This is a genomic window from Pseudomonas sp. YQ_5, from assembly GCF_043103305.1.
GTDB classification, from domain to species: Bacteria; Pseudomonadota; Gammaproteobacteria; order Pseudomonadales; family Pseudomonadaceae; genus Aquipseudomonas; species Aquipseudomonas putida_Y.
This window is the reverse complement of record NZ_JBICJS010000006.1, coordinates 1-113830: the sequence shown is the minus strand read 5'-3', so window position 1 is coordinate 113830 and position 113830 is coordinate 1. Positions and strand designations below refer to the sequence as shown.

At 62.1% G+C, this 113830-nt stretch carries 105 protein-coding genes and 3 pseudogenes (1 of these 108 cut by a window edge); 57 read left to right on the top strand and 51 right to left on the bottom strand.

The window, feature by feature from the left end:
- The 10 genes and pseudogenes from ACF8EA_RS01245 to tssI form a co-directional block, all read right to left on the bottom strand.
- Nucleotides 1–1490, bottom strand: a pseudogene (locus tag ACF8EA_RS01245) (RHS repeat-associated core domain-containing protein); its annotated part reaches 742 nt to the left of the window's first position; the annotation flags it as partial.
- Nucleotides 1491–2087 (bottom strand): hypothetical protein, encoded by a 597-nt coding sequence (locus ACF8EA_RS01240; protein ID WP_392520981.1) that lies wholly within the window; start codon nt 2085–2087, stop codon nt 1491–1493.
- Nucleotides 2088–2091: 4 nt separating this feature from the next.
- The gene (locus tag ACF8EA_RS01235; protein ID WP_392520980.1) at nt 2092–4572 is read right to left on the bottom strand and encodes an RHS repeat-associated core domain-containing protein; all 2481 of its coding nucleotides are present in this window, start codon (nt 4570–4572) and stop codon (nt 2092–2094) included.
- A gap of 8 nt (nt 4573–4580) precedes the next feature.
- Nucleotides 4581–4760: a hypothetical protein gene (locus tag ACF8EA_RS01230; protein WP_054889733.1), complete on the bottom strand. Its 180-nt coding sequence runs from the start codon at nt 4758–4760 to the stop codon at nt 4581–4583.
- 180 nt (nt 4761–4940) lie between these two features.
- Complete coding sequence (locus tag ACF8EA_RS01225) at nt 4941–5429, bottom strand: imm11 family protein (protein WP_256559351.1); 489 nt, start codon at nt 5427–5429, stop codon at nt 4941–4943.
- 600 nt (nt 5430–6029) lie between these two features.
- Nucleotides 6030–6665 carry an imm11 family protein gene (locus ACF8EA_RS01220; RefSeq protein ID WP_392520979.1) on the bottom strand — a complete coding sequence of 212 codons (636 nt, stop codon included), beginning with the start codon at nt 6663–6665 and terminating at the stop codon, nt 6030–6032.
- Nucleotides 6662–10888, bottom strand: coding sequence for an RHS repeat-associated core domain-containing protein (locus ACF8EA_RS01215; RefSeq protein ID WP_392520978.1), 4227 nt, complete (start codon nt 10886–10888; stop codon nt 6662–6664). Before ACF8EA_RS01215 ends, ACF8EA_RS01220 begins: the two co-directional genes overlap by 4 nt.
- Nucleotides 10889–10894: 6 nt before the next feature.
- Nucleotides 10895–11362, bottom strand: a complete 468-nt coding sequence (locus ACF8EA_RS01210; protein ID WP_003248404.1) for a DcrB-related protein — start codon at nt 11360–11362, stop codon at nt 10895–10897.
- A 34-nt stretch (nt 11363–11396) separates the two neighbouring features.
- Nucleotides 11397–11987: a hypothetical protein gene (locus tag ACF8EA_RS01205; RefSeq protein ID WP_103444333.1), complete on the bottom strand. Its 591-nt coding sequence runs from the start codon at nt 11985–11987 to the stop codon at nt 11397–11399.
- A 10-nt stretch (nt 11988–11997) separates the two neighbouring features.
- Entirely contained in the window at nt 11998–13854 is a 1857-nt protein-coding gene (gene tssI, locus ACF8EA_RS01200; RefSeq protein ID WP_103444332.1) for a type VI secretion system tip protein TssI/VgrG, read from the bottom strand.
- 711 nt (nt 13855–14565) lie between these two features.
- On the opposite strand from tssI, the gene ACF8EA_RS01195 reads away from it, so the two are divergent.
- The 6 genes and pseudogenes from ACF8EA_RS01195 to ACF8EA_RS01170 all read left to right on the top strand — a co-directional run bounded on the left by ACF8EA_RS01195 (nt 14566) and on the right by ACF8EA_RS01170 (nt 18111).
- A complete protein-coding gene (locus ACF8EA_RS01195) occupies nt 14566–16023 on the top strand; it encodes a polymorphic toxin type 46 domain-containing protein (RefSeq protein ID WP_392520977.1) in 1458 nt (485 codons plus the stop codon).
- Entirely contained in the window at nt 16020–16316 is a 297-nt protein-coding gene (locus ACF8EA_RS01190) for an immunity protein Tsi6 family protein (protein WP_003248391.1), read from the top strand. The genes ACF8EA_RS01195 and ACF8EA_RS01190 overlap by 4 nt, the downstream gene beginning before the upstream one ends.
- An 89-nt stretch (nt 16317–16405) precedes the next feature.
- A pseudogene (locus ACF8EA_RS01185) lies at nt 16406–16722 on the top strand (hypothetical protein).
- Between the two features lie 30 nt (nt 16723–16752).
- Nucleotides 16753–17103, top strand: a pseudogene (locus ACF8EA_RS01180) (reverse transcriptase domain-containing protein); the annotation flags it as partial.
- Between the two features lie 472 nt (nt 17104–17575).
- Complete coding sequence (locus tag ACF8EA_RS01175) at nt 17576–17887, top strand: hypothetical protein (protein ID WP_103462538.1); 312 nt, start codon at nt 17576–17578, stop codon at nt 17885–17887.
- Nucleotides 17888–17913: 26 nt separating this feature from the next.
- Nucleotides 17914–18111: a polymorphic toxin type 46 domain-containing protein gene (locus ACF8EA_RS01170; RefSeq protein ID WP_323601223.1), complete on the top strand. Its 198-nt coding sequence runs from the start codon at nt 17914–17916 to the stop codon at nt 18109–18111.
- Here ACF8EA_RS01170 and ACF8EA_RS01165 read toward each other — a convergent pair.
- Together ACF8EA_RS01165 and ACF8EA_RS01160 are read right to left on the bottom strand one after the other, a co-directional pair.
- On the bottom strand, nt 18042–18245 hold the full coding sequence (locus tag ACF8EA_RS01165) for a contractile injection system protein, VgrG/Pvc8 family (RefSeq protein ID WP_346015711.1): 204 nt from the start codon (nt 18243–18245) through the stop codon (nt 18042–18044). The two genes, ACF8EA_RS01170 and ACF8EA_RS01165, sit on opposite strands and share 70 nt — an antisense overlap.
- A 33-nt stretch (nt 18246–18278) precedes the next feature.
- Nucleotides 18279–18977: a hypothetical protein gene (locus ACF8EA_RS01160; RefSeq protein WP_275967359.1), complete on the bottom strand. Its 699-nt coding sequence runs from the start codon at nt 18975–18977 to the stop codon at nt 18279–18281.
- Nucleotides 18978–19268: 291 nt separating this feature from the next.
- On the opposite strand from ACF8EA_RS01160, the gene ACF8EA_RS01155 reads away from it, so the two are divergent.
- The 3 genes from ACF8EA_RS01155 to ACF8EA_RS01145 all read left to right on the top strand — a co-directional run bounded on the left by ACF8EA_RS01155 (nt 19269) and on the right by ACF8EA_RS01145 (nt 21296).
- Nucleotides 19269–20294: a hypothetical protein gene (locus tag ACF8EA_RS01155; protein WP_103444327.1), complete on the top strand. Its 1026-nt coding sequence runs from the start codon at nt 19269–19271 to the stop codon at nt 20292–20294.
- Between the two features lie 50 nt (nt 20295–20344).
- Nucleotides 20345–20854 (top strand): hypothetical protein, encoded by a 510-nt coding sequence (locus ACF8EA_RS01150; RefSeq protein WP_021785691.1) that lies wholly within the window; start codon nt 20345–20347, stop codon nt 20852–20854.
- Nucleotides 20855–20984: 130 nt separating this feature from the next.
- The gene (locus tag ACF8EA_RS01145) at nt 20985–21296 is read left to right on the top strand and encodes a hypothetical protein (RefSeq protein WP_103444326.1); all 312 of its coding nucleotides are present in this window, start codon (nt 20985–20987) and stop codon (nt 21294–21296) included.
- Between the two features lie 115 nt (nt 21297–21411).
- Here the strand turns inward: ACF8EA_RS01145 and tri1 are convergent, their stop codons facing one another.
- A complete protein-coding gene (gene tri1 / locus ACF8EA_RS01140; protein ID WP_392520976.1) occupies nt 21412–22512 on the bottom strand; it encodes an ADP-ribosylarginine hydrolase Tri1 in 1101 nt (366 codons plus the stop codon).
- 139 nt (nt 22513–22651) lie between these two features.
- On the opposite strand from tri1, the gene ACF8EA_RS01135 reads away from it, so the two are divergent.
- The 17 genes from ACF8EA_RS01135 (at nt 22652) to ACF8EA_RS01055 (ending at nt 47045) form a co-directional block, all read left to right on the top strand.
- A complete protein-coding gene (locus ACF8EA_RS01135) occupies nt 22652–23221 on the top strand; it encodes a hypothetical protein (RefSeq protein WP_021785689.1) in 570 nt (189 codons plus the stop codon).
- 438 nt (nt 23222–23659) lie between these two features.
- Complete coding sequence (locus tag ACF8EA_RS01130) at nt 23660–24409, top strand: hypothetical protein (RefSeq protein ID WP_028697263.1); 750 nt, start codon at nt 23660–23662, stop codon at nt 24407–24409.
- 64 nt (nt 24410–24473) lie between these two features.
- On the top strand, nt 24474–25013 hold the full coding sequence (gene tssB / locus ACF8EA_RS01125) for a type VI secretion system contractile sheath small subunit (protein ID WP_028697264.1): 540 nt from the start codon (nt 24474–24476) through the stop codon (nt 25011–25013).
- A 14-nt stretch (nt 25014–25027) separates the two neighbouring features.
- Entirely contained in the window at nt 25028–26530 is a 1503-nt protein-coding gene (gene tssC / locus ACF8EA_RS01120) for a type VI secretion system contractile sheath large subunit (RefSeq protein WP_103462541.1), read from the top strand.
- A 26-nt stretch (nt 26531–26556) separates the two neighbouring features.
- Entirely contained in the window at nt 26557–27039 is a 483-nt protein-coding gene (tssE, locus tag ACF8EA_RS01115; protein ID WP_003248355.1) for a type VI secretion system baseplate subunit TssE, read from the top strand.
- Nucleotides 27039–28859 carry a type VI secretion system baseplate subunit TssF gene (tssF, locus tag ACF8EA_RS01110; protein WP_103444323.1) on the top strand — a complete coding sequence of 607 codons (1821 nt, stop codon included), beginning with the start codon at nt 27039–27041 and terminating at the stop codon, nt 28857–28859. Before tssE ends, tssF begins: the two co-directional genes overlap by 1 nt.
- The gene (tssG, locus tag ACF8EA_RS01105; RefSeq protein ID WP_392520975.1) at nt 28823–29893 is read left to right on the top strand and encodes a type VI secretion system baseplate subunit TssG; all 1071 of its coding nucleotides are present in this window, start codon (nt 28823–28825) and stop codon (nt 29891–29893) included. The genes tssF and tssG overlap by 37 nt, the downstream gene beginning before the upstream one ends.
- Entirely contained in the window at nt 29890–32487 is a 2598-nt protein-coding gene (gene tssH / locus ACF8EA_RS01100; protein ID WP_103444322.1) for a type VI secretion system ATPase TssH, read from the top strand. Before tssG ends, tssH begins: the two co-directional genes overlap by 4 nt.
- A 24-nt stretch (nt 32488–32511) precedes the next feature.
- Nucleotides 32512–33234, top strand: coding sequence for a type VI secretion system lipoprotein TssJ (gene tssJ / locus ACF8EA_RS01095; protein ID WP_275967355.1), 723 nt, complete (start codon nt 32512–32514; stop codon nt 33232–33234).
- On the top strand, nt 33231–34574 hold the full coding sequence (gene tssK / locus ACF8EA_RS01090) for a type VI secretion system baseplate subunit TssK (RefSeq protein WP_021785681.1): 1344 nt from the start codon (nt 33231–33233) through the stop codon (nt 34572–34574). The genes tssJ and tssK overlap by 4 nt, the downstream gene beginning before the upstream one ends.
- Complete coding sequence (icmH, locus tag ACF8EA_RS01085; protein WP_004576640.1) at nt 34571–35287, top strand: type IVB secretion system protein IcmH/DotU; 717 nt, start codon at nt 34571–34573, stop codon at nt 35285–35287. The genes tssK and icmH overlap by 4 nt, the downstream gene beginning before the upstream one ends.
- 30 nt (nt 35288–35317) lie before the next feature.
- Nucleotides 35318–39121 carry a type VI secretion protein IcmF/TssM N-terminal domain-containing protein gene (locus tag ACF8EA_RS01080; protein ID WP_392520974.1) on the top strand — a complete coding sequence of 1268 codons (3804 nt, stop codon included), beginning with the start codon at nt 35318–35320 and terminating at the stop codon, nt 39119–39121.
- Nucleotides 39118–40026, top strand: a complete 909-nt coding sequence (tagF, locus tag ACF8EA_RS01075) for a type VI secretion system-associated protein TagF (protein WP_103469040.1) — start codon at nt 39118–39120, stop codon at nt 40024–40026. The genes ACF8EA_RS01080 and tagF overlap by 4 nt, the downstream gene beginning before the upstream one ends.
- On the top strand, nt 40023–42518 hold the full coding sequence (gene tssM / locus ACF8EA_RS01070; RefSeq protein ID WP_392520973.1) for a type VI secretion system membrane subunit TssM: 2496 nt from the start codon (nt 40023–40025) through the stop codon (nt 42516–42518). The genes tagF and tssM overlap by 4 nt, the downstream gene beginning before the upstream one ends.
- A gap of 143 nt (nt 42519–42661) precedes the next feature.
- Nucleotides 42662–43180: a type VI secretion system tube protein Hcp gene (locus tag ACF8EA_RS01065; RefSeq protein WP_012052417.1), complete on the top strand. Its 519-nt coding sequence runs from the start codon at nt 42662–42664 to the stop codon at nt 43178–43180.
- A gap of 95 nt (nt 43181–43275) precedes the next feature.
- Complete coding sequence (gene tssA, locus ACF8EA_RS01060; protein WP_392520972.1) at nt 43276–44361, top strand: type VI secretion system protein TssA; 1086 nt, start codon at nt 43276–43278, stop codon at nt 44359–44361.
- 167 nt (nt 44362–44528) lie between these two features.
- Nucleotides 44529–47045, top strand: a complete 2517-nt coding sequence (locus ACF8EA_RS01055) for an excinuclease ABC subunit A (protein WP_392520971.1) — start codon at nt 44529–44531, stop codon at nt 47043–47045.
- 78 nt (nt 47046–47123) lie between these two features.
- Here the strand turns inward: ACF8EA_RS01055 and ACF8EA_RS01050 are convergent, their stop codons facing one another.
- Nucleotides 47124–47999, bottom strand: a complete 876-nt coding sequence (locus ACF8EA_RS01050; RefSeq protein ID WP_021785675.1) for an AEC family transporter — start codon at nt 47997–47999, stop codon at nt 47124–47126.
- 427 nt (nt 48000–48426) lie between these two features.
- Here ACF8EA_RS01050 and ACF8EA_RS01045 point away from each other — a divergent pair, with 427 nt between their 5' ends.
- From ACF8EA_RS01045 to ACF8EA_RS00975, 15 genes are all read left to right on the top strand, one after another.
- On the top strand, nt 48427–49722 hold the full coding sequence (locus ACF8EA_RS01045) for an MFS transporter (protein ID WP_021785674.1): 1296 nt from the start codon (nt 48427–48429) through the stop codon (nt 49720–49722).
- A 195-nt stretch (nt 49723–49917) separates the two neighbouring features.
- Nucleotides 49918–50226, top strand: coding sequence for a hypothetical protein (locus tag ACF8EA_RS01040; protein WP_021785673.1), 309 nt, complete (start codon nt 49918–49920; stop codon nt 50224–50226).
- Between the two features lie 48 nt (nt 50227–50274).
- Nucleotides 50275–50826, top strand: a complete 552-nt coding sequence (locus ACF8EA_RS01035) for a YbhB/YbcL family Raf kinase inhibitor-like protein (protein WP_274148938.1) — start codon at nt 50275–50277, stop codon at nt 50824–50826.
- A 554-nt stretch (nt 50827–51380) separates the two neighbouring features.
- Nucleotides 51381–52442, top strand: coding sequence for a 3-deoxy-7-phosphoheptulonate synthase (locus ACF8EA_RS01030; RefSeq protein ID WP_392520970.1), 1062 nt, complete (start codon nt 51381–51383; stop codon nt 52440–52442).
- A gap of 81 nt (nt 52443–52523) precedes the next feature.
- Nucleotides 52524–52805, top strand: coding sequence for a peptidylprolyl isomerase (locus ACF8EA_RS01025; protein WP_003248318.1), 282 nt, complete (start codon nt 52524–52526; stop codon nt 52803–52805).
- Between the two features lie 142 nt (nt 52806–52947).
- On the top strand, nt 52948–54747 hold the full coding sequence (locus ACF8EA_RS01020) for an extracellular solute-binding protein (RefSeq protein ID WP_392520969.1): 1800 nt from the start codon (nt 52948–52950) through the stop codon (nt 54745–54747).
- Complete coding sequence (locus tag ACF8EA_RS01015) at nt 54744–55802, top strand: microcin C ABC transporter permease YejB (protein WP_021785668.1); 1059 nt, start codon at nt 54744–54746, stop codon at nt 55800–55802. Before ACF8EA_RS01020 ends, ACF8EA_RS01015 begins: the two co-directional genes overlap by 4 nt.
- Nucleotides 55802–56818, top strand: coding sequence for an ABC transporter permease (locus tag ACF8EA_RS01010; RefSeq protein ID WP_103462548.1), 1017 nt, complete (start codon nt 55802–55804; stop codon nt 56816–56818). The genes ACF8EA_RS01015 and ACF8EA_RS01010 overlap by 1 nt, the downstream gene beginning before the upstream one ends.
- A 59-nt stretch (nt 56819–56877) precedes the next feature.
- The gene (locus tag ACF8EA_RS01005) at nt 56878–58260 is read left to right on the top strand and encodes a sigma-54-dependent Fis family transcriptional regulator (RefSeq protein WP_103444318.1); all 1383 of its coding nucleotides are present in this window, start codon (nt 56878–56880) and stop codon (nt 58258–58260) included.
- A 225-nt stretch (nt 58261–58485) separates the two neighbouring features.
- Complete coding sequence (locus ACF8EA_RS01000; protein ID WP_274148927.1) at nt 58486–59877, top strand: GntP family permease; 1392 nt, start codon at nt 58486–58488, stop codon at nt 59875–59877.
- 10 nt (nt 59878–59887) lie between these two features.
- Nucleotides 59888–60658, top strand: coding sequence for a 3-hydroxybutyrate dehydrogenase (hbdH, locus tag ACF8EA_RS00995; RefSeq protein WP_021785664.1), 771 nt, complete (start codon nt 59888–59890; stop codon nt 60656–60658).
- A gap of 55 nt (nt 60659–60713) precedes the next feature.
- A complete protein-coding gene (eco, locus tag ACF8EA_RS00990) occupies nt 60714–61193 on the top strand; it encodes a serine protease inhibitor ecotin (protein ID WP_275967372.1) in 480 nt (159 codons plus the stop codon).
- A gap of 91 nt (nt 61194–61284) precedes the next feature.
- Nucleotides 61285–63237 (top strand): acetoacetate--CoA ligase, encoded by a 1953-nt coding sequence (locus tag ACF8EA_RS00985; protein ID WP_275967373.1) that lies wholly within the window; start codon nt 61285–61287, stop codon nt 63235–63237.
- An 87-nt stretch (nt 63238–63324) separates the two neighbouring features.
- Complete coding sequence (locus ACF8EA_RS00980) at nt 63325–63600, top strand: peptidylprolyl isomerase (RefSeq protein ID WP_010953969.1); 276 nt, start codon at nt 63325–63327, stop codon at nt 63598–63600.
- Between the two features lie 112 nt (nt 63601–63712).
- Nucleotides 63713–66190, top strand: a complete 2478-nt coding sequence (locus ACF8EA_RS00975) for an autotransporter outer membrane beta-barrel domain-containing protein (protein ID WP_392520968.1) — start codon at nt 63713–63715, stop codon at nt 66188–66190.
- On the opposite strand, the gene ACF8EA_RS00970 is transcribed toward ACF8EA_RS00975, so the two are convergent.
- A complete protein-coding gene (locus tag ACF8EA_RS00970; protein ID WP_012052432.1) occupies nt 66187–66810 on the bottom strand; it encodes a LysE family translocator in 624 nt (207 codons plus the stop codon). The two genes, ACF8EA_RS00975 and ACF8EA_RS00970, sit on opposite strands and share 4 nt — an antisense overlap.
- Nucleotides 66811–66941: 131 nt before the next feature.
- On the opposite strand from ACF8EA_RS00970, the gene ACF8EA_RS00965 reads away from it, so the two are divergent.
- Together ACF8EA_RS00965 and ACF8EA_RS00960 are read left to right on the top strand one after the other, a co-directional pair.
- Nucleotides 66942–67751, top strand: coding sequence for an AraC family transcriptional regulator (locus tag ACF8EA_RS00965; protein WP_021785571.1), 810 nt, complete (start codon nt 66942–66944; stop codon nt 67749–67751).
- Nucleotides 67752–67834: 83 nt separating this feature from the next.
- Complete coding sequence (locus tag ACF8EA_RS00960; protein ID WP_392520967.1) at nt 67835–68449, top strand: LysE family translocator; 615 nt, start codon at nt 67835–67837, stop codon at nt 68447–68449.
- Here ACF8EA_RS00960 and ACF8EA_RS00955 read toward each other — a convergent pair.
- Nucleotides 68397–69122 carry a serine/threonine protein phosphatase gene (locus ACF8EA_RS00955; protein WP_103444313.1) on the bottom strand — a complete coding sequence of 242 codons (726 nt, stop codon included), beginning with the start codon at nt 69120–69122 and terminating at the stop codon, nt 68397–68399. The genes ACF8EA_RS00960 and ACF8EA_RS00955 overlap by 53 nt on opposite strands.
- 214 nt (nt 69123–69336) lie before the next feature.
- Here ACF8EA_RS00955 and ACF8EA_RS00950 point away from each other — a divergent pair, with 214 nt between their 5' ends.
- Together ACF8EA_RS00950 and ACF8EA_RS00945 are read left to right on the top strand one after the other, a co-directional pair.
- A complete protein-coding gene (locus ACF8EA_RS00950; RefSeq protein ID WP_392520966.1) occupies nt 69337–70080 on the top strand; it encodes a carbon-nitrogen hydrolase family protein in 744 nt (247 codons plus the stop codon).
- Nucleotides 70077–70319 (top strand): hypothetical protein, encoded by a 243-nt coding sequence (locus ACF8EA_RS00945; protein WP_103469049.1) that lies wholly within the window; start codon nt 70077–70079, stop codon nt 70317–70319. The genes ACF8EA_RS00950 and ACF8EA_RS00945 overlap by 4 nt, the downstream gene beginning before the upstream one ends.
- 4 nt (nt 70320–70323) lie before the next feature.
- Here the strand turns inward: ACF8EA_RS00945 and ACF8EA_RS00940 are convergent, their stop codons facing one another.
- Nucleotides 70324–70824, bottom strand: a complete 501-nt coding sequence (locus tag ACF8EA_RS00940; protein WP_339534467.1) for a methylated-DNA--[protein]-cysteine S-methyltransferase — start codon at nt 70822–70824, stop codon at nt 70324–70326.
- A gap of 70 nt (nt 70825–70894) precedes the next feature.
- Complete coding sequence (locus tag ACF8EA_RS00935; RefSeq protein ID WP_392520965.1) at nt 70895–71695, bottom strand: lipopolysaccharide biosynthesis protein; 801 nt, start codon at nt 71693–71695, stop codon at nt 70895–70897.
- A 325-nt stretch (nt 71696–72020) separates the two neighbouring features.
- Here ACF8EA_RS00935 and ACF8EA_RS00930 point away from each other — a divergent pair, with 325 nt between their 5' ends.
- Nucleotides 72021–72227, top strand: coding sequence for a hypothetical protein (locus ACF8EA_RS00930; protein WP_021785579.1), 207 nt, complete (start codon nt 72021–72023; stop codon nt 72225–72227).
- 42 nt (nt 72228–72269) lie between these two features.
- Here ACF8EA_RS00930 and ACF8EA_RS00925 read toward each other — a convergent pair whose 3' ends face one another.
- A complete protein-coding gene (locus ACF8EA_RS00925; protein ID WP_392520964.1) occupies nt 72270–72629 on the bottom strand; it encodes a hypothetical protein in 360 nt (119 codons plus the stop codon).
- A gap of 167 nt (nt 72630–72796) precedes the next feature.
- Here ACF8EA_RS00925 and ACF8EA_RS00920 point away from each other — a divergent pair, with 167 nt between their 5' ends.
- Complete coding sequence (locus ACF8EA_RS00920) at nt 72797–72997, top strand: hypothetical protein (protein WP_021785581.1); 201 nt, start codon at nt 72797–72799, stop codon at nt 72995–72997.
- Nucleotides 72998–73222: 225 nt separating this feature from the next.
- Here ACF8EA_RS00920 and ACF8EA_RS00915 read toward each other — a convergent pair whose 3' ends face one another.
- The 3 genes from ACF8EA_RS00915 to ACF8EA_RS00905 all read right to left on the bottom strand — a co-directional run bounded on the left by ACF8EA_RS00915 (nt 73223) and on the right by ACF8EA_RS00905 (nt 74789).
- Complete coding sequence (locus tag ACF8EA_RS00915; RefSeq protein WP_021785583.1) at nt 73223–73531, bottom strand: hypothetical protein; 309 nt, start codon at nt 73529–73531, stop codon at nt 73223–73225.
- Between the two features lie 199 nt (nt 73532–73730).
- On the bottom strand, nt 73731–74099 hold the full coding sequence (locus ACF8EA_RS00910; RefSeq protein WP_021785584.1) for a hypothetical protein: 369 nt from the start codon (nt 74097–74099) through the stop codon (nt 73731–73733).
- 402 nt (nt 74100–74501) lie between these two features.
- Nucleotides 74502–74789: a hypothetical protein gene (locus tag ACF8EA_RS00905; RefSeq protein ID WP_392520963.1), complete on the bottom strand. Its 288-nt coding sequence runs from the start codon at nt 74787–74789 to the stop codon at nt 74502–74504.
- Nucleotides 74790–75004: 215 nt separating this feature from the next.
- Between ACF8EA_RS00905 and ACF8EA_RS00900 the strand changes: the two genes are divergently transcribed.
- The 3 genes from ACF8EA_RS00900 (at nt 75005) to ACF8EA_RS00890 (ending at nt 76873) form a co-directional block, all read left to right on the top strand.
- Nucleotides 75005–75532, top strand: coding sequence for a DUF3455 domain-containing protein (locus ACF8EA_RS00900; protein WP_392520962.1), 528 nt, complete (start codon nt 75005–75007; stop codon nt 75530–75532).
- Between the two features lie 103 nt (nt 75533–75635).
- Entirely contained in the window at nt 75636–76184 is a 549-nt protein-coding gene (locus ACF8EA_RS00895) for a sigma-70 family RNA polymerase sigma factor (protein ID WP_021785587.1), read from the top strand.
- On the top strand, nt 76181–76873 hold the full coding sequence (locus tag ACF8EA_RS00890; RefSeq protein ID WP_392520961.1) for an anti-sigma factor domain-containing protein: 693 nt from the start codon (nt 76181–76183) through the stop codon (nt 76871–76873). The genes ACF8EA_RS00895 and ACF8EA_RS00890 overlap by 4 nt, the downstream gene beginning before the upstream one ends.
- 53 nt (nt 76874–76926) lie before the next feature.
- Here ACF8EA_RS00890 and ACF8EA_RS00885 read toward each other — a convergent pair whose 3' ends face one another.
- The 7 genes from ACF8EA_RS00885 to ACF8EA_RS00855 all read right to left on the bottom strand — a co-directional run bounded on the left by ACF8EA_RS00885 (nt 76927) and on the right by ACF8EA_RS00855 (nt 81698).
- Nucleotides 76927–77184 carry a hypothetical protein gene (locus ACF8EA_RS00885; protein WP_021785589.1) on the bottom strand — a complete coding sequence of 86 codons (258 nt, stop codon included), beginning with the start codon at nt 77182–77184 and terminating at the stop codon, nt 76927–76929.
- A 233-nt stretch (nt 77185–77417) separates the two neighbouring features.
- A complete protein-coding gene (gene aroQ / locus ACF8EA_RS00880) occupies nt 77418–77855 on the bottom strand; it encodes a type II 3-dehydroquinate dehydratase (RefSeq protein WP_010953903.1) in 438 nt (145 codons plus the stop codon).
- Between the two features lie 4 nt (nt 77856–77859).
- Nucleotides 77860–78678 (bottom strand): shikimate dehydrogenase, encoded by an 819-nt coding sequence (gene aroE / locus ACF8EA_RS00875; RefSeq protein WP_101196056.1) that lies wholly within the window; start codon nt 78676–78678, stop codon nt 77860–77862.
- The gene (locus tag ACF8EA_RS00870) at nt 78675–79907 is read right to left on the bottom strand and encodes a CaiB/BaiF CoA-transferase family protein (RefSeq protein ID WP_101196055.1); all 1233 of its coding nucleotides are present in this window, start codon (nt 79905–79907) and stop codon (nt 78675–78677) included. The genes aroE and ACF8EA_RS00870 overlap by 4 nt, the downstream gene beginning before the upstream one ends.
- Complete coding sequence (locus tag ACF8EA_RS00865; protein WP_392520960.1) at nt 79904–80359, bottom strand: MaoC family dehydratase; 456 nt, start codon at nt 80357–80359, stop codon at nt 79904–79906. The genes ACF8EA_RS00870 and ACF8EA_RS00865 overlap by 4 nt, the downstream gene beginning before the upstream one ends.
- Complete coding sequence (locus tag ACF8EA_RS00860) at nt 80356–80754, bottom strand: VOC family protein (protein ID WP_392520959.1); 399 nt, start codon at nt 80752–80754, stop codon at nt 80356–80358. Before ACF8EA_RS00860 ends, ACF8EA_RS00865 begins: the two co-directional genes overlap by 4 nt.
- Entirely contained in the window at nt 80751–81698 is a 948-nt protein-coding gene (locus ACF8EA_RS00855) for a ketopantoate reductase family protein (protein ID WP_274148905.1), read from the bottom strand. The genes ACF8EA_RS00860 and ACF8EA_RS00855 overlap by 4 nt, the downstream gene beginning before the upstream one ends.
- Before the next feature lie 90 nt (nt 81699–81788).
- Between ACF8EA_RS00855 and ACF8EA_RS00850 the strand changes: the two genes are divergently transcribed.
- Both ACF8EA_RS00850 and ACF8EA_RS00845 read left to right on the top strand, forming a co-directional pair.
- Nucleotides 81789–82706, top strand: coding sequence for a LysR family transcriptional regulator (locus ACF8EA_RS00850; protein ID WP_021785594.1), 918 nt, complete (start codon nt 81789–81791; stop codon nt 82704–82706).
- Between the two features lie 213 nt (nt 82707–82919).
- Nucleotides 82920–84668 (top strand): OPT family oligopeptide transporter, encoded by a 1749-nt coding sequence (locus tag ACF8EA_RS00845; RefSeq protein ID WP_392520958.1) that lies wholly within the window; start codon nt 82920–82922, stop codon nt 84666–84668.
- Between the two features lie 148 nt (nt 84669–84816).
- Here the strand turns inward: ACF8EA_RS00845 and ACF8EA_RS00840 are convergent, their stop codons facing one another.
- The 20 genes from ACF8EA_RS00840 to mnxG all read right to left on the bottom strand — a co-directional run bounded on the left by ACF8EA_RS00840 (nt 84817) and on the right by mnxG (nt 106357).
- Nucleotides 84817–84942: a hypothetical protein gene (locus ACF8EA_RS00840; protein WP_262982789.1), complete on the bottom strand. Its 126-nt coding sequence runs from the start codon at nt 84940–84942 to the stop codon at nt 84817–84819.
- 101 nt (nt 84943–85043) lie between these two features.
- Nucleotides 85044–85895 (bottom strand): CsgG/HfaB family protein, encoded by an 852-nt coding sequence (locus ACF8EA_RS00835; protein ID WP_392520957.1) that lies wholly within the window; start codon nt 85893–85895, stop codon nt 85044–85046.
- Between the two features lie 34 nt (nt 85896–85929).
- On the bottom strand, nt 85930–86343 hold the full coding sequence (locus tag ACF8EA_RS00830; RefSeq protein WP_003247970.1) for a curli assembly protein CsgF: 414 nt from the start codon (nt 86341–86343) through the stop codon (nt 85930–85932).
- Nucleotides 86340–86741 (bottom strand): curli production assembly/transport protein CsgE, encoded by a 402-nt coding sequence (gene csgE, locus ACF8EA_RS00825; protein ID WP_101196051.1) that lies wholly within the window; start codon nt 86739–86741, stop codon nt 86340–86342. The genes ACF8EA_RS00830 and csgE overlap by 4 nt, the downstream gene beginning before the upstream one ends.
- Nucleotides 86738–87265, bottom strand: coding sequence for a type II secretion system protein (locus tag ACF8EA_RS00820; RefSeq protein WP_101196050.1), 528 nt, complete (start codon nt 87263–87265; stop codon nt 86738–86740). The genes csgE and ACF8EA_RS00820 overlap by 4 nt, the downstream gene beginning before the upstream one ends.
- Nucleotides 87240–87614, bottom strand: coding sequence for a type II secretion system protein (locus tag ACF8EA_RS00815; RefSeq protein ID WP_392520956.1), 375 nt, complete (start codon nt 87612–87614; stop codon nt 87240–87242). The genes ACF8EA_RS00820 and ACF8EA_RS00815 overlap by 26 nt, the downstream gene beginning before the upstream one ends.
- Nucleotides 87615–87619: 5 nt before the next feature.
- A complete protein-coding gene (locus ACF8EA_RS00810) occupies nt 87620–88099 on the bottom strand; it encodes a type II secretion system protein (RefSeq protein WP_101196049.1) in 480 nt (159 codons plus the stop codon).
- Complete coding sequence (locus ACF8EA_RS00805; RefSeq protein WP_101196048.1) at nt 88096–89961, bottom strand: secretin N-terminal domain-containing protein; 1866 nt, start codon at nt 89959–89961, stop codon at nt 88096–88098. The genes ACF8EA_RS00810 and ACF8EA_RS00805 overlap by 4 nt, the downstream gene beginning before the upstream one ends.
- On the bottom strand, nt 89958–90464 hold the full coding sequence (locus ACF8EA_RS00800) for a hypothetical protein (RefSeq protein ID WP_252459516.1): 507 nt from the start codon (nt 90462–90464) through the stop codon (nt 89958–89960). The genes ACF8EA_RS00805 and ACF8EA_RS00800 overlap by 4 nt, the downstream gene beginning before the upstream one ends.
- Nucleotides 90464–91027, bottom strand: coding sequence for a type 4a pilus biogenesis protein PilO (gene pilO / locus ACF8EA_RS00795; protein ID WP_103462565.1), 564 nt, complete (start codon nt 91025–91027; stop codon nt 90464–90466). Before pilO ends, ACF8EA_RS00800 begins: the two co-directional genes overlap by 1 nt.
- The gene (locus tag ACF8EA_RS00790; protein WP_330508012.1) at nt 91014–91556 is read right to left on the bottom strand and encodes a pilus assembly protein; all 543 of its coding nucleotides are present in this window, start codon (nt 91554–91556) and stop codon (nt 91014–91016) included. The genes pilO and ACF8EA_RS00790 overlap by 14 nt, the downstream gene beginning before the upstream one ends.
- Nucleotide 91557: 1 nt before the next feature.
- Nucleotides 91558–92337 (bottom strand): hypothetical protein, encoded by a 780-nt coding sequence (locus ACF8EA_RS00785; protein ID WP_392520955.1) that lies wholly within the window; start codon nt 92335–92337, stop codon nt 91558–91560.
- The gene (locus ACF8EA_RS00780) at nt 92321–93994 is read right to left on the bottom strand and encodes a GspE/PulE family protein (RefSeq protein ID WP_392520954.1); all 1674 of its coding nucleotides are present in this window, start codon (nt 93992–93994) and stop codon (nt 92321–92323) included. Before ACF8EA_RS00780 ends, ACF8EA_RS00785 begins: the two co-directional genes overlap by 17 nt.
- Nucleotides 93995–94177: 183 nt before the next feature.
- Nucleotides 94178–94711, bottom strand: a complete 534-nt coding sequence (locus ACF8EA_RS00775; RefSeq protein WP_021785608.1) for a response regulator — start codon at nt 94709–94711, stop codon at nt 94178–94180.
- 249 nt (nt 94712–94960) lie between these two features.
- Nucleotides 94961–95602 carry a SurA N-terminal domain-containing protein gene (locus tag ACF8EA_RS00770; RefSeq protein WP_021785609.1) on the bottom strand — a complete coding sequence of 214 codons (642 nt, stop codon included), beginning with the start codon at nt 95600–95602 and terminating at the stop codon, nt 94961–94963.
- Nucleotides 95603–95614: 12 nt separating this feature from the next.
- Complete coding sequence (locus tag ACF8EA_RS00765; protein WP_392520953.1) at nt 95615–97105, bottom strand: ABC transporter substrate-binding protein; 1491 nt, start codon at nt 97103–97105, stop codon at nt 95615–95617.
- 104 nt (nt 97106–97209) lie between these two features.
- The gene (locus ACF8EA_RS00760) at nt 97210–97875 is read right to left on the bottom strand and encodes an SCO family protein (RefSeq protein WP_338443506.1); all 666 of its coding nucleotides are present in this window, start codon (nt 97873–97875) and stop codon (nt 97210–97212) included.
- Nucleotides 97872–98528, bottom strand: a complete 657-nt coding sequence (locus ACF8EA_RS00755; RefSeq protein WP_392520952.1) for an SCO family protein — start codon at nt 98526–98528, stop codon at nt 97872–97874. Before ACF8EA_RS00755 ends, ACF8EA_RS00760 begins: the two co-directional genes overlap by 4 nt.
- Nucleotides 98525–100501, bottom strand: coding sequence for a cytochrome D1 domain-containing protein (locus tag ACF8EA_RS00750; protein ID WP_021785613.1), 1977 nt, complete (start codon nt 100499–100501; stop codon nt 98525–98527). The genes ACF8EA_RS00755 and ACF8EA_RS00750 overlap by 4 nt, the downstream gene beginning before the upstream one ends.
- 18 nt (nt 100502–100519) lie before the next feature.
- Nucleotides 100520–106357, bottom strand: coding sequence for a manganese-oxidizing multicopper oxidase MnxG (gene mnxG / locus ACF8EA_RS00745; protein WP_392520951.1), 5838 nt, complete (start codon nt 106355–106357; stop codon nt 100520–100522).
- A 328-nt stretch (nt 106358–106685) separates the two neighbouring features.
- Here mnxG and ACF8EA_RS00740 point away from each other — a divergent pair, with 328 nt between their 5' ends.
- Together ACF8EA_RS00740 and ACF8EA_RS00735 are read left to right on the top strand one after the other, a co-directional pair.
- Nucleotides 106686–107759 carry an enoyl-CoA hydratase/isomerase family protein gene (locus tag ACF8EA_RS00740; RefSeq protein WP_392520950.1) on the top strand — a complete coding sequence of 358 codons (1074 nt, stop codon included), beginning with the start codon at nt 106686–106688 and terminating at the stop codon, nt 107757–107759.
- A 16-nt stretch (nt 107760–107775) separates the two neighbouring features.
- The gene (locus tag ACF8EA_RS00735; RefSeq protein ID WP_014590771.1) at nt 107776–108927 is read left to right on the top strand and encodes an acyl-CoA dehydrogenase family protein; all 1152 of its coding nucleotides are present in this window, start codon (nt 107776–107778) and stop codon (nt 108925–108927) included.
- Nucleotides 108928–109043: 116 nt separating this feature from the next.
- Here ACF8EA_RS00735 and ACF8EA_RS00730 read toward each other — a convergent pair whose 3' ends face one another.
- Nucleotides 109044–109976, bottom strand: a complete 933-nt coding sequence (locus ACF8EA_RS00730; protein ID WP_392520949.1) for a LysR family transcriptional regulator — start codon at nt 109974–109976, stop codon at nt 109044–109046.
- A 113-nt stretch (nt 109977–110089) separates the two neighbouring features.
- On the opposite strand from ACF8EA_RS00730, the gene ACF8EA_RS00725 reads away from it, so the two are divergent.
- Entirely contained in the window at nt 110090–110350 is a 261-nt protein-coding gene (locus ACF8EA_RS00725; RefSeq protein ID WP_392520948.1) for a DUF2790 domain-containing protein, read from the top strand.
- Nucleotide 110351: 1 nt separating this feature from the next.
- On the opposite strand, the gene ACF8EA_RS00720 is transcribed toward ACF8EA_RS00725, so the two are convergent.
- Nucleotides 110352–111044: a tRNA (adenine(22)-N(1))-methyltransferase TrmK gene (locus ACF8EA_RS00720; protein ID WP_021785617.1), complete on the bottom strand. Its 693-nt coding sequence runs from the start codon at nt 111042–111044 to the stop codon at nt 110352–110354.
- 136 nt (nt 111045–111180) lie between these two features.
- On the opposite strand from ACF8EA_RS00720, the gene ACF8EA_RS00715 reads away from it, so the two are divergent.
- The gene (locus tag ACF8EA_RS00715; protein ID WP_003247927.1) at nt 111181–111561 is read left to right on the top strand and encodes a RidA family protein; all 381 of its coding nucleotides are present in this window, start codon (nt 111181–111183) and stop codon (nt 111559–111561) included.
- Nucleotides 111562–111773: 212 nt separating this feature from the next.
- Nucleotides 111774–113774: a U32 family peptidase gene (locus ACF8EA_RS00710; protein WP_392520947.1), complete on the top strand. Its 2001-nt coding sequence runs from the start codon at nt 111774–111776 to the stop codon at nt 113772–113774.
- Nucleotides 113775–113830: the final 56 nt, after the last annotated feature.

Genomic DNA, 113830 nt, shown 5'->3' with positions numbered 1-113830 from the left:
CGAAACTCTTCGCTGCCCACCAGCGAGCCCGTATAACGGCTGCGCAACTGGCCATTGGCTTCATACTCGTACTTGATCTCGCCACGTAGCTTGTCCAGCGTACGCACCAGTTCACCGGCCGGGTCGTACTGGTAACGGCGGTGGATCGGGTTGTAGGCGTGCTCGACCAGCAACGAGGTATTGATGCCGGTGTTGTGCACCTGCGAAAGCTTGTCGGCCGGCAAGGTCGAGGCAAACTGCCAGGCCTTGCGCCCCATGGCGTCATAACCGAAGCAACTGGTGAGCTTGCCTTGAGTGCGGTACACCTCACGGTGCAGGTCATCGCGCTCCATGTCACTGATGACCTGGCCGTCCAGGTTCAACTGGTGCAGGTGCCCACTGCCGTAGTACAGGTGGTTGACCTTGCGGCCATCCGGCAGGGTCAGCGTGGTTAGGTTGCTGAGTGGGTCGTACTCGTAGGCTAGCGTCCCATCGGGGGTGATTTCTTGGGTCAGCCGGCCGAGCAGATCGTAGGCGTACTCAAGCTTTTCTTCCGTGATCCCAAGCTGCTTGCCGATCCCGCTCGGTTGCCGCTCGATGCTCAGCAAACGGTCACCGTCGTCGTATGCGAATGTCTGGCTCGCATCACGGTTGATCTTGGCGACCAAACGGCCAATGGCATCACGCTCGAACAGCGTATGGCGCTCGGGCCGCTCGGCATTTTCGCCATAGCCAATCTCATCCAGTCGTGTGAGATGGCCACCGACGTTGTAACTGAAACGCCGGGTCAGGTTATCCACCCGCACTTCTTCGCTCAGCCGGTCCGAAGCGTCGTAGGCAAAGCTGTACGTGGCGTTGTTCTCGTTGACCAGCGCGGTCAGGCGAATGGCCTTGTCGTACTCGTAGCGAACCCGCTGGCCCTTGGCATCCTGGCGGCTGCTCGGCAGGCCACGGGCCGTGCGCATCAGGCGGGTGGTCTGGCCCTTGCCGTCGGTGTGGCTGAGCACCTGACCGTAGACGTTGTAGGTGAAGCTTTCCGTGGTGCCGTCCGGGTGGCTGATGCGCAGCACTTCGCCGTCGGGCTTGCGCTCCAGTGTGGTGGTCTGGTTCAGCGCGTCCGTTACCGCGACCAGGTGCTGGCGTTCGTCATAGCGGTAGTACGTGCTCTTGCCCGAGCAGTCCTGATAGCGTTCGACCTGGGCCAGGGTGTTCCACCACAGGTACTTGGACTTGTAGGTCGCATCGATGATGGTGTGCGGCAGGCCGTCATCGCTGTTCAGGTACTCGGTCATCTGGCCGAGGGCATCGAATTCGGCGAGCAGGTTGCCCTTGTCGTCGTAGCGCGCTCGCCAGGTGCTGCCATCCGGGTAGCTGACCTGGGTCACCAGCGTGGTCAGGTGGTGATACTCGTAAACGGTCTTGCGGCCCAGCGGGTCGGTTTCTTCGAGCAAGCGGGAGAATTCGTCGTACTTGAATTGCAGGCGGTTACCGTCCGGCAAGGTCAGGCCAACCTACCGCTCATCATAAATATATATTTTCTCTTCACCACGCAAAGTGAATAAGCCCACAAGATCCCCTTCCTCGAAAACGGGATATATCTTAATACCTGGCAAGCTATTAGACGAAAACGTTAGAATTTCCTGAAGACGCCCTTGATTCCAGTCGTAACCTAACGTCCAAAATTCCGAGTCAAAATCAACCCTGCAAGCTTTACGTACTTCTCCTTGCTCTTTATCAATTACCTTGACCCACAAACGTTCGCCGTGACGATTCATCTTAATTGAATAATCTCGCCTGTCATCATAGAAAAAATATTCAAACCCATGAATTTCACCCTTTGCATTGTAGATATCTACCTTCTGCAACCGCCCATCCACGTAATAATATTTGTTTATATTTTTTTTACTTGTAGGTTCCTTTGCAGTCAGCCTGCTTGGCTTTACACCTGACATCTCTAATTCATAAGGAATAAATGAAATTCCGACCCCTTTCGACCACTTAATATTCGAGGCTTCGGCACAATCAGGATCAAAATCCAAAACAAAGGAAGAATCCTCAGCCTTCTTGACAACCTCATCTTTAAAGCGCTTCAAATCTTCTACCAGCATAGTTCTACCTTATCGTTTTAAATGAAATACCATCAAACAGCGACTGCTTAATCTCGGAAAGTGCGCTGAGAAATTCCTCTCGACCATTGGCTACGGAAAGCTTATCAAAGACATATTGCTTATAGGCTTTGCCGTGCACACCCGCACCTTTGTGAGGGGTGGCAGTTGTACCTGGAACCCTTGCAGACTCGGTATTGGGCAGCCAAATCCCATTACGCTTATCATTTATATCAATGTCCAATTCATCCATCTTTTTCCGGAGTGCAATCATCCTCGCATCTTTCGAGTTGGACATCACAATATGATGCGCATCATACTGACCTCCCCCCTGTGGACTTATCCCGAGTTCTTTTCGAAGAAGTTTGGCATCTGAGTTGCACGACAGACCTAGTTCATCGATCCACCCTATAGGGCTAGGTGCATATTGATATAAATTATCTCCACCTGCTAGACCGATGGGGTCTTGTGTCAGAAATCTCCCGATTTCAGGGACATAGAATCGGAACGTGTTGTAGTGCAGCCCCGTTTCGGCATCAAAGTACTGACCTTGGAAGCGTAGGTTCTGCTCCACCTCATTGACCGCTAGCTGCTCTATCTCACCCCACGAGCGATATGTCGCCTGCCAGACAATCTCACCCTCGCTATCGGTCAGCTCCAGCGGGGTTCCAATCTGGTCCGTATGGAAGTAATAGACCTTCTGCCCTTCCCCTTCAACCTGATCAACCCGCGCCAACGGCGCATAGCTACCCGGCTCGTACAGGTACAAGATGCTCTGCCCAGGCGTTTCCTCCCGCAGCATCCTCAGCCCCTGCCAGAGGAAGCGTTTCTGCTCGACCTCGCCATTGATTTCAGCCTGCTTGGCTATTCGCCTCCCCAAGCTGTCGTAACGATACTCGCTTTGGCTTTCCAGCTTGCCATTGACCAACGTCTCCGCCCGCACCAGCCGGTTCTCGCAGTCATAGCTGAAGTACTGCAGCTTGCTGTGCCCCGAGCGCTTCTCGATCAGGTTGCCCCACGGATCGTAGCGGTATTCCTGATCCCGCCACTGTTTGATCCGGTTGTCCTTGACCTTGTCGAACTGCCGCGCATTGAAGTCCAGGCGGTTGGCTGCCGGGTCGTAGCGGAACTCCTCGCTGCCGATCAACGAGCCGGTATCGCGACTGCGCAACTGGCCGTTGGCTTCGTACTCGTACTTGATCTCGCCGCGTAGCTTGTCGAGGGTACGCACCAGTTCACCGGCCGGGTCGTACTGGTAACGGCGGTGGATCGGGTTGTAGGCGTGCTCGACCAGCAACGAGGTATTGATGCCGGTGTTATGCACTTGCGAGAGCTTGTCGGCCGGCAAGGTCGAGGCAAACTGCCAGGCCTTGCGCCCCATGGCGTCATAACCGAAGCAACTGGTGAGCTTGCCCTGGGTCCGGTACACCTCGCGGTGCAGGTCATCGCGCTCCATGTCGCTGATCACCTGACCATCCAGGTTCAGCTGGTGCAGGTGACCGCTGCCGTAGTACAGGTGATTGACCTTGCGCCCATCCGGCAGGGTCAGCGTGGTCAGGTTGCTGAGCGGGTCGTACTCGTAGCCAAGCGTGCCGTCAGGGCTGATTTCTTTGGTCAGACGGCCGAGCAGATCGTAGGTGTACTCAAGCTTTTCTTCTGTGATCCCAAGCTGCTTGCCGATCCCGCTCGGTTGCCGCTCGATGCTCAGCAGCCGGTCGCCGTCGTCGTAGACGAAGTCTTGCCGCGCATCGCTATTGAGCTTGGCAATCAAACGGCCAATGGCATCACGCTCAAAGAGCGTATGGCGCTCGGGCCGCTCGGCATTTTCGCCATAGCCAATCTCATCCAGTCGTGTGAGATGGCCACCGACGTTGTAGCTGAAACGCCGGGTCAGGTTATCCACCCGCACTTCTTCGCTCAGCCGGTCCGACACGTCGTAGGCAAAGCTGTACGTGGCGTTGTTCTCGTTGACCAGCGCGGTCAGGCGAATGGCCTTGTCGTACTCGTAGCGAACCCGTTGGCCCTTGGCATCCTGGCGGCTGCTCGGCAGGCCGCGGGCCGTGCGCATCAGGCGGGTGGTCTGGCCCTTGCCGTCGGTGTGGCTGAGCACCTGACCGTAGACGTTGTAGGTGAAGCTTTCCGTGGTGCCGTCCGGGTGGCTGATGCGCAGCACTTCGCCGTCGGGCTTGCGCTCCAGTGTGGTGGTCTGGTTCAGCGCGTCTGTTACCGCGACCAGGTGCTGGCGTTCGTCATAGCGGTAGTACGTACTCTTGCCCGAGCAGTCCTGGTAGCGCTCGACCTGGGCCAAGGTGTTCCACCACAGGTACTTGGACTTGTAGGTCGCATCGATGATGGTGTGCGGCAGGCCGTCATCGCTGTTCAGGTACTCGGTCATCTGGCCGAGGGCATCGAATTCGGCGAGCAGGTTGCCCTTGTCGTCGTAGCGCGCTCGCCAGGTGCTGCCATCCGGGTAGCTGACCTGGGTCACCAGCGTGGTCAGGTGGTGATAAGCGTTTCCACCGCTTCGTTGTTCACCACGCGCTTGATGTCGGTTAGGCGACCCAGCGGGTTGTCGTACTGCAGGTGCACGCGGGGGCCGCCGGTGGCGCTGATGTCGATCAATGTTCCGTCGGGTGTGCGAGTGAAGTGCAGGAAGTGGTCGCCCTCGGTGCACACCAAGTACACCTGCTTGTACGGGTTGTAGATGCGCTAGCCGATATATGCCGTAAAAATACTGGCTCCGCTAACACTTTGGCAGAGCCAGTCCAATACTTAACTGTTAAAGATCACACCACCAAACTCTCACAACAAAACTTATGCAGAAAGTAAATCTCGAAAGACCCGAAGACAAGATGTCTAATCCTTAAACTGCACTCCGCGAACCGAGCTATTTTCAAAAATAGACTTGACGCGAGCAGCCACCACAATGACGGAGCTTTCCTCTTCAGCCCTAACGACGTCACTAGAAAGTATTGCCTCATCATCCAAAACTATCTTGCTGAACCATCTAGGGCCATCTGGCATATAGCTAAGCAACGGTTCGCTAACGGACTCCTTCAAGTTAAAAGCTGGTGATTTATCAATCACGCTGAACACTTTGTAACCAGCATAGGAAACCTCACCTATCAGTAGATCCGCATCCACAAACTGAACACCAGAAATGTTTTCTGCCCTCATTAATTCGTAGAGCCGTGGCGAAATCAAATTGGGCCCGTCACTGTAAAAAAAATCATAGCTCAAGAGCTTGGAGGCACTGACCCTTTTTGATCCCTCGAAGCAGACTTTTATATCCTTGCTTACAGCCACACCCTCTTTAAAAACCCCAGATTCTTCACCTGACAACATCTTTACCTTCAGCCAGTAACTCTCAGGGTAATCATCTGAAATAGAAAGTATATGATTCCTAACCACAAGCTGGTTCTCTAGCAGAGTTTTTATTCAGCGCCGACTCATCTGCGCGCAATCCCTTTCTCTCATCAACCATGACTCCGTGAGTTAGCCTTTTGATAGTCCGCTTTGGTTCAACCTTTTTACGTAATCGTGAATAACATCCAGTTTTTCTCTATGGTCGAAGTATTATTACGCGGAAGAGCTTCGATATACCGTTCACACCCGGTGACTCTCCTCACATTTCGGCAGGAAATCAATATTGTATAAATTATGAACAGTTACCTCACCCACTTGCTTGCAGCATTCTTAGATAGCTGCCGCGGGAACAACATGATTTTTTTGAAAGCCATATATCCCAAGCATCGTATTATAGCCCCCTGAGACACGCCGTCTAAAGATTGACGAGCGAAGGCTTCGCTTACACTCGCTGTGCTAAAAAAGCAACGCTGGCACTGCCGCCTGTTAGGCAGAACCAACGCGCTGCATATTTTCAAAGGTCTGGCGTGACACGCAACAATCAAAGACATCTAGCCCCTCGCAAAGCTCTTAGAGCCTTCAAATATCGTTCAATTCAGCCCATGCATCATACGAATAATTATCATCAACTTTTTCAAACGAAACACCCTTCAAGCCAGTTGCCGCCGACTTGAACCTCTCACTACAAAACAGCTCTAAGGTTTCTTGACATCTAAAAATATCCGACTGCAGCTCTGGGGAAACCACAAACCTACTTATAGCATCAATATTCACCGCCCCCGTATAAATATGACTTTCAATTTCGAGACCGGTCTCCAGGTCCTTGGATGTTTCGAATACCGACTCAATCTTATCCAGAGCCGCTAAACTTTCACCAGGAAGAAAAATGAAAAACTCCCCTTTCCTAGACTGCTCCTTATAGGTTATCTCCAAAGGAATAGCCTTATACTTCCCCCCAACCTCATCGCAAACCTCTAAAAATTTTTTCGAAACATAAGTATCACCGATGCTGTAGTAATCAAACTCCAGATCCGACAATTCCATTTCAAGCCCGGACAGCTTTAAAACATATTTTTTTGTTATATTTAGCCCCAGCGGACTTGGCTCAAACGGATCCCATTCAAACTCACTATAATTAAAAAAACCTGACAACACGATTGGGCAGCCACTGCCCTGCGGGTCATAGCGTAAAACGTAATAATTGGAACCACTCACAAAAGCCTCCCAGTGATCGCATCCACAACAAACGTATTATTCTCCAGACTTTCTCTCGCGAAATTCTGGATTTTACCTATACCTAATACCAATTGCGTATCAGAAACCTTACCAGCCCTAAAGGCGTCATTCAAAGCAGAAATCTTAGACTCAATGACCTTAGTATATTTAGCATGACTTGACCAATGCCCTGGCAGATCAATGTTTTGCGTTAGCTTCTTACTACCCGGCAAAAATATACCATTGGATGCACCATCATCATTAAAGCCCATTGACCGAAGCCTGTTAAACATTTTCTCGTAACGAGGCTTTTTCATTATTTCTTCGGGGATTAAATGATGATTAGCCATTCCATCCCCCTTTCTGGCCCCCATGTTATTACCCAGTTTCGTAGAGCACCACCCCAGCGGATCGATTTCTTGGATAGGGTTTTCAGCGTACGAATATATATTCAAGCCCCCTGCCAAGCCTATGGGGTCCTGAGTCAAAAATCGGCCAACCTTAGGATCATAGAATCTGAAAGTGTTGTAATGCAGTCCGGTTTCGACATCAAAGTATTGGCCTTGGAAGCGTAGATTCTGCTCAACCTTATTAACAGGCAGTTGCTCTACAGCCCCCCAACAACGGTACGTCGCCTGCCAAATGATCTTCCCGTCACTGTCCGTCAGCTCCAGCGGCGTACCAATCTGATCGGTATGGAAGTAATAGACCTTCTGCTCTTCCCCTTCAACCTGATCAACCCGCGCCAACGGCGCATAGCTACCCGGCTCGTACAGGTACAAGATGCTCTGCCCAGGCGTTTCCTCCCGCAGCATCCTCAGCCCCTGCCAGAGGAAGCGCTTCTGCTCGACCTCGCCATTGATTTCAGCCTGCTTGGCTATTCGCCTCCCCAAGCTGTCGTAACGATACTCGCCTTGGCTTTCCAGCTTGCCATTGACCAACGTCTCCGCCCGCACCAGCCGGTTCTCACAGTCATAGGCGAAGTGCTGCAGCTTGCTGTGCCCCGAGCGCTTCTCGATCAGGTTGCCCCACGGGTCGTAGCGATACTCCTGATCCCGCCACTGTTTGATCCGGTTGTCCTTGACCTTGTCGAACTGCCGCGCATTGAAGTCCAGGCGATTGGCTGCCGGGTCGTAGCGGAACTCCTCGCTGCCGATCAACGAGCCGGTATCACGACTGCGCAACTGGCCGTTGGCTTCGTACTCGTACTTGATCTCGCCGCGTAGCTTGTCGAGGGTACGCACCAGTTCACCAGCTGGGTCGTACTGATAACGGCGGTGGATCGGGTTGTAGGCGTGCTCCACCAGCAACGAGGTATTCACACCGGTGTTGTGCACTTGCGAGAGCTTGTCGGCCGGCAAGGTCGAGGCAAACTGCCAGGCCTTGCGCCCCATGGCGTCATAACCGAAGCAACTGGTGAGCTTGCCCTGGGTCCGGTACACCTCGCGGTGCAGGTCATCGCGCTCCATGTCGCTGATCACCTGACCATCCAGGTTCAGCTGGTGCAGGTGACCGCTGCCGTAGTACAGGTGATTGACCTTGCGCCCATCCGGCAGGGTCAGCGTGGTCAGGTTGCTAAGCGGGTCGTACTCGTAGCCAAGCGTGCCGTCAGGGGTGATTTCTTTCGTCAGCCGGCCGAGCAGATCGTAGGTGTATTCCAGCTTTTCTTCCGTGATCCCAAGCTGCTTGCCGATCCCGCTCGGTTGCCGCTCGATGCTCAGCAACCGGTCACCGTCGTCGTATGCGAATGTCTGGCTCGCATCACGGTTGATCTTGGCGACCAAACGGCCAATGGCATCACGCTCGAACAGCGTATGGCGCTCCGGCCGCTCGGCATTTTCGCCATAGCCAATCTCATCCAGTCGTGTGAGATGGCCACCGACGTTGTAGCTGAAACGCCGGGTCAGGTTATCCACCCGCACTTCTTCGCTCAGCCGGTCCGAAGCGTCGTAGGCAAAGCTGTACGTGGCGTTGTTTTCGTTGACCAGCGCGGTCAGGCGCATGGCCTTGTCGTACTCGTAGCGAACCCTCTGGCCCTTGGCATCCTGGCGGCTGCTCGGCAGGCCGCGGGCCGTGCGCATCAGGCGGGTGGTCTGGCCCTTGCCGTCGGTGTGGCTGAGCACCTGACCGTAGACGTTGTAGGTGAAGCTTTCCGTGGTGCCGTCCGGGTGGCTGATGCGCAGCACTTCGCCGTCGGGCTTGCGCTCCAGCGTGGTGGTCTGGTTCAGCGCGTCTGTTACCGCGACCAGGTGCTGGCGTTCGTCATAGCGGTAGTACGTACTCTTGCCCGAGCAGTCCTGGTAGCGCTCGACCTGGGCCAGGGTGTTCCACCACAGGTACTTGGACTTGTAGGTCGCATCGATGATGGTGTGCGGCAGGCCGTCATCGCTGTTCAGGTACTCGGTCATCTGGCCGAGGGCATCGAATTCGGCGAGCAGGTTGCCCTTGTCGTCGTAACGCGCTCGCCAGGTGCTGCCATCCGGGTAGCTGACCTGGGTCACCAGCGTGGTCAGGTGGTGATATTCGTACTGGGTCTTGCGGCCGAGCGGATCGGTTTCTTCGAGCAGGCGGGAGAATTCGTCGTACTTGAATTGCAGGCGGTTACCGTCCGGCAAGGTCAGGCCAACCATATTGCCGTGTTCGTCCAGCTCGATGGCGTAGCGCTCGCCGCCATAATCACGGCTGGCGACCACGCGGTGGTCAGCGTTGTACTGCACTTCCAGCTCGCGGCCGAGCACGTCGGTGGCCCAGCTGGTGCGGCTATCGAGGTCGTAGCGGAAGTGGTAGTGCTCGCCGTCGCTGGTCCAGTGTTCGATCACGCGCGGCCTGTCGCCCAGGGTTTGCCAACGGTAGTGGCAGCCCAGCCCCAGCGCGTTGCTGTGGGTCACCATCAGTCCGTCGGCGTAGCTGAAGCTGCGCACGGTGTCGCCGTTGCGGTTGATCACCGCGCTCAGCTGGCCGTGTTCGTCGTAGCGGTACTGGGTGAGCGTTTCGACCGCCTCATTGTTGACCACGCGCTTGATGTCGGTCAGGCGACCCAGCGGGTTGTCGTAGTGCAGGTGCACGCGGGTGCCGCCGGTGGCGCTGATGTCGGTCAGTGTGCCGTCGGGCGTGCGGGTGAAGTGCAGGAAGTGGCCGAGGACGTTCTCGATACGCTGCAGCGGCACTTCGGTGTTGGTGTCTGGCACTTCGCCGAAGTAGAAGAACAGGTTATCGAGGGTCTGCAGGATGTAGTGGCCGCCCTCGGTGCACACCAGGTACACCTGCTCGTACGGGTTGTAGATGCGCTGCCCCGGTTGCAGGGTCACGAACGGGACTTCGCGGCCCTGGTTGTCGGTGAGGTAGATGAATGCCCCCTGGCGGCGCAGGCTCTGCTCCCAGGGCAGCACCCAGCCGCGGCCGAGTACGCTGTCGACCGTCAGGTCGCTGGCGTAGAAGCGCGACCACTCGATCGGCATCAGGCCCGGCAGGCTGAAGTCGATTTCATCGGGGATCAGCTTGCGGCCCGTGGTGAGGTCGACGGGGTTGCCGACCAGGCCGCCGATAGCCTTGCGGGCCACGGGTTCGACCACGTAACGGCTGGCCACCTCACCGGCGACGAAGCCGGCCGTGAACTTCAGGGCGCAAGGCATGACGGCTTTCATGCCGGCCTGGGTACCCGCCTTGATCAGCTGGGCGATACCGCCTGCGGCACCGGCGATGGCCATCAGTACATCCACGGTGGTGCGCAGCCACTCCGGGACTTCATCGTCCACGGGCAGGTAACGGTAGGTGCCGCCGCCGATGATGACGTTGTCCGAACCACCGGAAATGGTGGCGCCGCAGGTCAGCTTGTCGCCCTTGCGCGCGGCGGCGACGCTGTTGATGAAGACGTTGGTCGAGCCTTCGGCAATCTGCACCGGCCCTGGGTGCTTGTCGCAGGCACCGATGCTTTTTTCGACGCGGGCGGCCTTGCGGCTGTTGATGAACACGTTGGGTGAGGCAGTGGTTATCGTCCCTGAGGGGGACGAGAACATACTGCCTATCGCCTCTCCGGCGGCAGTCAGCAAGCTGCCCCCGATGCCGGCTGCGAGGCCGGCCAGCAAGGCCACGCCGAACCCGCAGGTGAACGTGGCGATGGCCACCGTGGCCACCAGCGCAATCCCCAGGGCGGCCCCGATCAGGAAGCCCCCCAGCGCGCTGGTGTGCGATATCTCGTCGCCGAACCTGGCCGCTTCGAACATGAGGGATTACTCCTGTTCGCCGGACTCGGCGCTGGTTTCGGACGGGGCACGCGGGGTGAAGCTGGCCAACAGATTGTCCCAGTCCTGGTTCTGCTGGGCACTGAAGTCGGCCTGTGCAGTGGTGGAGAAGATCAGGGCACGCCCGGGGCTGATGATGAAGGCGGCCTGGCGCTGGTACAGCGGGCGGCCCTGGTTCATGTAATAGGCGTCGATCTGGATACCGGCAATGGGTGCGGTAACCGAGAGCGTGACGGCCTTGTTGCCCATGCGGGTGTAGCCGCGCAGCTTGGAGGTTAGCAGCTTGACCTGGCGATCGACATAGGCCTGCAGCGCTTCGTCCGGCAGCAAGGTGTCACGCGAGATGGTGATGCTCAAGGGTGCTGGAACACTGGCACCCAGGACGAACATGTTGACCGTGCGGTCCTCGAAACCTGCCGGCAGCGCAATGCCGCCTTCCTGTAATTCGTAATCCATGCGATGAAAATTCCTGATAGCGAAAAAATCGGGGTCAGCCCTGCGCGAAGCCATCGAGCATGCGGTCGAACTCGGCCAGCCACTGGCTCAGGCCGGGCTTGCTGGGGTCGATCACGCTGGAGATATCCAGCCATTGCAGCGAATCGCTGCCGGCGATGGGCACCAGTGCGCCGACCAGGCGACCGTGCCGAGGCTCGTGGCCGGCATTGAAGTGAAAGTCCACGACCTTGGCCGGGTTCCCAGCCAGGAGGCAATCACGTTGGCGAATCACACGCAGTTGCGGGTTCAATTCGCGCAAAGCCTCGACTGCGCTCTGGAACAGTTGCTCCAGCGGCTGCCTGGCGCGCACATCACGACGGCGGATGCTGAGGCTGACCGGCTCGCCTTCATGCTCGAGGGTGGTCTGGATGTCGCGAAAACGAAAGCCGAGCGGAAACTGCAAGGAGAACCCTGCGAAGGTGAAAGCGCTGGCTACATCCTGCAACACGGCTGGCACCGGTTCCGGTTCCAGCTCGGACACAGGCTCGGGCACATGAGCCGCTTCCGCCAGACTGGCCAGCCGCGCAGACTCCTCTTGCGCTTCGCGCCTGGCAGAGATGCGGTCGTAGATCGAGGGCTTGTACATGAACCTTGCCTCAGTCGTTGATTCGCACTGCGGCGCCGGTGATCTGGGTGGTGTCGGTACTGGTGGTCACGATGACCTTGCCTTTGATCTCGATGCCTTCCGGGGTCAGCGTGATGCTGCTGTCGCCCACCTGCAGGATGATGTGCTGCTTGGCGGCCACCTGGATGAACTGGTTGTCGACTTGCAGGGTGTAGGAACCTTCGGTCACCTGCACCACGGTGTCTTTCTTGACCGTTTCGGTGTGCGTACCGCCAACAGTAATCGAGCGGTTGTTCCCCACATCGTGGGTCTCATCCAGCTCGATCTCGGTATCCATGTTGCGCTCGGCATGCATGATGATCTGCTCGGCGCCGGCCTTGTCCTCGAAGCGGAAGAAGTTGGCAGTGCCGCCGTCGCCCTTCATCGACCGCGTCAGGAACCCACTCTGAGTCTTGTTCGCCGGCAGCGACCATGGCGGGGTGTTGGTGCTGTTGTACAGGCTGCCCATGATCAGCGGCCGGTCCGGGTTGCCGTCAAGGAACACCACCACCACCTCGTCGCCTACGCGTGGGATCTGGATGCTGCCGAAGCCACCGCTGGCGCCGGACTGGGCGACACGTACCCAGCACGAGCTGTGGTCGTTGTACTTGCCATTGCGGTCCCAGTGGAACTGGATTTTCACCCGGCCCAGTTCGTCGGTGAAGATCTCCTCACCCGGTGGGCCGACGATGATCGCGGTCTGCGGGCCGGCAATGGTCGGTTTGGGCGTACTCAGCTGCGGGCGGAACGGGATCTTCTTGCGCACGCAACTGAAGGTGTTGAAATAGCTGGCCTGCTGGCCGGTAAGGTAGTTGTTGTGGCCTTCGCTTTCCACGCTCATCAGCAGGAACTGGCGGTCTTCTACCGGGCCTTGGTCGTGGATGTAGTGCTGCAGCAGCTCGAAGGTATAGCCTGGCTTCATGGCCCGGCAGTTACTGGCACCTTCAAACTTTTTGCCGCGCAGCTCCAGCGCCTCAATGCGCAGGCGCAGCAGGGTTTCGCCTTCGTCATAGGTACCGTGGGTGTACTGGCCGGGGAAGTCGTAGATCTCGAAGTTCTCGACATCGCCCTGCTTGTTCACGCTGTTCAGCGCCACCGGCAGGCGGTTGTTCGGTTGGCGGTAGTCAAAGGTTTGCGTGGCCATCTTGCCGGATTGCAGTTGACGGTTGCCGCTCCACTGGGTGATGGAGTCGGCGGTCTCGGTGACCGAGGCGCTGTGGAAGCGGATTTGCGGTTGCTCGGGGATGGCCACCAGCGTGCTGGAGTCATCGCAGATGATCATGGTGTGGCCTTCGGCGGTGTGCTCGAAGTAGTAGAACATCCCCTCTTCCTCCAGCAGGCGCTGGACGAAGTTGAAGTCGGTTTCGCGGTACTGGGTAATGTAGGTGTAGCGCTTCTGTGGCCGGGTCAGGCGAAACTCGTGGCGGGAAAACGCCGGGCACAGCGCGAACACTTCGGTGACCACTTCCTCGACCGTGTTGCCCTGGAAGATCCGCGTGTCGAAGCGGTTCTTCAGCATCGAGAACCACGGGTTGAGGGTAGCGGTATAGCGCGCCATGCCGCCGTCGCTGCCGATGCTGGCAAAGCGTGTGAGGTAGCCGGTTATGTACCGCGGGCCGCCTTCGGCCAGTTCGATCTCGATGCTGACGTGCTGGCCCATCATGGATTTGAGCGGCACGCCGGAGTCTTCGCAGACCAGCAGCAGTTCGTAGTTGAACGCCCGCGACAGGGCTTCAGTGCCCTTGAAGGTTTCCAGCAGCAGCTCCTGCTCGGGGTTGGCCAGGTTGTGAAACTTGAACAGGCGGCGGTTCTGTGGCGACAGCAGCGCGGAGGCCAAGTCCATGATCATGCGAAATCTCCTTGAAAACACGGCCAGCACGCGCTTGCGATGCTCAGCTGCAACCCTGATCTTGCGGGCGTATTCTGCATGCGCGCATAACGCGCGTGCTTGCGGAATCATGCGACTGCCTGCACAGAGGAAAGTGCCATCATGCATTGAAATAAATGCGACAGGGTTCACATTCCCGAATGCCAGGCAGGCAGAAAGGCCCAAAGGAAACACCGGCAAAAGCTGCCCTGTCAACTCATTACAGGCCTAGGAAAACCGGGCAATACCGCCCTGCAAGGCAATGTCATATCGCCATCATTCATCCTCCCCACTGGCGCCCGGAAGCGCCCCCGGCAATCGCCGAACGGCCCGTCGCAGAAGGTTCTTGAGGTGTCGATCAGCGCCCATGCCTGACAGCTCCCACTTGAACTGTCTCGCTACCTGACGCATCAACTCCACTGGCGGAGAAAAATGTTCATAACGTGGATTGGTTCAAATTTTTTGCCACTGGCCAATTCCGCCAAATGGCCATCGCGAACGCGGCCGTAATGGCACTTGCGGGATGCGGTCAGCCACAAAGCCGTGCAGCGATGCTCAATTGCCATCATTGCCGCGCACGCCTGTCATGAGAACAATGGGCTCTCCGCCGGACTTCGCCCCCATCCTGAGGTCTAACGCGACATGCTGCGCTCGCCGCCGAGCGCCGCCACTTCCATGGACAGTGAAGCGAAAATGGATCTTTTAGCCAACATCCCCAGTTGGGGAGACATCGAACGCAATCTCGAGCAGAAATTCAGCGAGCTCAACCAGAGCGTCGACAGCGGCCTGAACAGCGCCCATGAGGCCTGGGACGGTTTCAGCCGGCGAGTGAGCAATGGCGCCAACCAGGCCTATGGCTACCTCGGTGGCCAGCGTATCGACAACGTGCGCCAGGCCATGGCCCTGTCCTACCCGATCATTCAGGACAACCTCAAGCGCAAGTGGTCCTCGATAGGTATCGAGCAAATCCTGCCGGTGCTGCTGCAACTGGTCAAAGAGGTGTCGATGATCCTCGGTGGCAGTGTGGCGGTTGGCTCGCTCGCCGGTGGCGTGTCCGGGGCGTTCGCCTTTGGCGTCGGCGCGGCGCCGGGCGCGGTGGCCGGCGCCGGCATTGGCCTGCAGGTCGGCAACCTGATCCTCATGGGCCTGGGGCTGTCCGCCATCGCCGAGTATTTTTATCAGGGGCTGCCGGCCTGCCTGTCGACCCTTCAGCAAGGCATGGCCACGGCCTGGTTCGCCGAGGATGGCCTCAAGCCCGCTGGCCTGGACCCGAGCGGCGGTTCCGCGGCGCAGGCCCAGGAGCGTGTCGAGCGCGCTGCACGCCAGCTTGCTCGCGGGCAGGAGCAGTTGGTGCTGCTGTTACTGACAGCCATCGTCACCTACCTTACTCGGGGGCAGATGAAGGCCGGCGTCATGAGCAGCATGGAAAGCATTGCCGCCCGGAGCGCTCGGCTGCAAGCCGAGATCTCCAACAAACAGCTGGCGGCCTGGTTGGCGAAGAATGAGCAGAAACTGTTGGCGCAGCCGGAGTTGCAGCCCAAAGAGGCCACACCGATCTCTCGTGCACAAGCGCAACCGGAGCCATTGCGACCACTACCCGATCGACCACCCATTGCTCAGGCACCGGATAAGCCAGGCTTAACGGAAGTTTCCCGTAGGGAGTACCTGAACAAGAAGTTTGCTCGAACGGGTAACTTGGCACAGGACATCAACATACGAGGCAACCAGGAAACTGCTGTAAACTTCTTCAAGTCACAGGGCTATAAGCCTGCCGACTACGAAGGCTACATGAACGGCTTGGACTTCACTCAACCAGTCTTCACGGAAACAATCAACCGGGGCAAGACACTTTGGCAATTCCAGGTGCCCGGCGGCCGGCAAGGCATGTGGTACTCTCCTACCCCTGACGTGGTGCCAGGGCAACTGGGGATCAACCCGCTTGGCCAGATCTACAAAACGGAAACCATCGTGCCCAAGATCGTGAACGTCTATCAGAGCACTGAGAAGGTCACGCTGCTGAGGAGTACCTCGGCACCGGTACTGGATACCTGGTCCGTTCCTTCCCAACCCTATAACGCCATTGGCGGTGCTCGGCAGATGACCTCTGGCCAACGCGAGCTCTTCAAACTGATAACACCAGGTGCATTATGAAACCCACAACCCCCCTCGGCTATGTACAGAAGGCTATCGACATCACCGCGCAGCGGAACAAGGCCTGTCCCGCTTACCCCATTTATGGGATGCTACTAAACCAACTTGACTATGTGAAAGCCGTGTTCGAAGGGCGTGAGCAAGATAAATCGAAACTCCACCAACTCAGTATCGGTGCCATTGCCTCGAAAGAATTCGAAGAAAATGACCCCGAGTTGGCCAGAGCACTGAAAGACGCCTATTACGTAGCCATCCAGTCGGCTCGTGGCCTCAAAATTCAACTGCCCGATTGATTGCCGAAGTTCGATCAGGCCAGCCACTGAACATCGGGCGCAGTCACTGACGAAAGCTATAAACCCTACACCCAGCAGACTGAGCCACGATGGACATTTACGCACTCCGGCAAAAATCGATAGCGCTGCGTGTCATCATTAACCGGCTGAAGTCACACGACCCGGCCGCCATGAAGTTGAGTGTAGAGCTGACGCTCTTGTTGAACGCGGCAAAGCAGCAGCGGATCCGCACCCCGATGGAATGGCGTGACATCCCCGGAAGCTATCTGTTCACCGAAGAAGGGCTGCAGCAGTATGCCGATCTCGAGCACGCCTTCGCCGAGTTTCGTATCGAGCTGTCCGGGGGCGAGCCCCTACCCTGCACAAGCTCAAGGCGCGCATGGGGGAGAAACCCTCCCAGGGATGATGGGCGGGCAGCCTTGCCATCTTTTCATGAGTTCATTACGCCTTTGACGCATGGATGCAACGAAATAGCCCAAACTGTCCTTTTGCCCGGTATGCCGATGATGCGGTAGTGCATTGTCGTAGCCAGAGGCAAGCAGAACACGTGATGCGTTCAATCGCTTCACGTCTAGCGATTTGTGGCCTCACGATGCATCCCGAGAAGTCGAAAATCGTGTACTGCAAGGACAGCAATCGACGCGCAGGGTATCCGCATGTGAGCTTTACCTTCCTTGGTTTCACTTTTAGACCCAGGAAGGCAATCGGCCAGCAGAACAAGCTTTCTACCAGCTTCCTTCCGGGAGTCAGTGCGCAGGCGTTGAAGCGGATGCGGCGGGCAGTGCGCGAGTGCGGGGAGAGGTGCGCCCGTGAGTCCAGATACCAAGGCTTTGCCTTGATTATCCAATAATCAGCGACTGAAAATCGGGCTTTTCGGCATCCCAAAGCCGCCCATTTCCGACTGATGAGCAACTTGTTCGGAGTTTCCTTAAAGGACCATCTCCCATCAGCCAGGTCGAGCCGAAGCGCTTGCGAGAACTTCATGCGAAACAGGACCCTGACTTTGTAGCGCACGATCAACAACTAAAATATGCAGAGACTTTTGCACCCGAGGTCTTAGCAACAAACAGATTAATGAGTATCTCGACAGCCCTGATGGTGGGCTATATCTGCAAAAGCTACGTGCCGCAAACTGCGACTACCGCCGAATCTGGAGGTAACATTGACAGGGCGGGTGGCGCACTTCAATATCTTACCCCTAACCGTAATGAGTGGTCGGCCACCAAAGTCATAGGCACTATTGATAACTAGGATAGACAATGAACACGCACACACTGAAGGCTACCGCTGCAGCGCTTCGTGAAAAACTTGAGGCTCTCGAAGATCAAAATTCCGATGCGAAGCTGATGCTCAACACCCTACGCGGCCTCTTATTAAAAGCTGAAAATGGAAAAATTCATGCCCCCATGGAGGCTAGAGACATACCTGGTTACCGCTACTTACCGGAAACCAACTTACAGGACGATCGTAATCTCAGTCAGTTATTTGCAGAATTTTACATGGCATTGATTGATGGAGAGGAGTGGAGTTCCTTTAAGAAATTCCAAGCCAAAAATAAAAATCACGATTAGAAAAAGATGGAGCACATACAAGAAGCTTGCTCGAACGGGCAACTTGGCAGGACACCAATATACGAGGCAACCAGGATACTGCTGCCAATTTCTTCAAGTCACAGGGCTATAAGTCTGCCGATTACATCCCCCTGCTCATTGAGCCTCTGCATGATCACCGGAAAGAAATTGCGCGACTGACTATAGTCAAAGGTACGAACGGCGATCTTTCCGGATTGCAGTAGCTATAAAGTTTCAACGATTTGTTCAGGCGGAACTCGCACTTTGCCAAGCTGCCGAAACTTGCAAATACCTCGCCAACTAGGTCTTGTACCGTCTTACCCTGGAAGATTCGCGAGTCGAGACGGCAAGTCAACATCACACTTCCTGGATAACTGGCGTCTAATATCGCTTATTTTCGGCTCTTGAGTGCAAAAACCCGAGCCAACCATGAAGCGTCACGTAACGCACGCACATATTCGATCTCAAGAAATGTGTATTGACGCGCCTCACGACGCTCGCGTTCTTTTAACGCCCTTAACGAAGCGATATTGGTGCGATTATAGAAGACCAAATACAGCGAAATGAAAACCATCACACACAGCACCACGGCCATAGAACTATTATAGTTCTTTATCGTCGGATACAGCAGACTACTCAACCCTGCACCAAGCCCGCCCACAACCCACGAATTGGCCTGCTCGGGTTCGAATACTTCTACCCGCTCACCGCGTAACAGAAATGAACTCGCCTTGCTTCGATGCCCATAGGCCAATGCGAAAGCCAACGCAGTAAGAATGAGCGGCACGGCGCTGATCGCAAGCGCCGCTACGCCTCCCATTTTTGCTTGTTTGTACGTTATCGCCATTGACAGAACAAAGGCAAAAAGCGGCACGGCAGTCAAGCTGAAACAGAGACGTAAGGACGCAAAATCAGCAAATCTTTCCGAACGATAGGCGCATTTCACGCACCAGCAAAATGTAACAAAAGACGCTACAGCCATGGGCACAAAAACAATTTTCGGCGCCACCCCAAGTGTCAACACTGAAATCATAAGCGTCAAAAACCAGAAGGCCCAAATTCGCGCAAAAAACCGTTCGGTCGTAAACATTTAATTCAATCTTTCCCGGTCAGGTAAATGCATCCTGCATCAAGCTGGAAATCTCACAATGAAAACGCGCTTGGCCGGGAACTGTCAAATGATGGCAATAAGCCAGATTGCCTCACCACGAGGACAAAAGCCGCGTGCAACAGGTGGATCATGGGCCTGTGTATCAGTAGACAATTTCTTGATTAATTACATCGGAATATGTCATCCGGTTTGAGCTGCTGGAGGTCTGGAGTGTAGGCTCCCTACGCCTAGCCATGAGGCAGTAGATCGCGAATATCAGGGAGAATCGCCATGAGCGTGAGCGAAAGCCAACTCAGCCAGCTCGACCGGGAGATGGACCAGAATCACCGGGAAATGGTGATCATGTCCATTGAGGATTTTCACGCACAGGCCCAGTTTGCTCAGCAGGCACATGGCGCCACGCAATCGCCGCAAGTCTGTACGCGCACACAGGGCGATATGCTGACCGGCACCTGGCACGGCGTGAAATCCACCTACAACGGCCTGCCTCATACCTTCGTCAATACCACCTGGGGTGTGCCCGCGGCCATGGCCGCCTGGGACGCGAAAAACACCGCCAGTTTCATTCGCGACATGAACGGGTTGGGCACAAAAGTACGCTACACAGTGCGCAATGGTAAGCAGTACGTCGTTCTCACCGGCTACCCTGGCCTGCGCAAGACACTCAACGCGCCACGCTATGGCATCCAGAATGCCAAGCTCGTCAGCATGGGCATCGGCAAGTATGGAGTGCGCGGATCGTCCATCAAAGGATTCAAGCTTTCGTGCTACGTGGCGGTGGCCATTGAAGTCGCAGAATGGATATTTGCCGACGAGCACGTCATGAGCGACCTGTTTGGCGGCGTTGGCGTGGAACTGATCAAGGCCGGTATCGCCTCGGCACTCGGATACGCCGCGGCCCTGGCTGCTGGCGCCCTGTTCACTGCAGCCGCCGCACCAGTCATTGCCGGGGCGCTCGTGGTATTTGCCGTAGGCCTTGGATTGAACGCACTCGACAATCACTTCGGCATCAAGAATGCCGTTAAGGCGGGTTTACGCTATGCCGTGGATCATATCGAGGCCATTCACAAGACAATCACCGAGATCAAGCCGGACGACCTGCGTCGCTACGCTGAGGAAACCGCCGCCAACATCGCAGGCAGGATTGCCGACGAGCTTTACGATGAGGCCAAGTCGTGGGTCATCCGTAAGCTGCGCCCCGACGGGATAGACTTGCCTGCATGGCCAGACGCCCCCAGGCTGCCATCGATGCCCTCATTGCCATCGCTCCCAACGTTCAACCTGCCTAAGTTCTGAGAATGAATACACGCTCCTCACAAATTTCACCCGGGCTTTCCCCCCTCAAGATGAGGCTGCTGGCCGTCGGCATGTTTATCGTATTGCTGCTGGTAGGGGCCGTCTCGCTTTATGCCTATACCAACTACCTGTTCCCGCTGTACGGCAGGTTGCTACGCGGCGCCCCGGTTGTGGAGACACCGTACCTCGCGTTCGGCCTGCTCATGGCCCCACCGGCACTCGCCATCCTGCTCGTTGGCAGTGCGATCTGCGCCTGGACCGGCAAGAAATTCGACCCGCCCCCTGCATCCTGGCTGCACCGCTTCCAGACGTTGATGTTCGGGATATCGATTAAAACACTGATCTATGTAGTACCTGCAGTGATGGTTCTGACTACGGGGGCTTTGCTGGCCAGGGGTTACACGCCCTGCTCGAAGCTGCTGATATCGGGTTCTGCCTGGCAGTTGTTCTGGGTCAATGATGACCGGGTGTGCTTCAAGCCGGATCACTACATCAACGACAACTGGCCATGCAAGGTTATCGACGGCAAGGACGTTTGCGTCCAGGTCGACGGGCGGTAAGTTGCCTACCTTGGCCAGGCTCAAAGTGAGTACGGCGGAAAACCGAAAAGGTAACAGTTGATAAGCCGCAGCGACCTGGAAACGGGGCGTACAGCGGCGCCCCTCCGGTCTACGCACACTCAGGCATTAAATGGACAAAGACACACTGAAAATTACAGCCAGAGCGCTTCGCGAAAAGCTTGAGATTCTCAAGGACCAGAATCCTGACGCCATGACCATGCTCAGCCTACTTCGCGACCTTCTGCTGAAATCTGAGAACGGTGACATCCACACACCTTTAGAGGCGCGAGACATCCCTTGTTATCGCTATCTACCTGAAACAAACCTACGAGACGATCATGAGCTTAGCGAGGCTTTTGCCAAATTCTATATGGCGTTAATCAAGGGACAAGAATGGAGTTCATTTAAAAAATTTAAAGCCAGAAGTAACACGCACGAATAGAACCTGACATTGCACCCTTATGGTTTTCATCACGAGGGCGGCGTGCAAGGGATGTGGTGCAGATGGCAATCGATCTTACCTTGCAGCGAAACACGGCCTGCCCACGCAATCCGCTCTACGGGATATCGAGCTCATCGCGCGGCGGCGCCAGCTCGAACAGCCGGCTCGCCAACCTACGAATATGCTGCGACCAGGCCACCTTGGCCACCCACTCCGACGGCATGCCCGATACCCCGTAGAGCGCCCCCGCAATCTGCCCTGCCGTTGCAGCGACACTGTCGGCATCATCGGCAAGGTTGACAGCCAGCAGGATCGCATCCCTGAAATTGTTGGTATTCCAGACAGCCCAAAGCGCGGCTTCCAAGGTATCGACCACATACCCCGACGAGCGAATGTGTTCGCGGGATTTGTGCTTGTACTCCCCCGCATTGATGATCGTGGGTCTCGGCTGCAGCGGCCGCACCTTGGGTGCCAACGCCTCGACCTTGTCTGCGCCATTGAGCGCCAGGTGCAACTGGGCAGCGAACAGCTTGCAGCAATCCTGAACCTCGACGGCGCCATGGGTCACGCTGCTTTGGGTGACGCTCTCCCACCAGCTTGCCGAGAGCGAATGACGCCTGAAAATAGCCGTAGGCGCGAGGCGTATCAACGAACCATTGCCTGCGGTCGAGGCCTCGATATTGCCCATCCAGCCAAGCCCTTGGGCCTCCCACCCTTCCAGGGCACGGCGGGTGACATTGCCAATGTCGAAGCAGCGGCCATTGACGCTGTTTTCGCCGTGCCGGTACCAGCGCACCAATGCATCGGCGAAGGTTGCGAAATCGAACTTGCCTTGGCTGGCGTAGGTGTCCGCCAGGCACAGGGCCATGCTGGTATCGTCGGTCCACTCACCAGGCGCCAGGCGGAAAGGACCACCGCCGACCATGTCGCTGACATGCCCTTGATCACGCCGCTGGAACTCCAGGGTCGTGCCTACCGCATCACCAATCGCCAACCCCAGCAGTGCACCTTGCGCGCGGTCCAGCGCCTGGTCCGGTGACAACGTGCAGGGCCTGTCGCTCAGCCAGCCGGGCTTGATACGGGGCAGCCTGGGGGCGCCGGGTTCCAGCGTGTAGCTCATGCGCTGCTGCAACTGCGGCGACCATTCGGGTTGCAGTTCGGCGTAACGCTGGGCGTACTCGCTCAGGACTGCATCTGGGCTTCTCAGGTCGATCATGCTGATTCCTTGCTGTGGTTCGCGCTCATCCATGCGAGCATTCTGCGGAACATGCACGCTACTGGCAACGAAATGCCCAGGCAGGTAGCCATGCCCAAGTGATGGCCGCTAACAACCCACCTCGAAGGTGCTTCTCAGCATGAAATTCAATGACACCTACACAAGCCGCGAGCACCGCTTTGCCCTCGGGATAGAACTGGCTTCGCAGCAGTGCTACCTGTCCATCCCAGTCAGCAATACCTTGGTCGATTACGAAGAGTATTACCGCATCGACAAGGCCCGATACGAGGCCTGGCTACAGGAACCTTCGGCAGCGCTGCCCATGGTTGTTCGATGCCGCCGCCGCGAACTGGACCACGCCCTGATGATGCAACCCGGCGCCCAGCGTGGCACGGCTGCCCCGTGCATTTGCAACCTGACGGAGATCTCGGCGGTGTTGGCACGAGCAGCAACCTTGCTGCTGCGCGATGGCGGCTACGCAAGCTGGGCCAATACCCTCCTGGGCTACCGTTCACGGCTGCACAGCGATACCGAGCAGGTGCGCCTGAGCTTGTTCGCGATGCCTCGCGGCATGGGCACGCTCAGCGATGCCGTGCTGTATGAAAACGGCGTGCTGTTGGTCGAGGCCACCGATGAATTACATGCATTGCTAGGGTGCTTGTGGGAGTGGGGAATCCAAGGTCGCATCGCCGGCGCAAAGTCGCTGTAGCAACCCATACGGACCCGCTTCGACGCGGCATATTCCGTCGCATTGCCATCACGAAAACACGCTGCGATGAAAGACTGGCATGAACGGCGTAGCACTGAAAAATGCGACCCAGATCACTTTTTGAAAAATTCTTTTCACGCCAATTTTTGCCGCGATCTTGACACCTACTCCCCCTGATTTTGCGGGTCAAAGCCCCATTCCATGTGCTCGAAACCTGCGCGCAATGTCATGACGCCATCATTGCACCGCATCACAAAACAGGGAAAAAATCGCGCCCCTCACCGGAACTTCTTCCCCGGCGAGGTGCCCTATTCGGCATTGCTGGCAACACGATATTCATGTGCCAGCATTCAAATTGCCGCAGCCGAGTGGCGCGATTTTCAGGTCCACGCCATTGGCGTTTCAGGACGATCAAGCAGGCTCATGGACGATGCACCGATGACACAGACATTCGATGTCGAAGCACTGATCAAGCTGCGTAGCCAGACGCGGGCGATCTCCGATGCGCTGAAGGCGCAGGCGGCGGATTACCTTGCCACCGTGGCACCGCTGATCCGTCCGCAAACCCTGTTTGGCGAATACCTGCAAGGCGCCCAACGCAGCAGCGGGCGCGAAACCCAGGGCCACTTCCAGGCCCTGGTCGAACTCTACGAACGTATCGGCTCGGCCGCGCCGTTCCAGCTGGTCACCGAGCTGGAAGTACCGCTGAACCTGATCAGCACCACCCCCGAACTGTTCCCGCTGGAATACGACAAGACCCTGGAACACAGCGGCCAGGTCATCCGCATCACCAGCCCGACCCGCTGGGTGGTGGGCTTCCACGCCTTCGACCTGGCGCGGTTTCGCAATGTCATCAAAGACCCCAACCGCAGCAGCGCCGAGCTGTACCGCTTCGTGGTGCACTACCTGGTGCTGTTCTACTGCCTGAGCAAGTCGCCTGGCCTTGGGCGGCTGTTCGAGGGCTTGCGCTACGGCCTGAGCTTCGAGCGCCTGAAGGGCTTTGGCGACCTGCCGTTCTGCGTCATCAGCTCGCCGGTGCGCTCGGAACTTCCCGACGACTCGGTCATCCGCAGCAGCACGCAGATTGCCGGCAACACCAGCTTCGAAGAACTGGTAGGCCGCGACAACATTCTGGAAATGAACGACGAAATCCGTCAGCGCCTGCTGCTGACGATCGAAGGACTGTAACGCGCAGCGCCCGGCACCGGGCCGCGCAATGATTCGCAGCGAATTGCTCGCACTGGAGAACACGATGGCGAAGAAGGAAAGCACTCAGCACAAACTTGACCGCGTTCGCGCGCCTCGGGTCCATATCACCTACGACGTGGACATCGGCGATGCCATCGAGAAAAAAGAGCTGCCCTTCGTCGTCGGCGTACTGGGCGACTTTTCCGGCAACCCGCTGGAGCCGCTGCCCAAGCTCAAGGACCGCAAGTTCGTATTCATCGACCGCGACAACTTCAATGGCGTGCTCAAGGGCATCAAGCCACGCCTGACCTACCGCGTCGACAACACCCTGGCCAAGAACGGTACCCAGCTGGGCGTGGAGCTGAACTTCAACAGCCTCGAAGACTTCGAGCCACAGAACGTGGTCAAGCAGGTCGAGCCGCTGCGCAAGCTGCTGGAAGTGCGCAACAAACTGGCCGACCTGCGCAACAAGATGGGCGGCAACGACAAGCTCGAAGAGCTGCTGATGGACGTGCTGCAGAACACCGAAAAGCTCAAGACCTTGGGCAAGGAATTCGGCCGTGAAGCCGAAGTGAAAGACCCGTCCAGCGACGATCGCGCCTGAGCAGGAGCCCGAACATGACCGACAAGCAAACCGTACCGCAACAGGCCGGCGACCTGGTCGAAGTGGAAAACTTCGCGCCACAGCCCTCGCTGCTCGACAGCATCATTTCGCAAAGCCGCGTGGCCCGCTCCGACACCGAGCGCAACCGCACCCGCGACCTGATTGGCGAACTGGTGAACCAGGTGCTCGAGGGTGAGATGACCCCGAGCAAGGACCTGATCGCCGTGCTCGATTCGCGTATCGCCGAAATCGACGCGATGCTCTCCGAGCAGATGAACGAGATCATGCACGCCCGCGAGTTCCAGCAGTTGGAAGCCTCCTGGCGCGGCCTGAAATACCAGGTAGACCAGACCGAGACCAGCACCACGCTGAAGATCCATCTGCTCAATGCCTCGAAGAAAGACCTGGTACGCGACCTGAAGGCCGCCAGCGAATTCGACCAGAGCGCGCTGTTCAAGAAGGTCTACGAAGAAGAGTACGGTACCTTCGGTGGTGCACCTTTCGGCATGTTGATCGGTGACTACGAGTTCAACCGCAACCCCGAAGACATGTACCTGCTCGAAGAGATCTCGCACGTCGCCGCGGCGGCGCACGCCCCGTTCATTTCGGCCGCCTCGTCCGAGCTGTTCGGCTGGGACTCGTTCACCGAGATGTCCGGCCCGCGTGACCTGGCGAAGATCTTCGACACTGTGGAATATGCCAAGTGGAAGTCGTTCCGCGCCTCGGAAGACTCGCGCTACGTCGGCCTCACCCTGCCCCACGTGCTCGGTCGCCTGCCGTATGGCCCGGATACCACCCCGGTGGAAGAATTCAACTTCGTCGAAAGCGTCGATGGCCGCGACCACAACAAGTACCTGTGGATGAACGCCGCCTACGCCCTCGGCACCCGCGTCACCGATGCCTTCGCCCGCTACGGCTGGTGCGTGGCCATCCGCGGCGTGGAAGGTGGCGGCCTGGTCGAAGGCCTGCCGACCCATACCTTCAAGACCGACGACGGCGAAATCGCCCTCAAGTGCCCGACCGAAATCGCCATCACCGACCGCCGCGAAAAAGAGCTGTCGGACCTGGGCTTCATCCCCCTGGTGCACTGCAAGGGCACCGACTATGCCGCGTTCTTCGGCACCCAGTCGGCGCAGAAACAGAAGCAGTACAACACCGACATCGCCAACGCCAACGCACGCCTGTCGGCCCAGCTGCAATACATCTTCGCCACTTCGCGCATCGCCCACTACATGAAGGCGATCATGCGCGACAAGATCGGCAGCTTTGCCTCGCGCATGGATGTCGAGCGCTTCCTCAACCAGTGGCTGGCCAGCTACGTGCTGCTCGACGACACCGCCAGCCAGGAGGCCAAGGCCAAGTTCCCGCTGCGCGAAGCCCGCGCCGAGGTGTTCGAAGTGCCCGGTAAGCCAGGCGTGTACAAGGCCGTGACCTACCTGCGCCCGCACTACCAGCTGGATGAACTGACCGCCTCGCTGCGGCTGGTTGCCGAGCTGCCACAGGGCGCGCGCGGCTGACAGGCCGTTGTGTACAGGGATGACACATGAGTAACCAGGCCCGCCTGCTGCCCTCGCTGCTCGACCGACTGCTGGACGACCGTCCCTACCAGTCGGCCGAGCCCGCAGCGCAGCGCACCTGCTCGCTGGCCGAGTACAAGGCAAGCATCGTCCGCGACCTCGAAGTGCTGGTGAACACCCGCCAGTCCCTGGTCGCCGAAGAGCTCGACGGCTTCAGCCAGCTCGGTGGTTCCATCCTTGAATACGGCATGCCGGACTTCATCAGCCGCAGCGTGCTCGACCCGCACGATCGTCGCCTGATCCAGCAACAGCTGGAGCGGGCGATCAGCACCGGAGACCGGCGCTTTCGCCGGGTCCGTGTTCAGCTGTTGGCCCAGCAGAACGGCCACCGCATGTTGACCTTCCGCGTGGACGCCGTGTTGCGTCTGCAGGACATCAGCCGCCAGGTGTCATTCGACGCCGTGCTGCAGGTCAACACCCAGGAATACAAAGTGCAGAACCTCAACTGATGCTCGACGAACTGCTGCCCTACTACGAACAGGAACTGTCGCACCTGCGCTTTCTCGGCCAGGAGTTTGCCGCGCAGTACCCGAAGATCGCTTCGCGGTTGCTGATCGAGGGCGACAACTGCGAAGACCCGCACACCGAGCGCCTGATCGAGGCGTTCTCGTTCCTGTCTGCGCGGGTGCACAAGAAGCTCGATGACGAGTTTCCGGAAATCGTCGAATCCTTCCTCGAGGTGCTGTACCCCCACTACCTGCGCCCTACTCCGTCGATGTCGATTGTCGAACTGAGCCTGGGCAGGCACGAGAAGGTCACCGAAGCCTACCGAGTGGCGCGCCATACCGAGATGCATGCCAATCCCGTGGAAGGCGTGGTGTGCAAGTTCCGCACCTGCTTCCCGGTAGAGCTGTGGCCGATTGCCGTGCAGCAGGCCTCGTTCACAGAAATGGAACGCTCGGCATTCAACGGGCACAGCGCCGACCTGGTCGCTCGTCTGCGCATCCGCCTGGCAGCCACTGGCGATGCCCTGTTCGGGCAGATGGACATGAACCGCCTGCGGTTCTTCCTCGACGGCGAAGCGACCCTGATGCTGCAGCTGTACGAACTGCTGTTCAACAACCTGGCCAAGGCCACGCTAAGCTTCGATGACCAGGGCCGCAGCCGCGAAGTGGCGCTGCCGGCCGACGCCCTGAAAGCCGTGGGCTACGCCCGTGACGAAGGCCTGGTGGATTACTCCGAACGCTCATTCCTGGGCTACCGCCTGCTGCACGAGTATTTCACCTTCCCCGACAAGTTCATGTTCTTCGACCTCAGTGGATTTGCCCGCATCCTGCAGGGCAAGGCCATCGAGCAGGTAGAGCTCAACTTCTATTTCTCCGACTACGACCTCAGCGAGCGCCTGGCGCGGCTGACCCAGAACATCGGGCGCAACAACTTCAAGCTCAACTGCACGCCGATCATCAACCTGTTCCGCCAGCAGGCCGAGCCGATCAAGCTGACCCACACCCAGCACGAATACCAGGTCACCCCTGACACACGGCTGCACAACGCGGCAGAAGTGGTATCGATCGACCGGGTACGGCGGGTGCGCAAACTCGGCGGCATCGACCAGGTCGCCACCTGCCAGCCGTTTTTCGAACCACGGGGCGAGCAAGACCCACACAGCAGTTTCTGGGTCGCGCGCCGGCGAAACCAGGGTGACGCCACTGCCATGAGCATCCGCGTGGTCGACCGCGATCTGGAGCTGATTGATGCCAGCAGCGACACCCTGAGCATCGGCCTTACCTGCAGCAACCGCGACGTGCCACTGATGCTGCCGTTCGGTGGCGAACGGGGCGATTTCACCATTCCCGCCAACTCGGTGATCAAGGATATCCGCTGCCTGCGCAAGCCCACCGCCACGGTGCGTGTGCCCTTGGGCAAGGGCCTGATCTGGCGGTTGATCGCCCACTTGTCGCTGAACCATCTGTCCCTGGTGAGCCAAGGCCGCGAAGTGCTGCTGGAGCTGCTGTCGCTGTACAACTACCGCAATGTCTCCGCCATTCGCAAACAGATCAACGGCATCAAGGCGATCAGCAGCGAACCGGTGGTCGCGCGCATCGGCCACCCGCGGCCTAATTTCGTGCGCGGCGTCGGCATCACCCTGACCCTGGATGAAAGCCAGTTCATCGGCAGTGGCGTATTTCTATTCGGCAAGGTGCTGGACCACTTCTTCGGCCAGTACTGCTCGATGAACAGCTTCACCCAACTGACCCTGCGCACCCAACAACGAGAAAAGAGAGTCGTACAATGGCCAGCACGCACCGGCGATCAGCCCCTGGTCTGATCGATCAGGCCCGAGCCGAGCCGCACCGATTCGAATTCTTCCAATTGGTGCGCCTGCTCCGCCTGCATTACAGCCGCACCGGGCGCATGGACCTGGCGACCCGGCCGCACGAAGACCCGCTGCGTTTTCGTACCCAGCTGTCGCTGGCGTTCCCGGCCAGCGAGGTCAGCGACCTGCACTTCGAGCGCGAAGGCAAGGTGTCGCCAACCGGCTTGCCGCTGTCGGAAGTGCAGGTCACCTTCATGGGCCTGGTCGGGCCGTCGGGCGTGCTGCCGCGCCCATACACCGAACTGCTGCTCGAGCGCCACGTGCAGTATCGCGACGATGCCGCCCATGCGTTTCTCGACATCTTCTCGCACCGCATGACCACGCTGTTCTACGAGGCCTGGCAAAAATACAAATTCCACATCGAGCACGAGCGCAATGGCACCTCGGGCTTCGATGGCTACCTGCTCAACCTGGTCGGCCTCGGACCGCGCGCCCAACAGCTGAAGTTTGAAGAACAGCCGTCAGCATTGCGCCGTGAGCTGTTCAGCTACTTTGCCGGCCTGCTCAGCCAGAAGCCGCGCAACGCGTTGAACCTTGAGCGAATGCTCGGCTTCTATTTCTCGCTGCCGATCCACGTCAGGCAATTCGCCGGGCGCTGGTTGCAGCTGCCGCCTGAACAGCGCACCCAGCTTGGGCGGCACAACGCCCAGCTTGGCCACAGCGCTGTTGCTGGCAAGCGGATCTGGGACTACCAATCGTGCATCCGCATCGAGCTGGGCCCACTGAACCTGGCCGATTACCAGCGCTTTCAGCCTGGTACCGAGTGCTATCGCAAGCTGGTCGAGCTGGTGCGCTTCTATATAGGTGCCGGCCTGGACTTCGAAATCGCCCCGCGCCTCAAGCGCGAGGCGGTGCCACGTGCCCAACTGGGCCGTAGCGGCAATGTCGCCCTGGGCTGGCTGGGTTGGCTCAAACGCCCTGGTCGCGACGCGGAGCCTTCGCGTTGCGCCGTCTTCCACATTCCTTACGATGGGGTCGCCTTGTGAACCTGAAGTCTCTGTTCGCCAAGCTCAACGAAACCAGCCGCATGGCCACCGAAAGCGCGGCGGCCCTGTGCCTGTCGGAGCACCACTACGACGTGGAAGTGGAGCACCTGCTGCTGCAACTGCTCGACAACAACGACAGCGACCTGGCGCCGATCCTGCGCCACTACGAGGTCGTCGCCGAACGCCTGCAGGCGCAGCTGGTCACCGCCCTGGGCACCTTCAAGAAAGGTAATACCCGCACCCCGGCGCTGTCGCCGCACATCACCCGCATGATCGAGCAAGCCTGGTTACTGGCCTCGATCGAGTACGGCGTAGGCCAGGTGCGCAGCGCCCACCTGCTGCAGGCGCTGCTTGACGATGCTGAACTGCGTCGCGTGGTGATCGCCTCGGCGCCGGAGCTGGAAAAAATCAACGCCGATGACCTGCGCCTGAACCTTGCCGCGCTGGTGGAAGGTAGCGCCGAGTCCAGGCAGGCCAGCCCACTGGCCAGCCCAGCGGCGCCAGTGAGCACGTCGGGCAAGGCCAGCGGCAAGACCCCGGCGCTGGACCAGTACACGGTCAACCTTACCCAAAGCGCTCGCGAGGGCCGTATCGACCCGGTACTGGGCCGTGAGTTCGAAGTACGGCAGATGGTCGACATCCTCACCCGCCGCCGGCAGAACAACCCGATCCTCACGGGCGAAGCCGGGGTCGGCAAAACCGCCGTGGTCGAAGGCCTGGCGCTGCGCATTGCCCAGGGTGACGTGCCAGCGGTGCTCAAGGACGTTGCCCTGCACACCCTCGACCTGGGCCTGTTACAGGCCGGCGCCGGGGTCAAGGGCGAGTTCGAGAACCGCCTCAAGGCTGTGATCGAAGAGGTCAAGCGCAGCCTGCACCCGATCATTCTGTTCATCGACGAAGCCCACACCTTGATCGGCTCCGGCGGCCAGGCCGGGCAGAACGACGCCGCCAACCTGCTCAAACCGGCCCTGGCCCGTGGCGAGTTGCGCACCATCGCTGCCACTACCTGGGCCGAATACAAGAAGTACTTCGAGAAGGACGCCGCCCTCGCCCGCCGCTTCCAGGTGGTCAAAGTGGAAGAGCCCGACGAAGACAAAGCCATTCACATGCTGCGCGGCCTGCTTGGCAAGATGCGCGAGCACCACAAGGTGGCGGTGATGGACGAAGCGCTGGTGCAGGCGGTACGCCTGTCCAACCGCTACATCACCGGCCGCCAGCTGCCCGACAAGGCGGTCAGCGTGCTCGACACGGCCTGCGCGCGCATTGCCCTGGCGCAATCTTCGCTGCCCGGGGCACTGGAAGACTGCCGCCGGCAGATCGACAACCTGCAGGCGGAAATCGGCGTGCTCGGCCACGAAGCCGGCAAGGGGCACGACCATGCCCGCCGCCTGGAAGCGCTGCAGGCTGCCCTGCAGGCCGAGCAACAGCAAGAACAGCAGCTCAATGCCCAGTGGCAGCAGGAGCTGGAGCTGGTCGAACAGCTCAAGGCGCTGGACGCCGCCAACGATGCCGACGCCCAGCAGCTCAATGCCCTGCGTGCCGAGCTGGCTCGCGTGCAAGGCGACCAGCCACTGGTCCACGCGCTGGTCGACAGCGGCGCCATCGCCCAGGTCATCAGCGGCTGGACCGGCATCCCGCTGGGCAAGATGCTGCGTGACGAAATCGATACCGTGCAGCGCCTGCCGGCCCTGCTTGGTGAACGCGTGCTGGGCCAGGACCACGCCCTGCATGAGATCGGCAAGCGCATCAAGATTTCCCGAGCGCGCATGGAAGACCCGAACAAACCGATTGGCGTGTTCCTGCTGCTCGGCCCCAGCGGCGTCGGCAAGACCGAAACCGCCCTGGCCCTGGCCGACACCTTGTACGGCGGCGAGCGCAACCTGATCACCATCAACATGTCCGAGTACCAGGAAGCCCACACCGTGTCGAGCCTCAAGGGCTCGCCACCCGGCTATGTCGGCTACGGCGAAGGCGGCGTACTGACCGAGGCGGTGCGCCGCAAGCCGTACAGCGTGGTGTTGCTCGACGAGGTGGAAAAAGCCCACCCCGACGTGCTCGAACTGTTCTTCCAGGTGTTCGACAAGGGCGTGCTGGACGATGGCGAGGGCCGCGAGATCAATTTCCGCAACACGGTGATCATCCTCACCTCCAACACCGGCACCGAGCGCATCATGCAGACCTGCCTGAACGCCACCGAGCTGCCGACGCCCGAGGCGATCGTCGAGGACCTGCGCGACCAGCTCAACCACGTGTTCAAGCCGGCCTTCCTCGGTCGCCTGAGCATCGTGCCGTTCTACCCGGTGCAGGACCAGATTCTCGAGCGCATCGTCGCCCTCAAGCTCGAACGCATCGCCAAGCGCTTCGCCCGCAACCACCAGGCCGAGCTCAGCTATGACCAGGCACTGGTCAAGGCCATCGCCGCGCGCTGCACCGAGGTCGACAGCGGCGCACGCAACATCGACAACATCCTGTCCCAGACCCTGATGCCCGAACTCGCCCAGCGCGTGCTCGAGCGTATGGCCCAGGACGCGCCGATCCAGCACCTTGCGATCGAGCTGGGCAGCGATGGCGATTTCGCCTATCGCCTGGCCTGACCAGTACCCGGAGGTTTTGCCGTCATGCAACACAAGCACATCGCCCTCAAACGCCTGACCGCAGTCGCCTTGCTGGTGGCGCTGGCCGGCTGCGGGGTCACCGACCGTATCGGCAAGCGCATGGAAGACAGCTGGGCGGCCGACATGCTGGCCGACAGCGAAAAGGTCATCCTGACCTCCGACGGCGGCAACCAGCTCAACCCTGACGCCGAGGGCAGGCCGCTGTCGGTGGTGATGCGCGTGTACCAGCTGACCGACCTCGAGCGCTTCGCGGCTACCGATGCCGAGACCCTGTGGGACGCCCCGCAAAAAGCCCTGGGCAACACCCTGGTGGAAACCCGCGAGATTACCCTGCTGCCTGGCATCGGCCAGATCGACCAGTGGCCGCTGGCCAAGAGCGCGCGCTACGTCGGCGTGGCGGCGTTCTTCCGCGATGAGCATGACGCGCGTTGGAAAGTCGCCTTCGACGCCAACTCGCTGCGCAAGGACGGTATCTGGTTCTCCTCCGACGGCCTGCGGGTGCTGGTGGACAACACCGAAATCAGCGCCATGCGGGGCGTGGATGTACTCAACAAACCTCCGACCGCCGACCAGCTTGCAGCTGCGCAGAAGGCCAAGGATGCCGACACGCCCCTCACCGACAAGATGCAGGACGCGGTCGTCGACAAAGCCACCGACGCCGCCAGCCAGTCGGCCAGCAACGCCATGGATTCAACCTTCAATTCTTTAGTGGATAGCGTCAAATGAGCAAGCAGAGCCGGGTGATGTGGTCGGAAGGCATGTTCCTGCTGCCCCAACACTTCCAGTATCAGGACGAATTCCATCAGCACCAGTTGGCTGAGGCGACCCTGCGCAGCACCCCTTTCCATTGGGGAGTTCAGGCGCTGCAGGTGGACGAGGACGCCCTGGCCACTGGTTCACTGCAGCTCAAGCGCCTGAAGCTGGTGTTCCCCGATGGCAGCCTCTACGACGCGCCGCAGCACGATCCGCTGCCGGCCGCGCGCGACCTCAAGGACCTGCTCAAGGCCAACGACCTGAAGGTGTATGCTGCGCTCAAGCTGCCCGAGCCATTCGGCCGCAACTACGTCGAGGATGGCCACGAACACAAGGCTGCTCGGCGCTTTCGCAAGCAGTTCGACACCCTGCCCGACCTTAATGAAGGCGAGCTGGAGAACGAAATCACCAGCTTGCGCTTGAACGTCGTACTGCTGGTCGACGGTGACAGCCTCGACGGTTACAGCCACTGCCCCCTGGCGAAGCTGACACGCAACAGCATGGGCGGTTTCAACCTTGACCCGCATTTCGTCCACCCCACCCTGCACCTGGGCAGCCACGAGACCATTGCCGGCATTGGCAAGCGCCTGCTCGGCGCCCTGCAGGCCAAGAGCAAGGCGCTTTCCGGCCGGCGCCGCGAGCGCGCCGACCAGATCGCCGAGTTCGGCTCCAGCGATGTCACCCTGTTCTGGCTGCTGAACACGGTCAACCGTGCCCACCCGCAACTGGCTCATCTACTGGCCCACCCGCGCCTGCATCCGGAACGCCTGTACCTGTTCCTGGCCGACCTGGCCGGTGGCCTGCTGACCTTCACCCTGGACACCCAACTCAGCGACCTCCCCGAATACGACCACCACGACCCGGCCGCGTCGCTGGTCAAGCTCGACGAGATGATCCGGGTGATGCTCGACAACGTCGTGCCCAACCAGTGCATCGTCATCAACCTTACCCAGACCAAGCCATCGCACTGGCAAGGCCAACTGCATGACCCGCGCCTGGCCGAGGCCGACTTCTATATCGCCGTGCACGCCGACATGCCTGGCGCCAGCCTGCTGGAGCTGGTGCCCCGTGCGTTCAAGGTCGGTTCGCCGGAAGACATTGAAGTGGTGGTCAACAGCGCCATGCCGGGTGTCACCCTCAATCACGCCGCGCGGCTGCCGAACGCGATTCCGGTGCGCCTGGACAACCAGTACTTCGCCATCGAGCCGCACGGCACTGTGTATGAACGAATGATCAGCGCCCAGGCCATCTGCTTCTATGCGCCCAGCGCCTTTACCAACCTCAAGCTTGAACTGATGGCGGTGCTCAAATGACCGAAGCCGTACTGCAACAGGGCGCCGTCCCGGCCGCCAGCGACAAACCGACGCTCAAGGACCTGGTCCAGGACTTCATCAGCATGGCGTTGATCGTACGTCGCGGTCGCCAGGTCACTTCGGTGCAGGCCTTCGAAGGTAGCGTCGAACGTTTCTTCGCCAACCTGGAACGTGATGCCCGTGCCGCCAACTATAGCGTCGAGCAGGTCAAGGACACCCAATACGCGTTGTGCGCCTTCCTCGACGAAAGCGTACTGCGCTCGGACGACAACGCGCTGCGTCGGCACTTTGAACTGCAGCCGCTGCAGTTCCGCTATTTCGGCGTGCACCTGGCCGGCGAAGGCTTCTTCGAAAAGGTCGACGCGTTGCGCGCCGACGTCAAGCAGAACATTGACGTACTCGAGGTCTACCACCTGTGCCTGGCACTGGGCTTCGAGGGCAAGTTCAGCCTCGGCCAGAAAGACCAGTTGCGGTACCTGGCCAATACCCTGGGCCAGGATATTGCCCGCTACCGCAAGGCGCCCAAGGCCCTGTCACCGGACTGGGCACTGCCCGACCAGGTGTCGCAGATGCTGCGCCATGAAGTACCGCTGTGGGTGTATCTGGCGCTGATCGCGTTGGTCTGCGTCGCCGTGTACCTGACGCTGGACTGGTTGCTGGACAAGGACGTCGCCGCCCTGTCCGAACAAATCCGCCAGCTGTTCAGTGCCTGAGCACATACCAGGTAGCCGAGTCAGGAAGACATGAAAACATTACTGCGTCTGTTGAAAAGTTTCTGGGTGCTGCTGCCATTGCTGTGGCTGGCTAGCCTGTTGATTTGCTGGCTGGCCGCGCCGCTGGTGCCGTGGCTGCGTCATCACGTGCCTGAAGCGCTGGCGATCATCAGTGCCTGCTTCCTGCTGGTAATCGTGCTGCGTCAATACCAGCGCATTCGCGCCGAACACAACCTGGAGAACCTGCTGCAGATCGAGGTCGACCGCTCGTGGAATGCCACTGGCGAGTTCCGTGACCAGCAGGTGCTGCGTGAGCGCCTGAAGCACGCCATCGCCATGCTGCGCACCGACCGCTCCGCGGGTGGCGGCGGCAAGGCGGCCCTGTCCGACCTGCCCTGGTACCTGGTGGTCGGCATGTCGGCGGCCGGCAAGACCTCGCTGCTGACCCATTCCGGCCTGTCGGCCAGCATCGCTACCGCCAACGACAGTGAAAGCGGCACCCAGCACTGCGACTGGTACTTCAGCCCCGACGCCGTGATGATCGACACCGCCGGGCGCTACCTGCGCGACGACCAGTCGGCCAGCGAATTCTCGGCCTTTCTGCGCATGCTGCGTAAGCAGCGTGGCAAAGCGGCGATCAATGGCCTGGTCCTGGTGGTCAGCCTGCCCGAACTGCTGGCGGCCAACAGCGACGAGCGCAATGCCCTGGCGGCCCAGCTGGTGGCACGGGTGGAAGAATACGCCGAATGCCTCGATGCCAACCCCCCGGTTTACCTGATGCTGAGCAAGACCGACCAGTTGCCGGGCTTTAGCCAGGCGTTCGACGGCCTCGACCTGCACGATCGCCAACAGCCGCTGGGCATGACCTTTGGGCTTTCGGAAATCCGCACCAACGGCCTGCACGCCGTGCTGCAGACACGCCTGAAGAAGCTGCAGGCTCATATTCGCCAGCACGTCGACGCGCAGATGATCGCCCTAGGTGCCGAAGCCGACAGCACCTTGCTGAATTTCCCGCAGTACTTCGCCGCCCTCAGCGGTGTGCTCGAGCAATTCCTCGACCACTTCACCCGCGGCCATCGCGGCGGTGCCCCGCTGCTGCTACGTGGCCTGTACTTCACCAGTGCACTGCAGACCGGGCAGCAGCTGGGGCAGGTCTATGAAGATGTCGTCGCCGACGAATTCGCCCTGCAGGCCGCCTACGATGAGCAGGCCGGTCACGTCGACAAGCCCCTGGGCAACCGCAGCTACTTCATCACCGACACCTTCCGCCAGGTGATCTTCCCCGACCGCGACCTGATCCTTTACCAGTCGCGCCTGGGCCGCCAGGCTGCGTTCAGCCCGCTGCTACTGGGCCTGGCCGCCGCCACCGGGTTGCTGTTCATCGGTTGGCAAGCGCTGTCGTTCGCCAATAACCGCCAGTGGCTGGACAACCTGCGCGGGCAGCTGGCGCACATCGAGCAGGCAGCAGACCGCGAGCAGCAGCTGGCCGCAGGCAAGGGCCTGGAAGTGCTGCGTGAACAGATGGCCAACGTCGAGGCCCATCGCCTGCAGGGTGTACCCCTGCAGCTGGGTGGCGGCCTGTACCAGGGCGAGGCGATTCACCAGGTGACCCGCAGCGCCTATCTGGCGCAGCTGCGCAGCCAGGCGCTGGAACCGATCGCACGCAACCTGCAAGTGCAGATGCGGGCGTTCAACACCTTCGCCAACGGTATCAATCAGGAGCTGGAATTCACCCCGGCCCCGCAGCCGAAAAAGCGCAATGGCAAGCCGCTTGCCCCTGCCATTGCGGCCAGGGCCCAGGCCGCGCTGGGCAACACCCGCGCTGGCGCCTATGCCGCCAAGGTCAACCTGGCCACTGCCAGCGATGGCGCCGAGCTGTCCGCCGCCACCGGTGGGCTGTCACTGTCCGAAGAAATGCTCGGGCGCCTGGACGAGCAGCAGGTGGCCTCGATCATCGAGGCCTACAACACCCTCAAGCTGTACCTGTTGCTGACCGAGCCCAAGGCCCATCCAGACCCGGCCTTCGTCGCTGCCAGCCTGCCCCAGGCCTGGGCCAGCGCCGCCGCCGAAGGCACCCCGGCCGACGCTGGCGTGATCGCGGAAAATGCCCCGCTGTACGTGCAGTTGCTGGAGCAGGGCCAAGCGCCGTCGTTGCCGCGCAACGAACAGCTGATCAACGAAACCCGGCAGAACCTCAAGTCGTTCATGATCTCCAGCTCGCTGGTCGACCGCGAGTACCTGCGCCTGCAGCTCGAGTCGAGCCGACAGTTCCCGGCGCTGAACCTCAACGACCTGGTCCCGCAACCGGGCCGCGCGCTGCTGTATGGAACCGCTGGCGTGCCGGCGATCTACACCCGCCAGGGCTGGGACACCTTCGTCAAGCCCGAGCTGATCAAGCTGGTGTCGGGCAACCTGCGCAACGAGTCGGACTGGGTGCTGGACGGCGAAGGCGGCGATGCCATCGTGCAGAAGGCCAACTTCGTACGCGAGTTCATGACCCGCTACAAGCGCGACTACACCCAGGCCTGGTACAAGATGGTCAGCAGCGTTGGCGTGCGCCACTTCGCCGACCTGGCTTCGGCGACCCGGCAATTGGGGCTGCTGAGCGACGTGCAGAACTCGCCAGTGAAGAACCTGCTGCAGGCGGTCAACGACAATACCCAGTGGGACCTGCCGCTCAAGCAAGCCATCCCGGCCCCCGGCACCACCCGCGACGATGGTTTCTGGAGCAAGGTCACCGGTCTGTTCGACGCTAACGACACCCTACCCGCCAACGTTGCCCCGGCCCTGCCGGCGGTGGACGACGGTAGCCTGGCCAAGCGCTTCGAGCCGGTGGCGCGAGTGTTCGCCGAGAACAACGCCGAAGGCGCCGACAGCACCATCATGGACCGCTACCTGGCCGCCTTGCGCAAACTCAAGGTGCGCCTGAACAACATCCAGCGCTCGCAGGATGTGGGCAAGAGCAGCAAACAGTTGATCAGCGAGACCCTGGAAGGCCAGCCGAGCGAGATCACCACCGTGCGCAACTACGTGGAGAGCAGCGTCGACACCAGCCAGGATGGCCTGTCACGCTCGCTGCAGGGGCTGTTCAGCCTGCCCATCCAGTATGCCTGGGCGACCCTGCGCGACCCGGCCGGCCAGCAGATCGCCAAGGCCTGGGCGCAGCAGATCGCCAAGCCCTGGGAGCAGGTCATGGCACACCGTTACCCGATTGCCGGCAGCAGCCGCAACGAGGCTTCGGTGAAAGACCTGCAGCGCTTCGTGGATCCCGACAGCGGCCTGCTGCCGGCCTTCAAGCGCAACGAAATCGGCAATCTGGCCGGCGGTGAAGGATTGGGCGTGGGCGATAGCAAGGGGCCGGCACTGGTCAACCCTGGCATGCTCAACAGCATCGACAAGGCCAGCTCCGTGGGCCAGGTGATCGCCAGCCTGTCGGACCGTGACAACGGCTTCGAAATCATGCTGGAGCCTTCAGCCAACTTCACCGACATCGTCTTCACCCTCGATGGCCAGGAGCAGCACTACCGCAACGGCCGCAGCAGTTGGAACCGCTTCGCCTGGCCGGGCACCAGCAACGCGCCGGGCGCGCGCCTTGACGTCGTCACCCTGAGCGGCACACGGGTCACCGTGTTCGACTTCCCGGGGCGCTGGGGCCTGCTGCGCATGAACGAGAGCGCTCGCGTCGACGACCTGGACGGCATTCAGCAACGTTTCAGCTGGAACACCGCCAATGGCCGCGTAAGCCTTATCGTGCGCAATTTCGGCGGGGTCAAGCTGACCGATCTGGCTGACGTCAAGGCCCTGAGCGCCCTCAACAGCAGGGGGGCGCAATGATCGGTTGCTTCGGCAAGCTACCGTCGAGCGCAGATTTCGTCAGCCTTCATGGGGCGGCGGAAGAAGTCTGCGAGTTCGACGCCTGGTTGCAGTCATCGCTGGCAGCCATGCGCTACCGCGATGACTGGCAAGCGTTGTTCGACGCGCTGCCGATGTGTTTTTTCACCTACCGCGCACGCAACGGCAACTGGCTACTGGGTGGCCTGCTCAGCTCGCGCGATGCCAGCCAGCGGCGCTACCCGTTCTTCATCTTCCAGCTGCTCAAGCTCGAAGACAGCAGTGTACTGGTCAACCCGTTCACGCTTGGCGAGCTGTTCAGCGCACAGATCAAACCAATGCTGCACCAGGCTGTGCAAGGCGCCGACTGCACCAGCCTGTTCGAACGGATCAAGGCCTTGCGCCCGCTGCAGGGCCAGGATCTGGACCTGTTCCGCCGGGTGCACGCCAAGTTCCTGCATGATTTCAGCTTCGCGGATGTGGCCCGCGCACTGCACGGGTCCTGGCCAGGTTTCGACAGCGCCACTGCCCTCGCCCACCTGCAGCTCGGCCGTGCTTCGCTGCAGGGCGACTTTGCAGGCGGCATCGAATTGCCGTTGCCGGCCGAACGTGGCCTTAAAAACCCCACGGCCGATCTCTGGCTGACCTGGCTGAGCCGCATGAGCGGGCACCGAGAGTTGCCGGCGGTGAGCCTGTTGGCCGACGACTTCATGCACCCGCAGCTGTACTGCTTCCCGGCGCGCCACGCCAACTGTGCCTACCGCCTGCTCAGTGGCTGTGCCGACCCGCGCCAGCACCTGGAGTTGCTCAGCCCACTGACGATGGTGCCTCGGCTGCACGATTACGACCGCCCCCTTGAACATGTCATCGACCAGTTCGTCGATGCACTGGATGCGACGCCTGTATGAACAAGCTCAAGTACTACTGCCTGCGCTACCAACCCTACCTGCTGGGCGTGGCGTTCTTCCTGGCGATCTTCCTGGTCTGGGCCATCGGCCGAGCCTTCGGCTTCGCCTCGCTGCACAGCCTGCTGGCCGGCATCGGCGTGTTTCTGCTGCTGTCGGCGGGCTATGTACTGCTGCTGTACCGCGGAGTGGGTCAGCACCACAACCTTGAAGGCCTGCTGCGCGACGACGCCGACCAGGCCGTACTCAGTGCAGCCCCAGCCGACCGGGAAGAGATCAGCCTGTTGCGCGAGCGCCTGCTACAGGGCATCGAGCGGCTGCACAGCAACAAGCCGCGCGGTACCTCGACCAAGGATGCACTGTATGCCCTGCCCTGGTACCTGGTCATTGGCCAGCCGGCCGCCGGCAAGAGCACGATGATCCTGCAGTCAGGCCTGAACTTCCCCTATGCCGAGCGCGAAGGCGCGCGGGTCGCGGGCCTGGGCGGCACGCGCAACTGCGACTGGTTCTTCAGCTCTGAGGCGGTACTGCTGGACACTGCCGGACGCTACATGAACAGCCCCGAAGAAGCCGGCAAGTGGCGCGGCTTTTTGCAACTGCTGCGCCAGCACCGCCAGCGCCGCCCGCTCAACGGTTTGATCGTCAGCGTCAGCATCGCCGATATCCTGCATGGCCCGGTCGAAGAGCAGGAACGCGTGGCCAAGCGCCTGCGCGAACGCATTCAGGAAAGCTGCGCGCTGCTAGAAGTGCGCCTGCCAATCTACCTGGTTTTCACCAAGTGCGACCTGATCCCTGGTTTCACCGCGTTCTATCGCCAGCTGGACGATGCCGCGCGTGGTGAAGTGATGGGTAAAACCTTCTCTCACAAGGGTTTCGAGCAAGCCGACTGGGGCCAGCGCTTCGGCAATGCGATGGACGAGCTGACCTGTTACTGGGGGCAGATGGCGAGCCAGCAGCTGGTGCAGCAGGACATACAAGTCACTCGGCAGAACAACGCAGCCTACCGCTTCCCGCTCGAGCTGGCCGCGCTCAAGCCGCGCCTGCATCAGTTCGTCGACAGCCTGCTGCGCGCCAACCCTTACCAGAATGCCGAAATGCTGCGCGGCTTCTATTTCACCGCAGCGTTGCAGGCCGACGAAACTCAGTGGGGCTGCCACGGCCAGCATGTGGCCGAACGCTTCGCGCTTGAACACGCAGAAGGCACGGGCACTGCCGGCAGCCAGGCGGCGCCGCTGTTCATCAACAGCCTGTTCCGCAAAGTGATCATTCCCGACCAGCATTTGGTGGCGCTGTACACCAGCAACCACCGTGAACGCCGACGCAAGGCCGGTTGGGTGGGCGCCGCCGGCCTGGCGGCACTGGTGCTGTGCAGCCTGTGGGGCTGGTCGTACCTGAACAACCGCGCCACCCTGGCCAGCATTGCCAGCGAACTGGCCCAGGCCAAGGCCGACGACCAGGCGGCCAGCGGCCAGTACACCGCCTGGCGAAGCCTCGACCGCTTGCGCTTCTGGGCTGCTCACTACCATGAGCAACACCACGCAAAGGGCGTGCCCCTCAGCATGCGCCTGGGCCTGTACCAGGGCCATGGGGTCGAGCCGCTGCTGCGCGACCGCTACTTCGCCACCTTGCAGAATGTGATGCTAAAGCCCACGGCCGATAATCTGACCCGCACCCTGTACCTGCTGACCACGCTCAAGGTCTACCAGCGCAACACCCGTGAGCTGCAGCCAGTGAGCGGCATTGACAGCGTAGAGGCCGAGGCGCTGCCCCATGACAACCGCGCCCAGTCGATCGCCAATTTCGGAAAGGCGGCCCTGGACACTTACGTGATGCTTTCTCCGGGCCAGCGCGAGCATGCCGACCCGGCGTTTCTCAAGGCGCACCTGCCGGACTACTGGTACCCGGCCATCGCCCGTCATACCGGCAAGAGCATGGCCGCCGCCGGCAGCGAGGCCGGCGGTAACCAGGACTACCTGTATGCCAGCCGCCAGATCACGTTCTATAGCGACCAGATCCGTGAGCCAGATGTACCGCGCATCCTCGACAACGCCTTCCTGATGTCCAGTTCGCGCAACTACATCGACAGCCTGCGGGCCCAGTCACTGCGTGCGATCGAGACCATCACGCTGGAATCCGACACCTTGTTCGCCTTCGGCCGCGCCGACTTCCAGAGCCTGAAAAACGAAGGCCAGAGTCAGCTGAGCGCAATTGCCAGCAAGCTGCTGAACACCCCGAATATCGGCAAGATCATCATCTCGGGGCACGCCGACCAACTGGGTGACAGGCAGGGCAACCTGCAGGTTTCGAAACAACGGGCACAAACCATCCGCACCTATCTGGTTGGCAAGGGCGTACCTGCCGAACTGATGGTCGCGCAGGGCGAAGGCAGCCGCAAACCGTTGGTCAACTGCGACATGCAACAACCGCGAACGCAGTTGATCAAGTGCCTGGAGCCCAACCGCCGGGTGGAAATCGAAGTGCGTGGGCTTAACTGAGCCACGCCGCAATAACCGGTCGCCGGGGCCTCACAGGATGAGGCCCGGGCGGCGGCAAGCTACCTCTGCCGGCGCGCCCGGCGAGGTCAAAACCAAGGGGCGCATGAGCAACCCTTTACATGTTGTTAATGGAGAGTTTCACAATGGCATTTGACGCGTATATCCAAATCGACGGCATCCCAGGCGAAGTACTGGATGAAAAACACAAGGACTGGATCGAAGTGCTGGGCTACGAGTACGGCGCCACCCAGGCTACGTCGGCAACCGCCAGCTCCTCGGGCGGTGCGTCCTCCGAGCGCGTTGCCCTGAGCGACTTCAAGATCCGCAAGGCAGTCGACAAGGCATCGGCCAAACTGTTCGAACACTGCTGCACCGGCAAGCACATTGCCAAGCTGAAGCTGAACGTGAACCGCGCCGGTGGCGACAAGGTCACCTACCTGACCATCGACATGGAAGAAGTGGTGGTCTCTTCGGTCAAGTTTGTTGCCGGTGGCAACCAGAATGGTGAAGACAAGGCGGTCAGCGACCTGCCGGTTGAAGAAATCAGCTTCAACTTTGCCCGCATCAAGACCACCTACACCCAGCAGAACCGCACCGACGGCCAGGCCGGCGGCAACATCGTCGGTGGCTGGGACCGCACCGCGAACAAAGTGTTTGCCTAAGCACGTGCCAGACCATGGGCCGCTTCGGCGGCCTGTGTTCCGCAGCTCGCCGGGTTTTCCGGCGCGCTGTTCATTAGCCATGTCCAGAGTGTTCTATGCCTGAAATTCTCAATGACCTCTCGCTGGCCACACTGGTCGCCCCTATCGAGGGTGGCAGTGGCGAAGACTTGAGCTTCTCTGCCTTGTTCGACCAGATCAAGGAGGCACGCCGGGCGGACCCTGACTACCTGACCCAGGGCGACTGGCAAACCGACCTGAAGACTGCCGACTGGGAGCAGGTGATCAACCTGTCGGCTCAAGGGCTTGCGCAGCAAAGCAAAGACCTGATGCTGGTGGCCTGGCTCTGCGAGGGGCTGGCCCAGCGTGAACACTTCGAAGGCATCACCTTTGGCCTCGAACTGACCGAAAAGCTCCTGGTTGCGTTCTGGGAAACGCTGTACCCCACCCTCGAAGACGGCCTGGACGAGCGCGCGGCGCGACTGTCCTGGTTGAAGACCACGCTCACCGACATTGCCGGTGGCTTGCCCATTATCCAGGGGCAGAATTTTGGCGTGTTGCGCTATGACGAATCACGCCATGTAGAAAACCTCGCCTTGCAAAACCCCAAGGCGATGCAGACAGCGCTGAACGAAGGCAAGATCAACGCCGAGATCTTCCAGCGTTCGGTAGCGCTTACCGATACCGATTACCTGCGCGCCAAGGCCCAGCAGATCGCTACCAGCCTGAATGCATGCAAACGCCTGCAGGCCAGCGCCGACCGCCTGTTCGGCCACGAGGCGCCCAGCTTTGCCAGCCTTGCCGACATGCTTTCGCGTGCCAGCCAGCTGGCGGAAAAACTGCTCAAGGACCGCGGCGTAGAGCTACACCCCGCCATCCCGGAGGAAGCACAGCCACAGGCCACGGGCGCCAACCTCCACGAAGCAGGTGAACCGATGAATGCCACGCCCCCGACGACCGCGCCTGCAGCCCTGCGCACAACCCCGCTGACCCGCGACGAGGCATTCACCATGCTTGCGGGCATCGCCCAGTACTTCAAACAGAGCGAACCGCAAAGCCCGGTACCCTACCTGATCGAACGTGCGATCAAGTGGGGCAACATGCCGTTGGAAGGCTGGTTGAGTGACGTGATCAAGGACAACAACGTGGTGGACAACATCCGCGATGTGCTGGGCACCCGCTAGGGTCTGCAATAAAAGCCTTGAGACGAACGTCAGGTAAGGCGAAGACAGCCGGCTCCCTGCCCCCCCACCGGCTCCATCGGGCAGGTCCCTTGACTGTTGCCCACGCAAGGGCGCTGCAATTGCTGTTAACTTGAGCGCCCTGCTCAGCTTCAGACAAGGACTGCTTCATGCCACCAAGCCCAACCACCCCAAGCGGTTTCATCCGCGTCCGTGGCGCCCGCGAGCACAACCTGAAGAACATTGATGTCGATATCCCCCGCGATGCCTTGGTGGTGTTCACCGGCGTGTCCGGCTCGGGCAAGTCCTCGTTGGCGTTCTCCACGCTGTATGCCGAAGCCCAGCGCCGCTATTTCGAATCGGTGGCGCCCTATGCCCGGCGCCTGATCGACCAGGTTGGCGTGCCGGATGTCGATGCCATCGATGGCTTGCCGCCGGCGGTGGCCCTGCAGCAGCAACGCGGCACGCCGAGTGCACGCTCCTCGGTGGGTAGCGTGACCACCTTGTCCAGTTCGATCCGCATGCTTTACTCCCGCGCAGGCCATTACCCGGCCGGGCAAGCGATGCTGTACGCCGAAGACTTTTCTCCGAACACGCCCCAGGGCGCTTGCCCGCAATGCCATGGCCTGGGGCGTGTCTACGAGGTGACCGAAGCGACCATGGTCCCCGACCCTTCGCTGACCATCCGTGAGCGTGCGGTAGCAGCGTGGCCAATGGCCTGGCAAGGGCAAAACCTGCGCGACATCCTGGTCACGCTGGGCTATGACGTCGATATCCCTTGGCGCGACCTGCCCCAGGCACAGCGCGACTGGATCCTGTTCACTGAAGAGACGCCCACCGCCCCCGTGTATGCCGGCCTGACCCCGGCGCAGACCCGCGAAGCCCTCAAGCGCAAACTGGAGCCCAGCTATCAAGGCACGTTCATGGGTGCCCGACGTTACGTGCTGCATACCTTCATGCACTCGCAGAGCGCGCAGATGCGCAAGCGTGTGGCCCAGTACATGCGCCCCAGCCCTTGCCCGCTGTGCCAAGGCAAACGCCTGAAGCGCGAAGCGCTGGCCGTGACCTTCGCCGGGCTGGACATCGCCGAACTGTCGCACCTGTCGTTGCAGGCGCTGGCCGAGGTGTTCCGCAAGGTGGCGGCAGCTGACTACCTGACCCAGCAGCAGGACGAACTGACACTGGAAAAACGCCTGGCGGCCCAACGCATCGCCAACGAGCTGCTCGAACGCATTGACACGCTGCTTGACCTCGGCCTTGGTTACCTGGCCCTGGAGCGCAGCACCCCAACCTTGTCTTCCGGTGAACTGCAACGCCTGCGCCTGGCCACGCAGCTGAATTCGCAGCTGTTCGGGGTGGTCTACGTGCTCGACGAGCCGTCGGCCGGCTTGCACCCGGCTGACAGTGAAGCGCTGTTCGAAGCCTTGCAGCGCCTGAAACAGGCTGGCAACTCGGTGTATGTGGTGGAGCATGACCTGGACACCATGCACCGCGCCGACTGGCTGGTGGATGTAGGGCCAGCTGCCGGCGAGCACGGTGGCACCATCCTCTACAGCGGGCCGCCTGCCGGCCTGGCCGAGGTGCAACAGTCATGCACCCGCACCTACCTGTTCAATGCCCCGGTACAGGCCACACGCGCCCCCCGCCAGGCCCGCGACTGGCTGAAGCTTGAAGGCATCACCCGCAATAACCTCGATAACCTGAGCGCCGCATTTCCGCTGGGCTGCTTTACCGCCGTTACCGGTATTTCCGGCTCGGGTAAATCCAGCCTGGTCAGCCAGGCCCTGCTGGAACTGGTAGGGGCACACCTGGGCCATGCCGAGCAACGTAGCGAGCCCGAAGCGCAAAGCCTGGAAGATGAACCTGAACAGACCAGCAGCGGCCACGTAAGCGCCGGGCTTGGCAGCATCAAGCGGCTGGTGCAAGTTGACCAGAAGCCGATCGGCCGCACGCCGCGCTCCAACCTGGCCACCTACACTGGCCTGTTCGACCACGTGCGCAAACTGTTCGCGGCTACCGAGCAGGCCAAGGCACAGGGCTTCGACGCCGGGCGCTTTTCGTTCAACGTTGCCAAGGGCCGGTGCGCCAACTGCGAGGGTGAGGGTTTCGTCAGCGTCGAGCTGCTGTTCATGCCCAGCGTGTATGCGCCCTGCCCGACCTGCCAGGGTGCCCGCTACAACCCCGAAACCCTGGCGGTGAGCTGGCAAGGCATGAACATCGCGCAAGTGCTGCAGTTGACCGTCGACCAGGCCCTGCAGGTTTTTGCCGAACAACCGCCTGCACGCCGTTGCCTGCAAGTGCTACAGGATATCGGCCTGGGCTACTTGCGTCTGGGCCAGCCAGCCACCGAGCTGTCCGGTGGCGAAGCGCAGCGCATCAAGCTGGCGACCGAACTGCAGCGCATGGCCCGCGGGGCAACCCTGTATGTGCTGGATGAACCCACCAACGGCTTGCACCCGCAGGACATCGACCGGCTGCTGGTACAGCTGAACCGCCTGGTAGAAAGCGGGCATAGCGTGGTGGTGGTCGAGCATGACATGCGAGTGGTGGCGCAGAGCGACTGGGTGATCGATATCGGGCCGGGGGCTGGCGATGCCGGGGGCAAGGTGGTGGTCAGTGGCACGCCGCAGGTGGTGGCGGCATGTACCAACAGCCGCACGGCGGCGTTTCTGGCCAAGGCCTTGTGACCCCTGCGCATTGCCAGGTTGCTGGGCCGCCGGCTAGCGCGCATTGACTCAACGGAAATTGCTGTCGTTGCCAATGGCCTACATCCACCAGGCCAGCACCACCGGCAACCAGGCAAACGACAGCACCGTAGAACACATCACCAGGTTCGCCACCTGCTCTGGCTCACGGTTGGCCCGCACCGCCATCAGGTAGTTGAACACGGCCACCGGCATCGCCGACTGCACCACCAGCACCGCACGCTCCAGGCTGTCCATATCCAATACCGCGCCCACTGCCCAGCCCACCGCAGCGCCCAGGCCAATGCGCAAACCGCCCAGCAACATGCCGCTGCCCACGTGACGCAGGCGAATGCTGGCCAGTGATACCCCCAAGGTCAGCAGCATGAGCGGGATGGTCATGCCGCCCAGCAGGTCTACGGTGTTGGCCAGCCAACGCGGCAGTTCGAAATCGAGAAAGATGATGGGCATGGCACCGGCCAGGCTGATGACGATAGGGTTGCGCAGCAGCGCCTTGAGCGAAGCCGCCGTGCCGGAAATGGCCATGCCGATGGTGAACTGCACGATGGACAGGGTCAGGAAAAACGCCACAGCCAGGGCCAGGCCATGCTCACCGAAGGCATACAGACTGATCGGCAGGCCCATGTTGCCTGTATTAGGGAACATGAACGCCGGTAGCAGTACCCGCCAGTGCATGCCCGACGCGCGACACACCAGCAAAGCGGCCAAGGCCATCCCCAAGGTGCACAGCAAGCAGGCCACGGCCATGCTGGTAAAGGCATTCGGGTTCAGCTCGGTACGACTGAGGGTGGACAGCACCAGCGAAGGTGTGCCGACGGTCATCACCACCCGGGCGATGAAATCGGTGGGGTAATCCAGGCCCTTGCGGGCCCAGGCAAAGCCAATTCCGGCGACGATGAAAACCGGAGCCAGGACTGCGAACAGCGACGCGAACATGGAGGCCTTCCTTGGTGGGGGGGTCAGCATTATGCAGCACTCTGCAAGATTGCCGTGCCGATCTCACCGCACGCAGGAGCAGCCATCTGAAATGTCTGTGGAAGACATGTTCATGTCGCGCTGAGACTGCGGCGTCTCGTCGCACACCCATACCCCTTGGCAAAAGCGTCCAAGCCCGTAGAATCCCGCTTCCTTTTCGCCCGTCGCCTTGAACGGTGGCAACCAGCAGCAATGACAGAGTCAGCGCCTGAACACATGAACGCACATGTGAAGTAGGCTCAACCCTCCCCGCCCGGCCCATCTCCCATAACGCCCAGCGGTTGAGTCTTGCCCAGGTCGCATCCGTGTCACCACTCGCCCCTTGCCGGGTCGAGCCGGTGTGCGCGCCGAGAAGGTGCTCATTCCGCTCATCCAACTAGAGGTACGTATGTCTCCGCGTTTGCTGGCCATGGCGCTGGCGCCCCTGCTCGGGCTGTTCATCATCGCCCTGGGCAACGGCTTCATGTCTTCCCTGACCACCCTGCGCCTGGGCGCCGCCGGTGAGTCTGCCACCACCATCGGTATCGTCTCGTCGACCTACTTCATCGGCCTGACCCTCGGTGCCATCTTCAACGACCGGCTGATCCTGCGCATTGGCCACATCCGCGCCTATACCAGCTTCGCCTCGCTGATTGCCGTCACCATCCTGCTGCAAGGGTTGTTCTACGAGGTCACCTGGTGGTCGGTGCTGCGCCTGATCAATGGCTGGGCGGCAGTCGGCGTGTTTCTGGTGATCGAGAGCTGGCTGCTGCTGGCCGGTGACGCAAAGATTCGTGGCCGCCTGCTGGCGCTGTACATGATCGCCTTCTACGGCGCCGGGGTAATCGCCCAGGCCGGCCTTGGCGAAATCACCCAGCTAGGCGATACCGCCCCGTTCATGCTGGCCGGCGTGCTGGCCGCCCTGTCGGTGCTACCGATCGTGATCCTGCCGCGGGTGTCGCCGCTGCTGGACCAGGTCGAACCCCTCAAGCCCCGCCAGTTACTGGGCGTGGCACCGTCGGGCCTGGTCGGCTGCTTCGGCTCGGGCGTGGCGATTGCCGGCATCTATGCGCTGCTGCCACTGTACTTGCAGCGCATCGGCCTGGAGGTGGGTGAAGTTGGCAACATGATGGCCTGGGTCATCCTCGGCGCGATGCTGCTGCAATACCCGGTCGGGCGCTGGTCCGACCGCAAGGACCGCCTCGATGTGCTGCTCGCGCTTGCCGCGTTGTGCGTTGTCCTGTCGCTTGTAACGGTGTTCCTGCCATCGGACTCGTTCCTGCTGCCGGCCATGCTGTTCCTGTTGGGTGGCGGCGTGTTCACGCTGTACCCGGTGGCGGTCAGCCATGCGGCCGACCGCGCGCCTTCCGATGCGCTGGTACCGATGATTCAGGGCCTGCTACTGATCAACTCGCTGGGTTCGGCCATGGCCCCGGTGGCCATTTCACCGATGATGACCGAGTTTGGTGAGGCCGGGTTGTTCTGGGCGTTTGCCGTGGTCAACCTGACCATGGTGTGCTTCTTCATGTGGCGCCGTGGCAAACGCCCGGCAGCAGAGCACCCTGCCCCGTTCACCGCGTCGACCACCTTCTCGCCAACTGGCGCCGAGCTGCGGGTGACCGAAGACCTGATGCATGCAGCGCAGGAGCATCCGCCGCTGGAGCCAGTCGAAACCCCGGCGCCCGCACAGCACTCAGCATCCTGATGATTGCAGGGGCCGCACTGCGGCCCAATCGCGGTACCAGGCCGTTCCCACAGAAGATTACATTTCCTTCTGCGGGCGGCCTTGGGTGTGACAGGGATATACAGCCCCCAGAAATTGCCACTCGTCGCCCAGAAGGCACCCCGCCAGCTGCCGCCAGCCAAACGAATGACTGATCATCCGCAAAGGAGAAGTCCCATGATCCGCATTCGCCCGCTATCCCTGTGCCTGGCGCTCGCCCTGAGCAGCCTCACCGGCACTGCCTTCGCCGCCACCGACACCCATACCGACAGCCATCCGCAAACCGACCACTCTGGCGGCAAGACCGTCGGTGAAGGCAGCAGCGTCAACAGCCCCGGCAGCGGCAAAGGTAACGACAGCAGTGACACAGGCAGCAACACCGATGCCGCCGACGGTGCCGCTGGCGGCTCCAACAATACCGGCGAAGGCACTGGCTCTGGTGCCGGTGCCAGCGGCGGCACTGCCGAGGACCAGGACAGCCGCTGAAGCCGACCTGGACTAAACTGAGCCCTGACGCCCTGACCAGGATTGACCATGCACCTCAGACACTGGCTGTTCGCTGCTTTGCTGCCGTGCACTGCTTTAGCTGGCGCAGGCAACCAAGGCGCGATGTCGATCAGTTCCTCGTCATTCACCGATGGCGGCGTCATCGCCCTGCAACAGGTCGGCCAAGACCCGGCATGCGGCGCCGGCGAAGAGCGGACCCCGCAACTGAGCTGGGACAACTTGCCCGCAGGTACGCGGTCGCTGGCCCTGATCATGTTCGACCCGGACGGTGGCAAGGGCGTTGGTGTGGTGCACTGGATCGCCTACAACATCGACCCCGAACAGGATGGGCTCAAGGCAGGCACGGCAGGGCTGAGCGGGCCATCCGTGACAGTGGGCCGCAACTCCCGCGGTACCCTCAGCTACCGAGGCCCCTGCCCACCCGCCGGCGACAACCCTCATCATTACGCACTGACCCTGATTGCCACCGACCTGCCTTTGGGTACCTTGCCTGAGGGGCTGGATCGCAGCGGCCTGCTACAACTGCTGCAAGGCCACGCGCTTGGGGCTCAAAGCCTGGTCGGGCGATACGGCCATTGAACCAGTCAGTACAAAAACAAATGATCAGCCCCATAGCATTTATCCATTGAATGGCCTGCACGAACTGAAGTAAGCTCGGGCTCATTCACTGGAGAGCAACATGCCGAAACACACCCGCAACCACGCCAACCACACCGGCCGCAGCCTGCGCCCTGTGCTGGCCGTTGCCGGCTGCGTGGCACCTGCCAACTATTACTTTGGGTATTGGTTTAGCCATTAGGCGCCGATACCCACCCGGCGTCCACCTTCGAGGGGCCGCCGAACATGAGAATACTCAAACCCCCGGTCGGCTTCCCGACCGGGGGTTTTGCTTTTCAGGCCTTTGACCAACACCGATTCACTTTGAGGACAGATTCATGAACTACGCCACTTATTACTACGCAAACACCTCTGCCTGGCGATTTAGCCAATCCCGCTCGGGCCAGCCTGCCGCCTCCGATCGGTCCTCTACAGGTGGCAATGCAGCAGCCAATACCAATTCAACGATCTGTCGAACACCTCGATAGGGCCGACCATGCGGGCTTGAACCCGCTGTCCGCCCAGGGAAAAACGCCATGCACGCTTCCAGCCTCGCCCTGCCCCTGACCCAGCCGCAAGCGGCCAACACCACTGTCAGCAAACGCTTGCCCAGCCCGCACCTGCTCAAGCAACAGATGCCACTGTCCAGCGAACTGGCCCAGCAAGTCCAGGCCCATCGCCTGGCCATCCGCGACATCCTCGAAGGCCGCGACCCGCGCCTGCTGGTCATAGTCGGCCCCTGCTCCATCCATGACCCACGCGCGGCCCTGGAATACGCCGACCGCCTGGCCGCCCTTGGCCGCGAAGTCAACGACAAGCTGCTGCTGGTGATGCGCGCCTACGTCGAAAAACCGCGTACTACAGTGGGCTGGAAAGGCCTGGCCTACGACCCGCACCTCGATGGCAGTGACGACATGCACTCAGGCATCGCCTTGTCCCGCGGGCTGATGCTGAGCATGATCGAACGCGGCCTGCCGATCGCTACCGAGTTGCTGCAACCGATGGCCGCCGGCTACTTCGATGACCTGCTGGCCTGGGCCGCGATTGGCGCACGCACCACCGAATCGCAAATCCACCGCGAAATGGTCAGTGGGCTGGAACTGCCGGTCGGCTTCAAGAACGGTACGGACGGCGGCATCACCATCGCCAGCGACGCCATGCGCAGCGCTGCCCACCCCCACCGGCACTTCGGCATGGATGCACAAGGCCACCCGGCGATCATCGAGACCTTGGGCAACCCGGACACACACCTGGTACTGCGCGGCGGCCACAAAGGCCCGAACTACGATGCCAACAGCATCGCCATGGCCCGCCAGGCGTTGGCCAAGGCCGGCCTGCAGGCACGGATCATGGTCGATTGCAGCCACGCCAACAGCGGCAAGGACCCGGCGCGCCAGCCAGCGGTCTTCAATGAGGTGCTGGAGCAGCGCCTGGGCGGCGACCGTTCGCTGGTCGGGGTGATGATCGAAGGGCATTTGTTCGATGGCTGCCAGGCACTGGGCAAGGGCGCACTCAAATACGGCGTGTCGATTACCGACGGCTGCCTGGGCTGGGCCTCGACCGAAACCTTGTTGCGTGAGGCGGCACAAAAACTGTAGGCCAATGGTTGCAAGCCTGGCGAGACATACCCCGGACAAGTGCGCTAGGCTTGCCTTTTTTACCCCCAAGGAGCAGTACCCATGGCCCGTGCAACCGCCCGCCACATTCTGGTCAGCAGCGAAGACAAGTGCAACGAACTGAAAGCCCAGATCGAAGCAGGCGCCGACTTCGCTGAAATCGCCAAAGCCAACTCCACCTGCCCGTCCAGCCGTCAGGGCGGTGACCTGGGCTCGTTCGGCCCAGGCCAGATGGTCAAGGAATTCGACACCGTGGTCTTCAGCGCCCCGGTCAACACTGTGCAAGGCCCGGTGAAGACCCAGTTCGGCTACCACCTGCTGGAAGTGACCAGCCGCCAGGACTGATTCCCCCCTCCCGGTGATCAGCCCCCCTGTGGGAGCGGGTTTACCCGCGAAGAGGCCAGACCAGACAACCTCGTTGCCTGCTCCGACGCATTCGCGGGTGAACCCGCTCCCACAAGTATTGTGGGGGCTTGTATTTTCGTGCATGGGCTTTACGGTCCAAGCGGCTACCACCCACGCCCTCACCGTCTACGGTGAAGCCCCCCGCTACGCCGCCAGCTTCCGGCATTTCGACTATGTAAACCCCGACGCCCCCAAGGGCGGCATCTTGCGCCGCTCGGCCATCGAGATCGGCCAGTTCGACCACATCCTGCCCTACATCGACAAAGGCATCGGTGTCAGCGAAGTCGATGGTCTGCTGTACGCGCCACTGGCGGTACGCTCGTACGATGAACCCTATACCGTTTACGGCCTGATCGCCCGGCGCATGGAGCGCGGCCCCAATGATGAGTGGCTGCGTTTCGACATCGACCCACGCGCCACCTTCGCCGATGGCAAGCCGGTGCGCGCCGAAGACGTGCGTTTCACCTTCGAACTGCTGATGAGCAAGGGCAGCCTCAAATACCGTACCCAGTTTGCCGACGTGACCGGCGTGACCGTGGAAAGCCTGCACAGCGTACGATTCGACTTGAAGCCCGAGCACGGCCGCACCCTGGCGCTGGACCTCGCCAGCCTGCCGGTAATGCCCGAGCACGACTGGCAGCAGCGCGATTTTGCCAACGGTGCCGGCTTCGACAAGCCGATTGGCAGCGGGCCATACCGCATCGGGCGCATCGACAACGGCCGCAGCATCACCTTCGAACGCGACCCGACATGGTGGGCACGTGACTTGCCGGCCAGCCGTGGCCGCTACAATTTCGACAAGCTGCGCATCGAGTACTTCGGCGACACCGAAGTGGCGCGCCAGGTACTCAAAGGCGGTGGCTACGACTATAACCGCGAGTTCTCCGCCACGGCCTACACCTTGGGCTACAACGGTGCGCAACTGGACGACGGCCGCCTGCAACGCGCCCACCTGGCCCCGGCCAAACCGCAGGTGGCCCAAGGTTTCGTGTTCAACCTCGACCAGCCGCAGTTCAAGGACCGCCGTGTGCGCCAGGCGCTGGGTATGTTGTGGGACTACGAGTGGAGCAACCGGCAGATGATGCGCAACCTGTACATCCGCCAGCAAAGCGTGTTCTCCAATACCCCTTTGGCCGCTCGCCAGTTGCCGGATGCGGAGGAGTTGAAGCTGCTCGCCCCCTTGCGCGGCCAAGTGCCAGATGAAGTGTTCACCACGGTGTTCACTGCCCCGGTCACCGACGGCTCGGGGATCATCCGTAAACAGCAGTTGCAGGCCTTGGCCCTGCTCGAACAAGCCGGCTGGCACCCCGAAGGCGACCGCTTGGTCAATAGCCAGGGCACGCCACTGGCGTTCACGTTCCTCAATGGCCAGGCGGGCCTTGAACGCCTGCTGCTGCCGTGGAAGCGCAACCTGGCCCAGATCGGCGTGACCCTGAACATCCGCAACGTCGACTCGGCCCAGTACGTCAACCGGCTGATGGCGCGCGATTACGACATGATCGTCACCGGCTACCCGGTCACCCTGTCGCCGGGCGCCGAGTTGTACAACTACTTCGGCTCGGCGGCCGCTCACGACCCCGGCTCGAACAACCTGATGGTCCTGCAGGACCCGGCCGTAGACCACCTGATCGACGGCCTGGTTCGCGCCGACACCCAGGCCGACATGCTGCGTCACGCCCATGCCCTGGACCGCGTGCTGCAATGGAATTACTACTGGATCCCCAACTACTACCCGCCAGGCAGCTCCACCGCGTGGTGGAACCGCTTCGGCCTGCCCAAGGTCCAGGCCTCCTATGACGAGGGCCTGGACACCTGGTGGGAGGTCAGCCCTACCCCGCTGACCAACGCGCAAATGGCCGAACGTCGGAAGGCCACGCCATGACCGCTTATATCCTGCGCCGCCTGTTGCTGATCATTCCGACGCTGCTGGCAATCCTGCTGGTCAATTTCGCCATCGTCCAGGCCGCGCCGGGTGGCCCGGTGGAGCAAGCCGTGGCCCGCCTCCAGGGCATCGGTGGCGGCGCACCTGGCGCGCGCGCTGAAGTGGTTCATGGCGAATCCCGCGCCACACGCGGCCTGGACCCGAAACTGATCGAAGAGATCAAGCGCCAGTACGGCTTTGACAAGTCCGCCCCCGAACGCCTGTGGTTGATGCTGGGCCAATATGCCCGGCTGGACTTTGGCAACAGCTTCTTCCGCGGCGCCAAAGTCACCGACCTGATTCTCGACAAGTTGCCGGTCACCTTGTCGCTGGGCTTCTGGGCCACGCTGATCACCTACCTGGTGTCGATCCCGCTGGGCATCCGCAAGGCAATGCGCCATGGCAGCCGCTTCGATGCCTGGAGCAGCGCATTGATCGTGATCGGTTACGCCCTGCCTTCGTTCCTGTTCGCGCTCTTGCTGATCGTACTGTTTGCCGGCGGCACTTCGCTCAGCTGGTTCCCGGTACGCGGCCTGGTCTCGGACAATTTCGACGAGCTCAGCCTGCTGGGCAAGGTCGCCGACTACTTCTGGCACCTGGTGCTGCCGGTCGCCGCCCTGGTGATCGGAGGGTTCGCCACCCTCACGTTGCTGACCAAGAATGCTTTCCTCGACGAGGTTTCCCGCCAATACGTGGTCACTGCCCGGGCCAAAGGCCTTAGTGAACGCCGCGTGCTGTATGGCCACGTACTGCGCAACGCCATGCTGCTGGTGGTGGCCGGGCTGCCACAGGCGCTGATTACGGTATTTTTCGCCGGTTCGTTGCTGATCGAGGTGATCTTTTCGCTCGATGGCCTGGGCCGCATGAGTTATGAGGCCGCCGTGTCGCGGGATTACCCGGTGGTGTTCGGCACGCTGTTCATCTTCACCCTGGCGGGCCTGCTGATTCGTCTGATCGGTGACCTGTCTTACACGTTGCTCGACCCGCGCATCGACTTCGATACGAGGGCGCATTGATGCTATCGCCCCTATCACGCCGTCGCCTGCAACGCTTTCGGCGCCACCGCCTGGGCTGGGTGTCGCTGTGGTTGTTTGCCGGCCTTTTGCTGCTGAGCCTTGGTGCCGAACTGGTGGCCAACGACAAGCCACTGCTGCTGGGCTACAAGGGCGAGCTTTACGTTCCGGCGCTCAAACGCTACACCGAGCAGCAGTTTGGCGGGCAACTGCCGTTTCAACCCGACTACCGCAGCGCCTATGTGCGCCAACTGATCGCGGAACAGGGTGGCTGGATGCTGTTCGCGCCTATCCCGTTCAGCGCCGACACACCTAATTACGACCTGCAGGTGCCCACCCCCAGCCCGCCCAGCGCCAGCAACTGGCTAGGCACCGACGACCAGGGCCGTGACGTGCTGGCGCGGGTGCTTTATGGCACGCGGGTATCGCTGCTGTTCGCCTTTGCCCTGACCGCGGTCAGTGTGCTTATTGGCGTGGCGGCAGGCGCCCTGCAAGGCTACCACGGGGGCTGGGTCGACCTGCTCGGGCAGCGCCTGCTGGAAGTATGGTCGGGGTTGCCCGTGCTGTATCTGCTGATCATCCTCAGCGGTTTTGTCGAACCGGATTTCTGGTGGCTGCTGGGGATCATGGCGCTGTTTTCCTGGCTGGCCCTGGTCGACGTGGTGCGCGCCGAGTTCCTGCGCGGGCGCAATCTGGAGTATGTAAAGGCTGCGCGTGCGCTGGGGTTACCGGACAGCCAGGTCATGCTGCGGCATATCTTGCCCAATGCCATGAATGCCACGCTGACCTATGTGCCGTTCATGCTGACCGGGGCCATTACCACACTGACCGCGCTGGATTTTCTGGGCTTTGGCATGCCAGCGGGCAGCGCCTCGCTGGGCGAGCTGGTGACCCAGGGCAAGCAGCACCTGGAGGCACCGTGGTTGGGCTTTACCGCGTTCTTTGCGCTGGCGGTGATCCTGTCACTGCTGGTGTTTATCGGGGATGCCCTGCGCGAGGCGTTTGACCCCCGACGATAAGTTTTCAGGCCCGGTCTTTTCGCGGGCTTGTGCCAATACATGATTCAGGATGTTCACCCATGCACGACAGCGACAGCCTCAAGGACTACCCCCAGGTACGGCAACTGGCGATCCGCTCGTTGTTCGAGATCATCGAGCAGTCCAGCGAAGGCACGGTGATCGTCGATCGCCAGGCACGCATCGTCTGGATGAACGAACGCTACGCCCGACGCTTTGGCCTGGCCGACGCTGCCAGTGCCATCGGCCAACCCTGCGAAACGGTGATCCCTGGGAGCCTGATGCGCGACGTGGTGAGCAATGGCCGGCCCATCCTGCTGGACATGCTCGACACGCAGAACGAGCCGTTGGTGGTCATGCGCCTGCCCATCCACGACGACCAGGGCGCGCTGATCGGCGCCATCGGCTTTGCCCTGTTCGACGAACTGCGCAGCCTGTCGCCGCTGCTCAAACGCTATTCCAGCATGCAGCAGGAACTGGCCTCGACCCGCTCGCAACTGCGCGCCCGCCAGGCCAAGTACAGCTTCGCCCAGTTCGTAGGCAGCAGCGCGGCCAGCCTGGAAGCCAAGCGACGCGCCCGGCGTGGCGCCGGCAGCGATTCACCCGTGTTGCTGCTGGGCGAAACCGGCACCGGCAAGGAACTGCTGGCCCACGCCATTCACGCAGCGTCAGCACGGGCGCACAAAGCTTTTGTCAGCATCAACAGCGCAGCCATCCCGGAGACGCTGCTGGAAGCCGAATTCTTCGGCACCGCGCCGGGTGCTTTTACCGGCGCCGACCGCAAAGGCCGCAGCGGCAAGCTGCAACTGGCCGAAGGCGGCACGCTGTTCCTCGACGAGATCGGCGACATGCCGCTGGCCCTGCAGAGCAAGCTGCTGCGGGTGCTGCAGGAAAAGGAATACGAGCCGGTCGGTTCGAACCAGATGCTGCGCAGCGATGTGCGCATCATCGCCGCCACCTCCATCGACCTGCAGGCTGCCATGGCCCGCGGGGCCTTCCGCGCCGACCTGTATTACCGGCTGAATGTGCTGCCGATCGATGTCCCGCCGTTGCGGCAACGGCTGGAGGACCTGCCGGCGCTGTGCGAAGCCATATTGGCTGAGCTGGGCAGCCAGTACGAGCTGGAAGCTGAAGCGCAGCAACTGCTGGCCAGGCATGCCTGGCCGGGGAACATTCGCGAGCTGCGCAATGTGCTGGAGCGCGCGACCTTGCTGGCGGATCAGCCCCGGTTGGGGGTTGCGGACTTGCGTGCGGCACTGGGGCCATTGAGCCCGCTGGCTGAGGCGCCCAAACGCCAGACCTACCGCGAGGCGTGCGAGGCATTTGAACGCGGCCTGATTACCGGGGCGCTGGCCGAACAGGGAGGAAAAGTGCCGGAGGCAGCGGCAGCCTTAGGGCTGGGGCGGTCGACGCTGTACAAGAAGATGGCGGCACTTGGTCTCTGATTGGAGACTCTTGTTTCTTATTTGAGATTACCGCCAGAGCTCCGCCTTCTATCAGAGGCAAGCCAGCGATAGGCTGTAAAGCAGCCCCTGGCGTCTCTGAATGTAGACATAAACTTCTAACAAAACTCTTTATCCCTTACAAATCAGCAAGTTACATAGTTGGCACGATTCCCGCTATCTCCTGGTCAACGATAAAAACAAGACTCACCCAGGAGACCCACCCCGATGACCGTGCTCATCGCACTCGCCGCTCTGGCCTTGCTGATGCTGGCCGCCTACCGCGGTTACAGCGTAATCCTCTTCGCCCCCATCGCCGCCCTCGGCGCTGTCCTGCTCACCGACCCTTCTGCCGTCGCCCCTGCGTTCACGGGGGTGTTCATGGAGAAAATGGTCGGTTTCATCAAACTGTACTTCCCCGTATTCCTGCTGGGCGCGGTATTCGGCAAGCTGATCGAGCTGTCCGGCTTCTCCCGCTCGATCGTCGCTGCGGCCATCCGCCTGCTCGGCACCCGCCAGGCGATGCTGGTCATCGTCCTGGTCTGTGCCCTGCTCACTTACGGCGGTGTTTCGCTGTTCGTGGTGGTGTTCGCGGTGTACCCGTTCGCCGCCGAAATGTTCCGTCAGAGCAACATCCCCAAACGCCTGATCCCGGCCACCATCGCCCTGGGCGCATTCTCGTTCACCATGGACGCCTTGCCCGGCACCCCACAGATCCAGAACATCATCCCCAGCACCTTCTTCAACACCACCGCCTGGGCCGCACCGTGGCTGGGCCTGATCGGCACGCTGTTCGTGTTCTTTACCGGCATGGCCTATCTGCAGCGCCAGCGCAACAAGGCCCTGCGCGCCGGTGAAGGTTACGGCACCGACTTGCGCAACGAACCGGAAACCGCTGCCGACCTGAGCCTGCCCAACCCTTGGCTGGCGCTGTCGCCGCTGATACTGGTGGGGGTCATGAACCTGGTGTTCACCCACTGGATACCGCATTGGTACGGCCCCAGCCACAGCCTGCAATTGCCAGGCATGAGTGCACCGGTACAAAGCGACGTGACCAAGCTGACGGCCATCTGGGCTGTGCAGGCTGCGTTGCTGGTGGGCATCCTGATGGTCCTGGTGTGCGCCTTTGGCGCCATTCGTACGCGTTTGGCCGAAGGCACCAAAAGCGCGGTGGGCGGTGCCTTGCTGGCAGCCATGAACACCGCCTCGGAATATGGCTTTGGCGCGGTAATCGCCTCGTTGCCGGGTTTTCTGGTGCTGGCCGATGCCCTGCGCGGCATCCCAAACCCATTGGTGAACGAAGCCATCACCGTGACCTTGCTGGCCGGCATCACCGGCTCTGCTTCGGGCGGCATGAGCATCGCCCTGGCGGCCATGGGCGACACGTTCATCGCCGCCGCCCACGCGGCCGACATCCCGCTGGAAGTGCTACACCGGGTAGCCGCCATGGCCAGCGGCGGCATGGACACCCTGCCGCACAACGGCGCGGTGATCACCTTGCTGGCGGTGACTGGCCTCACCCACCGCGAGGCCTACAAGGACATTTTTGGTATTACCCTGATCAAGACCCTGGCGGTGTTCGTGGTCATCACCACGTTCTACGCCACTGGCATCGTCTAAGGAGCATGGCATGACCCTTGAAGGCAAAACTGCACTCGTCACCGGTTCCACCAGCGGCATTGGCCTGGGCATCGCCCAAGTATTGGCCCGGGCTGGCGCCAACATCGTGCTCAACGGCTTTGGCGACCCGGGCCCCGCCATGGCGGAAATTGCCCGGCACGGGGTGAAGGTCGTCCATCACCCGGCCGACCTGTCGGATGTGATCCAGATCGAGGCCTTGTTCAACCTGGCCGAACGTGAGTTCGGCGGCGTCGACATCCTGGTCAACAACGCCGGTATCCAGCATGTGGCACCGGTTGAGCAGTTCCCGCCGGAAAGCTGGGACAAGATCATCGCCCTGAACCTGTCGGCCGTATTCCATGGCACTCGCCTGGCACTGCCGGGCATGCGCACGCGCGACTGGGGGCGCATCATCAATATCGCTTCGGTCCATGGCCTGGTCGGTTCGATTGGCAAGGCAGCCTACGTGGCAGCCAAGCATGGTGTGGTCGGCCTGACCAAGGTGGTCGGCCTGGAAACCGCCACCAGTCATGTCACCTGCAATGCCATCTGCCCGGGCTGGGTGCTGACACCGCTGGTACAAAAGCAGATCGACGATCGTGCGGCCAAGGGTGGCGATCGGTTGCAAGCGCAGCACGATCTGCTGGCAGAAAAGCAACCGTCGCTGGCCTTCGTTACCCCCGAACACCTCGGTGAGCTGGTACTCTTCCTGTGCAGCGAGGCCGGTAGCCAGGTTCGCGGCGCCGCCTGGAACGTCGATGGTGGCTGGTTGGCCCAGTGACGGGCGGCCTGGGCCTGGCGGCGGCCGCGCATTCGTTTATCAGCAAGGAGGCCTTATGCGCCCTACCCCAATGACCGCGATTCTGGCCCTGAGCCTGGCCGCCGCCGCACCTGCGACGGCCGCCAGCCTGAAGGACATCGCGCCCTACCCCGAGGCGGAAAAAGGCTTCACCCGGCAGGTTATCCACCTGCCGGCCCAGGCCGATGAGTCGGCCTATAAACTGGAAATCCTCGCTGGCAAGACCCTGCAGGTCGACTGCAATCGCCAGCGCCTGGGCGGCAGCCTCGAAGAGCGCACCCTGGAAGGCTGGGGCTACAGTTACTACCGCCTGGACAACGTCAGCGGCCCGGCCAGCACACTGATGGCCTGCCCGGACGGCAAGAAGACCGAGGCCTTCGTACCGGTGGTCGGCGACGGCTTCCTGCTGCGCTACAACAGCAAGCTGCCGGTGGTGGTGTATGTGCCCAAGGATGTCGAAGTGCGCTACCGCGTGTGGTCGGCATCGCAGGATGTGCAAAAGGCTAAAGTAGAGTAAGCAGAACCGCTTTCTCTGCAGGATCAGCTTCTTCGCAACACAAGGCTGATCCTGCACTGAGCCTGCTTTGTTCCGGTAAAGGAGATTCGGCATGAACGATGTGCTCTGGCGCCCGTCCACAACGCAGATCGAGGCCAGCCGGATGGATGCCTTCCGCCGCCGGGTCAACCTGCGCTACAACCTGCAACTCGACGACTACCAGGCCCTGCACGGCTGGAGCATCGAACAGCGCGCCGACTTCTGGCAAACCCTTGCCGAGTTTTTCCACGTACATTGGCATACCCCGCCCAGCCAGGTGCTTAGCGAAGGGCCGCAGATGCCCGATGCACAGTGGTTCGCCAATGCCACCCTGAACTTTGCCGAACACCTGCTGCGCCGCCGCGACGACCGCCCGGCCGTGGTCGCCGTGCGCGAAGACGGCCAACGCGAAGTGTTCAGCCATGCTGAACTGGCCGCGCAGGTGGCCGGGCTGCAAACGGCATTCAAGGCTGCAGGTATCGTCCCGGGCGACCGGGTAGCGGCCATCATGCCCAATACCTGGCAAACACTGGTGGCCATGCTCGCCTGCACCAGCCTTGGCGCAGTCTGGTCTTCCTCCTCGCCCGAATTCGGCGTGCACGGCATCATCGACCGCTTCGGCCAGATCGAACCCAAGCTGCTGATCGTCTGCGCCGGTTACCAGTATGCAGGCAAGGCCATCGACCAGGTGACCAAGGTCAACCAGGTGTGCGCGCAGTTGCCTGGCCTGGAGCAACTGATCGTGGTGCCCCATACCCGCAAAGGCACGCATGCCGACGAATTCCAGGCAGCCAACGTCAGCCTGTGGGATGACTTCTTCCAGCCCGGCGGCGAGCCCCGTTTCACCCCGCTGCCGTTCGACCACCCGCTGTACATCCTCTATTCCAGTGGCACCACCGGCGTGCCCAAGTGCATTGTCCATCGCGCCGGAGGCGTGCTGTTGCAACACCTCAAGGAACACGGCCTGCACAACGACCTGAAGGCCGATGACGTGCTGTTCTACTACACCACCTGCGGCTGGATGATGTGGAACTGGCTGGCCAGCGGCCTGGCGGTGGGTGCCACGCTGGTGCTGTACGACGGCTCGCCGTTCCACCCGGGCCCCGGGCGCCTTCTGGACCTGATAGAGGCCGAGGGCATCCACGCCTTCGGCACCAGCGCCAAGTACCTGGCGGCACTGGAGCAGGCAGGCCTGGAACCCGCCACCAGCCACTGCCTGACCAGCCTGCGGCTGCTGATGTCCACCGGTTCGCCGCTGTCACCGCACAGCTATGACTATGTGTACGACAAGATCAAGGCCGACCTGTGGCTCGTGTCCATGTCGGGCGGTACGGATATCGTCTCCTGCTTCGTGCTGGGCAACCCGACCCTGCCTGTGCGTCGTGGCGAAATCCAGTGCAAGGGCCTGGGTATGGCGGTGGAGGTGTGGAACGAGCAGGGTCAGCCCGTGGTGGACGAAAAAGGCGAGCTGGTGTGCACGCGCAACTTCCCCTCGATGCCACTCGGTTTCTGGAACGACCCGGACGGCCGCCGTTACCAGGATGCCTATTTCAGCCAGTTTCCGGGGGTGTGGGCCCAGGGCGACTACGCCGAGCAGCGTGCCAGCGGGGGCATGGTGATTCACGGGCGCTCCGACGCCGTGCTCAACCCGGGCGGCGTGCGCATTGGCACCGCGGAGATCTACCGCCAGGTGGAAAAGGTCGAACAGGTCGTTGAAAGCGTGGCCATCGGCCAGGACTGGAACGGGGATGTGCGGGTGGTGCTGTTCGTGCGCCTGCACGACGGCCTGCAGCTGGATGAAGCCCTGCGCCAGCAAATCCGCCAGGTAATACGCCAGTACACAACACCCCGCCATGTGCCGGCGGTGATCGCCCAGGTCAGCGACATACCGCGCACCATCAGTGGCAAGCTGGTGGAACTGGCGATTCGCGATGTGGTGCATGGGCGGCCGGTGAAGAACACCGATGCCCTGGCCAACCCGGAGGCACTGGAGCAGTTTCGCGATCGCGCAGAGCTCAAGAGCTGACATTCATCGCGGCCATTCAGGCACGATCGCTTCTGCTGGATTCAATCAGGCATAATGCCGCCTTTTTTCCCGATACACAGGTAGCCCATGAAAGCCCAAGCCCGCCACATACTGGTCAAGACCGCTGACGAAGCCGAAAAGCTCAAGCAGCGCATCGCCAACGGCGAGGCTTTCGACGTGCTCGCCAAAAAGTTCTCTCTTTGCCCATCCGGCAAGCGGGGTGGTGACCTGGGCGAAATCCGCCCAGGGCAGATGGTCGGTGCCATCGACCAGGTGATTTTCAAAAAGCCTTTGCGGGTGGTACACGGGCCGATCAAGAGCAAATTCGGCTACCACCTGGTGCAAACGTTCTACCGCGACTAAGGCGCTAGCCTTTTGCCACCTGACATTTTTGCCAGTTGTGGTCGTGACGCACTCCTCTATACAACCCCGGTAACCCTGCACACCACGCGTGGTGCGCAGGTCTCCCTGGTGAATGGAGGTTTTCCTGATGCGTCTACGCCTGATGCTGACCCTGGGTTCACTGCCGCTGCTGGGCATAGTCACGCCCGCTGCACACGCGGCTTGCACCATCTCACCCGGCCCGGGTAACGACACCTACACCTGTGACAGCGGCACTGCGCCCTCGCTGGTGGACACCAGCGGTGATAACCGCCTGGTATTCCCGGCATCCGGTAGCGGCGCCATCACCGGCGACGTAACCTTTGGCGCCGGCAGAGACAGCATCGACATGGCCTCTGGCAGCGTTGGCGGCAACATCCACCAAGGTGCCGGCATCGATGACTTCGCCATGAGCGGCGGCGTCATCGAAGGCAACGTCAACCAGGGCGATGGCCTGGACACCTTTCACATGACCGGCGGCTGGATCAAGGGCACGTTCGACAGCGGCGACTATGCCGAAATGGACAACGGGCGTATCGGCAACGTCAACATGCGGTTGGACGAGAACACCTTCATCATGCGTGGCGGCAGCGTCGACCGGAACGTCATCGCGGCCTTCGACAAGGACTATATCGAAGTCTTCGATGGCAACATCGGCGGCAATATCAGCGTCAGCGGTGGCGATGACCAGGTGCTGGTGCATGGCGGCCAGGTTGGCGGCGATGTGTTGCTGAGCACTGGCAACGACCGCTTCACCTGGGACGGTGGCCGTATTGGCGGGCGCGTGGATGCGGGGCCAGGTGATGACACGGCACTGCTCAAAGGCCTCACGCCCGAGGTGCTGAATATCACTGTGGACGGTGGCGACGGTACCGATAGCCTGACGTTCGATGCCAGTCAGCCGGCAGGCGGTGCCCGCTATGTGAATTGGGAGCGTGTGGCGCTGAACAATGGCAGCCGGCTGGCACTGGATGACACGCTGGTACTGGGCGACAGCAACAGCAGCACGGGCAGCCTCGCCCTCGACGCCAGCAGCAGCATCACTTCACGCCAAGGGGTAATCACTGCATTTGCCCCGGACCAGCGCGCCGCAATCAGCAACGCAGGTACACTTGACCTCACAGCCGGCAATGATGCCTTGGGCCGCTTGAGCATCGAGGGTGATTACACCGGCAACAACGGCGCCCTGCGCCTGAACAGCGTGCTGGCCGGCGATGGCGCTGCTTCCGATCGCCTGGTGATCAGCCGCGGTGCCATCGCCGGCTCTACCCAGGTGCTCATCAACAACCTCAACGGTGCAGGTGCGGCGACTGCCCAAAACGGCATCCAGGTGGTCGAAGCCCGTGACGGCGCCACCAGCACGGCCAACGCATTTGTACAGGCCCAGAGGCTATCGGCCGGTGCCTACGACTACCGGCTGTTCAAAGGCGGTGTCACTGCCGGCAGTGAAAACAGCTGGTACTTGCGCTCTACGCTGGTTGCGCCACCCGCTCCAACCCCTGTGCCGGCACCGGGCGAGCCGCCGGTGATCACCCCGGCCGTCACCCCGCCCGTTGCTGCGCCCGCGCCCGGCCAGGCCGAGCTGCCTGCTCCGGCGCAGGGCCAAAGCCTGCCGCTGTACCGCCCCGAGGTCCCGGTTTATGCCGCAGCGCCACGGGGTGCCGCGATCATCGCCCGCCAGGCATTGGGCACCTTCCACCAACGCCAGGGCGACCAGCGGTTAGTGCAAGGTGAAAGCGCCCTGCCCGCCAGCTGGGGGCAAGCCTACGGCGGCGCGCTGCGCCAGCAATGGAGCGGCACGGTCAACCCCAGCCTGGACGGCGACCTGTACGGTTTCAAGGTAGGCCAGGACCTGTATGCCAAGGTTGGCGAGAACAGTTACCGCCAGCATGTCGGTATCTACGTAAGCCACAGCCACCTGGACGCCGACGTCAAAGGGTTTGCCCTGGCCGTTCAAGACCGCAGCGTGGGCGACCTGAACCTCGATGGCGATAGCGTGGGCACCTACTGGACGCTGGTCGGGCCACAGGGCGCGTACCTGGACGCGGTGTTGCAGTACACCCGCCTGGATGGCCGCGCCCGCTCCGATCGTGGCGACACGCTGAACGTCGACGGCCACGCCTGGACAGCTTCACTGGAATCGGGCTACCCCATCACCCTGTCCGAGCGCTGGCGCGTGGAACCGCAAGCTCAGCTGATTGCGCAAAAGGTCGCGCTGGACAGCGCCAGCGACAGCGTCTCGCGCATCAGCCATGACGCCCAGGTCGAGCTGACAGGTCGCTTGGGCCTGCGCCTGGAAGGTGCGTTCACAGGAAGCAGCGGGCGCCTGTTGCAACCCTATGCGCAGGTCAACCTGTGGCACGGTGACGGTGGGCGCGACACCTTGACCTTCGATGACGCAGACAAGATCAGGACCGATTACCGCTATACCTCGGTGCAACTGGAAAGCGGTGTGGTAGCGCAGGTCAACAAAGCGCTGAGCCTGCATGGCGGCGTGCAGTACACCGCCAACCTGGACAGCCGCCAGCAGGAAGCCAGCGGCGTGAACCTGGGCGTGCGCTGGCAGTTCTAGCGGCGCGCAGCCAGCAGACCGAGGCCCGCGCAACCCAGCAAGGAAGCGCTGACCCGGTTGAACATCCGGCGTGGGCCAGGCTGGCTGAACCAACGCTGCATGTAGGCGCCCAGGCCTGAGTAGATGGCAATGGCCGCCCATTCCAGCAGCAGGAACAACACACCCAGCCAAAGGAACTGCTCACTCACCGGGGTGCTGCTACCGACCGAGACGAACTGCGGCAGGAAGGCGGTGAAGATCAGGATGGCCTTAGGGTTACCGGCCGCCACCCAGAACTCCTGACGCGCCAGGCGCCAAGTGCCGCCTGGGTGATCGCTTGCCACCACGGTCTCGCTCACCGGTGCGCGCCACAGTTGCCAGGCGATATAGAACAGGTAGGCCGCGCCCACCACCTTGATGGCCAGGAACAGGTATTCGCTGGTATGCAACACCACTGCCAGGCCCATCGCGGCCAGGGCGATCATGCCGCAGAAGGCAAGGATACGGCCGGCGCCGGCCACACAGGCGGTGCGCAGGCCGTAACGGCTGGCGTTGTGCAACGACAACAGGTTGTTTGGCCCTGGCGCCATGTTCAAGGCGAAGCAGGCGGGGATGAAAAGCAGCAGGCTTGAAAGGTCCATTCTCGTTTTCCTCTGACAACAGCCCTCTATTTCGGCGCGTTCCGGGCCCTGGGGTCAAGTAACAGCCAGTGATAAAAACTGTACGGGTGCACGGTACCTGTTACCCTTCCGGCAATACCGAGGAGCCTGTAATGCCCCGTTCACACGCCGCCCTGTGGCGCGACCCGGCCCTGGCACATGTCGAAAGCCGGCGCGCCTGCGATAGCCGGGCCTGCTACAAGTCCCACAGCCACCCGACGTTTTCCATTGGTGCGGTGGATGCTGGCCACAGCCATTTCACCGGGGCTGCCGACGGGCAGCAGCACCTGGTACCCGGCACACTGGTAATGGTCCCCGCCCACCGCGTGCATGCCTGCAACCCGGCACCCGGCCTGGCCTGGAGCTATCAGATGCTGCATGTGGATGCCGACTGGCTGACGCAGTTGCGCCTGGAGTCAGGTCTTGGCGGTATCGGAGCCAGCGAACCGGTGCGTATCTGCAGGGAGGCTGAGGTATATCGGCAGTTCTGCGCGCTGAACAGGTTACTGTTTTCCAGTGCCTGCACCGGCGAGAAAGATGCGGCGCTGATTGCCTTTCTGGGCGACCTGGACTTTTCCGCGCACCCACCGCTGGCAGCGCCCCCCACCCTGGAAACCGCCACCTTGAGCGGGTTGCTTACACGCATCGAGCAGCAGGACCCTGCGCAATTGAGCCTGGAGGTGTTGGCGCGGGAGGCGGGGCTTGGGCGCTATCAGCTGATCCGCGCGTTTCGTGCGGCTACCGGGTTCACGCCGCATGCCTACCTGCTCAATGCCCGGGTCAATCGCGGGCGGCAACTGTTGAGTGAAGGGCTGGCCCTGGCGGAAGTGGCCTATCAGCTTGGCTTTGCTGACCAGAGCCATTTCCAGCGGGTGTTCAAGGCCCATGTGGGGGTTACGCCGGGGCAGTACCGAGGGAACTGAAGGCTGCTGCAGGTGCAATATTGTTCAATACGCCAGAACGGGCCCGGCAGCAGACTGCGGTTTTTTCCGTAGAGCAGCCCCCAATGCAACAATTCATGATCATCGCCCTGGCCCACTTCCTTGCCCTGCTCTCACCTGGCCCGGACTTTTTCCTGGTCGCACGCAACGCGATCAACAGCGGCTGGCGCATCGCCAGCGGCGCCTGCCTGGGCATAGCGCTGGCCAATGGCGCGTTCATCGTCATGGCCTTCACCGGGCTTTCGGTACTGCAGCAGGGCGGCCCGCTGTTCACCAGCCTGCAACTGGCAGGCGCCAGCTACCTGCTGTACATCGGCGTGCTGTTCCTGCGCCATGCCGGGCAAACCAGCCTGGGCACAGTCGCCGGCAGCCAGCGGGTTCATGGCTGGTGGCGCAGTTTGGGCATGGGCTTCTTGTCCGGCATCCTCAACCCCAAGAACGCGTTGTTCTATGCCAGCCTGGCGAGCATGGTCGCCAGCGTCAGCCCCGGCTGGAAGGCTGCCTACGCCGTATGGATGCTCAGCATCGTCCTGCTCTGGGACCTGCTGGTCGCCGTGGCCATCGGCAACCAGCGGGTACTGCGGCGATTCGCCCGCAACCTGGCGTGGCTGGAGCGGGCCTCGGGGGTCATGCTGGTGATCTTGGCGGGGGCATTGTTGCTGCATCTGGCTCGGGGCTGACCCGTTGCAAGGTGCGCATGTCGACCAAGGTGAAATGGCCGCTGGCCCAGCCCCCCGTGTCCAGGTGCCACACATTGCCCAGCAGCTTGGCCTCCAGCACCGGGGTGTGGCCGACCAGCAGGGCTCGCAGGCCCTGCACCGGTTGGGTGTCCCCCTCTTTCAGGCGCCGACGCGACCACTGGCACACTTGGCGCACGTCAGGGTCGTCATCCAGTTCCAGCCAGGAGCGTAAGACTGCCCAGTCGGCAAACGGGCTGTCTGCATGCAGCAGGCCTACCAGCCCGTCTGCACTCTCCACTTCCATGGCAATCGGCAGCTGCTCGAAACGCTCCACGAAACGCAGTTGCTCGCGCCGCGGCAAGTCGAGGAACCAACCACCCCCGGCGGCGCGGTACATGCCCAGGTCGAGCCGCCCACCACGCACGCGGGTGATTGCCAAGGCTTCATGATTACCCTGGACGGCATGGAACCAAGGCTGGGCCAGCCATTCCAGAGCTGCCTCGCTGTGCGGCCCACGGTCGACCAGGTCACCCACGCTGAACAAGCGGTCCACCGCCGGATCGAACCCTACCGCATCCAGGCATTGTTGCAGGCGCTGGAAGTGGCCATGGATATCGCCCACGGCCAGATCCCGTCCCCGGATATTGGCGATCAGCCGCCGAAACCGTGCCATTACAGTGTTCCTCCGCTGGTAGCACCATGCCCGCTTTCGCGCAGGCCGTGCTCATGGCGCTGTCACTGGACAGCATGGCACAAGGTACCGTGGCTGCGCAGGTCGGAGGGTGTTTTGCCGCGTACCCCAGGCTTCCTGAAAAACCCTTCACTGGAACAGGCGTTGGTGCCGATAGTATGCTCGGCACGTCAATCTTCACCAGGGAATGGTTCTGATGAAACTGTGCGCCGTACAACTGGCGTCGCTCAAGGGCGATTTGCCAGCCAACCTCCAGCGCCATCTGGTTTGCATCGAGCAGGCTGCGGCCCTGGGTGCCGAACTGGTCGTGTTCCCCGAGCTGTCACTGACCGGCTATGAGCCGAGTGTGGCACGCCAGGCCGCCCTGCCCGTCACCTCCGCGCGCCTGGACCCGCTGCAGGCAGCGTGTGACCGCTTGGGCATTACGGTTGCCGTGGGCCTGCCATTGCCGACGCCCGACGGCATACGCATCGGCATGCCCATCTTCTGTCCTGGGGCGCCGCGCCAGGCCTATGCCAAGCAGCGCTTGCATGATGATGAGCTGCCTTACTTCACCCCAGGTGATCAGGCATTGCTGCTGGAGGTGGGTGAACATCGGGTGGCGCCGGCGATCTGCTACGAATCGATGTTCATGGCGCATGCCGCCATTGCCCGCGAGCGCGGTGCCGACCTGTACCTGGTCAGCGTTGCGAAAACCGCCAAGGGTATCCGCGAGGGATATGCGCACTACCCAGAGGTGGCACGCGAGCTGGGCATGCCAGTGTTGATGGCCAACTGCGTGGGGCCGGCCGACACCTTCATCGGTGCTGGCGGTTCTGCCGCGTGGGACAGCCAAGGGCAGTTGCTGGCCAGCCTGGATGACCACAGTGAAGGCCTGATCGTACTCGACACCCGCAGTGCCAGCGCGATCACCCTGCCCTTGAGTCCGTACCTTGCATGATCTATCTGTTTCTGGCGTTGCTGAGTTACGCCTGCACCTACTACCTGGTCGGCTTGCTGATTCAGGGTCAACTTGCCGATGTGGCCGAGGGCTTGCGCCATCGGCCCGATGCGCCAACGCCCGGCGAGTACCTGCGTGAGGTCGAGCCCCGCGCACGTCAGGCGCGGCGGCAGTACACCTTGATCGCTGGTACGGTGCTGGCCGTGCTGGCCTGCCTGATTGCCAGCGGGTTCGATTGACGCCTTACAGGTCCAGTGCCAGGCTTTGCCGCCCTTCCAGCGCCAGCAGGTACTGCTTGGCCGCCAGGCCACCGGCAAAGCCGGTCAGGCTGCCCGACGCGCCGATTACCCGGTGACAGGGAGCAATGATCGAAATCGGGTTGCGGCCATTGGCGGCGCCTACCGCGCGTACCGCCCTGGGGTTGCCGAGCTGCCGGGCAATATCGCTGTAGCTGCGGGTTTCGCCGAACGGTATCGCCAGCAGCGCAGCCCACACCTGACGCTGGAACTCAGTACCGGCAAAATCCAGCGCCAGCTCGAAACGCTGGCGCTTGCCGTCAAAGTACTCGCCCAGCTGGCGAGCGGCTTCCAGCAGTACCGGGCACTGGTCGTCCCGGTGCAGTGCGCCCAGGCGTACGCGGTTTTCCCGCTCTTCTTCCCACAATACGGCTGCCAGGCAGTTGCCACGGGCCACAAGGGTGAGCATACCGACGGGCGATGGCATGATCGTGAATGCGCTGGACATAGCCGGCTCCTGCAAGTTGCGACCGCCCAACTGTACGCATCCACAGTCTTTCATGCACCCGCTTTCTTGCTCAGTTCATTGCGCAGCCGGCAATGTGCCGCGCCTGGCTGAGCGTGACCTTGGGTATCAGTTCAGCGGGAATGCGTGATGTTGCCGACAGGTTGTAGACGTGGAAATGCTCGTTCACCACCTCCCTGGCCATTAGCGTCAACGACGGCAAGATGCGGCTGTCCCAATGCTGGTCGAGCCCGCACGGCGAACACTGCCCTTGGCCGTTCTCGTAAAAGCGCCCGGCACTCTGATCGAGGTCTACCCCTACCAGCAACACTTCTTCAAAGCCCAGGTGATAAGCCAGTTGCAAGGCCACATAAGCTACTGTGCGAGCATCGAAGAAACCGTGGGCCAGGTTTTTGCTGAAGGCGATGGAGCGGCTGCGTTTGCTCCACAGAGCACGCTTGCACACGCAACTGTCACCATGACCGCGCAAACCGTCCAGCAGGCTCGGCGTGTCGGCTTTGTGCAAGGCATAACACTGGGTGTGGGCTGGCACATCGGCACGCGCATACTGCTCTGGCCACAGGGCCAGGCGTTCGCTGTCGCGCACGGCAGTGGCGAACAAGGCCGGCTGTTGCTGGCAAAAGCTTTTGTCGGTGCACACGTAGAAGAAGGGTTTGATACCGTGTTCGGCGGTCATGGCGACCGACCCGTTCATGGCGATGATAGGCAAGTGCGCAAACTCGCCCAGCGGAAAATGTTTGGCAGAAGCGCCGGAGGCGAGGATCACCACGGGGCCCTGCTGGGAATTGCGACACGCCTCGAAACCGGAGAACGCCCCGCGTTCAGCGCTTGGCTGCAACGGAAGTGTGTTCATCAATGGCATCTTTAATCGAACAGTACAAACCACAATACTGATCCGTGTATATGCCGTGGCCGCTTTTACCTGACGTTACTTGGCTGAGCTTCAGTCAACCGCCATTCCCTTGTTTGGCGGGGTTTCAGCCTGGCGAATACCGGCTGGTCCAACTGCCTTAACAGACCACCGCAGTGAAAAAGTGTTCCCCTACTGTGGATAAGGAATAGCGATGACCATCACCGATGGTGACGGACGGGTACTAAGCGCCTTTCGTCATGAGCCTGCTTGATGCTTACCACTGGCGAGACTAATACTTAAACATCTGCCTGGGGAGGCACGAAAAATGCAACCAAGATTCGTTATCGTTCCCGCTGTGCCGATCGAAAAGGAGTCGTTCCGCGTAGGCAGCCGCTACTACGCCGCTACCGTTTGTGGAGGGTTCGACATTTATGACAATCAGGCAAAGGAGCGGCTCAAGCCGAGCTATCCAAACCGAAAGGAGGCGCAGGTGAAGTGCGAGCATTTGAACAAGCGGGATGACGCGGGGTAACCGTAGGAGATCTGCGCGGCTCAGCAAGCTCGGGTTACTGACTCAATCCAGACATTCCTTGGCAGCTTGGCGTAATTTGTCGCCAGACAGAAAGCTGCCCTTGTAGAAGGTCGCGCGGCTGCCCTCGCGAACGTCGACTACGTCAAGTACATCGTCGCTTGCCACGGCACTTGACGCCGTGAGCCGGTAGCCGTGGGCTATCGACTTCTGCGTGGCCTGGGGTGCCAGCGCCTGCCATTTTGGCAGGACACAGGCGGCGTACTGCTGCGGCGACTTTTTGGTCAGTTTGCTGGCTGTGGGTTTGCCAGGGGTTGCGCAGCCGGCAAGGCTGGCAACCAACACAGTTGCGAGAAAAATACGAAATGTAGGCATTTGCAATCGGCCGTTATGGATACGCTTCATTCTAACGGCGATGACACCGCGTTACCAATCAACCAAAGTCTTGCAGCAGGACGAAGCCCAAGCGAGATCTGTGTAGCGCACCTGATATTTCTGCCAGTAGCCGGGGCACGCCGCAACAGTGAAACTCCCGTGTGACATCACACCACGACTCGGCAGGGCTTCATACCATGCAAACGAACGCCAACCACACTCAGTTCTTCTATCAGAACGGCAAACTCGTCACCCTTAAAACCGGTGAACAGGGCCATAGTATCTTTCGCTCGCAGGACGTCCCCCTTGCCGAGCGACAATCAGACGACACCAACGCCGGCGGACTGCTAGCAACTGACGACAAGGGTTCGGTGCTGCAGGTACAGGAGAAAAGCTGAAGCCCTGAGGATACTCCGGCGCCATTGCGAGCCAAACCCGGGGTCAGGGCCTGGCTCCCCTGTACAACACAATGGCTGCTATATCCAGGGCCAACACACTGCCGACAAACAGGAACATGACGTACAGATCTTCAGAGAGCATTGCCGTATCCCCCAGATGCGCCGGTTTCAAAAGGGGTATGCAATTACTGATCCCGTCAGCGCAACAGGTATGCGAGCTGCGAATCAGCTGAACTTTAACTTGACCACTTTGCTCAGCGCCCAGCCACTGAAGACATAGAACGCATCCAGGTAGAAGCGCCCTGCATAGTTGGGCAACGGCGTTTGATTCAACAGCACATCCGGCTCGGGTGCGGGAGGAAACAGTGCATAAAAGCCGTTGGGCAGAACTGCCAGTGCCAGCAGTAACAGGTAAGTCGAGGCTTGTAGCAGGGTGGCACGATGACTGGATCTGGCGGACCACTTCAGCCCGTAGTAGGCAACCAGGCCGGCAACAGGCAAAACCCAGAAATGCGTCGGAATCCCAATGAACATTTCGGCGACTACGCTTCTTGCTTCCACCTGCGACTCTCCATCCAAATACAACGATTATTACGGGCGGGGCCGGCAAATGCAAAGCAACGCTGCTCAGGCCATACCGGCTCCACCCGCCCTTTTTGAACGTTGCCGGGCAGGCGATCGGCAGACAAAAAGCCCGCTCTCGACGGCGGGCTATTGGTGTGGGGTTGGATGATTACGCTTTTGAACACATCAGTGCAGCGTCCAGCAACCTGCCATGGTCGTACCAGGCATCACGTTGATAGGCCGTGAAGTGGCGTTCGGCTCCCGCGCCCCGCAACTCTACAAGACCATCGGCCTTGTCGGGGTCAGTGCTTTCGACGAAAAGCCTGACCGCGTTATCACCCTCGACTTCATAGGTTTTCACATTGCTTTGTAGCTCGCCTTTGACGCACCCCAGATACGCAGGTGGGCTTTTCATGGTAGTGCCAGCCGTATAATCGTGGCTGTCACGTACATCAGGGTTTTGTGCGCAGCCTGCCATGAACAACATGGCTACCCCGGATACAAGTAGTGCCCCTGCTAGCGATCTTGAGTTATTCATGCGACACGCTCCTGCAGCCCCATCGAAAACCGGGAAATGTTGCCAAGCAGCCTGCCCTTTTTTAGGTTTTGGTATGCCCATGTTACTGCGCCATCGCGACCGGGCATTAGGTTTGTTTGCTATATAGGTTTCGGGGCGTTTCCCTCACGCCCTGCCGTGCCCCCGATTACGAGTAAGGCCTACCCCATAACCGGGGTCAGGGGATGGCGTTGAGAAACACATAAGTCGCCGCCAGGTCCAGTACCAGCACAGCAACCACGCTGAAAATCATGTAATAGCGGTCATCCTGAGTCATATCTGCGTACCCCGCATGATCAATGTCTCAAGGTCACAGCAATTCCCGTTCCAGCAACCTGATACCGCCCGCTGGCACCGCGCCAGCCAAATAGCGCAATCGTGCAGTCAGTCCTTGATCTGGCATACGCCATTGGCTTTGTTCTTACCGGTATACGAAACGTCCGGCGAGCCGTCCGGGTTGATCGACAACGATACCGTTACCCCTCCACCTTTGGCCTCGAAATAGTTGTCATTGAATTTCTTCAGCTTGGCTTCCTTGCCATTGATGTAGACAGGCCCACCTTTATCGGCATGGACCTCGATATTTCCGGGGCATGTCGCGTTCAACAGCGGAATACCGGCGTGGGCAGCGCCTGATGCGGCAAGCAACAGGCCCAGTAACAAACGCTTCATTTGCAGTGTCCTCATGGGGTTGTCGGGGTGCGCGCGTTAAAGCAGTCCTGCGATGGCGAAGAGGCTCATCGCTCGTTCGAGATTGTAGGCAAACACATGCAGGCTCATCTCGCTACGCATTTTTTTATTTCAGTGCATCCAGTCCGCCCGTTGGCGGGTATTGCTGGTGGGCGGCCTTTGACTGCCCAGCCCAATGACTTTCAGGAGCACTGCAAATGAACTTCAAATACTCCGCCTGCCTGCTTGCCTGCAGCCTCGCCCTTGCGCTGCCGCCCGCCCACGCCCAGAGCGCGCTGCCAGAACCGATCAAAGTCCCTGATGGCCATCGCGTCCTGCTCGAAACCGTCGGCGTCGGCGAGATCACCTACGAGTGCCGCGACAAGGCCAACACCCCCGGTCAGACCGAATGGACTTTCGTCGGTCCCAAGGCAGTGCTCAATGACCGTACCGGTAACCAGGTGGGCGACTACTTTGGCCCGCCCGCCACCTGGCAGGCCAAGGATGGCTCGAAAGTCACCGGCACCCAACTGGCAGTGTCACCGGCGGACAAAGGCGCCATCCCCTATCAACTGGTCAAGGCCAACCCGGCCGAAGGCAAAGGCGCCATGCAGGGGGTCAGCTATATCCAGCGCCTGGCTACCCGCGGTGGTGTGGCGCCGTCAGTCGACTGCACGACGCAGAACAAAGGTGCCAGGCAAGTCGTCCAGTACCAGGCTGACTATGTGTTCTGGACAGCCAAGTAACACGCACCTGAACCTACGCCCTGCGAGTGATGATCTACGCTCGATGGCAAGCCCCCGGCTGGATGGCCGGGGTACCTTGCCTTACACAAGGAAGCCACACACGTTGAACTCGCCGGCCGCCCCCTTCGACTTCCATCGCTGCCTGGTCGCCTGTGCACAGGGTGACCGGCGAGCCCTGCAGGCGCTCTACGATCATGAAGGCGCGCGCCTGCTGGGCGTTGCCCGGCGTATCGCACGTGACGACGCCACTGCAGAAGACATCGTCCACGATGCGATCATCCGCATCTGGACCCGCGCCGCCAGCTACGACCCGGCGCGCGGCTCGGCTCGGGGCTGGATCTACAGCATTACCCGCCACCTGGCACTGAATTCGATACGCGATACCCGCCGTGAAACGGTACTGACCGATGCCGACACCGAAACTGCGTCAACATTGCACGGGAGGGTTGATGACCTTGACCTCTGGTCCGGCTCAGCAAAGATTTACCGTTGCCTTGAACAACTGCAGCCCGCACCGCAACGCTGCATCCTGCACGCCTACGTGGACGGCTGCAGCCACGCCGAGATAGCCGGTTTATTGGGCGCGCCACTGGGCACTGTCAAGGCCTGGATCAAACGCAGCCTCAAAGCGCTACGGGAGTGTCTGGAATGAAGCCCGATTCTGCCGAAGAACTGGACAGCCTCGCCGGGGAATATGTGCTGGGGACCTTGTCGCCGGAGCAATATGCCGCGGTGGCCGAGCGCCTGCATACCGACCCCGCGCTCCGCGCCGCTGTGGATGCCTGGGAGGCCCGGCTGTTGGAGCTGACCGCGCTGTCTACCCCACAGCCGCCGAGCCCCCGCCTGTGGCGCCGTATCCAGCGCAGCCTCGACGAGCTACCCGCACCGCGCACGCAGACTCGCTTGTGGCAACGCCTCGGCCTGTGGCAAGGGCTCAGCGCCGCGGGGCTGGCTGCAAGCCTGCTGCTGGCGTTTACCTTGCTGACCGCTCCCCCCTCTACCACGGAATACTTGGTGGTGCTGGTGGCGCCGAACAGCCAGGCCCCCGGCTGGGTAGTACAGGCCAGTGACAGCCACATGATCGAACTGCTGCCGCTGGGCCAGGACACGGTCCCCGACGGCATGGCCCTGCAGTTCTGGACCAAGGGCGAGCAATGGCGTGCCCCGGTTTCGCTTGGCCTGGTCAAACCAGGCGAACCCTATCGGGTTCCGCTGCAAAGCCTGCCCCCTTTGGAGGCCAATCAATTGTTCGAGCTGACGCTGGAGAAAGCCGGTGGCTCGCCTACCGGTCTGCCGACAGGGCCGGTGAAGTTCATTGGTCGGGCGGTGAAAGTGATATGACACGAAAGGGCCGCAGCACGTGTCTGCGGCCTTCGTAAAGCTGGAAGCCAGGGTCAGGCGCGGATCACCTCGAGGCGATCCCGCCCAGCCTCTGTGATGGCGTTCTCTCCTTCATCGCTGATGCGATAACGTCCTGACACCATTTTGGTAATTGAGAACCGGACCAGCCCGCTTTGGGACAAGGCTTGGCCTGCTTCGAAGCTCATTGCCTGCTCCAGGTCGAAGATCTTGATTTCTCCGATTTTGTAGCGTGCAAACGCGACCAAGGCGTTATCCAGTTCTTGTTGACTGATCGTTGTAGCGACTTCCATTCGACCTCCCAGGTCATGAGAGCCCCGGTCCGTGGGGGTGGAGGCAACGAACCGGGTGGCTTGTTGAAGGCGGACCGTACTATGCAGTCACGGAAGTCGCTACTGGCTTTCCATCCATGCTGGATGGATAGGCAGCACGACACCCGCCACACCTACGGTCACTTCAGGAGCCGTCGCCGCATGCCCCGCGTCACCTACCTCGCGGGTAATCCCGCTAAGCCATGCGGCCCTGCTCAGACCATGCTCATCGCCGCACGCAGCGCCAGCAGGTAGGTTTCGACACCAAACCCGCAGATTTGCCCGCGCACCACCTCGGCAAATACCGAGTGATGGCGGAACGGCTCCCTGGCATGGATGTTGGACATGTGCACTTCTACCACCGGCACTTCGATGATGGCCAATGCATCACGAATGCCGTAGCTGTAATGGGTCCAGGCACCGGCATTGATCAGCACGGCATCTACCCGGTCCTCATAGGCCTGATGGATGCGTTCGCACATGGCGCCTTCGAAGTTGCTCTGGAAGCTCTCAACCTGGGCTCCCAGCTCTTCGCCCAAGGCCTGCAACGCCTGGTCGATGTCGGCCAGGGTCGCAGTGCCGTACTGGCGCGGGTCGCGCTTGCCGAACATGTTGTGGTTGATGCCATGCAGCATCAGTACATTGGCGACCATCGACCTACTCCAGGGGAATCGTCAGCTGATCGATCACCGCACGTGTGTCGGGCCGCACCCCGCGCCACCAGGCAAACGCCTCGGCGGCCTGCTCCACCAGCATGCCGACGCCATCGGCCAGGCGCGCCTGGCCGTGCGCGCGGGCCAGACGCAGGAAAGGCGTGAGGCCTTTGCCATAGGCCAGCTCGTAGGCCAAGGCCGCCTCGCCCAGCACATCAGCCGGCAGTGGCGGCAAGTCAGCGGTCAGGCTCGCCGAGGTGGCGTTGACCACGATGTCGAACGATTGCCCTTCCAGCGCTTCGTAGCGGCTGATGCGCAGACGCGGGTGATCGAGCTCGTTACGCAGCGCCAGCGCCTTGGCCATGTCCCGGTTGGCGATCACCAGCTCACATGGCCCCGCCTGCAGGAACGGCAGCAACGCCCCGCGCACCGCGCCGCCAGCGCCCAGCAGCAGCACACGGCGGTTGCGCAGCGGCTCGCCAAGGTTCTGCTCGATGTCCCGCAGCAAACCGATGCCATCGAAGTTCTCGGCGACGATGCGGCCATCCTCGAACTTCAGCGCATTTGCCGCCCGTGCCAGTTGCGCCCGCTCGCTGCGCTGGTCGGCCAGCTCGAAGGCACGCAGCTTGAACGGGGCGGTGATGTTCATGCCCTTCCCGCCTTCGCTACGAAACTGCAGTACCTGGGCTTCGAAATCTTCCAGCGAGCCTTCGATAGCCCCGTATTCCAGCTGCTGGTTGCTGGCCTGGGCGAACAGGCCATGAATCAGCGGGGACTTGGTGTGGTTGATCGGCCGGCCGATCACTGCATAGCGGTCGCTCATCGTGCATCTCCATGGGTGAACAGTACACCGTCTGCCTGCAGGGCAGTGATTTCTTCGGGGCTGAAGCCAAGCCCGGCGGCCACTTCGGCGTTGTGCTGGCCAAGGTCCGGGGCCACTTGGTGGATGGTGGTGTCGCAGTCGGAAAAGCGGAACGGCAGGTTGGGCAGGCGCAGCGTGCCGTAGCGTGGATGCTGCTGCTCGATGACCATGTTGCGTGCCTGGATCTGCGGATCGGCCAGCACTTCGTCGATGCGTTGGACCTTGGCACTGGGGATGTCGATGGCATCGAGCAACGCGAGGATCTCGGCCACCCGACGCGCGCCGACCCAGTCGCGGACCACCGCCAAAATCGCCTCGCGGTGGGCGTTGCGGCCATTGAGGCTGTGGTAGCGGCGGTCGCTGCCGAACCCGGGCGGGCCGCCGTTGGCTTCGAGCATGGCCGCGAAGCGCTGCCAGGCATCGTCGACCTGGGCAGCGATCACCAGGTCGCCGTCGGCGGCGCGGAACACGCCGTACAGGGTCGAGGTGGGCATGTCGTGGCCGGTCTGTTGGGGCAACACAGTGCCACCGGACAGCGTGTAACACTGCACCGCGTATTCGTGCATCGACACCAGGGTGTCGTACAGCGCCATGTCGATGTGCTGGCCACGGCCACTGCTCACCCGGCCAAGCAGCGCGGCATTGATCGCCGCCACCGCGTGGATGCCGGTGTACATGTCACCCAGGGAAATACGCAGCAGCGGCGGTGCCTCACCCGGCACGCCAACCATCTGCATGATCCCGCTCTTGGCCTCGGCGATCAGGCCGAATCCGGCGCGGTGGGCGTCCGGGCCGGTGTGGCCGTAGGCGGAAATCGAGCAGTACACCAGGCGTGGGTTGCGCGCCGACAGCTCGGCGTAGCCCAGGCCCAGCTTGTCCAAGGCGCCGGGGCGGTAGTTCTCGATGAACACGTCGGCCGAATCGGTCAGGCGCTGCATGAACGCCTTGCCGCGGGGGTCCTTCATGTTGACGCTGACACCCTGCTTGCCCATGTTCAGTTGCAGGAAATAGCCGCTCTGCTGGTCGTCCAGGGTGAACGCATGCTGGCGGCCGGCGTCGCCGCTACCCGGCCGTTCGACCTTGATCACCTCGGCACCCAGCGCGGCCAGGCAGCGCCCCACATAAGGACCGGCGAGGAAGTGGCTGTAGTCGATGACGCGGATACCCGCCAATGGCAATGCCTGGCTCATGCTGCAGCCCTGCGCGGCACCATCAACCGGTGCTCGCCACGTTGCGCGACTTCGCCGTGCTGGTTGATCAGCTCCGAAGGCAACACCACGATGCCCCAGCCAGGTCGGCTGTTGCTCGGGCGCATCGCCCCCACCCGCATGCGCACGTGGAGCACGTCGTTGACCTTGATCGGCAGCACGAAGTCCCAGGTCCAGCCTAGCGACATGCCCGGCAGGAAGCGGTACTCGCACTGGGTCTTCAGGCCGTCGGCGATCGACAGCCCGAACAGGCCGTGGGCGACCAGGCAGCCAAAGTGGCTGGCGTTGGCGTAAGCCTCGTCGACATGCACCGGCGTGTGGTCGCCGGTGAGGTCGGCGTAGGCCAGGATGCGTTCGCGGGTCACGGTGTAGGTCGGGCTGATGCACTCATCGCCTTCGCGGGCATCGTCCCAGTACTTTTCAATCACGCTCATGCCTGCACCTCCGCGCGCGGGTCGATGGCCAGTGCCTGGGCTACGCATTTGGCCGGCAGCGCCTGGATGAGCTCCACCGCCAGGCCATCAGGCAGGCGCAGCCAGTTGCGGCCCTGGGGCATCTCACTGACGCCAAAGCGTTGGGCGGCGGCCAGCGCCGCTTCCAGGTCTTCGCACATGATGCCCAGATGCGCCAGGCGCCCTTCCGGGCCAGCGAAGTCCGGCTGGTGAATGAACTGCAGGCCGCCGAGTGTCCAGTACTGCGCCGGTTGCTCGACGTCACCCTGTACTTCACGCATGGTCATGCCACACACCTCGCTGAAAAAGCGGATATGCCACTGAATGTCCTGCACCCAGAACGCCACGTGTTCGAGGTAGGCTTTTGGCTGGCTCATGGGGTTTCTCCCTTCTGATGATCGGCCATGGCGCGCTCGATACCCTTGATGCAGGCCACCAGGGTCGCGTTGACCGGCGTGGCCACGCCATGGCGCTGGCCCCAGCGCACGACGGAGCCGTTGATGAAGTCGATTTCGGTGATCGAGTTTTTTTCCAGGCTCTGCAGCATCGAGGTGCGGAAGCTCGCCGGCAGGCCTTCGGCGGCCAGTGACCAGGCAGCCTCGGGGCTGGTCAGGCTCAAGCGGATGCCGGCGCGCTCGGCCACGGCGATGGCCTCGGCCACGGCGGCCTTGGCGGTGCTTTCCAGCAGCGGCTCGCTGTACAGCTGGCCGTAGCTGAGCATGGTGATGCCGCTCAATGCACCGGTGGCGACGTTGACCAGCAGCTTGTCCCACATGGTGCCGAGGATGTTGTCGCTGACCGTGGTGGCCAGCCCGGCGTGGTTGAACGCTTCGGCGATGGCCTGCACGCGCGGCGTCAGCTGGCCGTCGAGCTCGCCGATGAAGGTCTGTTTGCCGGCCACACCGGCACGGATCGAGCCCGGCGCGAGCAGCACGCCGCCGACATAGGTCTTGCCAGCCAGCACCCGCTCACGCCCCACCGCCTCGGCCAGGATGTCCTCGTGGCCGAGACCGTTCTGCAGCGACAGCACCAGCGTCTGCGGCCCGATCAGCGCGACAGCGCCGGCGATGGCCTCGGCGGTGTGAAACGACTTCACCAGCACAACCACCAAATCGGTCACGCCAACGTCTTCGGCTTCAATGGCCGCGTTGACCGGTACATAGCGCTCGCCCCGTTCGTCCTGCACCCGCAGCCCGTGCTGGTTCATCGCCTCGACGTGCGCGCGGCCGCGGTTCAGCAGCCAGGTTTCATGCCCTGCCTCGCTCAGGGCCGCGCCAATGGCGCAACCCAGTGCTCCGGCGCCCAGAATGCAGATTTTCACGTCGCAGACCTCCTGTGATTTGCGATCACCTTATGCAGCAGGGGTTATTTGCGCTATACAATGGCCTCAATACGACTATTGAGAATCGCAATGACGGCTACCCTGGAGGCCCTGCCCGAACCCAAGCTGCTGCAGTTGTTCGACGTGCTTTACCAATGCCGCAGCGTGACCCGCGCCGCCGAACAGCTAGGGCAGAGCCAGCCGACCATCAGCATCTGGCTGGCGCGCCTGCGCGAGCAATTGAACGACCCGCTGTTCGTGCGCACGCCGGGCGGCATGGCCCCTACCCCCCGCGCCGATCAGCTGATAGGGCCGTGCCGCGAGGTGCTGGAATCGCTGCGCCGGCTGACCGCCTGGGAGCCGCAGTTCATCGCCGCCACAGCGCAGCGGCGTTTTCGCCTGTGTGTCAGCGATGCCAGCCATATCACCTTGCTGCCAAGCATCCTCAACCATCTGCGCAGCCATGCGCCGGGTATTCGCCTGGAGGCGGCGCGGATCGACGGCAATACCGAGAGCGCGCTGGAGTCGGGCGAAGCGGACCTGGCCATCGGCTTCGTGCCCTGGCTGGGCGGGGGGATGTATCAGCAGGTGCTGTTCGAACAGGACTGGGTATGCCTGAGCAACCCGCAGCATCCACGCCTGAGCAATGGCATGAGCCTGGAGCGGTATCGGGCCGAGGGGCATGTGCAGATCAGTTTCGGCACCGGGCAGAAGCTGCTGGAAGCAGGGTTGGCGCGGGCCGGGATCGAACGGCGGATCATGCTGGAGCTGCCAGCGTTTCTCGGGTTAGGGATGATAATCGGGACTACCGATCTGCTAGGCACCTTGCCGCGGCATATCGGGCAGACACTGGCCGATATGCATGGGCTACAGGTCCATGACTGCCCGTTCGAAGTGGAGGGGTTCACGGTCAAGCAGCATTGGCATGCCCGCTATCATCAGGACAATGGAAATCGATGGTTGAGGGACGTCGTGCGCGGATTGTTTCAGCAAGCAAGCCAGGCATGATCCAGTTTCGACTTAGATAGCATTGCCCAGATAAGACCCGAATTATCCAACAGGCCAAGTCACAAGCGACGTTTGGTTAACACATCGGATAAAGCCGCACACGCGCAGGGCTGCTACAGCCTTCAGGCTCGTCTTTGGCGCCAGCAGTGAACCTTCATGGCTGGCAGGGCTCAGTTGTCCAGAGCGCGTTTGCGACGTCGACAAAGGATTGCCATGGGACATGCCTCCTCAACCGCCCTCCCCCAGGTTCGCATCGAACGTGAATTGAGCCTGCGGGCGGTGCTCACCGGCACGGTGCTGGGCATCTTGCTCACGCCCTCGAATGTGTACGCAGGGCTGAAGATCGGCTGGTCATTCAACATGTCGATCATCGCCTTGCTGGTCGGTTTCGCCCTGTGGCAGGGCCTGGCAAGGCGTCGCAACAACCGCTCCGCGTGGACGTTGCACGAAAGCAACATCAACCAGACCGTAGCGTCTGCCGCCGCCTCCATCATCTCCGGCGGGCTGGTCGCGCCGATCCCCGCCTATACCCTGCTCACCGGACACCAACTGGACCCGCTGCCGATGATGGCCTGGGTGTTCTCGGTGAGCTTCCTGGGCATCTGGATCGCCTGGTACCTGCGCCCCGCCCTGCTCAGCGACCATGGCCTGAAGTTTCCCGAAGGCATGGCGACCTTGGAAACGCTGCAGCAGATCTACAACCACGGGCGCGAAGCCATGGCGCGGATCAAGGTGCTATGCAGCGCCGCGCTGCTTTCAGCACTGGTCAAATGGGTAGACGGGTTCGTCTGGGCGATACCGCGCTGGGCGCCCACGCCGGCGCTCGAGCGCCTGACCTTCACGGTCGACCCTTCGCTGATGCTGATCGGCTTCGGCAGCATCATCGGCATTCGCGTGGGCGTGACGTTACTGATTGGCGCCGCGCTGGCCTGGGGCGGACTGGCGCCGTGGTTGATCGAACAGGCCTTGGTGGTGCTTGCTCCGAACGCCAGCGGCCCGCAGTTCGCCGCGCTGGTGGAATGGCTGTTGTGGCCTGGCGTGAGCCTGATGGTCTGCGCGACGCTGACTTCATTGTTGGTTCGCCTGTTCCAAGTGCCCCGGCGATCGCCCGCTGAACAGCGAACGCCGCGCGCCAGGATGCGTTTTAGCCCCTGGCCTGCGTCGGGGCTGCTGCTGTCCACGGCGCTGATCATTACCCTGCAGGTGTTATTGTTTGGCATCGACTGGTGGATGGCGCTGTTGAGCATTCCGTTGGCCGTGTGCCTTGCCGTGGTCGCGGCGCGCGTGGTCGGCGCCACTGGCATCGCACCGATTGGCGCCATCGGCAAGCTGTCGCAGCTCAGCTTTGGCCTGATCGCCCCCGGCCAAGTGGCGATCAACCTGATGAGCGCCAACACGGCGGGTGGCGCGGCCGGGCAATCCACCGACCTGATGAACGACTTCAAGGTTGGCCAGGCGATCGGCGCTACGCCGCACAAACAGCTGATTGCTCAGTGCGTCGGTATTTTCATCGGTAGCGTGGTCGGCGTGCTGGTGTATCGAGTGCTGATTCCCGATCCGCAGGCCTTGTTGCTCACCGAACAGTGGCCGGCACCGGCAGCGGCAACCTGGAAAGCGGTGGCGCAGACGCTGACCCAGGGGCCGGGGGCGCTGTCCTTGGAGTCGCGCTGGGCGATTGCGACTGGGAGTGCTGTTGGCGTACTGCTGGGGGCACTGGACAGCCTGTTGCCGCAACGGGCAGCCCGCTGGCTGCCGAGTACGGCGGCGCTGGGATTGGCGTTCATCCTGCCTGCATCGATCAGCCTGATGATGGGGTTTGGTGCCGTAGTGACCTGGCTGGTCAGTTGCCGGTGGCCGAGGGTGACGGAGCGGTTTGCGATTACCGCGGCGGCGGGGTTGATTGCCGGTGAGAGCATCATGGGGGTGGCGGCATCGTTTTGGGAGATGCTTCGGGGGTTGTAGATACTGCGTATCACCCCTCGCCCGCGCGGCCCATCTATCACGTCGTACAAACCAAGCTGTCGCGCGCACCTGTCACAGGCATGACTGGCCCGAAACAAACGTAGGAGCGAGCGTAGCTCGCGATGCGCCGCGCGGGCGGCGCTCGATCTCACAGGCGACGAATCCCTATCGCCAACACCTCGAAACCCAAACACAGACCCAAGCCTTCAAACACCGGCTGCACCGCCTTGGCCGAGTCCACCCCATGGTCATTGCTCAACAACAGATCACGCACTGGCCTCTTCGCGGGACACCGCTCCTACAAGGGACCGCGCCAAGCCTGAGGCCAGCGCTGCACTTGAGCGGGTTTACCGGCGAAGAGGCCCTCAAGCCTGATCACGGCTGCTGATTCTGGCTCAGAAACTTGTCCACCATCGCCGTGCCTTCCCCCGCATCCCCCGCCACCTGCCACAGCCGCCGCTCAATCCCCTGCGCCAGCAAGTGCCCCACCGCCGCTTCGATCGCCGACAGCACGCACAGCTGCGCCGGTTCATTGGTGGTATACCCCACCTCGGCTTCCAGCAGCTTCTTGAACTCGATGAACTTGAACACCCCGGCACTGCGCCCTACCGAGTAGATGGTCTTGCTGGTCATCACGTTGGCCAGCACCTGCCCGGTGCGCACGTCCACGGCGCGCAGGTTGACGGTGACCTGGTCCACCCGGTACTCACGGGAAATGTCGATCCCCAGGTAGCGGGCGCCCTCGCCGCCGCTACGCACGTTGGTGTCGTAGGCAATGATGCCGCCTTCGAGCATCAGGTTGGCGGCTTGCAGCGGTGGCAGCTCGCCCATGATGTTTTCCGCCACATCAGGCTTTTTCTGCGATGCACGGATGATCTTGCGCTCGGTCAGCAGGTTCTGCAGCCCTTCACGCTCCAGCACCACGAACCAGCCGCTGGTACTCAGTGCGTCCATCAACATGCTGGCGGCGCCCTGGGTGACGCTGGTGGAGAACGAACTGGCCGGGGTCGGCTTGTACTGCCCGGTCTGGTCGCGGAAGCCGTACACCACGGCCATCAGCCGGCCTTTGGGCCGTGGCATGTTGATCAGGTCGTAGTAAGTCGAGGCCCGAGGGGTCAGGGTCGGGGTTTCCGAGTCCAGTTCAGCCGACATGGGTTCGCGCAGGCTGCAACCACTTTGCAGGCCCAGGGCGGTGAGGATCAGCAGCGTGCTCAGCAGACGTTTCATGGTGTTCTCTCCCCAACATAAAAGCCCTTCCCTCTCAGGGGTTCAGGCCGCTGACCTCAATGATCGAAATTTCTCCTGTGGCACGATCGGTGACCTTGATGCTCAAGGCCCCGGAATCGTCGATGACGTCGATGAGAAACGCATCGGTCGCCATGCTGCCGGTGTTGCCGTTGCTGATGTTGTCCAGCAACTGCGACAACATCCGCGACTCCAGCTGGTTGCTGAACCGCTCAAGGGCTGTGGTGCCAGTAAAGGCCGAGGCACGGTCCTTGAGGTCCGGGTCGTCGTAGTCGTTCTGCGCCTGGGCGTTGTTCAACAGCCAAGTGCCGTTCAACGGGTTACCGCCAAAGGCCGGGTTGACCGGGGTGTACACCAGCTCGGTGGCCTGGGCAGCACAGGCGCTGGCCAGCAGGCAGGCGGCAATGCAACGTGGAATACGGTGGTTCATAGCTCGTCCCTCTCCAAGTCGGTGGTGTCCTGTAGCAGGCGTTGCAGCTTGCGTTGAATGATCTGCTGCTTGACCAGGTCGGCGGCGGCGACGGCCTCGTCTTTGAGCTCGGTGGTGTTCGGTGGCAGGAACCGGCGGTACACCACTTCACGCTCGAACTCCACCGTCACCAGGCTGCCCCAGCGGGCATCCGGGCGTTCGCGTACCACCAGGTTGAAGTCCAGGCGGCTGGTGGCACGCAGGCGGTCGGCGAAGTAGTAGTAAAAGTCGTGGCCGATGTGCGAGATGGTGTTATCGACGATAAAGCCCTGCATCTCGTCTTCGGCACCCGCCTTGGCGCAGGTGGCCACCCCTGCCATCAGCAGCAGGCCTAGGCACAGCGCAGCCAGGCGCTTCATGGCGTATCTCCCGGGCCCGCATTCATCTGCACACCGCGTGCACTTTCGGTAAAGGCCTGCTCGGCGACGAACTGCCAGTCGCTGTAGTGTTCCAGCCCCTCGAACCCGCTCCATTCGGCGCTGAAGCCACTGCGCTTGAAAGGGGTGGCGTCCGAGCGGCTGTAGACGCCAGTGATACGGCCGTCGATCGAGCGCAGCAGGCCCCACTCGTCGCTGTTGCTGATCGGGTCAGGGTAAAGCCTGCGGATGTGCCGTTTGGCCTGCGGGAAGCGGTTGTCCTGTAGCAGGTCGGTCAGTTCCTGGGGGTACTGGGCCAGCCCTGGCGAGGCGCGGTAGTAGCTGCGCAAGGCCTGGGCATACTGGCCGCCAACCCACAGCAACTGGCGTTCGCGGTCGCGCTGGGCGGCGCTCGCCCAGATCGTGCCGGTGGCGGCCAGGGCCACGCTGCTGACCGCAATCAGCAGCAGCACACCCAGGTAGGTGAAGCCGCCACTGGCCTTACCATTCAGCGAAGAGGCTGCCATCACGCGCCCTCCCTGTGGCACCGCTCTTGATATCGGCCACGCCGCCGGCCACGCCCTCGGGCGGTGGCACCAGCTGCCAGGCATCGTTGCGCTCGGTGATCGGGTCGACCGGCGTGTTGCGCAGGTAGCGCTGTTCCACCAGCTGTTCCAGTGAATCGGGGTAATGGCCGGTGTCACCGTAGTAGTGGTCCAGCGCCTCGCGCAGCACTGCCAGGCTTTGACGCAGGGTGGCCTCGCGCGAGCTTTCCAGGCTGTTGAAGTAGCGCGGCATGGCAATGGTCATCAGCGTGGCGATGATCGCCATCACCACCAGCAGTTCGATCAGGGTGAAGCCTTTGCTGCGTTTCATGGCTGTCACCATTGCCCGTAAGGGATGTTGTTCAGGCCTTTGCCGCGGGCCCTGGAATACACGTCGAACACGTCTTCGCCTTCGCGCGGGTTGTCTGGGCTGCTGTCGTAGGCGCGCAGCCCCCAGCCGCCTTCGTCTTCATCCTTTGCCGCCACCAGCGGGTCGTGCGGGATGCGCCGCAGGAAGTAGAACTTGGCGCCTTTGGCACTGCGCACATCGCGCACGCCCTCTACCAGCACCTGCAGGTTCGGCGGATAGCCACTGCTATCCACGCGCTTCTCGATGTAGCCGGCGTCGAAGGCCCGCTTGTAGGCATCGATGGCGTCGCGAATCTGGTACAGCGCCTCGCGCAGTTGCTGCTCCTTGCCGCGGCGTACCACGGTTTCGGTCAGCGGCGCGGCCATGCTGGCGAGCAGCCCGAGCAGTGCCAGGGTCAGCACCACCTCGATCAGGCTGAAGCCGTGCATGCGGCGCCGGGCTTTCATGGCCGTGGGCTCCCGTTGGTCGGGACGACCGCCATCTGGCTGTCCACGACCGGTGCATCAGTGGCCGGCGCGTTACCGGGCATGTCCATCGGCGCCAGTGGCGCCATCTGGCGCACCTGCATGGCCGACTCGGTGCCAGTGGGAAACTCCATGTCCGACGGGCTCTGGTACGGCAGGTTGCGCACGATACGCGGGGTGATCGCCAGCACCAGCTCACTCTTGCTCATGTCGTCCTTGTTGCTGCCAAACAGCCGGCCCAGGCCAGGGATGTCGCCAAGGCCGGGGATCTTGTTGCCGCTGGCGTTGTGGTCGTTGCGCACCAGGCCTGCCAGCACCTGGGTTTCGCCATCATGCAGGCGCAGGCTGGTCTGCGCGTTGCGGGTGTCGACCTGAACCGGAATGGTGCCCTGACGCGTGGCTTCCAGCGGCGTGGCATTACTCACCTCAAGCGCAACCTTGATTGCCACTTCGTTGTTCAGGTGCACGGTGGGCTGCACCTCAAGCTTCAGGCCGACGTCCAGGTAGGTGACGCTCTCGGTAATGACCGGGCCTTGAGTCGACGGCACCGAGGTGGCGCTGATGATCGGTACCCGCTGGCCGATGTGGATGCGCGCCTGTTCGCGGTTGCTGACGCGGATCACCGGGCTGGCCAGGGTGTTGATGTCTTTGTCCTGGGCGTTGATCTTGGCCTGCGGGGACGGCGAAATGCTGATGCGGCTGGAGTCGATGCCCCTCAGTTGGTCGAGCACACTGACCGGTTTGCCGTCGTTGCTCAGCACACCGAAGGTGTTGGGCCATTGCAGGCCGAGGTCAAGGATGCGCGAGGTGGCCACTTCCATCACTTCCACCTCCAGCACCACCTCGGGGTTGGACTGGTCCTGCGATTGCAGCAGCTTCTCGGCCATGCGCACGGCGTCCGGGGTGTCGCGCATGGTCAGGGTGTTGAGGCGCTCGTCAACGAACACGTCGCGGGTCTTGAGCATGGTCTTGACCATGTTCAGCGCGGTGTTGGCATCGATGCTGGTCAGGTAGAAGGTGCGCATGACCAGTTCCTGGTAGTCCTTGGTCTTCTGCGGCGAGTCGGGGTAGACCATCACGGTGTTGTCGTTGACGATCTTCTGGCGCAGCTGGTTTTGCTCCAGCAGCAGCGCTATCGCGTCCTCGATGCGCACCTCGCGCACGAAGATGGTGGCCTTCATGTCCGGGCGCAGGTCCTTGTCGAAGATGAAGTTGATGCCGGCCACCTGCGACAGCACTTCGAAGATGGTCTTCAGGTTGGCATCGCGAAACTCCAGGGTTACCGGCCGCTCGAGCTTGCTGCGCAATTGCGGGTACGGCTGCGCGGTGCGTGCCTGCACGTTTTCGATGTCGCTGCGCAAGGTCATGCCCTTCTGGTTCTGCGGGTCCAGACGCAATACTTCGCGCATGTAGCGTTCGGCACCGAACAGGTCGCCCTGGCGCAGCGCTGCCTGGCCAAGCGCGACGCGTTCGTCCAGAGTGCGGATCAGCTCCAGCTGGCGAATGCCTTCCTGGGCACGGCGGTTGTTCGGCTCCAGGGTGAGCACCCGGCCATAGCCCATGCGGGCGTTGGCGAAGTCGTGGCGGACGCGGTCACTGTCGGCCTGGGTAATCAGGGCCTCGACAGCCGCCTGGCGGCTGTGGGCCAGGGCGATGTTCAGCTCTGTGTCACGCGGGTCGTCGCGCAACGCCTCTTCCAGGCGGGCGATGCCGGCTTCGTACTGGCCCTCCTTCATCAATTGATCGCTGTCCTTGCGTACCGCGCTGGAGCCGCAACCGGCAATGGCCACGCACAGCGCAACGAGCAGAAACGGAGCAGGCTTGCACAGCTTTGACGACATCATGGTGCGCTCCCGACAGACAAGGTCTGCGACTGGTGCAAAGGCAGGTAGACCAGGTTCAGCTCGCTGGCCGATACCCGATCGAGGCGATAGGTGTCTTCGATCACGTCGCCTTGGCGCACGACGTAGAGTTTTTCGCCGCTCTGCAGGAAGACCTGCAGGTCGTCGCGGTCACCCATGCGGCCGATGAATTCAAATGGCAGGGCTGGGGCGGTCGGAGCGGGTGCCAGTACTGGCGCGACGACCACGGGCTGTTCGATGACCGTGGCCAGGGCTTTGGGTTGGGTCCATTGCTGGGTTGGGAACAGGTCGCGGGAAGCCTGCTCCGGCCCTTTCGCGGGCAAGCCCGCTCCCACAATGGGCGCAGCGCTTTCTGTTGCAGGAGCGGGTTTACCCGCGAAGGCCGCGACGCCGTCGTCCTGGCCAAACCAATGGTCCGGTGCCCAGGCCAGCGCCGCACTCACGCCGAGGAATCCGGCCCAGATGACTGCACGTTGTGTGTTCATCACGACCTCGACAGGTAAAGGGTCATGCGCAGGCGGGCATTGAGCTCGCTGTCGCCGATGCGTTTGCGTTGCAGCTCAAGGTCTTCCAGCACCAGGGTCGGCAGTTGCTTGAGCAGGCCTTTGATAAAGCCGCGAATCTGCGGGTAGCTGCCGCGCACAGGCAGCACGATCTGATAGCGGGCCAGCTCGGTCTTGGGATCGATGCCCAACGCGTATTCACCACGGGCCAAGCTGATGCGCTCGGCGCTGGCCAGGCGGTACAGACGCTCGATCAGTTCGCTGGCCTGGGGCTGCCCGGGCAGTTGCTGGCGCAGGCTGTCGAGGGCCTGCTGCTCTGGCTGGGCCGCAATCTTCAGCTCACCCCGCTTGACACGCCCTACCTGTACGCTGGCCTGCGCTTCGGTGGCGCGTAGTTCGCGTACGCTTTGCCATTGCGGCAGCACACCGGCACACCCCACACCAATGGCCAGCAGACCTACGGCGACCGCAGCCAGGCCTACCGGGCCGACAACGCGCAGGCGCTCATGGAGGATCAGGCTGCTGAACGATTCAAGGGCGCGCATGGCCGGTCTCCCAGGTGGCAGTGAGGGTGAAGCGCACCGGGTGCTCGGGCCGCGCAGCGAGCACCTCGTGGTTGAGCAACGACACGTCGCTGAGCTCGTCGCTGGCTTCCAGCCGCTGGTGGTACTGCAGCATCGCTTCGAGGTTGCGCGCCTCGGCAGTGATCCGCACCTGGCCCTTGCGCGCATCCGGCGTCAGACCAAGCAGCGCGACGTCGTCCTGCGGCATGGCTTCAAGCATGGCGAACAGTTGCTGCCAAGGGCGCTGCAGTTGCTGCGACACACTGCGCATCTGTGCCAGGCGCTCAGCCTGCTCCCGGCTGGCAGCGCTGTTCCTGGGTTCCGCGCTGGCCGGGCGGCGACCCAGTTGCAGTTCCAGGCTATGGACGCTGGCTTCCAGTGCCACTTGCTCGGTCTGCAAGCTTTGCTGCAGCAGCACCAGGCCGGCGACCATGGCGCTGGCAAGGACGAGCAGCGACCAAACCAGCGGTCCGCTGCGCCGTGGCTGGAATTCCAGGTCGAGGCGGCGCATGTCAGGCCACCGCCCGCCACATGGCGCACAGCGGGTCGGCTTCACTGGCTGGCTGGCACAGTTGCACGGCCGCCAGCTGCGGCATGTCGCAGCGACCCGGGGCATGCAGGTACACCCGTGGCAGGTGCTCGCCGTACAGCTCACAGGTACGCTCGATCAGTGCTTGCAGGGCCTGGTCGCTGTCAGCGCAGCCTTGTGCCAGCACTTGCTGCCAGGCACCACCGGCGGCCAGCAGCAATACACTGCGGCGCGGCTCGGCCAGCACGAACAGGAAGTCACCCTGCTCCAGCTGTGAACAGCAGCGGTTGTAGGCAGCCATCAGGTACGGCTGCACCGAGCGCAGGCTCAGGCGGCTTTCCTGGCCCAGTGCCTGCAGCCGTTGCAGCAAGGCTTCGGGCAGTGCCGTGGCGATGCGGGCCGCACCGGCAGGCTCGGGTGACAGCACGATGCGCCAGTCGTCCAACGGCTGCCCGTAGAGGTTTTCGAAGCAAGCGCGGGCATAGGCGTCCAGCTCGCGAGGGTGGCCAATGGCGTCACTCCAGGGCACCAGGCAGAAGCGGCTGTAGCGGGCGGACAGCAGCACCCGCAACTGGGCACCCCGTACCGCATGCTCGGCCAGCAGCGCTGCCAGCCCGTCGACGGCAGCATCCCAGGCCGGTTGGGTGGCGTCGCTGCTGAACGCGCGGCTGCCCAGCCATTGGTGGTGGTTCTTGTGCCAGCGACCCAGGCCGACACCCTCGGCGCCCACTACGGCGCAGTAACGGTCAGATGAATGTGACACGGTTGATCTCCTCAAGGGTGGTGCGGCCATCGCGGACCAGGTCCAGGGCCGAGGCCCGCAGCAGGCGCAGGCCGCGCTGGCAGGCAAGCGTCTTGATCTGCGCCAGCGGGCGGCGCTCGACGATCATTTGCCGCAGGTCGTCATCCAGGTGCAGCAGTTCGGCAATCGCACTGCGGCCGCGGTAGCCACTGCCACGGCACTGGCCGCAACCCTTGACGCGGACGAACGTCCAGCCGGCCACACCCTCGCGGGTCAGGCCTGAGCCATACAGGGTGTCGTCATCGTGTTCGCAGGGCGTGGCGCAGTGCGGGCAGGCCAGGCGTATCAGGCGCTGGGCCAGCACCGCGTTGAGCGCGGAAACGAAGCTGTAGGGGTCGACCTGCATCTGGCTGAAGCGGCCAATCACGTCGAACACGTTGTTGGCGTGGATGGTGGTGAACACCAGGTGGCCAGTAAGCGCCGATTGCACGGCAATCTGGGCGGTGTCAGGGTCACGGATTTCGCCGACCAGGATCTTGTCCGGGTCGTGACGCAGGATCGAGCGCAGGCCGCGGGCGAAGGTCAGGCCCTTCTTCTCGTTGACCGGGATCTGCAGCACGCCGGGCAGTTGATACTCGACCGGGTCCTCGATGGTGATGATCTTGTCCACGCCATGGTTGATCTCGCTGATCATGGCGTACAGGGTGGTGGTCTTGCCGCTGCCTGTAGGGCCGGTGACCAGGATCATGCCGTAGGGTTCTGCAGCCAACCGGCGCAGGGCGCGCAAGGTCTCGTCGGCAAAGCCCAAGGCTTGCAGCTGCACGCCGCTGACCCGGTCGGACAAGTCCTGCTTGTCGAGCACCCGCAGCACGGCATCTTCACCGAAGATGCTAGGCATGATCGACACCCGGAAGTCGATTTGCCGGTCGCCCACGGCCACCTTGAAGCGGCCGTCCTGGGGCACGCGTTTTTCGCCGATGTCCAGCTCGGCCATGACCTTGATGCGCGAGATCACCTGGTCGGCGAAGGCGCTGCCACTGGCCTTGCCAGCACCGTTGAGCACGCCGTCGATACGGTACTTGATGGTCAGGCCCTGGCCGGTCATGCCCAGGTGGATGTCGCTGGCGTGCAGCTTGAGGGCGTCGTACAGGGTGGAGTTGACCAGCTTGACCACGCGGCTCTGGTCTTCGCTGATACTGGCCAGCGACAGGCGTTGCAGTGGGTCGCTTTCGCTGCTGGCTTCGGCGTCGTGGCCAAGGGCATCGACAGCGTGGAAGCTTTCTTCATGACGTGCCAGAAAGGTGGCCAGGTCGGCGGCGTGGGCGAGGTAAAGCGGCGCGCCTTGCAGTACGTCGTCGATCCAGGCCAGGCGGGCGTGGTCGAAGGGGTCGGCGAACACGCCCAGCAGTTGGCCGCCTTGCTCGATCAGCACACATTCGCGCTTGATGCACTGGGCCAAGGCCAGCTTGTCGAAGCGTGGGGTGCTGGCCAGCAGGCTGTGGCTGTCGAGTACCGGGTAATGCAGGGTCAGGCCCAGGCGCTGGGTGAAGGTGTCGGGGGTGTCGCAGGCCAGGCGTTCCAGGCAGTCGAGCAGCCGCTCGTCAGTGGCTTGCAGACGGGCCTGGGCCAGCAGTTCGCGGGGGTAGGCGGAAATTTTTGCTGGGTTCTTCGCGGGCATACCCGCTCCCACAGGTACATCACAGGTCTGTGGGCTGCATACATCCTGTGGGAGCGGGCATGCCCGCGAAGACGTCGGTGCAGGCTTTGCAGATTCCGGGGTTGCATCGAATGCTTCTGGCATGGCCTGCGACTCCGCTCAGGGGCGCGTCGCAGGCTGGCTCTACCAGGGGTGCGGGCGCCGCTATTCCCCTGTGAGCAGTTGATCGTCGTCGGGCTCTGGTGGCTTGGCGCCATTACGGCGGCGGTCGGCCAACACCCAGCTTCCATCGTACAACTGCAGGGGGAACGATTCGTTCCTGTTCTGGCGTCGTTCGACGAACCCTTCGGCCGGGTTGTCCGTGGCCCTGCGCCGGCGCTCGATGCCCAGCAGGTCGAAGATCGCACGCGCCAGTTCCATCAGTGGGAACGGCTTGAACAGGACGTGACTCACACCGAGTTCGGCGGCCCGCTCACGCACCTCGACGGTGGGGTGGGCGGTGATCAGCACGAAGTGGCATTGCCTGTTCTTGCGTACAGCCTCCAGAACCTGAAAACCTTCCATGTCGGGCAGGCGGTAATCCAGCACAACTACTTGCGGTGCCAGGCTTTCAGCCTGTTCGATACCACTGGCACCGTCGTGGGCAACATGAACTTCCAGGCCTTGCGCCTGCAGGTACGCTTGCAGGTTCTGCGCAAGAGTCTGTTCGTCATCGACTACCAATACTCTGTTCACCAAGGTCGACTCCCAAATACTGCCCGGTTCCCCGGTCTGCGAAGTACGCCCTTGTAGAGACTTGAGCAGGCTTCGTGCCAGGCGTGAATAGTCATGTTGCACCACTGTAAGCCACTGATTTTACTAGGGTGCCGGCCAGTAACCGACATACGCAGAGCAGGCGCACCCCACCCGTTCCCCACAAGCGGGGAAAATGATGGCACATTGCCAAGTCTTAATTCCCCAGGATTGGGGCAAGCGCCCTCAACGGTCTCAGTTGGCGATCTCCACTTTAGCGGACTCGCGCAAACGTTGGCGCACGGATTGGCGCGCCTGCGCCTCCCGCTGACCGATGAGCGTTGCCCTGGCCAACGCCAGGCCCTGTTCGCGTATGACCGATGGATTATCACTTTGGTTCTGCGCTCCTTGCAGTCTCTCCTGGTTGGCATCATAGAATGCCTCCACTTCGCCCTGGCTCGGCGCGTCGACTGCGCTGAGCTGGGCGTACACCTGCTGGGCCGCCATCTCATGCCGGGTGTATTCAGTGTACTGTGCCCTATCGAAGCCTGCCTCTGCCAGCCGCCTTTCGAATAACGCCGGGCTGCCAAATGCCGCTTCCACCTCGCCAATCTGCGCCGACACTTGTTCATCGCTGATGGCTATGCCTTGGCGTTGCGCTTCCTGCCACAACAGCTCCTTGTCGATCAGCTCGTCCAGCGCTTGGTCACGCAGGCGTTTGTACAGGCCTGGGTTGCGGATGCTGGTCACCGCCCGACCCTGGGCGTCCAGGTACTCGCTGAAGTAGCGCTCCAGGCGCATCAACCCGATCTCGACACCATTGACTCGCGCCGCCGGCACATCGGCCCAGCTCGCCCTGGTCAGCACCAACAACAGGCACAACCATACGATACGCATGACAACCTCCGCTCAAGGGCTGACCGGCACTGGCCGGTAGGGGGTGACCGCAGTAAAGCGCGGCCCGGGCAGGGTCACGGCCACCACGTGGGCACCTGCCATGCCCTGGCGGCGACCAGGGCCAAAGCCCAGTGCCGGGGTCAGGCCGGTGGGCACATCGTGCAGGCCTTCGAGCGCAGCAATCAGTTGCTCGCGACTGGCATCACGACCAATCTGCTTCAGCGCTTCGCTCAGCAGGCGCAATGCGCACAGCGTATTGACCTGCAATGACGCCTGGCGCGGGTCCAGGCCCTGACGCTGCTGCAGCCCGGTAAGCGCAGCCATGCCTTGCTCGGTCCAGTCCTCTGGCACGTAGGGATAGGCCAGAAACAGCCGTTGCGACCACTGCGCCGGCAAACGCGCCACAGCGCCGGCCACCTGACTGGAGGCGGCAAACAGGTAAGGCTCGCGGCCGGCCACCTGCAACGCCGTGGCCAACTCGGCAAAGGCCTGGGCGCGGCCAAGAAAGACGATGCCCTGCCCGTCCACGGCCTGGCCGTCGAAAGCCTGGATAGCGGGTGGCGCCCAGCCCTGCTGTCGTAAAAGCTCGCGTACCTGCTCGGCCAAGGCTGCGTGCTCGTTACCGGCAAACACTACACGTAACTCATCCGGGGCCAGGCCCAGCGCTCCACGGGCATGCTCTGCCAGGCTCAGCAACTGCTCGGGCAAGCCGGGTAGCGGGTCGAAGATCTGTTCGCTGCCGCCGCTGCGCGGGGTGCTGCCGACCATCGGCACGTTCTGTGGCGCCAGCAAGGTCGTCAGGCGCTGGTCGAGCATGGGCGCCAATGGCGCGATCAGGGCAAACACCCGCTTTTGCTCGAGCAATTGTTGCAAGGCGCGTTCGGCACTGACCGGGTCGGCACCTGGGTCAAGCACGACCAGTTCCAGGCGCCGCCCGTGAATGCCGCCTTGCTGATTGAGTTGATCCACGCCGTCTTCCAGCACGGCACGCACTACCTGCCCGGCTTCGCCCAGCGGACCGCTCGCGGGCAGCAGGGTGCCAAGGCGCAGCACGCCCTCCTCCACACCAGGGTCGCGTTCTTGGGCCAAGCGCTTGAGATAGGCGGTGAGGTTGCGCTGGTCGGCCAAGGTCAGTTCGAAGCGTGGCATGGCCGGGTCCAGGCGATTGCCTGCCGGGTCGATGCCCTGCTGGATGGCCCGCGCCAGGCTGCTGTCGGTATAGGCCGGGTAACGACGGCCGTTGGCCTCACGCATGCCCTGGCCGAGTGCCAGGCGTTGCCAGTCGAGGCCGGGGGGGCGCACACCGCCTTCGGCTCGGCCACGGCCGTCGTTGCCGTGGCAACTGGCGCAAGGCAGCACGCTGGCGGGGACTGTGATGTCGCTGGCGCCTACCCGGGCTTGCAATTGAGCATCGCTACTGGAAACGCCCTCGCGGTAAAGGCGTTTGCCGGCTTGTTCGTGGTCGGTCAGGTCCAGCGCCAAGGCTGAGGTCGGAGATGCCATGCCAAGCGCGCATGTGAGCCATATCGCAAGCCCTTTCGCGACGCAAGGGCGCGCCCGCAAAAGCTGATGCCACAGAGGCCAATTCCCCAGGCGGCCCATGATACTCACCGACCGGCCAGCGGCTGGGTCAGCAGCTGCATGCGCTGGGCAATGGCCGCTGGCGGTGCATCCGGGCGAATCTTGCTCCAGCGTTTACCTGCAACATCACCGGCAATCAGCTGCGTCGAATGCTGCTCGGGACTCGGCAGGAACTGCCCTATACGGCCAAGCACCAGGTCGACGCTGGGCTTGTCGCCAGTCAGGAACAACCAGTTAGGCCCATCCACCCCCTGCTTGGCGGCGAACGCCTTCAGCACCTCGGGGGTGTCGTTCAGCGGGTCACTGCTGATCGACACGAAGGTCACCTGGCCGGCCAGCACTGGCCCCATGGCCTCGCGCACCTCGCGCAGCTTGCGGGTGATCAGCGGGCAGGCATCAGTGCAGTGGGTGAAGATCACGTTGAGCATCACCACCTTGTCCTTGAGCACGTCACTGTAAAAGCGCAGCTCGCGGCCATTCTGGTCCTTCAGCAGGGTGTCGGTGAACCAGGTCCTGGCATCGCGGGTGCCGCCACCACTGGCCATCGCCTGCGGTGCCGGCTGCGGCTCGGGGGGTTGCGGAGCATGGCCTTCGTGGGCGAACGCCACCGACGTGAGGATCCACAGGCAGCCACCCAGCACCAGCCAGTCGAAAGCACGCATGCCAGCGCGGTGGGTGCTTGCAGTGCTCATGGTTGCACCTCGTTGTGGTCGGCAATGGCGGTGCTCTTGGCATGTACCCGGCGGGCACTGAGGCGGTTGATTTCCTCGATCAATACAGCCGGGTCGGTGAAGCCGTAGTAACGCGTCCAGTGCCCGCTACGCCCGTCACCCACCAATATCAGCGGCGGGTGCTGGCTGAGGTCGGCGTTGAAGCTGCCCAGCCCTTTCAGGGTTTCAGTGATGGCGTATGGGGTACCGGTCAGCCAGCTCCAGCCCGGCCCTTTCTGGAATGCCTTGGCATAATTTTGCAGGCGCTTGGCGTCGTCACGCTGGGGGTCGACACTGATCGACACCATGCGAATCTCTTCGCCTACCCGGCCGCCCAGCTGTTGCTGGACCTTGCCCATGATCGACGACACCACCGGGCACACCGTGGTGCAGCTGGTGTAAATGAAGCCCATGACCACCAGATGGTCACTCACCAGGTCTTTCTCCAGGCGTACCGGCATGCCGTCCTGGTTCAGCAGCGAAACATCGGCAAAGCGCACGCTGGTCTTTTCCTGATGCGCCGCCGGCGGTTGCCCGGTGTGACCGTCATGGTCGTGACCGGCGTGAGCCATCGCCAGGTTGCTGGCAAATGCCAGACTCAGGGCCAACAGTGTGCAAGCATGCTTGGCGTTCATCGCACATTCCTCACGTCAGTCTGGGAAGCGTTGGTTGCAGCAGCCGGCAGGACGCGCAGGCTGGTGTAGTTTTCTTCGGCAAACTTGCGCCCCAACGAGGGCGACTGCACATGCAGGTACCAGGCACCGGCCTCAGGCAGGTTCAGCGCCGCCTGGTAGACCCCCTCGCCCACCTCTTGCAACTGCAGGTTGCGCGGCATCGACGATGGCGCCAGGAAGTAGCGCAGGCTCAAGTCGTTCAGGCCCAGGCGCGGCTGCCCGTCGTCACCGACAATCCGCACTCGCGCGGTGAAGTCGCTGTGCTGCGGCAGCGGCTGGTCGAGGCCGATGAACTCGGCACGCGCGCCTTTGGGTTTGCTGGCATTGGCCCCTGCAGCCACCTCGGTGCTGAAGCAGTGAATGATCTGCGGCTGGTTGAGCAGGAAGGCCACATCGAACTTGCCGGCGATGGGCAGCTTCACCGTCGAGCCATACACGCCGGGGGCCACTTCCCGCAGGCTGCGGTCAACGACGAGGGCGGCGCGGGCCTGGTGGCCGCGGTTGTTGTAGCCGGACATCGGCGCATTCATGCCTTCGGTGTAGAAGTAGGTGTTGTTGTCCACCGGGTTGACCACGAACACCGAATTATCATCACGTGATACCGACAGCCCTTGGGCCAGTGGCAGGTCACCGGCCTGGCGCGGCGCTGCCGGGCCGGCCTCGAAGCTTTGCACGATTGGCGAGCGCCCCTCTCCCAGGCTGGCCAGATTGATCATGCTCACTCTCGGTGAGGCCAGGCCCCGCACGTAGGCATAGCCTTTGGTGAACGTCAGCTGGTACGGTTCGGCCGCCACCGGAACGTGGTGGATCAGCTTGTCGGTACTGGCGTCTATGACCAGGGCCTGGTTCTCCAGAGTATTGAGCACGATGCCGTAGCGGCCATCCTGACTGAAGCGCATCGGACCCAGGCCCTGCTCAGCCTGGACCGTGTGGCGCAACTGGTGGCTGCGGGCATCGAACACCCTTACGCTGCCTTCCTCGCCATCGACCACGTACACGGCCTGGGACAGCGCCGAATAGCTGACCGACAGCGGGTGCGGGCCCACCTTGATGGTCTTGGCCAGGCGCATTTCCGGGATGTCGATGACGCTCAGGGTGCCGCTGTCGCGATTGCTGACGTAGGCATAGCGCGAGTCGGCGCTGAAGGCGATTTCGTGGTGCCCGGTACCGGTGTTGAAGTGTTTCAGGACGCTGCGCCCCGGCACGTCGATCACTGTTACCCCGCCTTTGGCCGGGTCGCTGCTGTTGTTGCCGACCCACAGCCGAAGCTGGTCCGGCTGCAGGGCCACGCGCAGCGGCTGGTCACCGGCATCCAGGTCGGCCACGCGGGTGAAGGTCTCGGTATCGATCACCGAAACCTTGCCCCGCTCTGGTATCGATACGAAAACCTGCTTGTCATCGCTGATGGCCGCCCAGTCCATGGGCCGGCCTGGCAGCTCGATGCGGGCCATGGTGCTGGTCACGCCCCCCACCGACACCGTCGGGTCGATCACGGTGAGGCTGGCGTCATTGTTCAACATCAGCAAGAAGTAGCTGTTCAGGTCGAGCAGCGGCCGGGCCCCGATGCTGCTCTTGAGAAACAGCGCAACCCGCGCCTTGCAGCTCTGCTCGCGGTCCCCCGCCGGGGCCGACTGCACAGGGTCGATCCAGGCCCCCGGGGCCATGCCCGACAGCGGTTGACCACTGGTCTGGTCGCTGAGCTTGAAGCGGATATTGGCGAAATCGCCCTCCTTCAGTTCCCCTCCGGCCAATGGCCGGGCCTCGAACTCCACGGTCACGCCGTCCCGGCTAAGCCGGTGCAAGGCCTGCGGATTGGCCCGTTCCTGCAACAGCTCGCGCGGGTCGCACCATAGCTTTTCGTACGCCACGCCCAGGCCGATCAGCGCTACCCCCAACACTACCCCCAGGTAAGCAGGGCGAGTCTTTTTGTTCATGCTCGCGTTCCCCTTCCGTCACTGCGCCGGGGCCGTTGCCGGCGGCGCTTCGTTGGTCACCCGCAAGATCCCCCACAGCCCCGAGAGGTTGCCGTAGGCGGCGTAGTCGCGGAACAGGTAGTCACCCGCCACCGCGTTGGCACCGCCGGCACTCGGCAGCATGAAGCTGAAGTGCGCCGCTGGCAGTACGCTTTCCTGCGCGCCGATGTACATGGCCATCGGGTTGTAGCCAAAGCGCACCGAACCGATACCGGGCATGCTCATCGGGTAACCGTCCGCATCGCTCTTCTCGGCCTGGTAGTTGTGCAGTGGCCATACGTGCCCGTCCAGTTGGTAGACCATGCCGCGGCTGCCACCACTGGGCATCACGATATGGTTGCGCACCGGTTGCCCAGGCTTGGCGTACAGCACCGGGGTTTGCGGGTCGCCACCGACCAGGGCGTTGGCGTAGGCCATGTGGGCGTTGGGTACATCACCAAAGCCCAGGCCATTGGCGCGGCCGAATGGCGAGTCGGGCGCCATGCCGAAGCGCAGCCACAACGGTTCGGTCTTGTAGTTGACCGCCATGTTGCCGTTGTCTTGCGGGTCACCGGCAGCGCCGTTGCCTTCGACATTGATACCTTCTACCGGACGACCGTCGGCCCAGCGCATGTTCAGTGCGCGCTGCCACACCGTGACAAAGTCGCGGTAGTCCGGCTGGCCACTGACCTTCACCGTGGCCTGGGTACGGGTAGCAGTATCCTCGGTCCAGGTGGCGGTTTGCGGCAGGATGCTCATGGCACCCACCAGACCTTTCTGCGGCTGTTTGATGAAGTCTGACGGGGTCAGGTTGAGGCCACCGAACTCGATAGGCGTGGTCTTGATGTTGTCCACTGTGCGGCCCAGTTGCGACACCGGTTTGCCTTCACGCTCCAGGTGGCCGGCGTAGTACTGGTACTCCTTGGTAGGGTAAGCGCCGCTGGTGCCGGCACGCGGTGGCACGGTCTGCACCGGGTTCAGGCCAACGTTGGCACCGTCGGACTTGGTGATGTCGTAGGCCAGCAGCTGCGCATGCAGGCCCACGTGGCTGGACGGCCGCATCAGGTTGTTGGCAAAGGCGGTGGAGCCTTCGCTGTCGAAGCGGTCACGCTTGACCACGTTGTGCATCACTGCAGTGCTCGACAGGTCTGGCATCACCAGTGGCAAGCGGTTCTCCAGGGTGATGCTGATGCAGTCGCCGGCATTGGCGCGCAGTACCAGGGGCTCTACCGGAACACCCGGCTTGAGCTTGCCGGTGGTGGCATCGAGGTCAGCCTTGCGCACGTACAGGATCGCGGTCGGGTCATGCAGCGGCGCACTGTGGCCACCGATGGTGAAGGTCGCCCCATCTTCAGGGTCTACCCCACTGACCAGCGGGATGGCGGTTCTGCGGCTGTTGAACACCAGGGTGCCACCGTCGGCCTTGAGCGCGCCTCCGACATGCTGGCCGATGCCCGCCGGGTCATTGATGCTGACGCCGTTACGGTTTTCGAGGATGTCGTTGGCCAGCGCCGCGACGATCTCGTAGTTGCGCTTGACCGTGGTGCGGGTGCCGATGCCGTTGGGGTTGGCCGTGGTTTTCGGGCAGATGCCGTTGAAGTTCACGGTGTTGCGCATGGCCACCGGCTGCGGGTTGTTGGGCAGCGGGAACAGGTCGGCACGCTGCGCGGTGTAGTTGCGCATGATGCCCCAGATACCGTTCCAGTAGCCTTCCAGGGCGGCGTCCAGCGAGTACAGGTAGTCGCCGTTGGTGGCTGCCGAACTGGAGATCATCGACACCGGCGCCATGAAGCCCAGCTGCTCGGAGATGCCGATCATTTGCGACGACTTCCAGCCCGAGTTGGAGCTGCTACCGAAGCCAGAACCGTTCTGCAGCCATTTCACGCCGTGCAGGGTGACGTTGTGCTCCTCTTCGTGGCCACCGGCGTGCATGCGCAGGCGCACGTTGTCACCGGAATAGGTTCGCAGCAATGGGGTGAACGGGTCGCCCGGCTCGGCGCCGGCCGTGTTGATATGTGGCGGGAACAGCGTGGTGCCGCCGGTGGGGCCGACTGCCGAGGTGATCGCCGATGGCGACAGGTTCATCGCCGGGATAGCGCGGTCGGTACGGGTTTGCAGGGCATAGCTGAGGTCGCCGGCCAGGCCGTCGGCCTGCATGCCACGCTTGCCGTCCGGGCCGACCTTGTTCGGGTCGTACACGCGCAGGGCCAGCGGCTCGTTACGGTAGTTGACGACGAACATCCCCGGGTCATCCACCGAGATCGCCTGCGGGCATGGCCGGCTTGGGCAGCCAGGGTTGATCCCACCACGTTCCTCGACGATGGCCTCAAGCAGGCTCGACGCCTTGCCACGCACGGGCGGGTTGATGGCATAGCGGAAGCTGTCGGCTGTGGCCGGGTACGACTGGGCATTGGGAATGCCGTCCGGCCCGGCACCAACGTACACGCCGGCTTCATAGGCATGCTGGAAGTCGCTGTACTCCAGGAAGAACTCGCGGTAGCTGTCGTTCTTGCCGTCGCCATCGTGGTCGCCGGTCTGGATCACCGCCTGCCACGAGGTCGGGCCGCCGTCCTGGCGCGTGGCCGGGTTGTACAGCTGCTCGCCGGTTTCGGCGTGGTACCAGGTGGAGCCGGCCGGTTCGGCCAGCACGGTGGCATACAGGCCCACTTGCTGGTGGGTCGATGGGCCAAGGTGGTCATGGGTGAAGATGGTGCCCAGGCCACGGTCGACGTTATGCACGTTCACCAGCGGGTCGGCGAACCAGCGCTGCATGGCTGTACGTGCGCCCAGCCAGTCGGCGCGGCCAAAGCGGCCGAAGTACGGGTGCTGCATGGCTATCGGGCAGGCGGCAGTGCCATCGCGACTATCCCCTTCGGTGCAACCGTTATAAGTACGAATGGCATGCACGCGCTCGACCACGCTACCGGGCGAAAGAATGCCGTCTTCGTAGTTCCAGCCGTTGGCCGAACCGTCGGCGGCGGTCAGGTCCCATTTGGGCAGGTGGATGTGCTGGCCGATCACGTCGGTCGGGGTGCGCACCTGGTAATCGTCCATCTCATAGATGTTCGGGATCAGGTTGGTGTGCTGGTACATCGCGCAGTCGAAGGTGTTCATGCGCATCACCAGCGGCTCTGGCGGGCGCTGCTTGGTAATGACCGGCCAGGCGTCCTCCCACAGGGCGATGATGCGTGCCTGCGGGAAGTGGTAGCCCACTTTGTTGTACACCGCGTCGAACTGGATGTTGGCCCCTTTGTAGATGCGTGGGCGGTCGGCAGTGAAGGCCGAGGCGCCACGGAAGTTCACACCCGTCAGGCTCTCTCCACTGTTGAACTCACCGACCCCGGAGGACTGCGTCAGGCGTTTTCCACGGTCATCCATGCAGGGCTCGTAGTACGGCGCACCCGCAGTCGGCAAGGCGCCGTTGGTGCGGAACGCCTTGGCCACTGGCTGGTTACCGGGGATCAGTGCATAGCTGGGGTGTTCACCCATGGCGTGGAACTGCATGGCTGCCTGCTCCACATCGGTGCCCTCTTCCGGCAGGTAGATGGGCTTGGCCTTGTGCACGACCTTGGTGAAGTCCAGTTTGGTTGTGGTGGTATCCGCTACGCCACCGGCGGACACACCGTCCAGTGCATGGCGGCCAAGGCCGCCGTCCCAGCCATCGACCTGGTTCGCGTCCAGGTTGGCCCACAGGGCTTTACCACTGTCTTTCAGTTGCCGGGCCAGGGCCGGGTCGAGCATGTCCAGGGGCGGGGTTGGCGGGCGATTGCCGACGCTGCTTTCCATGCCACCGATCCAGAACGGGTAGCCTGGGTTTTTCAACGTGCCGTCGGCATTTCGGTTGGCCTCGGTGCGGTCGACCAGCGCCAGCGAGCCCACGGCCTTGCGCACTGGCGCCTCGCCGGCAGGCTCGTCATCGTCTTCGTGGTCATCATCGTTGACGGCAACCAACGTTTCGGAGAGCTTGGGCACGACCACGACTTTGCCGGGCATGGGCGGCATGGCCTTGCCGGGCAGCGGCACGATGGCCGGAATAGGCGTACCGGCAATGATCTCGCCATCGGGCAGGGCTCGGGCGCCAAAGGCCGGCTTACCGCTCCGCAGTGCGAACGGGGTACTGTGGAAGCCATTCTCGCCCTCCCCGCTTACCTCCAGCCGCGTGCCTTCTTCGAACACGTCATGTACCCGCCACATGGCCCACATGCCTTGGGCGAAGTGCGGGTAGAAGTGACAGTGGTAAATGGCATCGCCGGCAACACGGTTGCGGTTGCCCGAACCGCCGTTGGCGATTTCGTAGGTGTAGCCGACGCCAGCGCCGATGCCTTGGGCATCGATGTAGTCGGAGTTGTCGTCATTGGGGTTGAACAGCCACTGATGGCCGTGCAAGTGGAAGATGTGCTGCTCGTGCCCGTTGTGGGTGTTGCGGAACTTGGTGAAGTCACCGATATAGCTGTGGTGCACGTTGGCAGGCTCTGAGGGGTAAAGGGCCATGCTGGCCTTGACCCCGACGGCACTGGCCGGCGGCACTTCGCCCGGGCGGATGTGTTCCAGGCCGACGTTGGCCGGTACATCCACCAGGGTGCCTATATCACCGACCGTGTGGGCGCTGAGGAAGAACTCTTCATAGGCACACGACAGGCAGTCGTGCATCGGGCCCACCCCCAAGCGGTTTGCCACCACTTCGGCGCCCATGCCACCAGAACCGTAATTGATCATGAACGCATCGCGCGTAGGCTCCAGCACATGGCCCATCACCGGGTCGGCCCAGTAGCCAGGGAAGGCCTGGGTACCGGCAACCTCGTCGGCGAACTGCGAGGCGAAATCACGGAACGCCTCCAGTCGGTTGGGCAGCGCCGGGTTGCGTTTGCCCGTGCTTTCCAGCGGGTAAGTGGCGCCGGGGAAGCTGCCGTCGGGGTTGGGCCCCATGACGATGGCATCGGTCTCGCTGCTGATGATCTCGTTGCCGTTGACCATGGCAATGATCGGTTTGCCGGCCTTGCCTTCGGCGATCCACGGCTCGACGTGCGGATAACGGGCTTCGTAGTCGATCACGGGCTGGCCGGTGGCAGTTCGACCGGTGGTGGCCAGGCGCATTTCTTCTTCGGTGAGGGTATTGCGGTAGGTACGGCCCAGTTTGGGCACCACTACCACCTGGCCGAACAGGCCATTGGAGACGTTGCCCGCCGTGCCCTCGCCGCCGAACGTAGCGGCTTTGCTGGTGGCGGCAAAGGCGCCTTCGCGCTCGGCATACAAGGTGTAGCTGCGGGTGCTGCCGGGGCTGACGAAGAAGTTGCCGTTGCGCCCGGTATAGGCGGAAATATCGGCAATGCTGTTCACCGCCTGCATACCGTTGACCTGGAAGCCGACCATGCGCTCGGCGACCTGTTCGTCGGCGACAAAGCCTTCGCCGCCTTCGTTTTCAACCTCCGGCGCCTCTGCCTCACCCTCGGGCACTTCGGCCTCGATACCGTGTTTGTTGGGGTTCGCCTTGTAATCCAGCAGGTTGGTTAGGTTGACCGTCAGGCAGTCACCGGCAGCCACACGCAGCACGATAGGCCGCGGGCGCTTGTCCGGGCGCAGGGTGACCTTGCCCGGTACTGCGGCCCCGCCCTTGCTGAGGGGGACCTGCTTGTCGTCCACCACATCCTCACGAAGGGCAAACATCATGCCGTTGGCGTTTTGCGCGCCAAGGCGGTTGAACATCAGTGGCTGATCCAGTGCCACCACGTTGGCGACCAGGGTGCGCTGGCACTGCACAGCCGCCTCGCTGGTTGCTTCCCAGCCAAGCAAGGCCAGTACAAGTGATGACAGGATGGGGCCTTTGAGCGGCGTCGACATGCTGCACCTCCGGGACACAGGATCTCTGCGAGGAGCTGGAGCAAGGTGTGTGCCAGAAGAAAACTTCCATATTTGTCAGTAACTTGTGCGGTCAACCGCAACGGATTGGGGAGGATCCCCCAGCGGGTTCCCCCGAATCGGGGGACGTCGTCCCGTGGGGTAATGGCTACTCCACAAGGCGCGCGCTGGGCTCGCACAAGGTAAAAACGCACGATACCCTTGCACAATTGTCGATTGTGCAAGGCAAATTCGCATGCCAGGATCCTGCGATCCTCCAGCGAACTCCAGACTTCACTTGGAAAATCAATAACAAAGCAGGGAGAACGCAATGACTGCGCACGCTCATACCGCGGCAGCAACCGACCACGTACTGGCCGAGGTCCGCAACCAGGTCGGCCACCTGACCCTGAACCGCCCTGCCGGTCTCAATGCCCTGACCCTGGACATGGTGCGCAGCCTGCGTCAGCACCTGGATCAGTGGGCCGACAACCCGCACGTGCGCGCCGTGGTCCTGCGCGGCGAAGGCCCCAAAGGCTTCTGTGCCGGTGGCGATATCCGCTCGTTGTACGACAGCTTCAAGGCCGGCGACACGCTGCATGAAACCTTTTTCGTCGAAGAGTACGCCCTCGACCTGGTCATTCACCGCTACCACAAGCCAATACTGGTGGTGATGGACGGTTTCACCCTCGGTGGCGGCATGGGCCTGGCCCAGGGCTGCGACCTGCGCGTGGTCACCGAGCGCAGCCGGCTGGGCATGCCCGAGGTCGGCATCGGCTACTTCCCGGACGTGGGCGGCAGCTACTTCCTCTCGCGCATCCCCGGCGAGCTAGGCATCTACCTGGGTGTCAGCGGTGCCCAGATCCAGGCGGCCGACGCCTTGTACTGCGGCCTGGCCGACTGGTACCTGGCCAGCGACCAGCTCGCCGCCCTCGACCAGGGCCTCGACCAGCTCGACTTCAGCGACCACCCGCTGAAGGACCTGCAAAACCTGCTGGCCAGGCTCGGTACCCAGGTACTGGAGGATGCGCCACTGGAAAAGCTGCGCCCGGCCATCGACCACTTCTTCGCCCTGCCCGACCTGCCAGCCATCGTCGAGCAACTGCGCGCGGTGAGCATTGGCGACAGCCACGCCTGGGCGATGGCCACCGCCGATCAGCTGGAAACCCGCTCGCCTCTGGCCATGGCGGTTACGCTGGAGATGCTGCGCCGGGGACGCGAGCTGGGCATTGACGACTGCTTTGCCATGGAACTGCACCTGGACCGCCAGTGGTTCCAGCACGGCGACATCATCGAAGGCGTGCGTGCCCTGATCATCGACAAGGACAAGCAGCCCCGCTGGAACCCGCCGACCCTGGCCGCGCTGCAACGCCAGCGGGTCGAACAATTCTTCGAAGGCCTGTGAGCCCGGGAGTACACAGATGCAAGACCTCGAACTGAGCGAAGAACAGATCATGATCCGCGACATGGCCCGGGACTTTGCCCGTGGCGAAATCGCCCCCCATGCCCAGGCCTGGGAAAAGGCCGGCTGGATCGATGATGGCGTGGTGCGCAAGATGGGCGAACTGGGCCTGTTGGGCATGGTGGTACCCGAAGACTTCGGCGGCAGCTACACCGACTATGTCGCCTACGCCCTGGCAGTGGAAGAGATCGCCGCCGGCTGCGGCGCCACCGGGGCGATGATGAGCATTCACAACTCGGTAGGTTGCGGCCCGCTGCTGGCCTACGGCACCGCCGAACAGCAACAGCAGTGGCTGCCACGCCTGGCCAGCGGCGAGGTAATTGGCTGTTTCTGCCTGACCGAGCCACAGGCCGGCTCCGAGGCGCACAACCTGCGCACCCGCGCCGAGCTGGTGGATGGCCAGTGGGTCATCAACGGTGCCAAGCAGTTCGTCAGCAATGCCCGCCGTGCAGGCCTGGCGATCGTCTTCGCAGTAACCGACCCGGAGCTGGGCAAGAAAGGCCTGTCGGCGTTCCTGGTGCCTACCGACAACCCTGGGTTCAAGGTTGACCGCAGCGAGCACAAGATGGGCATCCGCGCCTCCGACACCTGCGCGGTCACCTTCGACAACTGCCGCATTCCTGCCGCCAATATCCTCGGTGAGCGTGGCAAGGGCCTGGCCATTGCCCTGTCCAACCTCGAAGGCGGCCGTATCGGCATTGCCGCCCAGGCCTTGGGTATCGCCCGCGCCGCATTCGAAGCGGCGCTGGTCTACTCGCGTGACCGCATACAGTTTGGCAAGCCGATCAACGAACACCAGAGCATCGCCAATCTGCTGGCCGACATGCAGGTGCAGGTGAACGCCGCACGTTTGCTGATCCTGCATGCCGCCCGCCTGCGCAGCGCCGGCAAGCCGTGCCTGTCGGAAGCGTCACAGGCCAAGCTGTTCGCTTCGGAAATGGCCGAGCGGGTGTGCTCGATGGCTATCCAGGTGCATGGTGGGTACGGTTATCTGGAAGACTACCCGGTGGAGCGCTATTACCGGGATGCGCGGATTACCCAGATCTATGAAGGGTCGAGCGAGATCCAGCGCATGCTGATTGCACGGGAATTGAAAAACTATCCGCTGTAACGCAAAGGCAACGCGGTTTTTGGGGGAGCGGGCGACGCGGTGGATGGCACCGGCTTTGCCGGTGTTCGCGGGCGCGCCCGCTCCCACAGTAATGTCACCGCGGCAAACTTCTCGCCTCAGCGCCAATACCGCGCATCATCCACCACCCTGGCATGCCCCTCGAACAACGCCGGCAACTGTTCCTTGAGGTAGTCGATCCAGGTGCGCACCTTGGCGTCCAGGTAGTGGCGTGACGGATACATCGCATACAGCGCACTCTCCCGCAGCCGATACGGTGCCAACAACCGGCACAAGCGCCCCTGCCCGATCGCCTCGCTGGCGGTGTAGAACGGCAGCAGGCCAATGCCCATGCCCAGCTCGCTGGCCACCAGCATGGCGTCGGCGACGTTGGTAGAGAAACTGTCGTTTGGCGCGATCACGCACTGGTCAACCCCTTGCGGGAACACCCAGCCACCTTCGTACATCGGGTAAGCCATGCGCAGGCAGCGATGGCCGTGCAAGTCTTCGGGGCGCTCCGGTACACCGTGAGTATCCAGGTAACCGGGGGCCGCGCAGGGGATGCTGAAAATGTTGCCCAGCGGCACAGCGATCAGCTGCGAATCCGGCAGCGCACCGTCCACAGTGATCACCACGTCATGCCCTTCGGCCAGCGGGTCGGGGTTGCGCTGCGACAGCGTCAGCTCGATCACCACTTCCGGGTATAGCGTGTTGTAGCCGGCCACCAGCGGCATCAGCAACAGCCCCATGCCGTGTGGGCAGTGCAAACGCAGATGGCCGCGAGGCGTGAGGTGCGCACCTCGCGCTTCGCCCACGGCTTCTTCGGTCAGCAGCATGATCTGCCGCGCACGCTCCAGAAACCGCTCACCCGCCTCGCTCATGCGCAAGCGCCGGGTGGTGCGGTGCAGCAGGCGGGTCTGCAGCTGGTTCTCCAGCTCGGCAACGATGCGCGAAACCTGCGCTGCAGAAATATCCAGAGCATTGGCAGCTGCAGCGAAGCTGCCACATTCCACCACACGGGTGAAGGTACGCATGGCATGCAGCATGTCCATGAAGGTGCGCTCCTTATTGTTGCGTTAAAAGCAGGAATCTATCACGTTTTAGCCCATTTATTGTGGATGACCAATGAATAGATCATTAGCCATCCATTAAAAAGGAGCCTGTCATGAAACGCTCGATCGCTGTCCTTGCCATTGCCGCTGCCTTCGCCTCGTTCGGTGCTTTTGCCGATGCCGGCGACAACCAGCCCGTCAGCAGCCACTATGAATACGGCATGCCGCTGGACGTGGCCAAGGTCATTTCCATCACCCCGGCCAGTAACGCCGCCGACTGCCAGGTGGGCACCGCACACATGGTGTACGTCGACAATCAGGGCCAGAAGCGCGAAATCGACTACCGGGAAATGGGCAACTGCTCGCAGCAGTGAGTCAGGCCAGCACCTGGGTGATCCAGCCCACCTGCTGATTGAAATCGTCGATCTTCGCCTGAGGCACCGCATCGCGGGCCCGCTGGAAATTGGCCAGGGTCTGCTGCTTCTGCCGCAGCATGCGCCGCCACTTGACCACAAACGCCTCGCTTTTTTCCTGCATCAACACGGGGCCGAAGTACAGCTGTTCAGCGCTATACATCACCCTGCCCGGCTCGGCGACGATGATCTCGTAATCGAAGCGGTTTTCCCGTAGCAGCTCTTCGCTGACGATCTGGTAACCATTGCCCGCCAGCCACTGGCGCAGCTCGCGCTCACCACCATTGGGCTGCAGTACCAGGCGCGTGACGCCGCCAAGGCGCTGCTTGCCGGCCTCGAGTATCTCGCACATGGTGTCGCCGCCCATGCCGCATATGCTCACCACCGAGATACGGTCTTGCGGCTCGACCGCTGCCAGCCCATCGGCCAGGCGCACGGTGACCCGCTCTTGCAGGCCGTTCTTGTGCACATTGCGCTGGGCCGAGGCGAACGGCGTCTGTGCCACCTCACCCGCCACAGCGGCCTCGAGCACGCCACGCAGCATCAAGGCCACCGGCAGGTAGCCGTGGTCCGAGCCAATGTCGGCCAAGCGCGCGCCCTGCGGTACATGGGCGGCCACGCGCTCCAGGCGCCTGGACAAAGTCTGTTCGTTCAACGTAAACCCCTGGTTTTGCAATCGGCCGCGATTCTGACGGCGAACGCCGCGCATTTCAAACACCGAGGCACCCTCGACCGGGCGGATGCGCTCGCGTAGGCTTGCCGTTTTCCTTCCGTTGCAAGGCGAACACACCATGGCAAATGCAGACATCATCTACACCCCGGACCCGGACGCCGAGTCGATTTCCTCCGACGTTGCCGAGTACAACGGCGTGCTGGTCACCACACAAATCCCGACCCACGCCGACGGCAGCCTGGAACTGGGCGGCATCGTCGAGCAGAGCGAATGCACCCTGCAGGCGCTGAAAGTGGCCCTGGAAAAGGCCGGCAGCGGTATGGACCGCGTGCTGCACCTGACCATCTACCTCACCGACATGGCCGACCGCGCGGCGTTCAACGAAGTGTACCAGCGCTTCTTCAGCAAGCCCTGGCCGGTGCGTGCGGCGGTGGGTGTGGCTTCGCTGGCATTTGAAGGCATGCGTGTGGAAGTGACGGCAATGGCTGCCAAGCGCTGAGCTGCGCTTGTTGGGGTGCGCAACGCCCCCAACATCGTTGACTGACCGCAAAACCGCCGGGGCCGCTCTGCGGCCCTTTCGCGACACAAGGCCGCTCCCACAGTTGCGCGTGCCCGCAGCCAATCCCACCTCTCGGCACCCCAATGATGCCGCCAGCCCGTTTCACCGCTACAATGCCCGCCTAAACCGTGACAGCCCGAAAATATAACGACATGTCCCTTCCAAAGAATCACCTGGAACTGCTCAGCCCTGCCCGTGACGTGGCCATCGCCCGTGAAGCGATCCTGCACGGCGCTGACGCCATCTATATCGGCGGCCCGAGCTTTGGCGCGCGCCATAACGCCTGCAACGAAGTCAGCGATATCGCCGAGCTGGTCGAGTTCGCCCATCGCTACCATGCACGCGTGTTCACCACCATCAACACCATCCTGCACGACAACGAGCTGGAACCGGCGCGCAAGCTGATTCACCAGCTTTACGATGCCGGCGTTGACGCGCTGATCGTGCAGGACCTCGGGGTGATGGAGCTGGACATCCCGCCGATCGAGCTGCATGCCAGCACCCAGACCGACATCCGCACCCTGGAACGGGCCAAGTTCCTCGACCAGGCCGGGTTCTCGCAACTGGTACTGGCGCGTGAGCTGAACCTACAGCAAATCCGTGCCATCGCCGCCGAAACCGATGCTGCCATCGAGTTCTTCATCCACGGCGCGCTGTGCGTGGCGTTCTCCGGCCAATGCAACATTTCTCATGCGCAGACCGGCCGCAGTGCCAACCGTGGTGATTGCTCGCAAGCCTGCCGCCTGCCCTACACGCTGAAAGATGACCAGGGCCGCGTGGTTGCGTTCGAGAAACACCTGCTGTCGATGAAGGACAACAACCAGACCGCCAACCTGGCTGACCTGGTCGATGCCGGCGTGCGCTCGTTCAAGATCGAGGGCCGCTACAAGGACATGGGCTATGTGAAGAACATCACCGCCCATTACCGCAAAGAGCTCGATGCCATCCTTGAAGACCGCCCTCAGTACGCCCGCGCGTCCAGCGGCCGTACCCAACACTTCTTCCTGCCCGACCCGGACAAAACCTTCCACCGCGGCAGCACCGACTACTTCGTGACCGACCGCAAGGTCGATATCGGCGCCTTCGACTCGCCAACCTTCACCGGCCTGCCGGTGGGCGTAGTGGAAAAGGTCGGCAAGCGTGACATGCAAGTGGTCACCGACGTACCGCTGACCAACGGCGACGGCCTCAATGTGCTGGTCAAGCGCGAAGTGGTGGGCTTCCGCGCCAACATCGCCGAACCGCGTGGCGAATTCGAAGAAGACGGCCACAAGCGCTACCGCTATCGCGTCGAGCCCAACGAAATGCCCGAAGGCCTGCACAAGCTGCGGCCCAACCACCCGCTGTCGCGCAACCTCGACCACAACTGGCAGCAGGCCCTGCAACGCACCTCCTCCGAACGCCGGGTCGGCGTGGAGTGGCACGCCGTCCTGCGCGAGCAGCGCTTGATGCTTACCCTGAGCAGTGAAGAAGGCGTGAGCGTGCAAGTGGCCCTGGATGGCCCGTTCGGCGTAGCCAACAAGCCGCAGCAGGCACTGGAGCAGCTGCACGACCTGCTCGGCCAGTTGGGCACCACCCTGTACCACGCCGACCGCATCGAACTGGATGCCCCGCAGGCGTACTTCATTCCCAACTCGCAGCTCAAGGCCCTGCGCCGCGAAGCCATCGAGGCACTGACTGCAGCACGCGTGCAGGCGCATCCACGTGGCGGGCGCAAGGCCGAGACCACGCCACCGCCGGTATACCCCGAGTCGCACCTGTCGTTCCTGGCCAACGTGTACAACCAGAAGGCCCGCGACTTCTACCACCGCCACGGCGTGCAACTGATCGATGCGGCCTATGAAGCCCATGAAGAGCATGGCGAAGTGCCGGTGATGATCACCAAGCACTGCCTGCGCTTCTCCTTCAACCTGTGCCCCAAGCAGGCCAAGGGCGTGACCGGCGTGCGCACCAAGGTGGCACCGATGCAGCTGATTCAGGGTGACGAAGTGCTGACCCTGAAGTTCGACTGCAAGCCGTGCGAGATGCATGTGATCGGCAAGATGAAGAGCCACATCATCGACCTGCCGACCCCGGGCAGCGCGGTGGCCCAGGTGGTGGGGCATATCAGCCCGGAAGACTTGCTCAAGACCATCCCGCGCGGGCCGCACTGAGTTCGCCTGGCAGGGCCCTTTCGCGGGTAAACTCGCTCCTACAGGGGCTTGTGGTT

Bases quoted from the DNA above. Each gene is read 5' to 3' on its own strand.
- ACF8EA_RS01190 (WP_003248391.1), top strand. From the start codon at position 16,020: ATGAAACCCACAACCCCCCTCGGCTATGTACAGAAGGCTATCGACATC.
- ACF8EA_RS00770 (WP_021785609.1), bottom strand. From the start codon at position 95,602: ATGCGTATCGTATGGTTGTGCCTGTTGTTGGTGCTGACCAGGGCGAGC.
- ACF8EA_RS00800 (WP_252459516.1), bottom strand. From the start codon at position 90,464: ATGAACACACAACGTGCAGTCATCTGGGCCGGATTCCTCGGCGTGAGT.
- ACF8EA_RS00930 (WP_021785579.1), top strand. From the start codon at position 72,021: ATGCAACCAAGATTCGTTATCGTTCCCGCTGTGCCGATCGAAAAGGAG.
- ACF8EA_RS00910 (WP_021785584.1), bottom strand. From the start codon at position 74,099: ATGAATAACTCAAGATCGCTAGCAGGGGCACTACTTGTATCCGGGGTA.
- ACF8EA_RS00820 (WP_101196050.1), bottom strand. From the start codon at position 87,265: ATGGCAGCCTCTTCGCTGAATGGTAAGGCCAGTGGCGGCTTCACCTAC.
- ACF8EA_RS00725 (WP_392520948.1), top strand. From the start codon at position 110,090: ATGAAACGCTCGATCGCTGTCCTTGCCATTGCCGCTGCCTTCGCCTCG.
- ACF8EA_RS00735 (WP_014590771.1), top strand. From the start codon at position 107,776: ATGCAAGACCTCGAACTGAGCGAAGAACAGATCATGATCCGCGACATG.
- ACF8EA_RS01210 (WP_003248404.1), bottom strand. From the start codon at position 11,362: ATGGATTACGAATTACAGGAAGGCGGCATTGCGCTGCCGGCAGGTTTC.
- ACF8EA_RS01215 (WP_392520978.1), bottom strand. From the start codon at position 10,888: ATGTTCGAAGCGGCCAGGTTCGGCGACGAGATATCGCACACCAGCGCG.
- ACF8EA_RS01195 (WP_392520977.1), top strand. From the start codon at position 14,566: ATGGATCTTTTAGCCAACATCCCCAGTTGGGGAGACATCGAACGCAAT.
- ACF8EA_RS00815 (WP_392520956.1), bottom strand. From the start codon at position 87,614: ATGAAACGCAGCAAAGGCTTCACCCTGATCGAACTGCTGGTGGTGATG.
- ACF8EA_RS00950 (WP_392520966.1), top strand. From the start codon at position 69,337: ATGAAACTGTGCGCCGTACAACTGGCGTCGCTCAAGGGCGATTTGCCA.
- ACF8EA_RS00925 (WP_392520964.1), bottom strand. From the start codon at position 72,629: ATGAAGCGTATCCATAACGGCCGATTGCAAATGCCTACATTTCGTATT.
- ACF8EA_RS01130 (WP_028697263.1), top strand. From the start codon at position 23,660: ATGACACAGACATTCGATGTCGAAGCACTGATCAAGCTGCGTAGCCAG.
- tssK (WP_021785681.1), top strand. From the start codon at position 33,231: ATGAGCAAGCAGAGCCGGGTGATGTGGTCGGAAGGCATGTTCCTGCTG.
- icmH (WP_004576640.1), top strand. From the start codon at position 34,571: ATGACCGAAGCCGTACTGCAACAGGGCGCCGTCCCGGCCGCCAGCGAC.
- ACF8EA_RS01240 (WP_392520981.1), bottom strand. From the start codon at position 2,087: ATGCTGGTAGAAGATTTGAAGCGCTTTAAAGATGAGGTTGTCAAGAAG.
- aroE (WP_101196056.1), bottom strand. From the start codon at position 78,678: ATGAGCGACCGCTATGCAGTGATCGGCCGGCCGATCAACCACACCAAG.
- ACF8EA_RS00755 (WP_392520952.1), bottom strand. From the start codon at position 98,528: ATGAACGCCAAGCATGCTTGCACACTGTTGGCCCTGAGTCTGGCATTT.
- ACF8EA_RS00760 (WP_338443506.1), bottom strand. From the start codon at position 97,875: ATGAGCACTGCAAGCACCCACCGCGCTGGCATGCGTGCTTTCGACTGG.
- ACF8EA_RS00710 (WP_392520947.1), top strand. From the start codon at position 111,774: ATGTCCCTTCCAAAGAATCACCTGGAACTGCTCAGCCCTGCCCGTGAC.
- ACF8EA_RS01160 (WP_275967359.1), bottom strand. From the start codon at position 18,977: ATGTTTACGACCGAACGGTTTTTTGCGCGAATTTGGGCCTTCTGGTTT.
- tri1 (WP_392520976.1), bottom strand. From the start codon at position 22,512: ATGATCGACCTGAGAAGCCCAGATGCAGTCCTGAGCGAGTACGCCCAG.
- ACF8EA_RS00830 (WP_003247970.1), bottom strand. From the start codon at position 86,343: ATGAACCACCGTATTCCACGTTGCATTGCCGCCTGCCTGCTGGCCAGC.
- csgE (WP_101196051.1), bottom strand. From the start codon at position 86,741: ATGAAGCGCCTGGCTGCGCTGTGCCTAGGCCTGCTGCTGATGGCAGGG.
- ACF8EA_RS00810 (WP_101196049.1), bottom strand. From the start codon at position 88,099: ATGAAAGCCCGGCGCCGCATGCACGGCTTCAGCCTGATCGAGGTGGTG.
- ACF8EA_RS00920 (WP_021785581.1), top strand. From the start codon at position 72,797: ATGCAAACGAACGCCAACCACACTCAGTTCTTCTATCAGAACGGCAAA.
- ACF8EA_RS01135 (WP_021785689.1), top strand. From the start codon at position 22,652: ATGAAATTCAATGACACCTACACAAGCCGCGAGCACCGCTTTGCCCTC.
- ACF8EA_RS01035 (WP_274148938.1), top strand. From the start codon at position 50,275: ATGCACCTCAGACACTGGCTGTTCGCTGCTTTGCTGCCGTGCACTGCT.
- ACF8EA_RS00980 (WP_010953969.1), top strand. From the start codon at position 63,325: ATGAAAGCCCAAGCCCGCCACATACTGGTCAAGACCGCTGACGAAGCC.
- ACF8EA_RS00730 (WP_392520949.1), bottom strand. From the start codon at position 109,976: ATGGACATGCTGCATGCCATGCGTACCTTCACCCGTGTGGTGGAATGT.
- tssE (WP_003248355.1), top strand. From the start codon at position 26,557: ATGAGTAACCAGGCCCGCCTGCTGCCCTCGCTGCTCGACCGACTGCTG.
- pilO (WP_103462565.1), bottom strand. From the start codon at position 91,027: ATGCGCGCCCTTGAATCGTTCAGCAGCCTGATCCTCCATGAGCGCCTG.
- ACF8EA_RS01025 (WP_003248318.1), top strand. From the start codon at position 52,524: ATGGCCCGTGCAACCGCCCGCCACATTCTGGTCAGCAGCGAAGACAAG.
- tssF (WP_103444323.1), top strand. From the start codon at position 27,039: ATGCTCGACGAACTGCTGCCCTACTACGAACAGGAACTGTCGCACCTG.
- ACF8EA_RS01205 (WP_103444333.1), bottom strand. From the start codon at position 11,987: ATGTACAAGCCCTCGATCTACGACCGCATCTCTGCCAGGCGCGAAGCG.
- ACF8EA_RS01150 (WP_021785691.1), top strand. From the start codon at position 20,345: ATGAGGCTGCTGGCCGTCGGCATGTTTATCGTATTGCTGCTGGTAGGG.
- ACF8EA_RS01080 (WP_392520974.1), top strand. From the start codon at position 35,318: ATGAAAACATTACTGCGTCTGTTGAAAAGTTTCTGGGTGCTGCTGCCA.
- hbdH (WP_021785664.1), top strand. From the start codon at position 59,888: ATGACCCTTGAAGGCAAAACTGCACTCGTCACCGGTTCCACCAGCGGC.
- ACF8EA_RS00870 (WP_101196055.1), bottom strand. From the start codon at position 79,907: ATGAGCCAGGCATTGCCATTGGCGGGTATCCGCGTCATCGACTACAGC.
- ACF8EA_RS00715 (WP_003247927.1), top strand. From the start codon at position 111,181: ATGGCAAATGCAGACATCATCTACACCCCGGACCCGGACGCCGAGTCG.
- ACF8EA_RS01050 (WP_021785675.1), bottom strand. From the start codon at position 47,999: ATGTTCGCGTCGCTGTTCGCAGTCCTGGCTCCGGTTTTCATCGTCGCC.
- ACF8EA_RS01165 (WP_346015711.1), bottom strand. From the start codon at position 18,245: ATGTTGACTTGCCGTCTCGACTCGCGAATCTTCCAGGGTAAGACGGTA.
- ACF8EA_RS00850 (WP_021785594.1), top strand. From the start codon at position 81,789: ATGACGGCTACCCTGGAGGCCCTGCCCGAACCCAAGCTGCTGCAGTTG.
- ACF8EA_RS01005 (WP_103444318.1), top strand. From the start codon at position 56,878: ATGCACGACAGCGACAGCCTCAAGGACTACCCCCAGGTACGGCAACTG.
- ACF8EA_RS01020 (WP_392520969.1), top strand. From the start codon at position 52,948: ATGGGCTTTACGGTCCAAGCGGCTACCACCCACGCCCTCACCGTCTAC.
- ACF8EA_RS00750 (WP_021785613.1), bottom strand. From the start codon at position 100,501: ATGAACAAAAAGACTCGCCCTGCTTACCTGGGGGTAGTGTTGGGGGTA.
- ACF8EA_RS00975 (WP_392520968.1), top strand. From the start codon at position 63,713: ATGGAGGTTTTCCTGATGCGTCTACGCCTGATGCTGACCCTGGGTTCA.
- ACF8EA_RS01225 (WP_256559351.1), bottom strand. From the start codon at position 5,429: ATGTTGTCAGGTGAAGAATCTGGGGTTTTTAAAGAGGGTGTGGCTGTA.
- ACF8EA_RS01000 (WP_274148927.1), top strand. From the start codon at position 58,486: ATGACCGTGCTCATCGCACTCGCCGCTCTGGCCTTGCTGATGCTGGCC.
- ACF8EA_RS01040 (WP_021785673.1), top strand. From the start codon at position 49,918: ATGATCCGCATTCGCCCGCTATCCCTGTGCCTGGCGCTCGCCCTGAGC.
- tagF (WP_103469040.1), top strand. From the start codon at position 39,118: ATGATCGGTTGCTTCGGCAAGCTACCGTCGAGCGCAGATTTCGTCAGC.
- ACF8EA_RS01065 (WP_012052417.1), top strand. From the start codon at position 42,662: ATGGCATTTGACGCGTATATCCAAATCGACGGCATCCCAGGCGAAGTA.
- aroQ (WP_010953903.1), bottom strand. From the start codon at position 77,855: ATGGTCGCCAATGTACTGATGCTGCATGGCATCAACCACAACATGTTC.
- ACF8EA_RS00790 (WP_330508012.1), bottom strand. From the start codon at position 91,556: ATGCGCCGCCTCGACCTGGAATTCCAGCCACGGCGCAGCGGACCGCTG.
- ACF8EA_RS00985 (WP_275967373.1), top strand. From the start codon at position 61,285: ATGAACGATGTGCTCTGGCGCCCGTCCACAACGCAGATCGAGGCCAGC.
- ACF8EA_RS00900 (WP_392520962.1), top strand. From the start codon at position 75,005: ATGAACTTCAAATACTCCGCCTGCCTGCTTGCCTGCAGCCTCGCCCTT.
- ACF8EA_RS00885 (WP_021785589.1), bottom strand. From the start codon at position 77,184: ATGGAAGTCGCTACAACGATCAGTCAACAAGAACTGGATAACGCCTTG.
- ACF8EA_RS00935 (WP_392520965.1), bottom strand. From the start codon at position 71,695: ATGAACACACTTCCGTTGCAGCCAAGCGCTGAACGCGGGGCGTTCTCC.
- ACF8EA_RS00845 (WP_392520958.1), top strand. From the start codon at position 82,920: ATGGGACATGCCTCCTCAACCGCCCTCCCCCAGGTTCGCATCGAACGT.
- mnxG (WP_392520951.1), bottom strand. From the start codon at position 106,357: ATGTCGACGCCGCTCAAAGGCCCCATCCTGTCATCACTTGTACTGGCC.
- ACF8EA_RS01015 (WP_021785668.1), top strand. From the start codon at position 54,744: ATGACCGCTTATATCCTGCGCCGCCTGTTGCTGATCATTCCGACGCTG.
- ACF8EA_RS00955 (WP_103444313.1), bottom strand. From the start codon at position 69,122: ATGGCACGGTTTCGGCGGCTGATCGCCAATATCCGGGGACGGGATCTG.
- ACF8EA_RS01175 (WP_103462538.1), top strand. From the start codon at position 17,576: ATGAACACGCACACACTGAAGGCTACCGCTGCAGCGCTTCGTGAAAAA.
- ACF8EA_RS00940 (WP_339534467.1), bottom strand. From the start codon at position 70,824: ATGTCCAGCGCATTCACGATCATGCCATCGCCCGTCGGTATGCTCACC.
- tssA (WP_392520972.1), top strand. From the start codon at position 43,276: ATGCCTGAAATTCTCAATGACCTCTCGCTGGCCACACTGGTCGCCCCT.
- eco (WP_275967372.1), top strand. From the start codon at position 60,714: ATGCGCCCTACCCCAATGACCGCGATTCTGGCCCTGAGCCTGGCCGCC.
- tssB (WP_028697264.1), top strand. From the start codon at position 24,474: ATGGCGAAGAAGGAAAGCACTCAGCACAAACTTGACCGCGTTCGCGCG.
- ACF8EA_RS01155 (WP_103444327.1), top strand. From the start codon at position 19,269: ATGAGCGTGAGCGAAAGCCAACTCAGCCAGCTCGACCGGGAGATGGAC.
- ACF8EA_RS00960 (WP_392520967.1), top strand. From the start codon at position 67,835: ATGCAACAATTCATGATCATCGCCCTGGCCCACTTCCTTGCCCTGCTC.
- tssG (WP_392520975.1), top strand. From the start codon at position 28,823: ATGGCCAGCACGCACCGGCGATCAGCCCCTGGTCTGATCGATCAGGCC.
- tssM (WP_392520973.1), top strand. From the start codon at position 40,023: ATGAACAAGCTCAAGTACTACTGCCTGCGCTACCAACCCTACCTGCTG.
- ACF8EA_RS00765 (WP_392520953.1), bottom strand. From the start codon at position 97,105: ATGGCATCTCCGACCTCAGCCTTGGCGCTGGACCTGACCGACCACGAA.
- ACF8EA_RS00890 (WP_392520961.1), top strand. From the start codon at position 76,181: ATGAAGCCCGATTCTGCCGAAGAACTGGACAGCCTCGCCGGGGAATAT.
- ACF8EA_RS00905 (WP_392520963.1), bottom strand. From the start codon at position 74,789: ATGAAGCGTTTGTTACTGGGCCTGTTGCTTGCCGCATCAGGCGCTGCC.
- ACF8EA_RS01145 (WP_103444326.1), top strand. From the start codon at position 20,985: ATGGACAAAGACACACTGAAAATTACAGCCAGAGCGCTTCGCGAAAAG.
- ACF8EA_RS00915 (WP_021785583.1), bottom strand. From the start codon at position 73,531: ATGTTCATTGGGATTCCGACGCATTTCTGGGTTTTGCCTGTTGCCGGC.
- ACF8EA_RS00965 (WP_021785571.1), top strand. From the start codon at position 66,942: ATGCCCCGTTCACACGCCGCCCTGTGGCGCGACCCGGCCCTGGCACAT.
- ACF8EA_RS00835 (WP_392520957.1), bottom strand. From the start codon at position 85,895: ATGAAACGTCTGCTGAGCACGCTGCTGATCCTCACCGCCCTGGGCCTG.
- ACF8EA_RS00780 (WP_392520954.1), bottom strand. From the start codon at position 93,994: ATGCCCGCGAAGAACCCAGCAAAAATTTCCGCCTACCCCCGCGAACTG.
- ACF8EA_RS01030 (WP_392520970.1), top strand. From the start codon at position 51,381: ATGCACGCTTCCAGCCTCGCCCTGCCCCTGACCCAGCCGCAAGCGGCC.
- ACF8EA_RS00865 (WP_392520960.1), bottom strand. From the start codon at position 80,359: ATGAGCGTGATTGAAAAGTACTGGGACGATGCCCGCGAAGGCGATGAG.
- ACF8EA_RS00860 (WP_392520959.1), bottom strand. From the start codon at position 80,754: ATGAGCCAGCCAAAAGCCTACCTCGAACACGTGGCGTTCTGGGTGCAG.
- ACF8EA_RS00945 (WP_103469049.1), top strand. From the start codon at position 70,077: ATGATCTATCTGTTTCTGGCGTTGCTGAGTTACGCCTGCACCTACTAC.
- tssJ (WP_275967355.1), top strand. From the start codon at position 32,512: ATGCAACACAAGCACATCGCCCTCAAACGCCTGACCGCAGTCGCCTTG.
- ACF8EA_RS01055 (WP_392520971.1), top strand. From the start codon at position 44,529: ATGCCACCAAGCCCAACCACCCCAAGCGGTTTCATCCGCGTCCGTGGC.
- ACF8EA_RS00740 (WP_392520950.1), top strand. From the start codon at position 106,686: ATGACTGCGCACGCTCATACCGCGGCAGCAACCGACCACGTACTGGCC.
- ACF8EA_RS00970 (WP_012052432.1), bottom strand. From the start codon at position 66,810: ATGGACCTTTCAAGCCTGCTGCTTTTCATCCCCGCCTGCTTCGCCTTG.
- tssI (WP_103444332.1), bottom strand. From the start codon at position 13,854: ATGATCATGGACTTGGCCTCCGCGCTGCTGTCGCCACAGAACCGCCGC.
- ACF8EA_RS00805 (WP_101196048.1), bottom strand. From the start codon at position 89,961: ATGATGTCGTCAAAGCTGTGCAAGCCTGCTCCGTTTCTGCTCGTTGCG.
- ACF8EA_RS01045 (WP_021785674.1), top strand. From the start codon at position 48,427: ATGTCTCCGCGTTTGCTGGCCATGGCGCTGGCGCCCCTGCTCGGGCTG.
- tssC (WP_103462541.1), top strand. From the start codon at position 25,028: ATGACCGACAAGCAAACCGTACCGCAACAGGCCGGCGACCTGGTCGAA.
- ACF8EA_RS01010 (WP_103462548.1), top strand. From the start codon at position 55,802: ATGCTATCGCCCCTATCACGCCGTCGCCTGCAACGCTTTCGGCGCCAC.